The organism is Methylobacterium sp. J-076, from assembly GCF_022829405.1.
Lineage (GTDB): Bacteria > Pseudomonadota > Alphaproteobacteria > Rhizobiales > Beijerinckiaceae > Methylobacterium.
Genome location: NZ_JAKSXW010000146.1, coordinates 55,790 through 156,894, shown reverse-complemented (window position 1 = coordinate 156,894; position 101,105 = coordinate 55,790). Strand labels below are relative to the sequence as shown.

99 protein-coding genes, 1 tRNA gene and 2 pseudogenes (1 of these 102 cut by a window edge) are annotated in these 101,105 nt (G+C 72.6%); 47 read left to right on the top strand and 55 right to left on the bottom strand.

Annotation, left to right across the window (positions count from 1 at the left end; translation table 11 throughout):
• A partial coding sequence (locus MKK53_RS21780) for a flagellar motor protein MotB (protein ID WP_243930853.1) occupies window positions 1-861 on the top strand: 861 nt, incomplete at its 5' end.
• Between the two features lie 205 nt (window positions 862-1,066).
• On the opposite strand, the gene MKK53_RS21775 is transcribed toward MKK53_RS21780, so the two are convergent.
• The 5 genes from MKK53_RS21775 to MKK53_RS21755 all read right to left on the bottom strand — a co-directional run bounded on the left by MKK53_RS21775 (window position 1,067) and on the right by MKK53_RS21755 (window position 4,832).
• Window positions 1,067-1,606, bottom strand: a complete 540-nt coding sequence (locus tag MKK53_RS21775; protein WP_243930852.1) for a cytochrome b — start codon at window positions 1,604-1,606, stop codon at window positions 1,067-1,069.
• The gene (locus MKK53_RS21770; RefSeq protein WP_243930851.1) at window positions 1,603-2,199 is read right to left on the bottom strand and encodes a class I SAM-dependent DNA methyltransferase; all 597 of its coding nucleotides are present in this window, start codon (window positions 2,197-2,199) and stop codon (window positions 1,603-1,605) included. Before MKK53_RS21770 ends, MKK53_RS21775 begins: the two co-directional genes overlap by 4 nt.
• Entirely contained in the window at window positions 2,196-3,344 is a 1,149-nt protein-coding gene (locus MKK53_RS21765; protein WP_243930850.1) for an acyl-CoA dehydrogenase family protein, read from the bottom strand. The genes MKK53_RS21770 and MKK53_RS21765 overlap by 4 nt, the downstream gene beginning before the upstream one ends.
• Before the next feature lie 187 nt (window positions 3,345-3,531).
• Window positions 3,532-4,203: a hypothetical protein gene (locus MKK53_RS21760; protein WP_243930849.1), complete on the bottom strand. Its 672-nt coding sequence runs from the start codon at window positions 4,201-4,203 to the stop codon at window positions 3,532-3,534.
• Window positions 4,200-4,832 carry a hypothetical protein gene (locus MKK53_RS21755; RefSeq protein ID WP_243930848.1) on the bottom strand — a complete coding sequence of 211 codons (633 nt, stop codon included), beginning with the start codon at window positions 4,830-4,832 and terminating at the stop codon, window positions 4,200-4,202. The genes MKK53_RS21760 and MKK53_RS21755 overlap by 4 nt, the downstream gene beginning before the upstream one ends.
• Before the next feature lie 93 nt (window positions 4,833-4,925).
• Here MKK53_RS21755 and MKK53_RS21750 point away from each other — a divergent pair, with 93 nt between their 5' ends.
• On the top strand, window positions 4,926-5,909 hold the full coding sequence (locus MKK53_RS21750; RefSeq protein WP_243930847.1) for a hypothetical protein: 984 nt from the start codon (window positions 4,926-4,928) through the stop codon (window positions 5,907-5,909).
• On the opposite strand, the gene MKK53_RS21745 is transcribed toward MKK53_RS21750, so the two are convergent.
• Both MKK53_RS21745 and MKK53_RS21740 read right to left on the bottom strand, forming a co-directional pair.
• On the bottom strand, window positions 5,897-7,081 hold the full coding sequence (locus tag MKK53_RS21745) for a glycosyltransferase family 4 protein (RefSeq protein WP_243930846.1): 1,185 nt from the start codon (window positions 7,079-7,081) through the stop codon (window positions 5,897-5,899). The two genes, MKK53_RS21750 and MKK53_RS21745, sit on opposite strands and share 13 nt — an antisense overlap.
• Window positions 7,081-8,121: a glycosyltransferase family 4 protein gene (locus MKK53_RS21740; protein ID WP_243930845.1), complete on the bottom strand. Its 1,041-nt coding sequence runs from the start codon at window positions 8,119-8,121 to the stop codon at window positions 7,081-7,083. Before MKK53_RS21740 ends, MKK53_RS21745 begins: the two co-directional genes overlap by 1 nt.
• A 60-nt stretch (window positions 8,122-8,181) precedes the next feature.
• On the opposite strand from MKK53_RS21740, the gene MKK53_RS21735 reads away from it, so the two are divergent.
• From MKK53_RS21735 to MKK53_RS21705, 7 genes are all read left to right on the top strand, one after another.
• Window positions 8,182-10,233 (top strand): HAD-IIB family hydrolase, encoded by a 2,052-nt coding sequence (locus tag MKK53_RS21735; RefSeq protein WP_243930844.1) that lies wholly within the window; start codon window positions 8,182-8,184, stop codon window positions 10,231-10,233.
• A complete protein-coding gene (locus tag MKK53_RS21730) occupies window positions 10,223-11,098 on the top strand; it encodes a glycosyltransferase family 2 protein (protein WP_243930843.1) in 876 nt (291 codons plus the stop codon). Before MKK53_RS21735 ends, MKK53_RS21730 begins: the two co-directional genes overlap by 11 nt.
• A 20-nt stretch (window positions 11,099-11,118) precedes the next feature.
• Window positions 11,119-12,264 carry a glycosyltransferase gene (locus MKK53_RS21725; RefSeq protein ID WP_243930842.1) on the top strand — a complete coding sequence of 382 codons (1,146 nt, stop codon included), beginning with the start codon at window positions 11,119-11,121 and terminating at the stop codon, window positions 12,262-12,264.
• A gap of 132 nt (window positions 12,265-12,396) precedes the next feature.
• A complete protein-coding gene (locus MKK53_RS21720; RefSeq protein WP_243930841.1) occupies window positions 12,397-13,344 on the top strand; it encodes a glycosyltransferase family 2 protein in 948 nt (315 codons plus the stop codon).
• Window positions 13,341-14,399: a glycosyltransferase gene (locus MKK53_RS21715; RefSeq protein WP_243930840.1), complete on the top strand. Its 1,059-nt coding sequence runs from the start codon at window positions 13,341-13,343 to the stop codon at window positions 14,397-14,399. The genes MKK53_RS21720 and MKK53_RS21715 overlap by 4 nt, the downstream gene beginning before the upstream one ends.
• Before the next feature lie 38 nt (window positions 14,400-14,437).
• The gene (locus tag MKK53_RS21710) at window positions 14,438-15,112 is read left to right on the top strand and encodes a class I SAM-dependent methyltransferase (RefSeq protein ID WP_243930839.1); all 675 of its coding nucleotides are present in this window, start codon (window positions 14,438-14,440) and stop codon (window positions 15,110-15,112) included.
• Between the two features lie 138 nt (window positions 15,113-15,250).
• A complete protein-coding gene (locus MKK53_RS21705) occupies window positions 15,251-15,865 on the top strand; it encodes an SCO family protein (RefSeq protein WP_243930838.1) in 615 nt (204 codons plus the stop codon).
• 22 nt (window positions 15,866-15,887) lie between these two features.
• On the opposite strand, the gene MKK53_RS21700 is transcribed toward MKK53_RS21705, so the two are convergent.
• The 4 genes from MKK53_RS21700 to MKK53_RS21685 are packed head-to-tail and all read right to left on the bottom strand — an operon-like array spanning window position 15,888 to window position 18,301.
• Window positions 15,888-16,781 carry a general secretion pathway protein GspK gene (locus tag MKK53_RS21700; protein WP_243930837.1) on the bottom strand — a complete coding sequence of 298 codons (894 nt, stop codon included), beginning with the start codon at window positions 16,779-16,781 and terminating at the stop codon, window positions 15,888-15,890.
• The gene (locus MKK53_RS21695) at window positions 16,778-17,410 is read right to left on the bottom strand and encodes a general secretion pathway protein GspJ (RefSeq protein ID WP_243930836.1); all 633 of its coding nucleotides are present in this window, start codon (window positions 17,408-17,410) and stop codon (window positions 16,778-16,780) included. The genes MKK53_RS21700 and MKK53_RS21695 overlap by 4 nt, the downstream gene beginning before the upstream one ends.
• A gap of 1 nt (window position 17,411) precedes the next feature.
• Window positions 17,412-17,834 carry a Tfp pilus assembly protein FimT/FimU gene (locus MKK53_RS21690; protein WP_243930835.1) on the bottom strand — a complete coding sequence of 141 codons (423 nt, stop codon included), beginning with the start codon at window positions 17,832-17,834 and terminating at the stop codon, window positions 17,412-17,414.
• A complete protein-coding gene (locus MKK53_RS21685) occupies window positions 17,831-18,301 on the bottom strand; it encodes a Tfp pilus assembly protein FimT/FimU (protein WP_243930834.1) in 471 nt (156 codons plus the stop codon). Before MKK53_RS21685 ends, MKK53_RS21690 begins: the two co-directional genes overlap by 4 nt.
• 356 nt (window positions 18,302-18,657) lie before the next feature.
• On the opposite strand from MKK53_RS21685, the gene MKK53_RS21680 reads away from it, so the two are divergent.
• The 4 genes from MKK53_RS21680 (at window position 18,658) to MKK53_RS25485 (ending at window position 24,037) form a co-directional block, all read left to right on the top strand.
• The gene (locus MKK53_RS21680) at window positions 18,658-18,954 is read left to right on the top strand and encodes a hypothetical protein (protein WP_243930833.1); all 297 of its coding nucleotides are present in this window, start codon (window positions 18,658-18,660) and stop codon (window positions 18,952-18,954) included.
• A 141-nt stretch (window positions 18,955-19,095) separates the two neighbouring features.
• Entirely contained in the window at window positions 19,096-20,646 is a 1,551-nt protein-coding gene (locus MKK53_RS21675; protein ID WP_243930832.1) for an ABC transporter substrate-binding protein, read from the top strand.
• 174 nt (window positions 20,647-20,820) lie between these two features.
• Window positions 20,821-21,984 carry an acyl-CoA dehydrogenase family protein gene (locus tag MKK53_RS21670; protein WP_243930831.1) on the top strand — a complete coding sequence of 388 codons (1,164 nt, stop codon included), beginning with the start codon at window positions 20,821-20,823 and terminating at the stop codon, window positions 21,982-21,984.
• A gap of 349 nt (window positions 21,985-22,333) precedes the next feature.
• Window positions 22,334-24,037: a GMC family oxidoreductase gene (locus MKK53_RS25485; protein ID WP_279599181.1), complete on the top strand. Its 1,704-nt coding sequence runs from the start codon at window positions 22,334-22,336 to the stop codon at window positions 24,035-24,037.
• Window positions 24,038-24,082: 45 nt separating this feature from the next.
• On the opposite strand, the gene MKK53_RS21655 is transcribed toward MKK53_RS25485, so the two are convergent.
• From MKK53_RS21655 to MKK53_RS21630, 6 genes are read right to left on the bottom strand one after another with little or no spacing between them, the layout of a single operon-like run.
• Window positions 24,083-25,057, bottom strand: coding sequence for an NAD-dependent epimerase/dehydratase family protein (locus MKK53_RS21655; protein WP_243930830.1), 975 nt, complete (start codon window positions 25,055-25,057; stop codon window positions 24,083-24,085).
• The gene (locus MKK53_RS21650; RefSeq protein ID WP_243930829.1) at window positions 25,054-26,250 is read right to left on the bottom strand and encodes a GNAT family N-acetyltransferase; all 1,197 of its coding nucleotides are present in this window, start codon (window positions 26,248-26,250) and stop codon (window positions 25,054-25,056) included. The genes MKK53_RS21655 and MKK53_RS21650 overlap by 4 nt, the downstream gene beginning before the upstream one ends.
• A complete protein-coding gene (locus MKK53_RS21645) occupies window positions 26,247-27,188 on the bottom strand; it encodes a glycosyltransferase family 2 protein (RefSeq protein ID WP_243930828.1) in 942 nt (313 codons plus the stop codon). The genes MKK53_RS21650 and MKK53_RS21645 overlap by 4 nt, the downstream gene beginning before the upstream one ends.
• Complete coding sequence (locus MKK53_RS21640) at window positions 27,185-27,979, bottom strand: polysaccharide deacetylase family protein (protein ID WP_243930862.1); 795 nt, start codon at window positions 27,977-27,979, stop codon at window positions 27,185-27,187. The genes MKK53_RS21645 and MKK53_RS21640 overlap by 4 nt, the downstream gene beginning before the upstream one ends.
• Window positions 27,979-29,109 carry an endo-1,4-beta-xylanase gene (locus MKK53_RS21635; RefSeq protein ID WP_243930827.1) on the bottom strand — a complete coding sequence of 377 codons (1,131 nt, stop codon included), beginning with the start codon at window positions 29,107-29,109 and terminating at the stop codon, window positions 27,979-27,981. Before MKK53_RS21635 ends, MKK53_RS21640 begins: the two co-directional genes overlap by 1 nt.
• The gene (locus MKK53_RS21630; protein WP_243930826.1) at window positions 29,096-30,091 is read right to left on the bottom strand and encodes a glycosyltransferase; all 996 of its coding nucleotides are present in this window, start codon (window positions 30,089-30,091) and stop codon (window positions 29,096-29,098) included. Before MKK53_RS21630 ends, MKK53_RS21635 begins: the two co-directional genes overlap by 14 nt.
• Before the next feature lie 375 nt (window positions 30,092-30,466).
• Here MKK53_RS21630 and MKK53_RS21625 point away from each other — a divergent pair, with 375 nt between their 5' ends.
• The 3 genes from MKK53_RS21625 to nhaA all read left to right on the top strand — a co-directional run bounded on the left by MKK53_RS21625 (window position 30,467) and on the right by nhaA (window position 34,784).
• Window positions 30,467-31,792, top strand: a complete 1,326-nt coding sequence (locus MKK53_RS21625) for an O-antigen ligase family protein (protein WP_243930825.1) — start codon at window positions 30,467-30,469, stop codon at window positions 31,790-31,792.
• On the top strand, window positions 31,789-33,504 hold the full coding sequence (locus tag MKK53_RS21620) for an alpha/beta fold hydrolase (protein ID WP_409564391.1): 1,716 nt from the start codon (window positions 31,789-31,791) through the stop codon (window positions 33,502-33,504). Before MKK53_RS21625 ends, MKK53_RS21620 begins: the two co-directional genes overlap by 4 nt.
• 92 nt (window positions 33,505-33,596) lie before the next feature.
• Window positions 33,597-34,784, top strand: coding sequence for a Na+/H+ antiporter NhaA (nhaA, locus tag MKK53_RS21615; RefSeq protein ID WP_243930823.1), 1,188 nt, complete (start codon window positions 33,597-33,599; stop codon window positions 34,782-34,784).
• Window positions 34,785-34,797: 13 nt separating this feature from the next.
• Here nhaA and MKK53_RS21610 read toward each other — a convergent pair whose 3' ends face one another.
• Entirely contained in the window at window positions 34,798-36,216 is a 1,419-nt protein-coding gene (locus MKK53_RS21610; RefSeq protein ID WP_243930822.1) for a M20 family metallopeptidase, read from the bottom strand.
• 177 nt (window positions 36,217-36,393) lie between these two features.
• Here MKK53_RS21610 and MKK53_RS21605 point away from each other — a divergent pair, with 177 nt between their 5' ends.
• The 5 genes from MKK53_RS21605 (at window position 36,394) to MKK53_RS21585 (ending at window position 42,702) form a co-directional block, all read left to right on the top strand.
• Window positions 36,394-38,184 carry a peptide ABC transporter substrate-binding protein gene (locus MKK53_RS21605; protein WP_243930861.1) on the top strand — a complete coding sequence of 597 codons (1,791 nt, stop codon included), beginning with the start codon at window positions 36,394-36,396 and terminating at the stop codon, window positions 38,182-38,184.
• A gap of 16 nt (window positions 38,185-38,200) precedes the next feature.
• Window positions 38,201-39,160, top strand: coding sequence for an ABC transporter permease (locus tag MKK53_RS21600; RefSeq protein WP_243930821.1), 960 nt, complete (start codon window positions 38,201-38,203; stop codon window positions 39,158-39,160).
• Window positions 39,126-40,058 carry an ABC transporter permease gene (locus tag MKK53_RS21595; RefSeq protein ID WP_243930820.1) on the top strand — a complete coding sequence of 311 codons (933 nt, stop codon included), beginning with the start codon at window positions 39,126-39,128 and terminating at the stop codon, window positions 40,056-40,058. Before MKK53_RS21600 ends, MKK53_RS21595 begins: the two co-directional genes overlap by 35 nt.
• A 268-nt stretch (window positions 40,059-40,326) precedes the next feature.
• On the top strand, window positions 40,327-42,177 hold the full coding sequence (locus MKK53_RS21590) for an ABC transporter ATP-binding protein (protein WP_243930819.1): 1,851 nt from the start codon (window positions 40,327-40,329) through the stop codon (window positions 42,175-42,177).
• A 75-nt stretch (window positions 42,178-42,252) separates the two neighbouring features.
• On the top strand, window positions 42,253-42,702 hold the full coding sequence (locus tag MKK53_RS21585) for a CBS domain-containing protein (RefSeq protein ID WP_243930818.1): 450 nt from the start codon (window positions 42,253-42,255) through the stop codon (window positions 42,700-42,702).
• On the opposite strand, the gene MKK53_RS21580 is transcribed toward MKK53_RS21585, so the two are convergent.
• Entirely contained in the window at window positions 42,703-43,275 is a 573-nt protein-coding gene (locus tag MKK53_RS21580) for a hypothetical protein (protein ID WP_243930817.1), read from the bottom strand. It abuts the gene before it with no gap.
• A 140-nt stretch (window positions 43,276-43,415) separates the two neighbouring features.
• Between MKK53_RS21580 and MKK53_RS21575 the strand changes: the two genes are divergently transcribed.
• Entirely contained in the window at window positions 43,416-45,179 is a 1,764-nt protein-coding gene (locus MKK53_RS21575; protein WP_243930816.1) for an SLC13 family permease, read from the top strand.
• A 144-nt stretch (window positions 45,180-45,323) separates the two neighbouring features.
• On the opposite strand, the gene MKK53_RS21570 is transcribed toward MKK53_RS21575, so the two are convergent.
• Window positions 45,324-45,575: a hypothetical protein gene (locus MKK53_RS21570; protein WP_243930815.1), complete on the bottom strand. Its 252-nt coding sequence runs from the start codon at window positions 45,573-45,575 to the stop codon at window positions 45,324-45,326.
• 210 nt (window positions 45,576-45,785) lie between these two features.
• On the opposite strand from MKK53_RS21570, the pseudogene MKK53_RS21565 reads away from it, so the two are divergent.
• Window positions 45,786-46,388: pseudogene (locus tag MKK53_RS21565) on the top strand (spermidine synthase); the annotation flags it as partial.
• A gap of 265 nt (window positions 46,389-46,653) precedes the next feature.
• Here MKK53_RS21565 and argE read toward each other — a convergent pair.
• Window positions 46,654-47,826: an acetylornithine deacetylase gene (gene argE / locus MKK53_RS21560; RefSeq protein WP_243930814.1), complete on the bottom strand. Its 1,173-nt coding sequence runs from the start codon at window positions 47,824-47,826 to the stop codon at window positions 46,654-46,656.
• Window positions 47,827-48,047: 221 nt separating this feature from the next.
• Here argE and MKK53_RS21555 point away from each other — a divergent pair, with 221 nt between their 5' ends.
• Together MKK53_RS21555 and MKK53_RS21550 are read left to right on the top strand one after the other, a co-directional pair.
• On the top strand, window positions 48,048-48,428 hold the full coding sequence (locus MKK53_RS21555) for a hypothetical protein (protein ID WP_243930813.1): 381 nt from the start codon (window positions 48,048-48,050) through the stop codon (window positions 48,426-48,428).
• On the top strand, window positions 48,425-49,357 hold the full coding sequence (locus MKK53_RS21550; RefSeq protein WP_243930812.1) for a 2-hydroxyacid dehydrogenase: 933 nt from the start codon (window positions 48,425-48,427) through the stop codon (window positions 49,355-49,357). The genes MKK53_RS21555 and MKK53_RS21550 overlap by 4 nt, the downstream gene beginning before the upstream one ends.
• A 330-nt stretch (window positions 49,358-49,687) precedes the next feature.
• On the opposite strand, the gene MKK53_RS21545 is transcribed toward MKK53_RS21550, so the two are convergent.
• The 4 genes from MKK53_RS21545 to MKK53_RS21530 all read right to left on the bottom strand — a co-directional run bounded on the left by MKK53_RS21545 (window position 49,688) and on the right by MKK53_RS21530 (window position 53,129).
• Window positions 49,688-49,763 (bottom strand) — tRNA-Ile (locus MKK53_RS21545).
• 167 nt (window positions 49,764-49,930) lie between these two features.
• A complete protein-coding gene (locus MKK53_RS21540) occupies window positions 49,931-50,788 on the bottom strand; it encodes a BLUF domain-containing protein (protein ID WP_243930811.1) in 858 nt (285 codons plus the stop codon).
• A 71-nt stretch (window positions 50,789-50,859) separates the two neighbouring features.
• Window positions 50,860-52,548 carry a putative bifunctional diguanylate cyclase/phosphodiesterase gene (locus MKK53_RS21535; RefSeq protein ID WP_279599180.1) on the bottom strand — a complete coding sequence of 563 codons (1,689 nt, stop codon included), beginning with the start codon at window positions 52,546-52,548 and terminating at the stop codon, window positions 50,860-50,862.
• 290 nt (window positions 52,549-52,838) lie between these two features.
• The gene (locus MKK53_RS21530) at window positions 52,839-53,129 is read right to left on the bottom strand and encodes a GCG_CRPN prefix-to-repeats domain-containing protein (protein WP_409564390.1); all 291 of its coding nucleotides are present in this window, start codon (window positions 53,127-53,129) and stop codon (window positions 52,839-52,841) included.
• Window positions 53,130-53,638: 509 nt separating this feature from the next.
• On the opposite strand from MKK53_RS21530, the gene MKK53_RS21525 reads away from it, so the two are divergent.
• Window positions 53,639-54,805, top strand: coding sequence for a PepSY-associated TM helix domain-containing protein (locus MKK53_RS21525; protein ID WP_243930810.1), 1,167 nt, complete (start codon window positions 53,639-53,641; stop codon window positions 54,803-54,805).
• 10 nt (window positions 54,806-54,815) lie between these two features.
• Here the strand turns inward: MKK53_RS21525 and MKK53_RS21520 are convergent.
• Window positions 54,816-56,933, bottom strand: a pseudogene (locus MKK53_RS21520) (TonB-dependent siderophore receptor).
• Window positions 56,934-57,381: 448 nt separating this feature from the next.
• On the opposite strand from MKK53_RS21520, the gene MKK53_RS21515 reads away from it, so the two are divergent.
• Window positions 57,382-58,158, top strand: a complete 777-nt coding sequence (locus tag MKK53_RS21515) for a DUF502 domain-containing protein (RefSeq protein ID WP_243930809.1) — start codon at window positions 57,382-57,384, stop codon at window positions 58,156-58,158.
• A 120-nt stretch (window positions 58,159-58,278) separates the two neighbouring features.
• Here MKK53_RS21515 and MKK53_RS21510 read toward each other — a convergent pair whose 3' ends face one another.
• On the bottom strand, window positions 58,279-58,599 hold the full coding sequence (locus MKK53_RS21510; protein WP_243930808.1) for a hypothetical protein: 321 nt from the start codon (window positions 58,597-58,599) through the stop codon (window positions 58,279-58,281).
• Between the two features lie 251 nt (window positions 58,600-58,850).
• Complete coding sequence (recG, locus tag MKK53_RS21505; RefSeq protein ID WP_243930807.1) at window positions 58,851-60,983, bottom strand: ATP-dependent DNA helicase RecG; 2,133 nt, start codon at window positions 60,981-60,983, stop codon at window positions 58,851-58,853.
• A gap of 168 nt (window positions 60,984-61,151) precedes the next feature.
• Here recG and MKK53_RS21500 point away from each other — a divergent pair, with 168 nt between their 5' ends.
• Window positions 61,152-62,036 (top strand): alpha/beta fold hydrolase, encoded by an 885-nt coding sequence (locus MKK53_RS21500; protein WP_243930806.1) that lies wholly within the window; start codon window positions 61,152-61,154, stop codon window positions 62,034-62,036.
• 85 nt (window positions 62,037-62,121) lie between these two features.
• Window positions 62,122-63,363, top strand: coding sequence for an FAD-dependent monooxygenase (locus tag MKK53_RS21495; RefSeq protein ID WP_243930805.1), 1,242 nt, complete (start codon window positions 62,122-62,124; stop codon window positions 63,361-63,363).
• Between the two features lie 79 nt (window positions 63,364-63,442).
• Here MKK53_RS21495 and MKK53_RS21490 read toward each other — a convergent pair whose 3' ends face one another.
• Both MKK53_RS21490 and MKK53_RS21485 read right to left on the bottom strand, forming a co-directional pair.
• Window positions 63,443-63,784, bottom strand: coding sequence for a hypothetical protein (locus tag MKK53_RS21490; protein WP_243930804.1), 342 nt, complete (start codon window positions 63,782-63,784; stop codon window positions 63,443-63,445).
• A 161-nt stretch (window positions 63,785-63,945) separates the two neighbouring features.
• On the bottom strand, window positions 63,946-65,163 hold the full coding sequence (locus MKK53_RS21485; protein WP_243930803.1) for an AMP-binding protein: 1,218 nt from the start codon (window positions 65,161-65,163) through the stop codon (window positions 63,946-63,948).
• A gap of 349 nt (window positions 65,164-65,512) precedes the next feature.
• Between MKK53_RS21485 and MKK53_RS21480 the strand changes: the two genes are divergently transcribed.
• Window positions 65,513-66,262, top strand: a complete 750-nt coding sequence (locus MKK53_RS21480) for an invasion associated locus B family protein (protein ID WP_243930802.1) — start codon at window positions 65,513-65,515, stop codon at window positions 66,260-66,262.
• 105 nt (window positions 66,263-66,367) lie between these two features.
• On the opposite strand, the gene hspQ is transcribed toward MKK53_RS21480, so the two are convergent.
• The 3 genes from hspQ to MKK53_RS21465 form a co-directional block, all read right to left on the bottom strand.
• Window positions 66,368-66,706: a heat shock protein HspQ gene (gene hspQ, locus MKK53_RS21475; protein ID WP_243930801.1), complete on the bottom strand. Its 339-nt coding sequence runs from the start codon at window positions 66,704-66,706 to the stop codon at window positions 66,368-66,370.
• 140 nt (window positions 66,707-66,846) lie between these two features.
• The gene (locus tag MKK53_RS21470; RefSeq protein ID WP_243930800.1) at window positions 66,847-67,863 is read right to left on the bottom strand and encodes a WD40 repeat domain-containing protein; all 1,017 of its coding nucleotides are present in this window, start codon (window positions 67,861-67,863) and stop codon (window positions 66,847-66,849) included.
• A complete protein-coding gene (locus MKK53_RS21465) occupies window positions 67,860-68,528 on the bottom strand; it encodes a YoaK family protein (RefSeq protein ID WP_243930799.1) in 669 nt (222 codons plus the stop codon). The genes MKK53_RS21470 and MKK53_RS21465 overlap by 4 nt, the downstream gene beginning before the upstream one ends.
• Before the next feature lie 207 nt (window positions 68,529-68,735).
• Between MKK53_RS21465 and MKK53_RS21460 the strand changes: the two genes are divergently transcribed.
• Together MKK53_RS21460 and MKK53_RS21455 are read left to right on the top strand one after the other, a co-directional pair.
• Window positions 68,736-69,161 carry a response regulator gene (locus MKK53_RS21460; RefSeq protein WP_243930798.1) on the top strand — a complete coding sequence of 142 codons (426 nt, stop codon included), beginning with the start codon at window positions 68,736-68,738 and terminating at the stop codon, window positions 69,159-69,161.
• A 15-nt stretch (window positions 69,162-69,176) separates the two neighbouring features.
• A complete protein-coding gene (locus MKK53_RS21455; protein WP_243930797.1) occupies window positions 69,177-69,536 on the top strand; it encodes a photosystem reaction center subunit H in 360 nt (119 codons plus the stop codon).
• A 133-nt stretch (window positions 69,537-69,669) separates the two neighbouring features.
• On the opposite strand, the gene MKK53_RS21450 is transcribed toward MKK53_RS21455, so the two are convergent.
• From MKK53_RS21450 to MKK53_RS21440, 3 genes are all read right to left on the bottom strand, one after another.
• A complete protein-coding gene (locus tag MKK53_RS21450) occupies window positions 69,670-70,296 on the bottom strand; it encodes a DUF2939 domain-containing protein (protein WP_243930796.1) in 627 nt (208 codons plus the stop codon).
• Window positions 70,297-70,319: 23 nt separating this feature from the next.
• Complete coding sequence (locus tag MKK53_RS21445; protein WP_243930795.1) at window positions 70,320-70,859, bottom strand: RNA pyrophosphohydrolase; 540 nt, start codon at window positions 70,857-70,859, stop codon at window positions 70,320-70,322.
• A 73-nt stretch (window positions 70,860-70,932) separates the two neighbouring features.
• Window positions 70,933-72,159, bottom strand: a complete 1,227-nt coding sequence (locus MKK53_RS21440) for a divergent polysaccharide deacetylase family protein (RefSeq protein WP_243930794.1) — start codon at window positions 72,157-72,159, stop codon at window positions 70,933-70,935.
• 359 nt (window positions 72,160-72,518) lie between these two features.
• On the opposite strand from MKK53_RS21440, the gene MKK53_RS21435 reads away from it, so the two are divergent.
• Complete coding sequence (locus MKK53_RS21435; RefSeq protein WP_243930793.1) at window positions 72,519-73,028, top strand: ferritin-like domain-containing protein; 510 nt, start codon at window positions 72,519-72,521, stop codon at window positions 73,026-73,028.
• Window positions 73,029-73,078: 50 nt separating this feature from the next.
• On the opposite strand, the gene MKK53_RS21430 is transcribed toward MKK53_RS21435, so the two are convergent.
• The 15 genes from MKK53_RS21430 to MKK53_RS21360 form a co-directional block, all read right to left on the bottom strand.
• On the bottom strand, window positions 73,079-74,419 hold the full coding sequence (locus tag MKK53_RS21430; protein WP_243930792.1) for a S41 family peptidase: 1,341 nt from the start codon (window positions 74,417-74,419) through the stop codon (window positions 73,079-73,081).
• Entirely contained in the window at window positions 74,419-75,678 is a 1,260-nt protein-coding gene (locus tag MKK53_RS21425; protein WP_279599192.1) for a peptidoglycan DD-metalloendopeptidase family protein, read from the bottom strand. Before MKK53_RS21425 ends, MKK53_RS21430 begins: the two co-directional genes overlap by 1 nt.
• Window positions 75,679-75,824: 146 nt before the next feature.
• Entirely contained in the window at window positions 75,825-76,319 is a 495-nt protein-coding gene (rlmH, locus tag MKK53_RS21420; protein ID WP_243930791.1) for a 23S rRNA (pseudouridine(1915)-N(3))-methyltransferase RlmH, read from the bottom strand.
• Window positions 76,320-76,331: 12 nt separating this feature from the next.
• A complete protein-coding gene (rsfS, locus tag MKK53_RS21415) occupies window positions 76,332-76,730 on the bottom strand; it encodes a ribosome silencing factor (protein ID WP_243930790.1) in 399 nt (132 codons plus the stop codon).
• Between the two features lie 134 nt (window positions 76,731-76,864).
• On the bottom strand, window positions 76,865-77,443 hold the full coding sequence (locus MKK53_RS21410; protein ID WP_243930857.1) for a nicotinate-nucleotide adenylyltransferase: 579 nt from the start codon (window positions 77,441-77,443) through the stop codon (window positions 76,865-76,867).
• Between the two features lie 73 nt (window positions 77,444-77,516).
• Entirely contained in the window at window positions 77,517-78,815 is a 1,299-nt protein-coding gene (locus MKK53_RS21405; protein WP_243930789.1) for a glutamate-5-semialdehyde dehydrogenase, read from the bottom strand.
• Between the two features lie 79 nt (window positions 78,816-78,894).
• The gene (proB, locus tag MKK53_RS21400; protein WP_243930788.1) at window positions 78,895-80,010 is read right to left on the bottom strand and encodes a glutamate 5-kinase; all 1,116 of its coding nucleotides are present in this window, start codon (window positions 80,008-80,010) and stop codon (window positions 78,895-78,897) included.
• A 106-nt stretch (window positions 80,011-80,116) separates the two neighbouring features.
• Window positions 80,117-80,521, bottom strand: a complete 405-nt coding sequence (locus tag MKK53_RS21395) for a type II toxin-antitoxin system VapC family toxin (protein ID WP_243930787.1) — start codon at window positions 80,519-80,521, stop codon at window positions 80,117-80,119.
• Window positions 80,522-80,530: 9 nt separating this feature from the next.
• Window positions 80,531-80,839: a type II toxin-antitoxin system VapB family antitoxin gene (locus tag MKK53_RS21390; protein WP_243930786.1), complete on the bottom strand. Its 309-nt coding sequence runs from the start codon at window positions 80,837-80,839 to the stop codon at window positions 80,531-80,533.
• Window positions 80,840-80,899: 60 nt separating this feature from the next.
• A complete protein-coding gene (gene obgE / locus MKK53_RS21385; RefSeq protein ID WP_243930785.1) occupies window positions 80,900-81,928 on the bottom strand; it encodes a GTPase ObgE in 1,029 nt (342 codons plus the stop codon).
• Window positions 81,929-82,140: 212 nt separating this feature from the next.
• Complete coding sequence (locus MKK53_RS21380) at window positions 82,141-82,746, bottom strand: GNAT family N-acetyltransferase (RefSeq protein WP_243930784.1); 606 nt, start codon at window positions 82,744-82,746, stop codon at window positions 82,141-82,143.
• 183 nt (window positions 82,747-82,929) lie between these two features.
• The gene (gene rpmA / locus MKK53_RS21375) at window positions 82,930-83,196 is read right to left on the bottom strand and encodes a 50S ribosomal protein L27 (protein ID WP_243930783.1); all 267 of its coding nucleotides are present in this window, start codon (window positions 83,194-83,196) and stop codon (window positions 82,930-82,932) included.
• Between the two features lie 66 nt (window positions 83,197-83,262).
• The gene (rplU, locus tag MKK53_RS21370; RefSeq protein ID WP_243930782.1) at window positions 83,263-83,577 is read right to left on the bottom strand and encodes a 50S ribosomal protein L21; all 315 of its coding nucleotides are present in this window, start codon (window positions 83,575-83,577) and stop codon (window positions 83,263-83,265) included.
• Window positions 83,578-83,752: 175 nt separating this feature from the next.
• Window positions 83,753-84,169, bottom strand: coding sequence for a hypothetical protein (locus MKK53_RS21365; protein WP_243930781.1), 417 nt, complete (start codon window positions 84,167-84,169; stop codon window positions 83,753-83,755).
• A complete protein-coding gene (locus tag MKK53_RS21360) occupies window positions 84,166-84,783 on the bottom strand; it encodes a YceI family protein (RefSeq protein ID WP_409564392.1) in 618 nt (205 codons plus the stop codon). Before MKK53_RS21360 ends, MKK53_RS21365 begins: the two co-directional genes overlap by 4 nt.
• A gap of 154 nt (window positions 84,784-84,937) precedes the next feature.
• Here MKK53_RS21360 and ruvA point away from each other — a divergent pair, with 154 nt between their 5' ends.
• From ruvA to MKK53_RS21295, 13 genes are all read left to right on the top strand, one after another.
• Window positions 84,938-85,555 carry a Holliday junction branch migration protein RuvA gene (gene ruvA / locus MKK53_RS21355; RefSeq protein ID WP_243930779.1) on the top strand — a complete coding sequence of 206 codons (618 nt, stop codon included), beginning with the start codon at window positions 84,938-84,940 and terminating at the stop codon, window positions 85,553-85,555.
• 174 nt (window positions 85,556-85,729) lie between these two features.
• Window positions 85,730-86,005, top strand: coding sequence for a bacterioferritin-associated ferredoxin (locus MKK53_RS21350; RefSeq protein ID WP_243930778.1), 276 nt, complete (start codon window positions 85,730-85,732; stop codon window positions 86,003-86,005).
• 45 nt (window positions 86,006-86,050) lie between these two features.
• On the top strand, window positions 86,051-86,548 hold the full coding sequence (bfr, locus tag MKK53_RS21345) for a bacterioferritin (protein ID WP_243930777.1): 498 nt from the start codon (window positions 86,051-86,053) through the stop codon (window positions 86,546-86,548).
• 78 nt (window positions 86,549-86,626) lie between these two features.
• Window positions 86,627-87,424 (top strand): 4-hydroxy-tetrahydrodipicolinate reductase, encoded by a 798-nt coding sequence (dapB, locus tag MKK53_RS21340; RefSeq protein ID WP_243930776.1) that lies wholly within the window; start codon window positions 86,627-86,629, stop codon window positions 87,422-87,424.
• Window positions 87,425-87,546: 122 nt separating this feature from the next.
• Window positions 87,547-88,182: a 2,3-bisphosphoglycerate-dependent phosphoglycerate mutase gene (locus tag MKK53_RS21335; protein WP_243930775.1), complete on the top strand. Its 636-nt coding sequence runs from the start codon at window positions 87,547-87,549 to the stop codon at window positions 88,180-88,182.
• On the top strand, window positions 88,179-88,826 hold the full coding sequence (locus MKK53_RS21330) for an alpha-ketoglutarate-dependent dioxygenase AlkB family protein (RefSeq protein WP_243930774.1): 648 nt from the start codon (window positions 88,179-88,181) through the stop codon (window positions 88,824-88,826). The genes MKK53_RS21335 and MKK53_RS21330 overlap by 4 nt, the downstream gene beginning before the upstream one ends.
• 144 nt (window positions 88,827-88,970) lie before the next feature.
• Window positions 88,971-89,924 carry a hypothetical protein gene (locus tag MKK53_RS21325; protein ID WP_243930773.1) on the top strand — a complete coding sequence of 318 codons (954 nt, stop codon included), beginning with the start codon at window positions 88,971-88,973 and terminating at the stop codon, window positions 89,922-89,924.
• A 66-nt stretch (window positions 89,925-89,990) separates the two neighbouring features.
• On the top strand, window positions 89,991-90,884 hold the full coding sequence (locus MKK53_RS21320; RefSeq protein WP_243930772.1) for a LysR family transcriptional regulator: 894 nt from the start codon (window positions 89,991-89,993) through the stop codon (window positions 90,882-90,884).
• 142 nt (window positions 90,885-91,026) lie between these two features.
• Entirely contained in the window at window positions 91,027-91,842 is an 816-nt protein-coding gene (locus MKK53_RS21315) for a putative hydro-lyase (protein ID WP_313901573.1), read from the top strand.
• Between the two features lie 196 nt (window positions 91,843-92,038).
• A complete protein-coding gene (locus MKK53_RS21310; RefSeq protein ID WP_243930771.1) occupies window positions 92,039-93,310 on the top strand; it encodes an MFS transporter in 1,272 nt (423 codons plus the stop codon).
• 33 nt (window positions 93,311-93,343) lie between these two features.
• Window positions 93,344-94,105 carry a 5-oxoprolinase subunit PxpA gene (locus tag MKK53_RS21305; protein WP_243930770.1) on the top strand — a complete coding sequence of 254 codons (762 nt, stop codon included), beginning with the start codon at window positions 93,344-93,346 and terminating at the stop codon, window positions 94,103-94,105.
• Window positions 94,102-94,842, top strand: a complete 741-nt coding sequence (locus MKK53_RS21300; protein ID WP_243930769.1) for a 5-oxoprolinase subunit B family protein — start codon at window positions 94,102-94,104, stop codon at window positions 94,840-94,842. The genes MKK53_RS21305 and MKK53_RS21300 overlap by 4 nt, the downstream gene beginning before the upstream one ends.
• Window positions 94,839-95,909 carry a biotin-dependent carboxyltransferase family protein gene (locus MKK53_RS21295; protein ID WP_243930768.1) on the top strand — a complete coding sequence of 357 codons (1,071 nt, stop codon included), beginning with the start codon at window positions 94,839-94,841 and terminating at the stop codon, window positions 95,907-95,909. Before MKK53_RS21300 ends, MKK53_RS21295 begins: the two co-directional genes overlap by 4 nt.
• Before the next feature lie 112 nt (window positions 95,910-96,021).
• Here MKK53_RS21295 and MKK53_RS21290 read toward each other — a convergent pair whose 3' ends face one another.
• Complete coding sequence (locus tag MKK53_RS21290) at window positions 96,022-96,444, bottom strand: hypothetical protein (protein ID WP_243930767.1); 423 nt, start codon at window positions 96,442-96,444, stop codon at window positions 96,022-96,024.
• A gap of 137 nt (window positions 96,445-96,581) precedes the next feature.
• Window positions 96,582-97,367 (bottom strand): hypothetical protein, encoded by a 786-nt coding sequence (locus MKK53_RS21285; protein ID WP_243930766.1) that lies wholly within the window; start codon window positions 97,365-97,367, stop codon window positions 96,582-96,584.
• Window positions 97,368-97,696: 329 nt separating this feature from the next.
• Here MKK53_RS21285 and MKK53_RS21280 point away from each other — a divergent pair, with 329 nt between their 5' ends.
• The gene (locus tag MKK53_RS21280; protein WP_243930765.1) at window positions 97,697-98,734 is read left to right on the top strand and encodes an aspartate-semialdehyde dehydrogenase; all 1,038 of its coding nucleotides are present in this window, start codon (window positions 97,697-97,699) and stop codon (window positions 98,732-98,734) included.
• A gap of 324 nt (window positions 98,735-99,058) precedes the next feature.
• Here MKK53_RS21280 and MKK53_RS21275 read toward each other — a convergent pair whose 3' ends face one another.
• On the bottom strand, window positions 99,059-99,778 hold the full coding sequence (locus tag MKK53_RS21275; protein WP_243930764.1) for an ABC transporter ATP-binding protein: 720 nt from the start codon (window positions 99,776-99,778) through the stop codon (window positions 99,059-99,061).
• Window positions 99,771-101,105 carry the 3' portion of an ABC transporter permease subunit gene (locus tag MKK53_RS21270; RefSeq protein WP_243930763.1) on the bottom strand. It continues 720 nt past the right edge of the window, so the window shows 1,335 of its 2,055 coding nt (coding positions 721-2,055); the start codon falls outside the window, past its right edge; its stop codon occupies window positions 99,771-99,773. Before MKK53_RS21270 ends, MKK53_RS21275 begins: the two co-directional genes overlap by 8 nt.

Below are 101,105 nucleotides of genomic sequence, written 5' to 3'. Positions count from 1 at the left end.
ATGGCTACGATCATCGTCAAGAAGGTCAAGAAGGGCGGCCACGCCCATCATGGCGGGGCGTGGAAGATCGCCTATGCGGACTTCGTGACCGCGATGATGGCGTTCTTCCTGCTGATGTGGCTGATCAGCATGACGACGCAGGAGCAGAAGATCGGCTTGGCGGAATACTTCGCGCCGGCCGCCCTGAGCACCACGAACAGCGGCGCCGGCGGAATGCTCCAGGGCAGCGCCCTGGACAGTTCGGGCAACAAGCCGTCCGCGCCCCGCGACGCGGAGACCGGCTCCGATGGGCAGGAGGACAAGGCGCTTCCGGACAGTCCGGGCCGCGCCAAGGAGCGCGACGCCCGCCGCCGGACCGCCAGCGTGGAGGCCAACTACAGCGCCATGGCCAGCCTCCGGCAGGCGCTCCAGACGATGCCGGACATCGCCGACCTGTCGCACAACATCATGATCGTGCCGACCAAGGAGGGCGTGGACGTGTCCCTGGTGGACGAGAACGGCCGCTCCATGTTCCGCGACGGCTCGGTCGAGCCCTACGAGCGCACCCGCCGCGTGCTGGAGGCCATCGCGCCCGCCCTGCGCAAGCTGCCCAACCGGCTGTCCATAAGCGGCCACACGGCCACCGCGCGCCCGGGCTCGCCGCCCGCCGTCGGACCCTGGAACCTCACCGCCGGGCGTGCCCTCGCCGTGCGCGAGATCCTGGCCGGTGCCGGCGTTCCCGACGACCACTTCGCGTCCGTGACGGGACGCGCCGACACCGAGCCGGTCTTCCCCGACGATCCCTACATCGCGTCGAACCGGCGGGTGACGATCACCCTGCTCAACGCGAGCCCGCCGGTGCCCCCGAACCTGCTCCGCTGACGGCAGGGCACCCCGAAACCCTGCGGCTGACCGTCACCGCAGGGCGCACAGAGGCAGGCCGAGCCGACTTCGGTGGGGCGTCACAAGACTGCGCCGGAGCGGACGTGTCGCCCCCTCGACGGGGGGAGCGATGAGCGAGCCCGGCGAGCACTCCCAAGCTCGTCGGGCGGGGGAGGGCGATCCGGTCCCGCGCCGTCGCCGCCGCTCACGTCATGCGGGCGAGCACGTCCTCATCCCGCATCCTGCGGTGGAGGAAGGCCATCGTGGCGTGGCCGAGCACGACGGCCAACAGGGTGAAGGCCAGCCAGTGGTGGAACAGATCGCCGAGGGTCACCATCCAAGCCACCTTCTCGTCGTGGCCGGGCATCAGCGGGAGGCCGTAGGGCGTGAAGGGCTTGCCCGAGCCGTATTGGCGGATGAGGGCGAGGCCCGGCACGGCGACCATCAGGCCATAGATCAGGGCGTGGCCCGCCACCGCGGCGCGCCCCAGGCGGCCCGGGTGCGGCGGACGCCGGGAGAGGTTCGCGAGGCCCCAGATCCCCCGCAGCAGCACCAGCACGAACAGGGTGAAGCCCAGGGTGAAATGGCTCCCGCCCACGAAGCGCGTCAGCGCCGTGTCCCCGATGCCGACATAGAGCAGCGCGCCGGTGAACTGCCACGCGAAGAGCGCGGCCATCAGCCAGTGGAAGCCGCGGCTGATGCGGCCGTAGCGCTGCGGCGTGTCGATCCAAGCCCCGTCGGTCATGGCGCCCCCCGGCGACTGGCCAGCACGTCGAGGCGGTACTTGTCCGTCCTCGCGGCGGAGAGGACTCGCAGGAACGGACGCGTCCCGTCAATGAAGCGTTCGGCCGCCTCGTCGCCACTCAGCGGATAATGCGTCTCGCCCGTCCAATGGACGAGGACGACGTCGCCCCCCGGCCGCAGGGTGCTCCGCACGCGCTGCACCAGCCGGGTCACGTCGTCGGCGGAGAGGAAGTAGACGACCTCCGACAGGAGGATCAGGTCGAACGCCCCCTCCGGCCAATCGCCGGGCACCTGCCCTAGGGCGAAGTGCACATGGGGCAGGGCAATGCAGCGACCCTTCGCCTGGGCCAAGGCGCGTTCGGCGAGGTCGAGGCCCACCAGGGCGTCGCAGCGGGCGGCCAGGGCCTCCGTCAGCACGCCGATGGAACAGCCGATCTCCAGGGCGGAGGCGTACCGCGCCTGCGGCAGCGCCTCCAGGGTGGCGGCGTATTTCGCCCGCTCGTAATCGCTCGTGGCGAAACCCCAGGGGTCGGGGTCCTGCGCGTATTGCCCGTCGAAGTAGCTCGGCGGCAGGGTGGAGGCGAAGCGGCTCACGGCCCGTCCCCCGCGAAGAGGTCGCCCACGGCGCCGTCCGCGTGCAGGACCTCCTCGGCGGCGCAGGTCAGCGCCCAGTCCGGTGCGGGCTGGCGGAGGTAGGTGGCGAGGTCGCGCGAGAGCCGTTCCAGGGGATGCCCGCGCAGGAACCCCTGCAGGCCCACGGAACGCTGGGCGAGGTGCAGCACCTCCATCCCGGCCTTCTCCACCGCGAGCCGGGCGAGGTTGACGAAGGCGACGAGGCGCGTGGGCGTCAGCTCCTCCTCCGCGACGATCCGGGCGGCGCGCTCGATCCACAGGCGGGCGCCCTCCACCGCCATGGCGCCCTGGCCGAGGCGCGCGAGCTGGTGCGGATCGGAACCCCGCCCGTGGCGGGCGAGGTGGGCGCGCCACGCATCGAACACCGCCTCGATGCCGCCGAGCTGCACCGCCGCGAAGCGCCACGCGCCGGCGGAGAAGACCGGCTGGCGGTGGTAGTCGCCCCCGGCGCCGAGCACGGCGTCGGGCGGCAGGACGATGCCTTCGAAATCGAGGGTGCCGGTGGCCGAGGCGCGCATCCCGTGCGCCCGCCACCCCGAGAGGTCGGCCCGGGTGCCGGGTTCCAGGGGCACCACGAGCATGAAGGTCTCGGGGTCGCCCGTCCGGCAACCCGTGACCAGGGCGCGGGTGACGAAGCCCGCGCCGGAGGCGTAGGTCTTCACCCCGCTCAGGAGGAGTTCGCCCCCCTCGCCGCCGAGGCTGAGGCCCCCCTGGGGCGGGGCGGTGTTCCAGACCCCGAACAGGTGGCCGGCCTGGGCGTCGGCGAAGAGGCGCGCCCGCTGGCCGGCCCCGCCGTAGCGGGCGACGAGCTGGAGCGCGTTGACGTGACCTTCGTAGAGCCGGCCGAGGGCGAGGCTGCCGTAGCCGACGAGGCGCAGGACGTCGGCGAGGTCGCCCGCGCCCGGCTCGTCGCCGAGGCCGGCGCCGCCCTCCACGGCGGGGACCGGGGCGGCCAGCAGGCCGAGGCGGGCGAGGTCGGCGATGTCCTCGGCGGGGAAGCCGTCGTCGCGGTCCTGTGCGTCCGCCCGCCCGGCGGCCAGCACCGCGACCGCGCGGGCGGCGGCGACGGCGTCGTAGGCGAGCCCCACCGGCGTCCTCTGGTCCATGATGCCTCCCCTCAGGCCGCGGCGGCGGCGGTCTGTGCCCTGGCGCACCCGGTCACGGCCGGGCACGGCTCCCGGACGGTATACCGCGCGAACGGCTGCGCTTGCATGAACAGCGCGCGCCGCCCCGTCGGCTTTTCCCGACGTAAGAATGAGGCGGCTCAGAAATTTAACCCCGGTCGAGCCGAGACTATCCAGGGTTTCGCTGCGGCGAATGCGACCGGGCGGTCCAGGCGTCGGGGACCGGGCCGGTGGCGGTGTCCGGCTTGGACGGGCCGATGAAGATCACCACCGGGCCGTGCTCCGCCCGGCGCGGGTCGTAGAAGTCGAGCAGGCCGGGGTAGAGCCGCTGAAAGAAGGCGGGCTGCCGGCCGTCCCGGCGCAGCAGGTGGTCGATGACGACCTGATCGCCATGGACGGCGTTCGGCACCGGGCCGCAGGATCCGGGGGCCATCCAGCGGGCGGGGTCGGCGGCGAAGGTGTCGTAGAGCGGGGCGAGCTCGTCCCCGTGCCAGCGCAGGAGCGCGCTGGAGAGCCGGCCCGCGTGGAAGTAATCCTCCATGGCGGCGAACCCGGGCTCCGCCAGGGCGTCGGCGGGTCCGGTCAGGACGGTGTCGAGGTCGCACAGGAGGGCGGGCCCTTCGCACAGGCCGGGGCGGAACGCCTCCATCTTCGCCCACCATGCCGGCCAGTCGTGCCGGAGGGGCACCGCCTCGACGCCCGCGACGGCAAGGGGCAGGTCCGTCAGGCACAGGATGCGGTGGAAGCCCGGAGCATGGCGGGCGGCGCCGGCCGCGAGGCGTTCGACCCAGGCGGCGTCGTAGCGCCCGCCACCCTTCAGCACCGTGATCAGCGTGCTCACGCGTCTCTTCCTCTCGAATCGCCGGGCGGATGCAGGCGCAGGCGCCCCTCCGCCTCGGCCCCGGCGAACCACGCCCGCTCGGCCGCCCAGGGATGGCCCGGCCAGCCCGCGAAGCCGAAGCCGTAGGCGTCCACACCGCGGCAATCGGCGGGGCGGGCATGCAGCAGGGCGAGGGTCACGAGGAAACCGGTGCTGGGGTTCGGGCATCCGTCCGTGCCGGGCGCGAGCAGGCCGCGCGCCCGGGCGTGCAGCGCCTCGGGCAGGATGTGGACGGGGCGGCCGAGGGGGGCCAGCACGGCCAGGAGGTCGCGGGTCCAGCAGACGGGCTCGGGCACGTTGTGCGCCGCCGGCAGCATGGGGAAGGGGAGGATGAACGCCTGCGCCGCCCGGACCACGGGGCGTTCCGGGAAACGCGGATCCTCCAGCCATTCCCGCGCCTGCCCGCCGCGGTTGACCAGGGCGAGGTGCGTGACGCGGGCGCCCGACCCGCCGCCGAAGCCCGCCGCGTTGTTGAAGCGCACCACGGCCTGCGCCGCATCGATGGCGCCCGCCGCCTCGCCGAGGCCGGGCGCGTTGCCGACGATGGCCAGCGGCGCGCCGGCGAGAAGGGGGTCGACGGCGAGGGACACGTGCGGCACGGGGTGCGAGGAACAGCGAAGGTAAGGCGCCCGCCCGGCGCAACCAGACCTCCGGGGCACCGGAGGCGTCAGCGGGGACCGACCATGCGCCGATGCTTCGTCTGCGCCGCCGACATGCTCGGCCCGAGCGACCGGCACCTGACCTTCGGCGGAGGGCGCCGCCGCGCCTTTCCCCGCGCGTGCGGATCCTGCGGCGTCCTGCTCGCGGACGGGGCGGATGCGGGAATCTGCCGGGCGCATCTGGACCGGCTGCTGGCGGCCCCGGTCTTCCTCGCGGATCCGGAGGCGCCCTACGGCCTCGACCTCTACACCCTGCGCAGCGCCGCGACCGGGGCCGGCCTCGGCCTCCGCCCCCTCGATGCCGATGGCAGGGCGGAGCTCCTGAACCCCCACGGCACCCGCGCCGCGCGGGCGAGCCTCCACCCCCTCCAGGGGGCGCCGGGGCGGCCGGTCTCCCTCGGCGTGATCTGCCGCGCGGACGAGGGCGGCACGGTGCTGGCGGGGCTTTCCGCCCATGCCGCCTGGACGGACGACGTCGCGATCCTCCTCGACGGCGCGGCGAGCCCGCCCCGGGCGGTGCCGGTCCCGGGCTTCGCGGAGGGTGCGGTGCGGGTGGCCGGCCGGCCCCTCGGGGGCGATTTCGCCGGGCAGCGCAACGCCCTGCAGAACCTCGCGCGCCACGGCTGGATGCTGCAGCTCGATGCCGACGAGACGATCGCCCCCGAGACCGGCCGCCTTCTGCCGGCCCTCGCCTCCCTGGCGGAGGAGGGGGAGGTGGTCTGCGTCGGTCTCGCCCGGGAGAACCGCGTCGATGGCGTCCTCTCGGACGTCTACCCGGACGTGCAGTACCGCCTGAACCGTTCGGACGTGCGCTATGCGGGGCGCGTCCACGAGCGGCCCCACCTGCAGGGCGGCTGGCCCCGCAGCGTCATCGCCCTGCACGGGGCGATCACGCATCGCCTGAGCCGCGCCCATGTCCTGGCGCGCTCGCGCCGCTACGAGGCCCTCGATCCGGGGCGCGGGCGGCCCGAGGAGGAGGAGGCGCTGCTGCGCCCCTATCGCGACTGAGCGGCTTGGATCGCCCGGCCGTAGAGGGCGAGCGTCTCGCGCCCGAGGCTCGCCCGGCCGAAGCGCCCGGCCGCCGCCAGGGCGCGGCTGCGGTAGGCGAGGCGCAGGGCGGGGTCCCGGAGGAGCGGGCGCAGGGCGTCGGCGAGGTCCGGCCCGGTCGCGGCCTTGGCCAGGGGCCCGGCGCCGGTCTCGCCGACGAAGGCGCGGGCGCTGGCATCCTCGGCGCAGGCGACCACCGGGCGCCCGTAGGCCAGGGCCTCCTGGTAGACGAGTCCGAAGCTCTCGTAGCGCGAGGGCGCGAGAACCGCGTGGGCCTGCGCATAGGCCGCGGCGAGGGCGGCGGCGTCGATCCGGCCGCGGGCGCGCAGCCGCGTGGCTGCGGCCTCCGGCAGGTCCGCCGGGAGGTCCGCGGGCGGCACCCCGACGAGGTCGAGTCGGAAGGCCGGCAGCGCCCCCGCCTCCTGTTCCGCCCCGAGGATCGCCAGGGCGGCGAGCAATTCGGCGAAGCCCTTGCGGGCCTCGGCCCGGCCCACGAAGAGCAGGCGCACCGGCTCGTCCGCCGCCGGGTAGCCGGCCCCGGCCGCCCCCGCGGCGACCTCCGGCGGGAGGCTGAGGCCGATCACGGCGGCGGGCTGCCGGCCGGAGAGTCCGTAGGCCTGCGCGATCACCGCGCCGTGGGCGGCGGTGTTGGCGATAAGCCCCGCACTGCCCCGCGCCTGGCGCCGCTCGAGGGCGTCGGCCGTGCGCCCGTCGAGGAAATCGCGCAGCGTGCCGGGCGGATCGCGGGTGAAGGCGGCGGGTGTCGAGCTCCGGGTCACCAGGGGCAGGCCCCGGCGCCCGGCGAGGAGGGCGGCCGGGGCGTACCAGTTCGTCGCCTCCACCACGTCGAACGGCGCCCGCCGGTGGGCGGCGAGGACGGCCCGGCGGAAGGCCAGCGGCGCCGCCAGATGCCCCGCCGACCCCAGGAGGCGCAGCCGGGCCAGGGCGCTGCCCTGCGGGATGGCGGCGCCCACGACGGCGACGCCGCCGACCCGCTTTCCACCCGTCCGGTCGAGGGTGAACACGGTGACCTCCGCGCCCGCTTCGGCGAGGCTTTCGGCGATCTCGCGGGCCGCCGTGGAGAGCCCGCTCGGGGAGGGCGGGTAGTCCCAGGCCAGGAGGGCGGTGCGCATCAGGCGGCGAGGAGCCGGCGGTAGATCGCGAGGTAATCCCGCGCCATCCGCTCGGCGGTGAAGCGTTCCTCGAAGCGGCGGCGCACGGCGGCGCGGTCGAGGTCCCCGATCCGGCGCAGGGCCGCGACGGCCTCCGCTTCGTTCGAGACCACGAAACCGGTCACCCCGTCCTCCACCACCTCCGGCACGGAGCCCCGGTTCCAGGCGACGACCGGCGTGCCGCAGGCCATGGCCTCGATCATCACGAGGCCGAACGGCTCCGGCCAGTCGATGGGGAACAGCAGCGCCCGCGCGCCGGCGAGCAGCGCGCCCTTCCCGGCATCGTCCACGGGGCCGAGATAGGTCGCGTCGGAGCCGAGCAGGGGGCGGACCTCCCGGTCGAAATAGTCCGGGTTGCCGACATCCACCGTCCCGCCCAGCCGGATCGGCAGGCCGGCGGCCCGGGCGACGCGGATCGCGGTGTCGGGCCGCTTCTGGTCCGTCATCCGGCCGACGAAGGCGACATGCGCCCCGGCGTCCGCGCTGAGGGCATAGCGGTCCCGGGCGATGCCGTGATGCACCACCCCGGCCCGGTTCGAGGCGGGGATGCCCTTCTCCTGCGCCGCCGAGATCGCCGCCACCGGCAGGTTGGGGAAGCCCGCGAAGAACAGCGCCCGGTCCAATTCATCCACCCGCCAGTGGACCGTGGTGAGGCTGTGCCGCCGCCGCCCGCCGAGGAGGGCGGCATGGGCGAACTCCCCGTGGCAATGGACGATATCGAACGCGTCGAGCCGCTGGCGCAGGGCCTCCAGCTGCAGCGCGTCGAGGGCGGCCGGCACCCCCGGCGCGACCCGGCCGTGGCGCGCCTCCAGCCCCGCGAGGCTCAGATGATCGCCCACACGGGGCAAGTCTGTCGCACTATCCGCGGAGGCGAAAAGCGTTATCTCCAAACCCAAGCTTCGGAGCGCTGTGCTTAGATCGTGCACAATGCGTTCGGTGCCGCCGTGATGTTTCGGGGGAACGGGAAATATGTTCGGCGCGACTTGGGCAACGCGGATCACCGGACCCTCTTTACATATGTTAGTTCGGAAATATCTTGCCGCCGGCCTGGCCGGCGCCTGATGTTCGTCCTGCACATCGCCCTGCAGGGTTGCCTGCGCGGTGACGGCGTCGCCTACGGGATCACCGCCGACACCGGCGGCCATATCCGTTATCTCCTCGATCTGGTCGCCGCCTCGGCCCAGGACCGCGACATCACGCGGATCGTCGTGGCCACGCGCCTGTTCCACAGCCCCCTCGGCGACGCCTATGCCGTGCCCGAAGAGCGGGTCTCCGACAAGGTCACGCTCGTGCGGCTGGCGAGCGCGTCCCCCCACTACCGGACGAAGGAGCAGATGCACGCGGAGGTGGCGTCCACCGCGGACAACCTCGTCGCCTGGATCGGCACGCAGGCACGCGCGCCCGACCTGATCCACGCCCATTACGCCGATGCCGCCGCGGTGGCGGCCCTGGTGAAGGACCGGCTCGGCATCCCCTTCGTCTTCACCGCCCACTCCCTCGGGCGGGTGAAGGCGGCGATGGCGGGGGCGGACGCCGCCTGCCCGGACCTCGCCCGCCGGATCGACACGGAAGAAACGGCCCTGTCGCGCGCGCACCTCGTCATCGCCTCGTCCCGGGACGAGGCCGAAGTGCAGTATGCCGGCTACGCCGCCTACGACCCCGGCCATATCCGGGTGCTCCCGCCGGGCAGCGACCTCGCCCGGTTCGCCGCCGCCCGGCCGCATCCGCGGGTCGAGGCCGCCATCGACCGGTTCCTCGACGACCCCGCGAAGCCCCCCCTTCTGGCGCTGGCCCGGCCGGTGGCGCGCAAGAACCTCGCCGCCCTGGTGCGGGCCTACGGGGAGAGCCCCGAACTCCAGGCCAGGGCCAACCTCGTGCTGGTGGCCGGCACCCGCGAGGACATCGACACCCTGGACGGCGACATGGCCGCCACCATGCGCGACCTGCTGGTCCTGATCGACCGCTACGACCTCTACGGGCGGGTGGCCTACCCGAAGACGCACCGCCCGGAGGACGTGCCGGCGATCTACGCCCAGGCCCGCGACCGGGGCGGGCTGTTCGTCAACCCGGCCCTGAACGAGCCCTTCGGCCTCACCCTTCTGGAGGCCTCCGCCGCGGGCCTGCCGCTGGTCGCCACCGACAGCGGCGGCCCCAACGACATCGTGGAGACCTGCGGCAACGGCCTTCTGGTCGATCCCCGGGATCCCGGGGCCATCGCCGCCGCCTGCCTGCGGATCCTCAAGGATCCGGCCCTCTACGGGCGCTGCGTGGCGGGGGGCGCCAGGGCGGCCGCGGCCTACGACTGGGACCGGCACGCCGCGCGCTACCACACCCTGCTGCGCGCCCTGCTGGCGCCGGAGCCGCCGCTGGCCGCGCCGCGGCAGCTCCTCGTCTGCGACATCGACAACACCCTCGTCGGCTGCGAGGACGGGCTGGGCATCTTCCGGCGCTGGCGCAGCCGGCAGGCGGCGCTGGCCTTCGGCGTCGCCACCGGCCGCTCGTTCCACAGCGCCATGGCGGTGCTCGACCAGCAGGCGAGCCCGCGGCCCCAGGTGATGATCACCTCGGTGGGCTCGGAGATCTACCACCTCGACGCCAGCGGCGTGACCTACAGCGCCGATGCCGTCTGGCGCGAGACCATCGCCGCCGGCTGGGAGCGGGACCCGGTCCGGCGGGCGCTGTCCGGCATCCCCGGCCTCGCCCCGCAGGGGCCGCTGGAGCAGCGCGCCCTGAAGCTCAGCTATTTCGGCGATGCCGCCGCCGCGGTCCGGGTGCGGGAGCGCCTCGCCGATGCGGGGCTTCCGGCCCGGGTGATCCACAGCCACGGCCGCTACCTCGACGTGCTGCCCGAGGGCGCCTCGAAGGGCACGGCGGTGGACCATGTCCGCGCCCGCTACGGGTTGCCGGAGCGGGCGGTGTTCGTCGCAGGGGATTCCGGCAACGACGTCGAGATGCTGCGGGCGCGGGTGCAGGCGATCATCGTCGCCAACTATTCCGACGACCTCGCGAGCAACGCCGCCCTGCAGCACTCCTACGTCGCCCGGGCCTCCCACGCGCGGGGCATCATCGAGGGCGTCGGGCATTTCCGCCGGATGCTGGCCGATGCCCGCTGAGACGGCGGCGGGGACGAGCGTCCTCACGCTGGTGCGCGGACGGGCCGACCGCCTGCGCAACCTGATGGTCGGCCTCGCCCGCCAGACCGTGCGCCCGCGCGAGATGGTCATCGCCTGGATGCAGCCGGAGCCCGCCTCCGGCCTGCCCGACCCCGGCTGCCCCGTCCGCCACATCCACGTGCCGGGTGAGGCGCTGCCGCTGGCCGCCGCCCGCAACCGCGCGGCGGAGGCGGCGGGCGGGGATTGCCTCGTCTTCCTCGACGTCGATTGCATCCCCTCGCCGACCCTGGTCGCCGCCTATGCGCGGGCGGCCGCGACGGAGCGGGGCCTGTTCCTCGGCGAGGTGCTCTACCTGCCGCCGGGCGCCGGGGAAGACCCCGATCCCGCCACCCTCGACCGCCTCGGCATCGCCCATCCGGCGCGGCCCGCCGTGCCGGAGAGCGGGCTGCGGCGGGAGCCCGATCCCGGCCAGCTCTGGGGCCTGTCCTTCGCCCTCCCGGCCGCCGCGTGGCGGGGGGGCGGCGGCATGGACGAGGGGTTCACCGGCTACGGCGGCGAGGAGACGGACTTCGCCGCCCGCCTCGCCGCCACGGGGCTCCCGACCTTCTGGGTGGCGGGCGCGCGGGCCTACCACCAGCACCACCCCGTCCACGTCCCGCCCCTCCAGCATTTCCGGCCGATCCTGGCCAACGCGGCCCGCTTCCGCGCCCGGCACGGGCGCTGGTGCATGACCTACTGGCTCGGCCAGTTCCGCGAGGCCGGGCTCATCGCCTGGGACGAGCACGCCCCCGCGATCCGCCTCCTGCGCCCGCCGACCGCCCCCGAGATCGCCGCCGCCCTGCGGCCCGACGCCCCGTTCTCCTGATTGCGAGCGCTTCCGCCCCCATGACAAAGCCCATCGCGTTCTTCGTCCACCACCAGGGCCGCGGCCATGCGAACCGCACCATGGCGGTGGCGGCTGAGTTCGCCCGAGAGCGGCCGGTGTCGGTGCTCACCGCCGGCCCGCACCTGTTCGACGGGTTCGCGCGCGACGTGGAGATCGTGCCCCTGCCCAACATGATCGGCGCCGCCGTGCCGACGCCGCGCCTCTACGCCGAGCCCACGCCGCAGGTGATGCACTGCGTGCCCCTCGGCCTGCCCGAGATGCGCCGGACCATGCGGACCATCCTCGACCACCTGGACGAGCGCGACGTCGGCCTGTTCGTCGTCGACGTCTCGGCCGAGATCGCCCTGCTCTCGCGCATCGCCAGCGTGCCCGCGGTGCAGATCCGCATGCACGGCGACCGCTCCGACATCGGCCATGTCGGCGCCTACGAAGCCTGCGTCGGCATGCTCGCCCCCTTCGACGAGCGCATGGAGCAGGACGACTACCCGGCCCGCCTGCGCGCCAAGACCTTCTACAGCGGCGGCCTCTGCACCAGCATCGACCGGGTGCCCGAGCGCCAGGAGGCGCGGGCGCGGCTCGGCCTCGATCCGGCCCGGGAGATCGTGGTGGCGGTGACGGGGGGAGGGGGCAGCGGCACGCCCTACGCGCCCCTGACGGTGGCGGCCCGAGCCGCCCCCGACGCCCTGTGGCTGACCGTCGGCCCCACCCACCGGGAGGGCCACGAGACCGACTTCGCCAACCTGCGCGAACTCGGCTGGGTGCCCTCGGTGACGGATTACCTCGCCGCCGCCGACATCGTCATCGCCTCGGCCGGCGACAACACGGTCCACGAGGTCGCCCGGGTGGGCGGGCGCCTCATCGTCATGCCGGAATGGCGCTACTTCGCCGAGCAGTCCCGCAAGGCCGAGGCCCTGGTCCGCCTCGGGGCCGCCGTGCAGGCCCCCGTCTGGCCCGGCGACCTCCAGGGCTGGCGCGATCTCCTCGCCCGCGCCCGCACCCTCGACGGGTCGGCGCTCCGCGGCCTCTACGCCCCGGACGCGGCGGCCCGGGCCGCCGGCTGGCTCGAAGAGCTGACCGATTCCCTCTGGGCCGGGCAACCGGCCGTCGCCCCGCCGGAACCCGCCGCCCTCCGGGCGGTCGGCTGAGACCGTCTGCACACCCCGTCCGCCGCCCACTCCCTCCGCCGTCATCGCGGGCGGAGCGAAGCAATGACGGGGTCGGCAGGGGCGGACGGTCGCAGCCCCAAAATTCTCTTCCACACCGACGAAGGCCCGCCCATGCCCACCGTTTCCGTCGTGACCCTGGCCAAGGGCCGGCCGGCGCACCTGCGCAACGTGCTCCTCGGCCTGGAGCGCCAGACGCAGCCCCCCGCCGAGTTCATCGTCGCGGTGATGCAGGACGCGCCCTACGACCTGCCCGAGGTCGGCTTCCCCGTCCGCCAGATCCTCGTGCCGGGGCGTGAGCTGCCCCTCGCCGCGGCCCGCAACCGGGGTGTCGCGGCGGCGACGGGGGACGACGTGGTCTTCCTCGACGTGGACTGCATCCCCGCGCCCGGCCTCGTGGCCGACTACGCCCGCGCCCTCTCGGAACTCGACGGGCTGCTGATGGGCGAGGTGCTACACCTGCCCGAGCGCGCCACCCTCGGCCCGTGGGACTATCCCGGTCTCGACGCGGCGGCGGAGCGGCATTCGGACCGGCGCGGCCCGCCCGCCGCCGGCATCGAGATCTGCCACGACTACCGCTGCTTCTGGTCCCTGAATTTCGCCATCCGCCGGGCGACCTTCCTGGCCACCGGCGGCTTCGACGAGCGCTACACCGGCTACGGCGGCGAGGACACGGATTTCGGCAAGCTCCTCGACCGGCAGGGCATCCCGATCGCCTGGATGAAGGGCGCGCGGGCCTACCACCAGTATCACCCCCACCACATGCCCCCGGTGCATCACCTGGAGAGCGTGGTGCGCAACGCCGAACTGTTCGAGGCCAAGTGGGGCTACCGGACGATGGGCCACTGGCTCTACGCGTTCAAGGTGATGGGCCTGATCGACGACACCCCCGGCCGGCCGATCGCCATCCTGCGCCGGCCCGGCCCCGAGGACCTCTCCCTCACCGGACAGCAGAGCCACCAGCCCTACACCAACTCCGCCTCCGTCATCCGCCACATGGAGGCGCTGCAGGCCGTGCCGGCGACGGTGCCGGGGAGCGAGCCCGCGCCGGTCGTCGCGTGAGGATCGCCCTCCTCGCGCATCTCCGCCACCCCATCGCGCCGCCCTTCGCAGGGGGCCTCGAAGCCTATACCTGGCATCTCGCCGAGGGCCTGGGCGCGCGGGGCCACGAGGTGGTGCTGTTCGCCGCCGGCGACAGCGACCGCCGCTTCGCCCTCGATCCGGTGATCCCGGTCCACCACGAGGCGCGCTTCCCCGGCCTCGAGCATCGGGGCGATGGGGGGCTCACGGCCCATGTCGATGCCGGCTACGCCGCCGCCTGCGCGCGCATCGCCGGGGGCGGCTTCGACCTGCTGCACAACAACAGCCTGAGCCGGTTCCCCCTCGACGGCGCGCGCCGGGGCGCCGTGCCGACGCTGACCTCGCTGCACGTTCCCCCCTACGACGCCCTCCGCTGGTTCGTCCACGAGAGCCCGGCGCCCCGGCACAGGCTCACGACGCCCTCGCGGGCGCAGCGCGCGGCCTGGTGGCCGCAGGGCGCGCCGCCGGAAGTCTCGGTGCTTCCCAACGGCATCGACCCCGCGGCGTGGCCCTTCCAGGAGCGCGGCGACGGCGGCGCCGTCTGGTGCGGGCGCATCGCCGCCGTGAAGGGCGCCCACCACGCCATCGCCGCGGCCCGGCGGGCGGGGGTGGCCCTGACCCTGTACGGCCCCGTCGAGGAGCCGGATTACTGGGCGGCGCAGGTCGCCCCCCGGCTCGGCGGGGCGATCCGCTACGGCGGCCACCTGACCGGGGCGGCCCTGGCGGGCGAGATCGGCCGGGCCTCCGTCTTCCTGTTCACCCCGTGCTGGGACGAGCCGTTCGGGCTGGTGGCCATCGAGGCCATGGCCTGCGGCCTGCCCGTCGCCGGGTTCGCCACCGGGGCCGCGCCGGAGGTGGTCGGCGAGGCCGGTCGCCTCGTCCCGCAGGGGGACGAGGCCGCCCTGGCGCGGGCGGTCGGCGAGGCCATCGCCATCCCCCGGTCCGTCCCCCGCGGGCGCGTCCTCGCCCACTTCACCCGGGACCGCTGGCTCGACCGCTGCGAAGCGCTCTACGCCGACCTCCGCGCCGGCCTCTGAGCCGCCCTCCGCCCCATCTCTCCCCTGAAGCTTGCCCCATGACCCGACAGGACATCATCGCCGCCCTGTGGCACGGCCGGGATCCGTTCGCGGATCCCCCGGAAGCCCTCCGCCCCCTCGATCTGCAGGGCTGGCGCAGCATCCACCCCTATCTGGAGGAGGCGGTCACCGGGCTGCGTCCCTCCGTCGTGGTCGAGATCGGGACGTGGAAGGGGGCGAGCGCCCTCTACCTCGCCCGGACGATGGCCGAGCGCGGGGTGGCCGGCACCGTCGTGGCGGTGGATACGTGGCTCGGCGCCGTCGACCATTGGGCGGACGAGGGCCTGTTCGCCGAGCTGGCCACCGAGAACGGCTTCCCGAGCCTCTACCGCACCTTCCTCGCCAACGTCCTGCGCGAGGGCATGGCCGACCGGATCGTGCCGCTGCCCCTCGATTCGGTGAACGCCGCCGAGCTGATGCGCCTGCGCGGCGTCACCGCCGACGTCATCCACCTCGATGCCGGCCACGAGGAAGCCTCGGTCGCCGCCGACCTGCGGGCGTGGTGGCCGGTCCTGCGCCCCGGCGGCCTGTTGATCGCCGACGACTACGACAGCCTGGGCGGTCGCTTCCCCGGCGTCATGCGCGGGGTGAACGCCTTCTGCGCCGAGATCGGCCTGGAGGGTCCGTGGTCGTTGCGCGGCAAGTGCAGGTTCGTGAAGCCGGCGACGGGCTGAGACCGGCCCGGCGGCGCATCCGCGACCCGCTCAGAAGCTGCAGCGCGCGGCTTCGGCAGAAACCGGCAATCTTTTGAGGGTATTCGGAGCGGCATTCACCGCCACGGCAACAGTCGTCGCTAGAAGAATCCGCCGCCGATGACGACCACCCGCCTCCGCTGCGCGCTCGCCCTGGCCGCCACGGTGCTCGGAACCGGGCCCTCGGCGGCGGAGGACGGGGCGACGGACCTCGGGCGGCTGCTGTGGGGGCACGGCGGGGTGGAACGCCGGGTGGATGTCCATGGCAGGGCCGTCTCGGCCGGGGACCTGACGGATCGGCTCGCCGTCGTCTCCTTCCTGAGCGCGGGCTGCACGATCCTCTGCGTCACCCGCACCATGGACCTCGACAGGCTCGCCCGCGACCTGCCCGCGGGTTTGCGAAGCCGCGTCGTCTTCCTCGCCATCGACACGGATCCGGCCGCCGACGACGTGGCGCGGCTGCGGACCTTCGCCGACGACCTCCTCGGCCCGACGGCGCGCCTGCGCGTCCTCCCCTCCGACGCCGAGGGGACGAAGGTGGTCCTCGAGACGCTGCGTTACCCGAGCGCCTCCCTTCCCGAGCCTCCGCCGACGATCCTGCTGTTCGACCGCCGGGGCCGGATCGCCATGACCTACGGCGGCGACCCCCTCGACGCCCCGCGCCTGGAACGCGACATCGCCGCCCTCGACAGCTTCAGCGACGGGCTCGACCGCCCCGCGCCCCCGCGCCCCTGACCCGCACCGTCCCCGGCCCCGCCTACCCGCCGAGGAGCGCCGCGCGGATCGCACCGCAGGCCCGGTGGTCGATGGCGGGGGCGGGGGCGGGGGCCGCCACGCCCGGCTGCCAGACCAGGAAGTCGGTGCCGGTGCGGCTCCCGCCCAGGGCATAGATGCCGGTCCGGCCCGCCCGCGCCGTTCCCTGCACCAGGGTCACCGACATCCGGAAATACTGGCGCGGGGAGGGGACGCCCTTGCCCGACGCCGGGAGGGACGGCACCGCCGCGGGATTGAGCCGCCGCGTGAGGGCAGCGAGGTTGAACGTCCCGCCCTCGTTGTAGACGGTGAGCGCCGGCTGGAGCTTCGCCGCGAGCTGCGGGGTCATGGACGGCAGGCGCCCGATCTCATCGACGCTGAGGAACGGGCCGTTGCGCGGGCCGTAGGCGAGGCCGCGCGCCCGGTACTGCGCCAGCTCCGCCCCGCCGCCGGGCTCCGGCACGTCGTCGGCATCGCGGTAGTCGGCGATCTCGGCGGAGAGGGCGAGGGCGTCCCGGTCCTGGATGCCGAGCGTCCGGAACGCCTCCTCCATCGCCGGCCGCGGCGTCCGGTTGAGGTCGATCAACCGCCCCTGGTCCTCCAGCGAGACGACCGCCGTCCGCCCCGCGCCGAGGGGGCAGGCGACGCTCGTCCCGTCCTCGGGCAGGCCGAGGCCGACGAGGCGGTAGGTTCGGCCCACGGCGAGATCGTAGGCGAGGAGCCGGGCGACCCCGTCGGCCATCCCCTGCAGGTGGGCGAGGTCGGCCCGCGTCCGGGCGAGGGCGGCATGCGCCTGCGTCTGCAGGATCCCCGTGGCGAGGACGGCGCTGACGGCGGCCAGCACCATCACCACCGAGACGAGGACGAAGCCGTCCTCGTGGGGCGACTCCGCGCTCACGGCTGGCCGCCCGTGGCGATCAGCAGGGGAGGCCAGCGGCGCCGGTCCGCCGGGCCGAAGGCGATCCGCACCTCCACGAGGTCGGGCTGCCGGTCCGTGCGGCCCCACTGGGCGACCCATGCGGGCGGGAGCCCCTTGGCCGGCGCCCCGAAATACTGGAACGCCACGCCGGCGATCCGCCCCAGCAGCACCTCGGACCGCGCGGTCCGCGCCGTGCCCTGCAGGGTTTCGAGGGGGATCTGCCGCTCCACCAAGTCGAAGGCGCCGCCGCCGCGCGGGACGCCCGCGAGGGAGGCGACGAGCTCGGCCGGGCGTTCGAGCACCCGGTCGGGGGCGATGGCGGCCGAGAGGCCGTCCGGCCCGCCCTGCAGCACCGGGAGGGAGCCGTCCATGTGGCGGCTGGCGAGGGTGCCGAGGGTGCGGCGCAGGTGGTCGCGCACCGCCTGCACCTCGCCCGCCCCCTCCGCCACGGCGACGGCGGCGGCGGTGCGGCCGGCGACCCGCACGGTCTCGACCATCAGCACGCCGATCAGCGCCGCCAGCGCCAGGGAGACGAGGACCTCCACCAGGGCGAAGCCGGCTTGCGCCCCATCCCCGGCCGAGCCCGCCCGCCCGTGTTCCTGCCTCACTTCAGGCATCGGGCTTGCCGGGGAGAAGGGTGGTGTAGACCGCAGGCCCCTCCGGCCCGCCGCGGGTGAGGACCAGCCGCCAGACCGGCGGCCCCCGGTGCGCGGGCAGCACCGCGCGGACGTCGCTCACCGTCAGCGTCCAGGGGCGCCCGTCCGCGAAGCGGCCCTCGGCGAGCCCGGCGGACAGGGGGCCGGAGGCGACCCTGCGCAGGCAGATGCCCTCGGCCTCGTCCGCCTCGGTGTCGAGGCGCGCCGACCGGCGCAGGCTACCCATCGTCTCCCCCGCGATCTGCAGGGCGAGGAGCATGCCGATGGCGGCGATGGCGAAGGAGACGAGCACCTCCACGACCGTGAAGCCGTCCTCGCCGCCGGAATCGCGCCCGGGACCCGGGCCGCTCTCGGACCCGCTCTGGTGGACTTTCATGGCGCCGCCTCCCGCCGCGCCCGCCCGATCAGCGCGCCCACGGTGAGGACGGCGCCGTCCCGCGCCGAGCCGATGACGATGCGTCCGCCGCTCGATCCCCCGTCGGGCAGGAAGCGGATCTCCCCCGGCGTCGCGGAGGGCGTCTCCTCCACCTGGACGAGGATCGGCAGGGGCGCGGTGGCGATGGGGGCCGCCCCCGGGCGGGAGCTGAAGAAGCGGCCGGTCGCGGCCTCGAAGACGAGCTGCGTCGGCTGGCCGGAGCGGATCGCCTGGGCGCGCAGCAGGCCAATTTCGGCGCCGAGCGCCGTGGAGAGGCGGGCGGCGCGGCGCCCGCCCGCCGAGCCCGCCCCCGCGAACTGGAACGCCACCGAGGCGGCGATGCCCACGATCACCAGGGTCACGAGCATCTCCACGAGCGTGAAGCCCGCGTCCCCGCCCGCTCCCTGGCCGCTTCGCCCCGCCGACACGTCCGCGCCATTCCCCTCGGGCCACGGGGCCGTCCCGGCCCATCGCCGCGAGACAAGAGGATCGTGGTGAAGATTCGGTTTCGGGACGCCCGGCCCCGGCGGCGGGTCGAGGCTTCTGCTCCCGGGCCGGCCCCCCGCGAACGATCGCTGCTTCCCGGCCGCACCAATATGGCAGGACATTCTCGCGCCCGACGACCACATTCGGAGCATCGATTTCACGGTCTTCGCACCGCCAATACGGAGACGATTAATGATCATCGTACACAACACCGTTCTCAAGCCGATGTGTGGTCCGTCGTGTTGCCGCTCGCAGCTGACGAGCGATCCCCGACATCAGAGACTGAGAGCACACGACCATGCTGGCCTACGAGTTTGACCGTCATCCGCCTTCGTCCCCGGCCGCCCTGCGCGCGGCGCGTCCCGACATCGCCGAGATCGTCGGCGCCCTGTTGAGCACGAGCGTCCGCTCCCATCCCCCCCACGAATCGGCCGCCCTGGCGCATGCCCTGGATGGCGGGCTGGAGCCGGACGAGGTGGCCCTCATCCTCGCCGGCCGGGGCGTCGCGGAGGCCTTCCCGGTGCGATGGGGCGAGAGCCCCGAGAGCTACGCCACCCGTACCGTGTCCGAGATGTTCGTCGCCTACCTGCAGTAGTGCCGCCCGCGCCCCGGCGCCGGCTCGGGTGAAGGACGGGCCGGATTGTCGGGGCTGCGGCCGGTCAAGGTGGCCCGGCCCATGCTACGCTTGCCCGTCTTCCCCATCGGAGCGTGCATCGTGCTGAATAGACGACGTTTCATGGCCGTGTCAGGCGCGGCGCTGGCCTCGCCCGCCCTCGCGCAGGGTTCGAACGCCCGGGTCCTCAAGTTCATCCCGCAGGCCGACCTCACGGTGCTCGATCCCGTCTGGACGACGGCCTACGTCACCCGGAACCACGGGTTGGCGGTGTTCGACACGCTCTACGGCCTGGATGCGACGTTCGCCGCGCAGCCGCAGATGGTGGCGGGCCACACAGTGGAGAACGACGGCAAGCAGTGGAAGCTCACCCTGCGGCCCGGCCTCAAGTTCCACGACGGCACGCCCGTCCTGGCCAAGGATTGCGTCGCCAGCATCGCGCGCTGGGGCAAGCGCGACGCCATGGGCCAGACGCTCATGAGCTATACGGACGAGTTGTCCGCCCCCGACGACACCACCATCCAGTTCCGGTTGAAAAGGCGGTTCGGGCTGCTGCCGGATGCCCTGGGCAAGGTCGGCTCCTCGATCTGCGCGATCATGCCGGAGCGGCTGGCCAAGACCGACGCCTTCACCCAGGTGACGGAGATGGTCGGAAGCGGCCCGTTCCGCTTCAAGGCGGACGAGCGGATCGTCGGCGCCCGGGTCGTCTACGAGAAGTTCGCGGGCTACGTGCCCCGCGAGGGCGGCGAGCCGCAATGGACCTCCGGCCCCAAGCGCGCCTTCGTCGACCGGGTGGAGTGGACCGTGCTCCCCGATCAGGCCACCGCCGCCTCGGCCATGCAGACCGGCGAGATGGACTGGTGGGAGCAGCCCCCGGCCGATCTCGTGCCGACCCTGTCCGGCCTCTCGACGCAGATCAAGGATCCGACCGGGCTCATCGGCACCCTGCGGATGAACCAGCTTCTCCCGCCCTTCGACAACCCCGCGATCCGGCAGGTGCTGCTGAAGGTCGTGCAGCAGACGGATTTCATGCAGGCGGTGACCGGGGATGACCCCAAGCTGATGCACACGCCGGTCGGCTTCTTCTGCCCCCAGTTGCCGATGGCGAACGATGCGGGGCTCGGCGCCCTGACCGGCACGCGGGACTTCGCGGCCGCGAAGAAGGCCCTCGCCGCCGCGGGCTACAACGGTGAGAAGGTGGTGCTGATGGGCGCCTCCGACTTCCCGACCCTCAAGGCACTGGCCGACGTCGCCGCCGACATGCTGACGCGGGCGGGCTTCAACGTGGATTATCAGGTGATGGACTGGGGCACCGTCGTGCAGCGGCGGGCCAAGAAGGATCCGATCGCGCAGGGCGGCTGGAACGCGTTCTGCACCTTCTGGGCGGGGCTGGATCAGGCGAGCCCGGCCGTCAGCGGCTTCCTGCGGGGCAACGGCCAGAACGCGGCCATCGGCTGGCCGACGAGCGAGCGCATCGAGGCCCTGCGCACCCAGTGGCTCGATGCGCCGGGCGTCGCGGAGCAGAAGGCCATCGCCGCCGAGATCCAGAAGCAGGCCTTCGCGGACCTGCCCTACCTGCCGCTCGGCCAGTACTTCGTGCAGACCTCGTTCCAGCCGACCCTCACGGGCGTGCTCGAAGGCGTGCCGGTGTTCTGGAACGTCAAGAAGACCTGAGGGGGCGGCGGCGCCGGTTCGCCCGCCGTCGCGGGCGGGGCGACGCGATCCGGCGGCGGCGCGCTTCCCCGTGACGCGCCGTCCCGGATCGTTTCGCCGGCCCCCTTCGGCGATGGAGACTGCCCAAGGGGCGCAATCCTCCCTAAGTGAGCATCGACCCGGGAGGAGCGCGCGATGCAGACGATCGATCACGGCAGCCATGGCGAGATCCGCGAGGCGGTGCGGGCGCTCTGCGCCGACTTCCCCGCGGAGTACCACCGCCGGATCGACGAGAAGCGCGGCTATCCGGAAGAGTTCGTGGACGCCCTGACCAAGGCGGGCTGGATGGCGGCGCTCATCCCGGAGTCCTATGGTGGCTCCGGCCTCGGCCTGACGGAGGCCTCCGTCATCATGGAGGAGATCAACCGCTCGGGGGGCAATTCCGGCGCCTGCCACGGGCAGATGTACAACATGAACACCCTGGTGCGGCACGGCTCCGAGGCGCAGCGCAAGGCCTACCTGCCGCGGATCGCGGCCGGCGAGTTGCGCCTGCAATCCATGGGCGTCACCGAGCCGACCGCGGGCACGGACACCACGAAGATCAAGACCACGGCGGTGCGCAAGGGCGACCGCTACGTCATCAACGGCCAGAAGGTCTGGATCTCACGGGTCCAGCATTCCGACCTGATGATCCTCCTCGCCCGGACCACGCCCCTCGATCAGGTGAAGAAGAAATCCGAGGGCATGTCCATCTTCATCGTGGACCTGCACGAGGCGGTGAAGAAGGGCATGACCGTCCGCCCGATCCTCAACATGGTGAACCACGAGACCAACGAGCTGTTCTTCGACGACCTGGAGATCCCCGCCGAGAACCTGATCGGCGAGGAAGGGCAGGGGTTCAAGTACATCCTGACCGGGCTGAACGCCGAGCGCGCCCTGATCGCCGCCGAGTGCATCGGCGACGGCTACTGGTTCATCGACCGCGTGACCGCCTACACCAAGGAGCGCACGGTGTTCGGCCGCCCCATCGGCCAGAACCAAGGCGTGCAGTTCCCCATCGCCGAGAGCTTCATCGAGATCGAGGCGGCCAACCTCATGCGGTACGAGGCGTGCCGCCTCTACGATGCGGGGGAGCCCTGCGGCGCCCAGGCCAACATGGCGAAGTACCTGGCGGCCAAGGCATCCTGGGAGGCGGCCAACGCCTGCATCCAGTTCCACGGCGGCTTCGGCTTCGCCGCCGAATACGACGTCGAGCGCAAGTTCCGCGAGACGCGCCTGTATCAGGTGGCGCCGATCTCCACGAACCTGATCCTCTCCTACGTGGCCGAGCACATCCTCGGCCTGCCGCGCTCGTTCTGATCCGGCGCCACCGCCGTCACGGGTGAAGCCACGTCATCCAGGGCAGCCCGGCGCTGCCCTGGATCGATTCGCTATGCCCGCGGGGATGCGGGCGGGTGTTGAGGGTCCGAACGGGCTCCGTCTCAGAGCTGATCGCCCCTTCGGGCCGGTCGCCGGCTTCACCGGACTGCGGAGACAGGCTTCCGAGCCACGGCAGCCGCTCTCACCAACGGCCGAATCACAGTACTTCTTACTGATACCGTGCAAATCACAGGAAATTTGTATTCCCCGTTGAACGAGGTTTTCGAATAGTCTAGGAATCGGCATCAGATTACTGAATGAAGCAGTGATGCTTCGTGCGCCCGAGGGGATGGTTTTGATCAGGCACGCCGCCACGATCGATGAGGGGCATGAACTGGTCGCGGACCTGTGCATCGTCGGCGCGGGCGCAGCCGGCATCACCCTCGCCCTGCAATTCGCCGGCACGGGCCTGCGGGTCCTGCTCCTCGAAGGCGGGGAGGCGGAGAAGCTGCCGGCGGCGCAATCGCTCTATGCCGGCACGGTGGACACGCCCGACCTGCACAGTCCGCCCGACCGCTACCGGGAGCGCCGCTTCGGCGGCACGACCACCGTGTGGAGCGGACGCTGCCTGCCCTACGACCCGATCGACTTCGACCGGCGGCCCTGGATCGCCGACAGCGGCTGGCCGATCTCCTACGAGGACGTGGCGCGGCACTACCCCGCCGCCATGGAGCTGTGCGAGGCGGGCGAGTTCGTCTTCTCCGGCGCCGCCGTCAAGCCCGGTGGGATGCGTCCGCTGATCCGCTCCTTCACCTCGCGCCATTTCGACACCGACCCCGTGGAGCGGTTCTCCTGCCCCACGAACTTCGGGGCGCGCTACCGCCACCGCCTCGAAGCCAGCCGCAACGTGGACGTGATCCTCGGGGCGAACGTCACCGAACTGCTGACGGAGGGGGACGGGGCGCGGGTGAAGAGCCTCGTGGTGCGGGGCCTCGACGGCCGGCGGTTCACCGTCGCCGCGCAACAGGTCGTCCTGGCCACCGGCGGCCTGGAGATCCCGCGGCTCCTGCTCGCCTCGCGGGACAGGCACGCCGCCGGGCTGGGGAACCAGTCGGGCCTCGTCGGGCGGTTCTACATGTGCCACATCGCCGGGACGATCGGCGACCTGCGGCTCGATGTGGACGCGGGCGACGTGAATGCCGGCTACGAGCAGGCCGACGACGGGACCTATTGCCGGCGCCGCCTCGCCCTGACGCCGGAGGCGCAGGCCGAGCACGGGCTCGCCAACGCGCTGATGCGGCTGCACTTCCCGGCGATTCCGGACCCGAGCCACGGCAGCGGGCCGCTCTCGGCGCTCTACCTCGCCAAGCCCTTCGTCGGGCACGAGCACGGCAAGCGCCTCCAGAACCGCGGCGGGGAGGGGATGTGGCTGCGCCACGCCCTCAACGTGGCGCGCGACCCGCTGGCGACCTCGGCGTTCCTGTGGCGCTGGCTGCGCTACCGGACGCTCGCCGCCCGCAAGTTCCCGTCGGTGATCGTGCCGACCCGGGACAACCGCTTCAGCCTGGACTTCCACGGCGAGCAGGTCCCCAACCGCGACAGCCGCGTCACCCTCGGCGGCGAGACCGACGCGTTCGGCATGCCGCGCCTCGCCATCGCGTGGCGCCACTCGCCGACGGACATTCGCACGGCGGAAGTCGCCCTCGACCTGTTCGCGGGGGATCTCCGGCGCTGGGGCCGGGGCCGCCTCACCTACGATCGGGATGCGGTCGCCCACCACATGCTCCGTGACGGCGCCTATGGCGGCCACCACATCGGCACCACGCGGATGAGCGCGAACCCGACGGGCGGCGTCGTGGACCCGCAGGGCCGGGTGCATGGGGTGGCGAACCTCCACATCGCCGGGGCGTCGGTCTTCCCGACGTCGAGCCAGGCGAACCCGACCCTGACGGTGGTCGCCATGGCGCTCGGCCTCGCCGAGACCCTGAAGCGGACTTTCGCCGCGCGGCCACACCTCGACACCGCAGGCCTCGGCCAGCGGGACGCGGCCTGAGCCGCCCGGGCCTTCGCCGCCAGGGCCGCCCGCCTTCCGCCCGCCTTACGCCCGCGTGCGCAGCCACGCCGCGGCGGCGGCCAGGGCCGTCTCCGGAGGGGTGCGGCGGAACCCCAGCTCCGCGCTCGCCCGGCGGTGATCGAGGACGATCTCCTGGGCGAAGGTCCGCGCCAGGGAGGGCGGCACGCAGGCCGGCAGACGGATCGCCGGGCCGAGGCGCGAAGCGGCCCGCTGCGCCACGGTGACGGCCGGGGCGATGAGCTTGGTCTCGATCTTCAGCCACCGGGGCGAGATCCGCGTCACCGGCACGGCGCCGATCGCCCGGCCGAGGCCGAGGAGGTAGGCGTTCCAGCTCTGCGGCTCCGGGTCCGAGACGTTGTAGGCCTCGCCCGCCGCCCGCTCGCGCCGCAGGCCCGCGACGATCGCCGCGATCAGGTCGTCCACGTAGGTCAGGTTGCAGGTTCCGTCGCCGGCCGCCCCGAGATCCCCGAGCCGGTGCTGCCGGAGCAGGCGCCCCATCCGCTCGGTCCATTGCGGGCTGCCCGCCCCGTGCACGCATCCCGGCCGCAGGATCACCGCCTCGACAGTCCCCGCAGCCGCGGCCGCCGCCACGATGCGCTCGCCCTCGACCTTCGCCCGAGCGTAGGCGCCGAGCGAGGGGTCCATGGGCCGCGTCTCATCGACGGTGCCGGTGGCCGGGCCGTAGACCGCCATGCTGCTGAGATGGACGAGGCGCCTGACGCCCGCCGCCGGGGCGGCGTCGCAGAGATGGCGCGTGGCGCCGACCATCGCATCCTCGCCCCCGGCGATGCAGTTCACCGCCATGGCGACCCCTTGGAGGGCCTGCGCCAGGGCCGCCGGGTCGGTGGCGTCGGCTTGCCGGGTCTCGACGCCGGGCGCGGCCCCCGGCGAGGGCCGCCGGGCGAGGGCGATGGGCCGGAAATCCGGCTCGGCGGCGAGGGCGGCGACGAGGCGGCGGCCGACGAAGCCGGAGGCGCCGAGGACGAGAACGGGGGTCAACGCGGGGTCTCCGGGGCCGTGGGGCGCTCGCGCGGGGCGGCCGGTGGTGCGAGGGGCTGCCGGCCGTTGAGCCGGCGGATGGCGTTGCGCAGCCAAACGATCCGCTTGGCGCGGCGGCGCAGGCCGCGCCGGGCCGCCTCAGCCGAGAGGGTGGCCCAGCCCCGCGCGGAGGCGGCGGCCTCGTAGGCGAAGAGGGGCAGGTCGGTATCGACCCAATCCTGCTTGTAGGGCTCGTCGCCGACGGTGAAATCGAAGGTGGTCAGGCCCTGCTCGCAGGTCCAGCGCAGCATGGCGTCGAGCATCAGCCGGCCGGTGGCGAAGGCGCGCCACTCCCCGGCCTCCCAGCCGAGCATCAGGTAGTAGAACCGGCCGCGGTGCACGAGGCCGAGATGGGCCGCGATGGGCACGTCATCGATGCGCATCAGGTCGCCGTGGACGCGGCCCTCCGGCAGGGTCGCCAGGGCGATCCGGTCGTAGAAGGCGCGGAAGGCGGGGTCGGCGAAGGCGTCCGGGTTTCCGGTCTCCAGCCAGCGCCGCGACTTCATCGACCGCAGGGCGCTCAGGACCGGCTCCATCGCGTCCGGCGTCTCGGCCACGGTGAAGGCGACGGTGCCCCGGTCCCGCAGCTTGCGCCAGCTGCGCCGCTGGCGGGCGTTGAAGCTGGTCTTGAACGAGGCGCAGACCGTCTCGTAGCTCCCGGTGAGCGAGAGCCCCTGGGCCTGCCCCGCGGGCCGGGCTCCGGGCAGCCGGGCGAAGGGGTTCGGGACCGGGCCGGCGACGCCCGCCGGAGGATCGAGGGTCGCCGGCATGCGGGTGAGGTGCAGGACGTCGTGCGGCGGCAGCGCCGCGCGGATCGCGTGCCACAGCCCCTCCATGGCGGGGCCGGCCAACCGTGCCGCGAAGGCGGGGTCCGCCAGCGGCGCGTTGTAGTCGGTCACCCGCCCGCCCAGGAAGGCGACGGTGCGGACGAGGCCGCGTTTGGAGAGGGCGAGCGGCACGAGCATGCGCGCCACCCCGTCCTCGGCCACCACGAGGAGCAGGGGCTCCTCGCCCGCGGCCCGGCCGATCGTCTCCGCGTAACAGCCGAGCCAGGCCTGCGTCTGGAACGCGTAGCCGGCCATGGCCGTGGGGTTCAGCCCGGCGAAGGCCGCGGCGGCGTCGCGGTGCAGGGTGACGGTGAGGGCGCCGGTCATCGATGCCCCCGCGGCATGGTCCACCAGAACAGCTTGCCCGCGACCTGGGCGACCTTCAGCCGGCGTCGCGCCAGGATCGCGGGGTCGCGGGCGACGAGGCGCTGGAGCGTCACGAGCCCGAGCTGCGCCAGGGCCCGGAGGGTGACGGAGAGGGCGGTGACGGCGGGCCGCTTCGCCTGCCGGACGGCGATCACCGCCCATTGCTGGCCCCCGCGCCAGTTGCGCCGGAGCATGTAGGCGAAGCTCGCCCGATCCGCCGGCACGACCTCGTGGACGACGGCCTCGGCGCACCAGACCATCCGGCGCCCCCGGCGGGAGAGGCGCACGAACAGGTCGTAATCCTCGCCGCCCGACCGGCCGAGGGCCGGGTCGAACGGTGCGTCCTCGGCGAGGCAGGTCGCCCGGCGCAGGAGCGAATTGCCGGTGCCGATCCAGCGCCCGCTGGCCGCGGAATCGTGCCTGATCCCCATCGCCGTGCCGGTCGGCGCGGCGAGGAGGCGCTGGTGCGGACGCCCGATCGGATCCCAGGCCGGCGGCCCGTCCACGAAGTCGGGGACGACCGCGCCGAACACCACGTCGGCCCCCGTGGCGCGCGCCGTCTCGACCAGGGCGGCGAGCCAGCCCGGCTCGCACCATTCGTCGTCGTCGAGGAAGACGACGAGGTCGCCCGCCGTCCCCGCGACTCCGCGATTGCGCGCGTGGCTGATGTTGGGCACCGGATGGGCGAGGTAGCGCACCACCATGCCGGGCTCCCGCGCGATGGCCTCCACCGTCTCCCGGGCGCTGCCGCCGGGGGCGTTGTCCACGATGGCGATCTCGGCCTCGACGCCGGGGGGCAGGTCCTGCACCCGGGCCGTGCGGATGGCGCGGGCCAGCATCTCCGGCCGCTCGTAGGTGCAGATCACGACGCTGACGGTCGTCCGACCCGGCGCGCTCATGCGGATGCCCTCCCTCGGATCTCGCCGGACACCGCGGCCACCGTCGCCAGCCGCAGGCCCGCGGCGAGGGCGGCGGCGACGCTCGCCTCGAACAGGGACGGCGAGCAGCCCCAGGGCGAGGGCGAGGGGGCGACATCGTGGGTGTAGAAGATCAGCCAGCCGCCGCGCCGGGCGACGTCGGCGACCAGGGCCTCGACGCCCGCTCGGGTCATCGCGCGGTCGTAGAGGGCGGTGGCGGGCAGCATGGCGAGGTCGAAGGTGCCGCGAGCGATGCCCGCCTCGGTGCCCCGGCAGGCCGGGATGCGGGCGCTGGCGGCCCGCTTCGCGCCGAGGGTCACCTGCCCGTAGGGATAGGCGAAGGAGGCCGGGCGCAGGCCCGGCACGAGGCGGGCGAGGGAGTCCTGGTTGGCGGCGAGGTCGGAACCGTACCGCGCGGCCGAGACGGCCCGGGCGTCGAGATGGCCGAAGGTGTGGTCGCCGATCTCGTGCCCGGCCTCGTGCAGCGCCACGACCCGCTCGGGCCCGGCGATCACGCCGACCGGGCTCTGTGCGCCCAGGAGACCGCAGGAGACGTACCACGTCGCCGGGGCGTTCGCCCGCCGCAGGACCGGCAGGGCGTTGGCGAAGGCGGATTCGGGAAAGTCGTCGAAGGTGAAGGAGACGGTGGGCGGAAAGCCCTCCGGCAACCGGGCGGGCCGGCGCCCCAGCCGCCGGGCCAGCGCCCGCCCGGTCACACGCCCCACCCGCGCCCCGGCCCTGGCCAGGGCACCCTCCGGCCCGCGCACGTCCATCACCGCACCCTCCGGTCGGGCGCCGCGCGCAGGGCGTCGGCGATGGCCCCGCGCAGGGGCTTCGGGCAGTAGGCGTCGTCGTAGGGGTTCGGCCGGGCCGGCAGGCCGTCGCGCCGCCGGAACTGGTCGTTGCCGTCCACCCAGTTGTCGGCGTCGCTCACGCCCCAGGTGACGAGGGCCGTCACGGCGGGCTCCGCGAGCGCGACGGCGAGGTAGTCCCGGGCGGCCTGGGCGGCGGCGGCGTCGCGCTGCGGGACCGGGGCCGGCAGGTCGCGGTCCACCACGTCGAACTCGGTGATGAAGATGGTGAGCCCGAGGCTCGCCACGTCGCGCAGGAAGGCGGCGAAGATCTCCGGCTTCAGCACGCCGGGCCGGCCGGGGGCGAGGTGCCCCTGGATGCCGAGCGCCCGGACCGGGACATTCCGGCGGACGAGGCGGTTCAGGAGTTCGAGCATCGCGGCCCGGCGGCTCGCATGCCAGGGCGTGTCGAGTTCGAGGTCGTACTCGTTGAGGGTGAGGATCGCCGACGCGTCGGCCTCGGCGGCGAGGGCGAAGGCCCGGTCGATGTAGCCCTCGCCCAGGGCCTCGAAGAACGGGGTGCGGCGCAGGCCCTGCGGCCTGTCGGGGCCGGGCTCGATGGCCTCGTTCACCACGTCCCAGGAATGGAGCAGCCCCGCATAGCGGGCGCAGACGGTGCGGATATGCGTCCGGACGAGGGCCGCCATGGCGGCGGGCGAGCGGGTCTGTGCCACCTCGGCGGGCAGCGCCTCGTGCCAGAGCAGGGCGTGGCCCCGCGCCTTCAGGCCGGCCTGCCGCGCCTCGTCGAGGATCCGGTCGGCGGGGGCGAAGTCGAACCGGCCGGGCTGCGGCTCGACCTGGGCCCATTTCAGCTCGATGCCGGGGACGAGCATCCCGGATTCGGCGAGCGCCACCGCCCTCAGGCGCGGCAGCTGCTGCAACGCCGAGGCGGTCAGGCCCATGCCGAACAGGATGCCCCGCTGCGACGCCAGGGTCGCGAGGCTCGGGCGCACCGGGGCGGCGGGGCAGGCGCCCGCCGCCGGAGCGGGCCGGGGCGCCAGCGTCGCGGCGACGGCGCCCGCCAGAACGGCCCGCCGGTCAACGGGTGCCATGCACGGCCCCGCCGATGGACGGCCCGCCCCGCCGCCGGACGGCCCGAAGGCGCATGTGCTCCGCCGCGCGCCCCCGGCCCATCGCGAGGGCGAGGTGCTGATAGGAGCGCACGAAGGCGAGGTAGCCGGGCACGTCGTAGCGCTTCACGCCGCCGCGCCACGCCTGGAGATAGCCGAGCAGCATCGCCACGGCGCCGACGACGCGCGGGCGCTTGTTGAGCCGGTACACCGTCGCCGCCAGCATGAAGAGGGGCGGCGTCCCCATCACCCAGGCGCCCAGGCCATGGCGCTTGCGCCCGTGCCACAGGCTGATGTGGCTGGAGCCCATGGGCCGCAGGTGGATGAACTGCAGATCGGGGTCGGGGAAGCTCGTCGCCCGCAGGCCGTGCATCCGACAGAGATGGCAGTCGATCCCGTCCCAGCCGATGGAGATCGGGAAGCCGCCGATCGTCCGCCACGCCGAGACCCGGTAGAACTTCGTCATCCCCACCGCGAACTCGTCGGCGATGTGCTCGCTCACGAGCTGGCCCGTGCCGCCCTCGCGGAAATACGGCTTGCCGCTGCAGGTCGCCAGGACCGGGTCGGCATCCATGTGCCGGATCAGCCCCTCGAAGTAGCCGTCCGGCAGGTCGAGATCCATGTCGAGCTTGCAGAGGAACTCGAACTCCGAGAGGTCCACCGAGGCCAGCCCCTCGTTGAACGCCTCGATCACCCCCGGCCCGACCTTGCGGACCCCGCGGTCCACCCGCGTGATGACCTCGAGGTAGGGCATGCGCCCCCGGTAGCTCTCCAGGATCGCCTGCGTCTCGTCGGTGGAGCCGTCATCGACGAAGACCAGCTTGGCGGGGGGAATCGTCTGCCGCAGCAGGCTGTCGAGGGTGGTCCTCAGGGTTCCCGCCTCGTCGCGGCTCGGGGCGATGACGACGTAGCGTCGTTCGCCGCCGCGGGGACCGACCGGCCCCCCCGTGTCCATCTGCGCCATGATGCCGGACCTCTCCCATCCGTGACGGAGACGGATGGACAAAGCCGAGCCCGGCACCCTTTGTCCACCGCCGTCTGTAGAAAGCAGCGGTATTTTAACACAAAAATCGCGCCGGTCTCTCAGTAATGACCGCAAGCCACAACAACGATTGCGTATACCATCGCCATTCGGACCCGGACCCTTGACGCGGCGGAGGCTGATCCTCTCTATTCGGAGCCAGCTTCCTGATGGTCTGGTGGCCGATTTGCCACGAAAGCTTTATGGTTAAAGATCATCGAATGGAAATGCGGGATCATGGGGATTGATGAGACCCGCCCGAACGTCCCTCTCGCGGAACCGCCGATCTTGTCCGAAGCCGTCCGGATGCAGTCCGTCATGCCATCAGCCGCCATCGCGAGACCGGCGAGCCGGACGCCGTTCCGTCCGATCGGCCTGTGGCAGCTGACGATCGTCGGGGTCGCGATCCTGGTGCTGCTCGGGGCGAATTTCGGCACCAACAGCGACATGGAGGACATCGCCACCAAGTCGAGCATGCTCAACACGCCGATCCAGGCGGCCGTCCTCGGGACGCTGGTCTGGCTCGCGGTGCATTACCGGGGGCTGCAGACCCGGGCGCTGCCCGCCCTGGTGCCGTTCCTCGTCCTGCTGGCGCTGGCGGCGGGCTCCAGCCTGTGGTCGCAGGCGCCCGATGCCAGCCTGCGCCGCTCCCTCTCGCTGATGAGCCTGCTGGCCCTGGCGGTCTACGCCCAGACCGTGCTCGGGACGGTGGCCTTCTGCCGGGTGCACGTCCTCGTCACCTGGATCGCCGCCGGAGCCAGCCTCGCGGCGGCCGTGGTCGTCCCGCACTCGGCCTTCGACCTCGGCGAGTATGCCACCGCGATCCGGGGGATCTTCACCCAGAAGAACACGCTCGGCGACGCCATGGTCGTGGGCACCCTGGCGCTGATGTACGTCGTCCTGAAGCGCCGCCGGGTCGTCGGCTCCGACATCGCGACCCTGGTCATGGCCGCCGCCGTCATCCGTCTGGCGCAGTCGACCACGGCGCTGCTGCTGTTCCTGATGATCGTCACCAGCACGGTCTACGCCCTGCTGTGGATGCGCGGCACGGCCGCCTCGATCTACGGGATCATCCTCCTCACGGTGCTGATCCTCTCCCTGGCCCTCGTGATGACCATGGACCCGAAGGCGGTCTACGGGGCGCTCGGCAAGAACGAGACCCTGACCGGGCGCGTCCAGATCTGGCGCGCCGTGGTGCAGGCGGGCCAGGGCTGGCCGCTCCTCGGCTACGGCTATTCGGCCTTCTGGCTGCCGGACACGCACATGGTCGGCGACATCTGGTACGAGATCGGCTGGAAATCGCCGAGCGCCCATAGCGGGTACCTCGACACCATCATGCAGATCGGCGTCCTCGGCCTCGGGATCCTCGGCTGGATCGCGGCCCTCACGGTGGTCCGCGCGGTCAAGGCCATCGGCCGGGACCGGCTGGCGGAGGGCTGGTGGGCCCTCACGATCCTGGCGACCATCCTCTTCTACAATTACGACGAATCGTCCCTGCCGCAGCCGGACATCCACCTGTTCCAGTGGGCGCTGGCCTTCCTCGCCTGCGCGTGCCCGCCGATGCTGCACACGGTGCCGATCCGCCTCGGCTTCCGGGCGGGGGACAGGCCGGGCGGCCAATTCGGACGGGGGCCGGCCCGATGAGCGTCGTGGAGACAGGCACCGCCGAACCCGTCGCGTTCGACGGGCTGTTCGGCTGGTACAGCCCCGGCCGCTCGGGCCGGGCGGTGGTCCTCTGCGCCGCCCTGGGCTTCGAGAACGTCGCCACCTATCGCGGCTGGCGGGACCTCGCGCTGAAGCTGAACGCCGCCGGGCTCTCGACCCTGCGCTTCGACTATCCCGGCGAGGGCGATTCGGCCGACGCGGCCGCGGGCCGGCTCAACGGGCTCGTCGAGGCGATCCGGCGCGCGGTGCGGTTCCTGCGCGAGCGGGACGGTGCGGCGGAGGTCTACCTCGTCGGCCTCAGGTTCGGCGGGACGCTCGCGGCGCTCGCCGGGGAGGGCGAGGCCGAGGGGCTGGTGCTGCTCGCGCCGTTTTCCTCCGGCCGCTCCTACCTGCGGGCCATGACCCTGTGGTCGCAGACGGGGGATACCCTGCCCGACGGCACGCCCATCCCCCAGGATCCGGCGGCCCCGGTGATCGGCGGCCACCGCCTGCCGCCGGACCTCGTCGCGGATCTCGGCCGCATGAACCTCGCGAAGACCGCGGCGGCGGGCCCGCCGCCGGGCCGGCTCCTGCTCCTCGGAGCCGACGCCGCCGGCCTCGCCGACCGGTACGAGGCGCGGGGCAGCGCCGTGGCGAGGGGGGAGTTTCCGGGGCTCAGCCAGTTCCTCGCCAACCCCTACGGCGCCGAGATCCCGGTCCGCGCCTTCGCCACGATCGTCGCGTTCTGCGCGGAGGACGCCCCGGCCCGCCGGGCGGCGCCGCGCCCGCGCGACCGGAATGCGGCCATCGTCGGCGGGACGTGGCGGGAGACGACGGTGCGCCTCCCCCATGCCACCGGGATCGCCTGCACCCCGCTGCGCCCCGATCCCGGAGCGCCGACGGTGGTCTTCATCAATTCCGGCGTGAACATCCGCTCGGGCTACGGGCGGCAGACGACCGACATGGCCCGCGCGCTCAGCGCCTCCGGCATCGCCTCGTTCCGCTGGGACCTGCGGGGCGTCGGCGAGAGCGAGGACCGGCCGGACGGGCGCTATCCGCTCTACGTCCACGACACGGTCGAAGAGGTCCGCGCCGTCCTCGACGCCGTCGATGCGCGAAACGGGGTGATCGCCCTCGGCACGTGCAGCGGCGCCTACCTCGCCTTCCACGCGGCCTGCGCCGACGCGCGGATCCGGGGGGCGATCCTCGTCAACCTCTACAAGTTCGACTGGGACGAGGCGGATGACCTGGATGCGATCATGCGGCGGCAGTTCCGCAGCCCGGCGAGCTACGCCTCGCTCTTGAAACGGAAGGCGGCCTGGGGCCGGCTGCTCCGGGGCGAGATCCGCATCGCGGCCATCGCCCGCCACCTCCTCGGCGCGGGCCTCGCCCGGGCGGCTTCGGCCCTGAAGCCCCTGGTGCAATCGCCCTCCGCCCGCGCCCGCACCGTGGCCGGGCGCATCGCGGCCCTGCGCCGGGGCGGGCGGAGCCTCGTGATGGTCTACAGCGCCGGAGACGTCGGCATCCCGGACGCCTACGCCCGTCTCGGCCGCTCCCCGGCCAAGATCGTCCGCCGGCTCGGCCGCCCCCTGACGATCCTCGACGGCACCGACCACAACCTCAGCACCGACGGGGCCCAGGACCGGCTCAGGGGCATCGTCCTCGATCTGGTGCGCGAGACGAAGGCCGCGGCGGGGGGCGCCCAGGGCTGACCCGCCGGCCCGGACGGCGGCAGGGGGCCGAAGCACCCGCGCCGGACCGGAAACGGGTGGAACCCGCGCCGTTTCCCTGGCAGGGCGTTTCCATGCATGCACCGAACACCATCCGGCGCCCGCTCTCGGCCCTGCGGCGCCAACTGACCAGCGAGGCCGGGGGCGGCCTCGTCCTGATGGCGAGCGCCGCCCTCGCCCTGGCCGTGGCGAATTCGCGATTGGCGGACCTCTACTTCGCCGCCCTCCAGGCCCATCTCGGCCCGCTCAGCGTGCTCCACTGGATCAACGACGCCCTGATGGCGGTGTTCTTCCTGCTCGTCGGGCTGGAGATCAAGCGCGAGATGCTGGACGGGCGCCTGCGGACATGGCCCGACCGGATCCTGCCCGGCGTGGCGGCGCTGGGGGGCATGACGGTGCCCGCGCTGGTCTACACCGCGGTGAACTGGTCCTCGCCCGGGACCCTGCGGGGATGGGCGATCCCGGCGGCCACCGACATCGCCTTCGCCCTCGGGGTGCTGGCGCTCCTCGGCTCCCGGGTGCCCGTCTCCCTGAAGGTGTTCCTGACGGCGCTGGCGATCCTCGACGACCTCGGCGCCGTGGTCATCATCGCCGCCTTCTACACCGCCGACCTCTCCCTGCCGATGCTGGTCGGGGCGGCGGCGACCCTCGCGGTGCTCTGCGGGCTGAACAGGGCCGGGGTGGTCCGCCTCTGGCCCTACCTGCTGCTCGGCGTGGTGCTGTGGCTGTTCGTGCTGAAATCGGGTGTGCACGCCACCATCGCGGGGGTGCTTCTCGCCCTCACCATCCCCCTGCGCCCCAGCGCCGGCCGGCCGGACGACCCCACCTCGCCCCTGCACAGGCTGGAACACGCCATCCACCCGTATACCGCCCTGGCTGTGCTGCCGATCTTCGGGTTCGCCAATGCCGGCGTCTCGCTCGCCGGGTTCGAGCCGCGGATGCTGCTCGCTCCCGTCCCCCTCGGCGTGGCGCTCGGCCTGTTCCTCGGCAAGCAGATCGGCGTGTTCGGCTCCGTCCTGGCCTGCGTGACATGCGGGCTCGCCCCGCGCCCGGCCCATGCCGGCTGGGGGCAGATCTACGGGGTGTCGCTCCTGTGCGGCGTCGGCTTCACCATGAGCCTGTTCATCGGCCTCCTCGCCTTCGCGGCGACGCCCACCCTGGAAGCCGAGACGAAGATCGGCGTCCTCGCGGGCTCCGTCGCCTGCATCCTGGCGGGGGCGATCGTGCTGCTGGTCGCCCCGGCGCGGGACAGGACGCGCTGACGCGTCCGTCCGGTCAGGCCAGCGACATCCGCAGCGGCGGCTCGACCTCCGGGGGGAGGGGGGAGACGTAGCCGGCGGCGCCCCGGCGGCGGAGGAGATCCGCCCTGGCGGCCTCGCGCAGCCCCGCATCGGTGAGGGCCAGGGTGCCGGTGGCGGCCATCGCCTTGGCGACCTGGACCATCGCCTTGTGCGCGGCCGGCGTCCGCCCCTGCGCCACCACCTGCCACGTGTGGAACGGCGTGCCCACCGCCACGGTGGGGGCGTGGGCCTGCACCGTCGGCACCACCCAGCTCACGTCGCCCACGTCGGTGGAGCCCACCGCCGGGTGGCGCGGGGCGTCGAGGGGCACGAGGAAATCGGCGAGCGGCGCGTCCGTGCGCGGCATGCCGATGGCGTGGAAGACGGCGTCGATGTCCCCGTCGCTGAGCGTCGCCCGGATCGCCCGGGCGAAGTCCCGATCCGCCTCGTCGAAATGCGGCGGACCGAGTTCCTCCATCACGTCGTGGAGCGCCTCCTCCAGCGGCCCGTTGCCCACGAGGTTCGAGACCGCGCTGACGATCCTCACCGCGACGCTCGTCTCGGTCATCAGCGCGGCGCCCTGCGCGACCTTCCTCACCCGCTCCACCAGGGCCAGCATGCCCGGCAGGTCGCGGGCGCGGATGGAGTAGCGCACCGTCGCGCTGGCCTGGACGACGTTGGGGGCGATGCCGCCCGCATCGAGGTAGGCGTAGTGGACCCGCGCATCCGAGGGCATGTGCTCGCGCATGTAGTTCACGCCGACGCTCATCAGCTCCACCGCGTCGAGGGCCGAGCGCCCGAGATGCGGACCGGCCGCCGCGTGGGCGGTGCGCCCGGTGAAGGTGAAGTCGGCCCGGGTGTTGGCGAGGGCCACCGGGGGCGCCACCTCCCAGAAGCTCGCCGGGTGCCAGGAGATGGCGATGTCGGCATCGGAGAAGGCGCCCGCCCGCACCATGAACGCCTTGGCGGCGCCCCCCTCCTCGGCGGGGCAGCCGTAGTAGCGCACCCGGCCGGGCGTGCCGGTCTCGGCGAGCCAGTCCTTCACGGCGGTGGCGGCGAGCAGGGCCGCCGACCCCAGCAGGTTGTGGCCGCAGCCATGCCCCGGGCCGCCGGCCTCGACGGGCCGATGTTCGGCGATGCCGGCCTCCTGCGACAGGCCGGGCAGGGCATCGTATTCGCCGAGGAAGGCGATGACCGGGCCGCCTTCGCCCGCCTCGCCCATCACCGCCGTGGGGATGCCGGCCACCCCCTCGCTCACCCGGAAGCCCTGGTGGCGCAGCTCGGCGACGTGCTCGGCGCAGGAGCGCGCCTCGGTGTAGCAGACCTCGGGCATGCCCCAGACACGCTCCGAAAGGGCGATCATCCGCGCCTTCTGCCCATCGACATGGCGCCACACGGCGTTGCGGTTGTCCATCGCGTCCTCTCCGGGATTGCCGCCGCCTCGATGCAGGGCCGGGGCCAAGCAGATGCGTCACCCGGTCGGGCAAAATACACGCTCAGATCGAAGCGTCACTGGCGCAGCCCTTGCCAAGGGCTTCGTCGGGATGCTGCTGTGCGCATGGCGCCGACATTTAGGGACAGGGCGATCTTCATGGACGAGCGGGATCTGCGCGGCCTCATCGGACAGGTGAAGTCCGGCCACCTCTCCCGGCGCGGCTTCGTGCAGCGGATGGTGGCTCTGGGCCTCACCGCTCCCCTGGCCGGGCTGATGCTCGCCGGGAACGGGGTGGCGATGGCCTCCGATCTGCGGGCCGGCTACAGGCCGACCAAGGCCGGCGGCGGCGGCGCCCTGAAGCTGCTGTGGTGGCAGGCGCCGACGCTCCTCAACCCGCACTTCGCCATCGGCACCAAGGACCAGGAGGCGTGCCGGATCTTCTACGAGCCCCTGGCCGCCTGGGACGCGGACGGCAACCTCGCGCCGGTGCTCGCGGCCGAGATCCCCTCCAAGGAGAACGGCGGCCTCGCGGCGGACGGGCGCTCGGTGGTGTGGCGGATCAAGCCCGGCGTGACGTGGCACGACGGCAAGCCGCTGACCGCCGACGACCTCGTCTTCACCTGGGAATACGCCCGCGACCCCGCCACCGCGGCAGTGACGACCGGCAGCTACAAGGATTGCAAGGTCGAGAAGGTCGATGACCTGACCGTGCGGGTCCTGTTCGACAAGCCGACGCCGTACTGGAGCGATGCCTTCGTCGGCAACGTCGGCACGGTGATCCCGAAGCACATCTTCGCCCCCTATGCCGGCGCCAAATCCCGCGAGGCGCCGCAGAACCTCGCCCCGGTGGGGACCGGGCCGTACAGGTTCCTGGAGTTCCGCCCCGGCGACATCGTCCGCGCCGAGCGTAACCCGGCCTATCACCTGCCGAACCGGCCCGCCTTCGACACCCTGGAGATGAAGGGCGGCGGCGATGCGGTCTCGGCGGCCCGGGCCGTGCTCCAGACCGGCGAATACGACTACGCCTGGAACCTGCTGGTCGAGGACGAGGTGCTGAAACGCCTGGAGACCGGCGGCAAGGGCCGGGTGGACGTGGTCTACGGCGGCAAGCTCGAATTCCTGCTGCTCAACACCACCGATCCGAACGTCGAGGTCGATGGGGAGAAGTCCTCCCTCAAGACGAAGCACCCCGCCTTCTCCGATCCGAAGATCTGCCAGGCGCTGAACCTGCTGATCGACCGCAAGTCGATCGAGGACTACATCTACGGCCGCACCGGCCGGGCCACCGCCAACTCGGTGAACGGGCCGGAGCGCTTCGTCTCGAAGAACACCCGCTTCGCCTTCGACCCCGCCAAGGCCAACGCCCTGCTGGACGAGGCGGGCTGGAAGAAGGGCGCGGACGGCATCCGCGCCAAGGACGGCAAGCGCCTGAAGCTGCTGTTCCAGACCTCGATCAACGCCCCGCGCCAGAAGACCCAGGCGATCATCAAGCAGGCCGCCGCCAAGGCCGGTATCGAGGTGGAGCTGAAATCGATCACCGGCTCGGTGTTCTTCTCCTCGGACCCGGCCAACCCGGACACCTTCCCGCACTTCTACGCGGACATGGAGATGTACGCCTTCAGCATGTCCCAGGCCGACCCGGCGACCTGGATGCTGCAATACGTCTCCCGGGAGGCCGCCACGAAGGACAACAAGTGGCAGGGCCGCAACGTCGCCCGTTGGCGCAACCCGGATTACGACGCGCTCTACACTGCGGCCCAAACGGAGCTCGACCCGGTGAAGCGCGCCGCCCTGATGATCAAGGCCAACGACCTCGTGGTGTCGGAGAACATCCTGCCGCTGATCCACCGGGCCGAGGTCTCGGGGGTCTCCGCCGGGCTCGTGGCGCCCCGCAGCGGCTGGGACAACGACCTCTCCTTCCTGCCCGAATGGAGCCGGGACGCCTGAGCGGGAGCCCCGCGCCGTGGGCGCCTACATCCTGCGCAGGCTGCTGATCGCGGTCCCGAGCCTCCTCGGCATCAGCCTCATCCTGTTCGTCGTCCTGGCGATGGCGCCGGGCGACCCGTTCGGCGAGCTGGCCTCGAACCCGAACGTCCCCCCCTCGGTGCGGGCGGCTTTGCGCGTCAAGTTCGGTCTCGACGACCCGATCTTCACCCGCTACCTGCGCTGGCTCTGGGCCATGCTGCACGGCGACTGGGGCTTCTCCTTCGCCAGCCGGGTGAACGTCGATGCGCTGATCCTCCAGCGGCTGCCGACCACCCTGTTCGTGGTCGGCTCGTCGCAGGTGCTGGCGCTGCTGGTGGCGGTGCCGGTGGGGCTCTACGCGGCCCGGCGGCCCTATTCCCTGGCCGATCAGGTCGCCAACACCCTGGCCTTCGTCGGCTTCTCCCTGCCGACGTTCTTCACCGGCCTGCTGTTCATCCTGCTGTTCTCGATCAAGCTCGGCTGGCTGCCCTTCGTCTACCAGGCGGACCTGCCCGGCAGCGGGCTCGCCTGGGTCTGGGCGAACGTGCGGCAGGCGATCATGCCGGTGGCGGTGCTCGGCTTCTTCCAGGCCGCCTCCTACACCCGCTACGTCCGCGCCTCGGCGCTGGACGTCGCCCGGCTGGACTACGTGACCACAGCCCGGGCCAAGGGCCTCACCGAGGGCACGGTGACCCGCCGGCACATCGCCCGCAACGCGCTGATCCCGGTGGTGACCCTCGTCGCCCTGCAGATCCCGGCGGTGTTCGGCGGCGCCATCGTCACCGAGCAGATCTTCCGCATCCCCGGCATCGGCTCCCTGCTGATCGACGCGATGCTCGCCAACGACACGCCGGTGGTGATGGCCGTGACCTTCGTGTTCGCCGGCCTCGTCATCCTGTTCAACCTCGTCGCGGACCTGCTCTATGGCTGGCTCGACCCTCGCATCGCCCTCCGTTGAGGCGGTGCCCCCCGCCCGCGCCCCGGCCTCGCCGGGCCGGGAGACGTGGCGGCGCTTCCGCCGGCACCGGCTGGCCCTGGTCAGCGTCGCCGTGCTCGCGGTGCTGGTGGCAGGGGTGCTGGTCGGCGGCCTCGTCTGGCCGGTGGCGATCGACGACATCGACTTCGCGGCCCAGCTTCAGGGCCCGTCCTGGGACCACCCGTTCGGCACCGACGACCTCGGCCAGGATCTCCTCGCCCGGATGATCTACGGCGGGCGGATCTCGCTGGCGGTGGGCTTCGCCGCCATGGCGGTGGCGTGCGTGATCGGCGTGGTCGTCGGCGCCCTGGCGGGCATGTCGCGCCGGCTGCTCGACCCGGTGCTGATGTGGCTGACCGACCTGTTCCTGTCCCTGCCGCAGCTGCCCCTGCTGCTGCTGATCATCTACCTGTTCCGGGACAGCCTGAAGGCGGTGTTCGGCACGCAGGGCGGCGTGTTCCTGATGATCGTGGCGGTGATCGGCGGCCTGCGCTGGATGCCCGTCGCCCGACTGGTGCGGGCGCAGTTCCTGACCCTGCGCGAGAAGGTGTTCGTGGAGGCCGCCCGCTCGCAGGGGGCTAGCCCCTTCCACCTCGTGCGCCGCCACATCCTGCCGAACGCGCTGGGGCCGGTGATCGTGGCGGCCTCCATCGAGGTCTCGGCGGCAATCATCGCCGAATCGACCCTCTCGTTCCTGGGCCTCGGCTTCCCGCCCGACATCCCCACCTGGGGCCGGCTGCTGTTCGACGCCAAGGACCACCTCGACGTCGCCCCCCACTGGGCGCTGTTCCCCGGCGGGGCGATCTTCCTCACCGTGCTCTCGATCAACTTCATCGGCGACGGCCTGCGCGACGCCCTCGACCCGCGGCGGGTGCTGTAGCGGATGCGCAGCGTCTCTCTCTCCCCGGCCGTCATTGCGAACGACGACGACGGCACCACGGCGTCCCTTCCCCCTCTGCGGGGGAGGGTACCCTGCGCAGCAGGGGGGGAGGGGGGAGAGGGGAGAGACGGTTCAGAATGGAACACGCCCGGTGCCAGTTCCTGGACCGTCGCTCCCCTCTCCCGACCCCCATCGGGGGCCACCGTCCCCCGCAGAGGGGGGAGGGGGCGGCTCGCCTTAACACGATGTTGAGTCAGGAGTGATGCCCGTGGCGGACCCGATCCTCTCGGTGCGCGACCTCACCGCCGCCTTCCGCTCGGACGGGCGGTGGCAGGAGGTGGTGCACGGCGTCTCCTTCGACATCGGGCCGAAGGAGACCGTGGCGCTGGTGGGTGAATCCGGCTCGGGCAAGAGCGTCAGCGCCCTGTCGGTCCTGCGCCTGCTGCCCCGGGACGCGAGCCGCATCGGCGGCAGCGTGCGCTTCGAGGGGCGGGAATTGCTCACCGCCTCCGAGGCCGAGATGCGCCGGGTGCGGGGCGATTCCATCGCCATGATCTTCCAGGAGCCGATGACCTCCCTGAACCCGGTCCTCACGGTCGGTTTCCAGATCGCGGAGGCGCTGATCCGCCACCGGGGCCTGTCGCGGGCGGCGGCCGAGGCGGAGGTGGTGCGCCTGCTCGACAAGGTGCGGATCCCGGCGGCGCGCTCGCGGCTGCACGAGTACCCGCACCGCTTCTCCGGAGGGATGCGCCAGCGGGTGATGATCGCCATGGCGCTGGCCTGCCGGCCCAAGCTCCTCATCGCCGACGAGCCGACCACGGCGCTGGACGTGACGATCCAGGCGCAGATCCTCGACCTCATCAAGAGCCTTCAGGACGAGGAAGGCATGTCGGTCCTGTTCATCACCCACGACATGGGGGTGGTGGCCGAGATCGCCGACCGCACGGTGGTGATGTACCGGGGCCGGGCCGTGGAGGCCGGGCCCACCGCGCGGATCTTCGCCGCGCCGGCGCAGCCCTACACCCGCGCGCTGCTGGCCTTCGTCCCGCGCCTCGGCGCCATGGCGGGCCGGGCCCGGCCGATGCGCTTCCCGGTCATCGACCGCACCACCGGAGCGGCTGAGGCGACGCCCGAGACCCCGGACACGGTGAAGGCCGCCGAGCGCCCGGTGCTCGAGGTGCGCGACCTGACCACCCGGTTCGAGATCCGCGCCGGCCTGTTCGGCCGGGTCGTCGGCCGGTGCCACGCGGTGGAGCGGGTCTCGTTCAGCCTCGCCGCGGGGGAGACCCTGGCGCTGGTGGGGGAATCCGGCTGCGGCAAGTCCACCACCGGCCGCTCGATCCTGCGCCTCGTCGAGCCGCTTTCCGGCTCCGTCCTCCTCGACGGGGAGGACATCACGGGGCTCGACGCCAAGACCCTGCGCAGCCGCCGCCAGCGGATGCAGATGATCTTCCAGGATCCGTTCGCCAGCCTCGATCCGCGCATGAGCGTCGGCGCCGCGGTGGCCGAGCCGCTGCTCATCAACCGCCTCGCCTCCCGCCGGGAGGCCCGGCAGCGGGCGGAGGACCTGCTCACCCGCGTGGGTCTCTCGCCCGAGACGGCCGGGCGCTTCCCGCACGAGTTCTCCGGCGGCCAGCGCCAGCGCATCTGCATCGCCCGCGCCCTGGCGCTACGCCCCCGGCTGATCGTCGCCGACGAGGCGGTCTCGGCGCTCGACGTCTCGGTGAAGGCGCAGGTGGTGAACCTGATGCTCGACCTCCAGGCCGAGATGGGCCTCGCCTACCTGTTCATCTCGCACGACATGGCGGTGGTGGAGCGGGTGAGCCACCGCGTCGCCGTGATGTATCTCGGCGAGATCGTGGAGATCGGCCCCCGCGCCGCCGTCTTCGGGAACCCGCAGCACCCCTACACGAAGAAGCTGCTGGCCGCCGTCCCGGTGCCCGACCCGGCCCGGCGCCGGGCGCGGCACGCCCTGGCGGATACCGAGATCCGCAGCCCGATCCGCGCCCCGGACTACGTGCCGCCGGAACGGCTCCACCGGGAGGTCTCGCCCGGCCACATCGTGCAGGAATGGGGCGCCGACTGGGGCGAGGCCGCGCCGGAGGTGGCGGCGGCCTGAATCCGGGGCGGCACGCTATCGCCCGGCGACCGGCGGAGGTAACCCGGTGCCGGTCGCACGACCGGGAGGGACCGAATGGCGAATGCGGGCAAGACGGCATCCCGGGTGTCCGACGTCATGGCGACGGACGTCGAATTCATCGCGGCCGACGCCACGGCGCAGGAGGCCGCCACGCTGATGGGCGACATCGAGGTCGGCGCGCTCCCCGTCGGCACGCCCGAGCGGCTCGAAGGCGTCGTCACCGACCGCGACATCCTCTACCGCCTCGTGGCCCGGGGGCGCGACCCGGCCGGGGTGAGCGTGCGCGAGCTGATGTCCCGCCCGGTCGTCGCCTGCCGCCCGACCGATACGCTGCGCACGGCCATGGACCTGATGGCCGCCAACTACGTGCGGCGCCTCGCCGTCACCGGCGAAGACGGCACCGTGGTCGGCTGGCTCACCCTCGCGGACCTGTCGCGCCGCCTGCTGGTGGACGAGCCGCCGGTCCAGGCCGCCCTGCGCGCCCTCACCGAAGAACCGGCCTGATCAGCGGCCGTAGCGGCGCTCCGCGCTCCGCCGGGCGGCGGTGGGGAGCCCCACCCGCTCGGCCACGTACCGCGCGAAGGCGTAGCCCGCCCCGTCCCCCCCGTCCTCCTGCGCGGCGACGAGCGCGAGCACGTAGGCGAGGCCGGCACAATCGGGCGATCCGACCCCGGCGAGGGTCGGGCCGAGGGCGGGGGGCCGGAGGAGGGCCGCCTCGTAGGCCGCGAGGGTGTCGGCATCGCCCCCCGTCGCCGCGATCCAGGAACGAAGGCGCGCCGCGGCCCCGTCGCCCGGCCCCGCCGTGGCGGTGAGGGCGGCGAAGCGGGCGATCCGGCCCCGCGCCTCGGGCGTGAGCAGGGCGAGGTTCACGCTGAGCGGCATCAGGGTCTGGTGCCGGTTCTGCAGCCAGCCGTGCAGCATCTTCTGGGCGATCGCCTCGGCGATCTGGCGCTCGGCCGGCGTCGCCTCCCGGTCCCGGCGCGTGCCGGGTTCGTGGGACGGCGCGCCTCCGGCGGCCTCGGGCGCGGGCGCCGGCTCGGCGATCAGGCCCCGAAGGCGGTCGAGGACACCGGACATTCTGACAGCTCCGCCACAGGGACGGCGGCGTGCGCTCCCGCCGCGGTCTCCCGCCCCGGGCCGGTCTATCGCGGCGGGGAGGCTTCCGATAGCTGCGGCGGGGCGGCACGATACGGCCGCCGCACCGCGTGGATCACCGGATGACTTTCGACCAGGGGCTCGCCTTCGGCCTGCTCGGCGCCACGATCACGGCGTTCGTCTGGGGGCGCCTGCCCTACGACCTCGTCGCCCTGACCGCCCTCGCGGCCGGGATCGGGCTCGGTCTCGTGCCGGCCGACAAGGCGTTCTCCGGCTTCTCGGACGACGTCGTCGTCATCGTCGGCTGCGCCCTCGTCCTGTCCGCGGCCATCGCCCGCTCGGGCGCCGTCGAGACCCTGATGCGCCCGGTGATGCCGCACCTGCGGACGGCGCGGACGCAGGTCCCCGCTCTCGTCGGCGGGGTGCTGATGCTGTCGATGGTGACGAAGAACGTCGGCGCGCTGGCCATCTTCATGCCGATCGCCCTGCAGCTCGCGCGCAGGACGGGCACCGCCCCGTCCTCCCTGCTGATGCCGATGGCCTTCGCCTCGCTCATCGGCGGCCTCGTCACGCTGGTGGGCACCTCACCCAACGTGATCGTCTCCAAGATCAGGGTCGATCTCGTGGGCAAGCCGTTCGGCATGTTCGACTACACCCCGGTGGGGCTGTCGATCGCAATGGCGGGGTTCGTGTTCCTGTCGCTGGGCTGGCGCCTGCTGCCGCGCGACCGCCGGGCCGCGGCCGCCCTGGACGCCGCCTTCACCCTGGAGAGCTACACCACGGAGGCGCGGCTGCCCGCGGGCAGCCCCGTGGCCGGCCGGACCATCGGGGAGGCGGAGGCCCTGGACGAGGGCGGCGTGCGGATCGCCACCGTCGTCCGCGAGCGCTTCCGGCGCTACCCGGCGACGGCGGATTTCCGCCTCGCCGGGGACGACATCCTCCTGTTGCGCGGCGAGCCGGGGGACCTCGAACGCTTCGTCGTCCGCGCGGGCCTGGAGCTCGCCGGCCGAGAGACCGGCGGGGACGCCGCCGTGGTGGAGGGGGTCGTCACCGCGGAATCGGACCTCGTCGGCCATACGCCGTCCCAGCTCGACCTGCAGGGGCGCCATGCCCTCGACGTCCTGGCGGTGAGCCGCCGGGGCCGGCGCATCGAGGGGCGGCTCGCCGCCACCCGGTTCCGGGCCGGCGACGTCGTGGTGATGCGCGGCCCGGCCGCGGCCCTCCCCGAGACCCTGGGGACCCTGCGGGTGCTCCCGCTCGCCTCCCGGGCCATCGCGCTCGGCCGCAACGACCGGAGCTGGTGGCCCGTCCTCGTGCTGATCGGCGCGATGGGGCTGGTGGCGGCCCATGTCATCCCGGTGGCGGTGGCCTTCTTCGGGGCGGTGGTGGCGATCCTGCTCCTGCGCAGCATGACGCCCCACGAGGCCTACGGCGCCGTGGAATGGCCGGTCCTCATCCTGCTCGGCGCCCTGATCCCGATCTCGGAGGCGATCAACACCACGGGCGGGGCCGACCTGATCGCGGGGTGGCTGACCCGGGCCGTCCAGAACCTGTCGCCCACCTCGGCGCTCGCCTCGACCCTGGTCCTGGCCATGGCGGTGACGCCGTTCCTGAACAATGCCGCGACGGTGCTGGTGATGGGGCCGATCGCGGCCCGGCTCGCCGAGCGGCTCGGCCTGAACGCCGATCCGTTCCTCATGGCGGTCGCCCTGGGTGCGGCCTGCGATTTCCTCACGCCGATCGGCCACCAGTGCAACACGCTGGTGATGGGGCCGGGGGGATACCGCTTCGGCGATTACGCCCGGCTCGGCCTGCCGATGTCGATCCTCGTGCTGACCCTGGGCGTGCCGCTCATCGCCCTGTTCTGGCCGCTTCACCCGGCGTGAGGCCGCACGAGGCGCTCGGGCCGGGACCGTCAGCGGCGGCGTGCTCCCCCCGCGAACGGTCCGGTTCCGGCGTGAGGGGCCGGGGAAGAGGATGGCGCGAATCCGCCGGGACGCCCGCAGGAGGCGATCCGGACGGAGTGCGGATCAGGCGTCGACCTTGGGGGCCACGGCCGGCGAGCGGCTCACGCTCGCGATCTGCCGTGCGGGGCGTCCGCTCTTGGCGGCGATCTCCTCGTCCTGGGAGGCGATGAGGGCCCGGGCGGGCTCGTCGCCATCCAGCCCGCCGAGGATCTCGACGGGCACGCGGCGGTTCGAGGCGCGGCTGCCATCCTCGTAGACGACGTCGAACAGGACGGAGCCCTGCAGCTTGGGTGGGGATTTGATGCGCTTGGCCATGCGCGCTGATATCGACTTCGCGGCCCGCGCGACACCCTCTGCGGCGCTTAGCCTGTCCCGTTTGCGCCGGGGCAGGTCTACTCACGGGGCGCATCCCCCGCCCGCGCACCGGCCGGAGCCGGCGGGCCGGACCATCGAAGGAGGCCCGCCATCTCCTGGATCCACCTCGACACCGCCGCGATCCCAGGCGGCGGTGCGGCCCTGCGCCTGATGCAGCGCGGGCGGGAATTCGCCATCGTCGTCGGCACGATCGAGCTGATGAACAACACCCGCGGCGCCTCGGAGGAGACGCTGGCGGCCCTCGCCTGCGCGCGCCTCGCGCCCCGGCCTGCCCCCCGCATCCTGATCGGCGGCCTGGGCATGGGGTTCACCCTGCGCGCCGCGCTCGCCCGCCTCGGCCCGGACGCGGAGGTGGTGGTGGCCGAACTGATCCCCTCCGTGGTGCGCTGGGCCAGGGGGCCGTTGGCCGACGTGTTCGCCGGGTGCCTGGACGATCCCCGTGTGGCGCTGCGAGAGACCGATGTCGGCGCCCTCATCGGGTCCGAACCGGACACGTGGGACGCGATCCTCCTCGACGTCGACAACGGGCCGGAAGGGTTCGTGCGGCGGGAGAACGACGCGCTCTACACCGGCCAGGGCCTCGCCCACGCCCACCGGGCCCTGACGCCGGGCGGCGTGCTCGGCGTCTGGTCGGACAGTCCGGACCGGCGGTTCAAGGCCCGGCTCAAGCGATTCGGCTTCGCCGTCGAGGAGGTGCGGACCCCCGCCAGCGGCCACAGCGGGCCGCGGCACGTGGTCTGGATCGCGACCCGAATCGGCGCCCCGGGCCCCTTCCTCGGCGACGTGACCCGGCGGGAGGACCGCGCGGGTGCTCAAGGCCGGGCCACCGGGCGCACGCCCCGCATGAACCGGTCCGTCGCGCTCCCGCCCGGGGCGGGCGGGTCGGCCGTCCCAGGGCGCTCGCAAACCGTCATGTCCGGCCGGAAAAGGTCGGGCAGGGTGGTTCGCCCGTCGTGATCCGACCCCGTCTCCGCGAGCGCCGCGGCGGATGTCGGCGCGGACTCCCCGGTCGGACGTCTCAGCGCGACTCGGCGATCAGCCGCCGGACGAAGCCCGCACAGTCCACCAGTTCGTCCGGCCGGATATACTCGTCCGGCTTGTGGGCCCGCTCGATCGAGCCGGGCCCGATCACCACGGAGGGCACCCCGCCCAGGGCCTGGAACAGGCCCGCCTCGGTCCCGAAGGAGACCTTGCCGTGGCCCTCGCGCCCGGCGAGCCGCGTGGCGAGGGTCGCGAGGTCCGAGCGCGGGTCGAGGTCGAGGCCTGGATAGTCCACCAGCGGCGCCACGGTGACGCCGCAGGCGGGATCGCGCGCCGCCATCTCCGCCCCCAGCACCCCGGTGGCGTAGGCGGACGCCGCCGCGGCGAGCCCGCCCGCATCGTCGGCCGCGATGGCGCGGTATTCGAACTCGACGGTGCAGGTATCCGGCACGATGTTCAGGGCGGTGCCGCCCCGGACGACGCTGCTGAGCCCGGTGGTGTGGGGCACGTCGTAGAGGGGGTCGCGGGCGCCGTCGCGGGCCAGGGCCTCGGCGCTCAACCGAACATGGTCGATGAAGCGCGCGGCATACTCCACGGCGTTGACCCCGCGCGGAGCCAGGGCCGAGTGGCAGGAGCGGCCCCGGAACGTGACCCGGGCCGCGCACTTGCCCTTGTGGCCGACGATCACCCCCATCTCCGTCGGCTCGCCCACGAAGCAGCCGAGGGGGCGGATGCCGCGCTCGCGCATCCGCGCGATCAGCGGGCGCACGCCGAGGCAACCCACCTCCTCGTCGTAGGAGAGGGCGATGTGGAGGGGGCGGGCCAGACCGGCCGCCGCCATCTCGGGCAGCATCGCGAGGCAGACGCCCACGAACCCCTTCATGTCCGAGGTGCCGCGCCCGTAGAGGCGCCCGTCGCACTCGGTCAGCCGGAACGGGTCGCTCGTCCAGGGCTGACCGTCCACCGGCACCACGTCGCTGTGGCCGGACAGCACGTAGCCCGGCCCGTCTCCGGGGCCGACGGTGATCCAGAGCGCGGCCTTGTCGCCCTCCGCCGCCGGGACCCGGTCGGTCTCCGCCCCGCTCGCGCGGGCGAAGGTCTCGACGGCGTCGATGAGCGACAGGTTGCTGCGCGCGCTGACGGTGTCGAAGGCGATGAGCCTGTCCACCATGCCGATGAGCGCTTGGGGTGTCGTCTCGGCGCTGTTCATCGCGGGACCTTCCACGCCACGCCGACCGGGGGCGTCCCGCGCGGGCCTCGCCGACCTCGATAGGGTCCGCCGCCTCCCGCGACAACGTCCCCGCCGGCCCGCCCCGGGGCCTCGGATCGCCGGAGCCCCACCCCAACACGTGCTTCTTGTCCCGGAGGGCAGGATCGATATCCTCGGTCCCGTGAGCCCCGGCGACGATGCGGCGGGGCAGAGAGGGCGCGATGCCGAGGAACGAGCCGACGATCGTCCACCCGCGGATCCGCCCCTTCGAGACCCGGAGCGCCCATCCCGAGCCGCTTGGCAGGAACCTCCGCCGAGCCGAGGTGGTGCGGGGGGTCTGCGTGCGCGGGCAGATCGGTCGGGACATCGCCATGTCGGGAAGCGGGGCGCCGGGCGATGCGGCCCTGGCGGCCACCTCGGCCGGATCCGCCTCCCGCCCGGCCGCGATCCGCATCGCGCTGCCCGCCTCTCCCGGCGCCCTCGTCGAAGTGCGCATGGGCGACGGCCGGACGCGCGGGCCCTTCCCCGTCTCCTGGACGGGCGGGGTCGCGAGGCTCGCCATCGCCGCGCCCGCGACCCCGGCGCGGGAGGCGCGGGCATGACCGAGACCCTGGTCTTCGCCAGCGCGGTCGATCCGATCGCGCCTTGGCGCACAGCGCTCGAGGCGCTGCTGCCGGATGTCCGCGTCCGGGCGCCGGAGGAGATCGGGCCGGAGGACGATGTCCGCTACGCCCTGGTGTGGAAGCCGCCGGCCGGTTTCTTCGCCCGCCATCCGGGCCTGCGGCTCATCACCATCCTCGGCGCCGGGGCCGACGCCCTCGTCGGGCGTGACGACCTGCCCGACGTCCCGGTGGCGCGCCTGTCCGACCCCGAGATGGCGCGGATGATGACGCATTACGTGCTGTTCGCGGTGCTGCGCTACGCCCGGGACATCCCCGCCTTCGAGGCGGCGCAGCGGGCCGGCCGCTGGCACTACCTCCACCCCCGCGAGGCCCGGGAGATCCGGGTCGGCGTGCTGGGCCTCGGGGACCTCGGCGGTGCGGCCGCCCGGGAATTGGCGCGCCAGGGTTTCGCCGTGTCCGGCTGGTCGCGCACGCCCAAGGACCTGCCCGGACTCACCTCCCACGCCGGCGCGGCCGCGCTGCTCCCGTTCCTCGGGCAGGCCGACATCCTGGTGGTGATGCTGCCCCTGACGCCGGAGACCCGGCGGCTGATCGGCCCGCGCGAGATCGCCGCCCTGCCGCCGGGCGCCAAGATCGTCAACGTCTCGCGCGGCCCGGTGATCGACGAGGCGGCCCTGGTGGAGGCCCTGCGATCCGGCCATGTCGGGGGAGCAACCCTCGACGTATTCGAGGTGGAGCCGCTGGCGGAGGGGCACCCTCTCTGGGGGATGGAGAACGTCCTCGTGACGCCCCACCTCGCCTCGGTGGCGATCCCCGCCTCCGCCGCCCGGCAGATCGCCCACAACATCCGCCGGGTGTGGGAAGGCCTCGCGCCGGAGCACCGGGTGGACCTCGCGCGGGGCTACTGAGCCCGGCGTGAAGGACAGTCCCGGCGGCCGGGTATCGCGACGGCGCGGGCGCGGGCGGCGCTGGGCGTCGCGACCGGCGGGATGCTTCGGATAAGGCGAAGCGCCGGCCGGCCGGTCCTGTCGCGCCGCGGCCGGGAGCGATTCTGGCCCCCCGTCGACCGAATCGGGCTCAGGCTGTCCGGGGTCGGAGCCCGACGATCCGTCCGGCGCTTGGCCGTCGGCAGATCGCTGGACTGGCGTTGGACCACGACATCCCTCGGCCGTCGCCGAGCGATGTTCGCCTGCCGGTCGAATCGGCGTCGTTCGGTGGTGTGATCGATAGACTGGAAATGGTGGGCCCGGCAGGACTCGAACCTGCAACCAGACCGTTATGAGCGGTCGGCTCTAACCATTGAGCTACAGGCCCAAGCTTCTTCCATGCACACGGCGATCCGATGTCCGGAACGACGATGCGCCCGAACCGGCGGAAACCGCTCTTTCAGTAGCGGGGAGGGGAGGGGGAGGCAAGGTGTCGCTCGGCCCCCACGATCGGCCAAGCCCGGCCTCACGCCGCCGACGCAGCGGCGGCGGCGGTCACGCCACGGCGCGGGGGGCGGGCGGGGCGGACAGGGTGGGGAGGTCGGCCGGGTCCTCGCAGAGGGCCATCGACAGGATGCGCGCCCGGCACCGCCACAGCTCCCGCTGCTGCTGGACGTGGGCGCACTGCCTCTCCGCCTGCGCCAGGAGGATCCGCACGGCGTCGAGCTCCTCCCGCAACGCCGTCGTCCGGCTCCGCTCCTCGGCGAGGGCGGCCTTGAGGATGGCGATGGCTGCGGCGTCTCCCGCGCTCCGGGGGAGGGCGGGCTCCGCCTCCCGGGCGGGGTCGGCGGCGCGGGAGCGTTCCAGCGCGACGATCTCGTCACGCACCCGGGCCGCGTCGAGGGCGCGGCCGTGCAGGCCGTCCCCCGCGCCCAGGTCGGCCGGCTGAGTGGGGGCGGGGGCCACGGGTGCGGCGGCGGCGGCGCCCTCCTCCTCCAGCACCAGCCCGTGCAGCATGGCGAACACCGCATCGCCGTCGAGGCGGCGCAGGTCGAACCCGCTCTCGGCGGCGAGCTGGTCCCACACGGCCCGCCCGTTGGCCGAGCGGCCGACGAAGGCCATCGACCATCCCGGGAACGCCCGGTCGTCCACCGGCCGGCATTCCAGCACGGTGACGTCGCCGTGGCGGATGTCCCGCTGGATGCGCTCGAACGTCTCCTCGACGCCCTTCTGCGGCCCCTCCAGCACCTGCGCGAAGGCGCCGTCGTTGAACATGAGCGCGCCCGTCACCCCGACCCGGGCGTTGTTGGTGCGCGAGGCCGCCAGGATCTTCTCCACGGCGGCCCGGGCCTCGGCCCCGGCCCCGTCGAGGAGGTTCTTGCTGGCATAGACGAGGCGGTAGAGGTCGCTCATGGGCCGGCTCTCGGGGTCGTTCGGTGGTCGGCGCCGGGGAGGTCGTCCCCGGCGGTGACGGCAGGACGGGGTCAGGGGGACAGAAGCTTCATCACCAGATCGAGGGGCACGGGCCGGCTCACGAGGTAGCCCTGCACGTCGGTGCAGCCGTCGGCGCGGATCCGGCGCATCTGCTCCTCGGTCTCCACCCCCTCCGCGACCGTCGTCATGCCGAGGCTCCGGCCGAGGCCCGCGATGGCGCGGATGATCGCGTCCCCGTCGGGCTTGGTGGAGAGATCCTTCACGAAGGACCGGTCGATCTTGATCTTGTCGAAGGGGAAGCTGCGCAGGTAGCTCAGGGACGAATAGCCGGTGCCGAAATCGTCCATGGAGACCCGCACGCCGAGGGCGCGCAGGCGGTGCAGGGTCTCGAGGGTCCGCTCGTTGTTCTGGAGCAGGACCCCCTCGGTGATCTCGATCTCCAGGCAACTCGCCTCCAGGCCCGACATGGCGAGCGCGGAGACGATGGTCTCCACCAGCCGCTCGCTCTTGAATTGGGCGGGGGAGACGTTCACCGCGACGCTGATCCCCGCGGGCCAGGTGGCGGCGTCGCGGCAGGCTTGGCGGATCACCCATTCGCCGATGGGGACGATCAGCCCGACCTCCTCGGCCAGCGGGATGAACTCCGCCGGCGGCACCGTCCCGCGCTCGGGGTGCATCCAGCGCAGCAGCGCCTCGCAGCCGGTCAGGCGCCGGTTCTCCAGGTTCATCTGCGGCTGGTAGTGGAGCACGAACTCGCGCCGGGCCAGGGCCTGCCGGATGTCGAGTTCCAGCCGGCGGCGCGCCTGCATGCGCACGTCCATCTCCGGCTCGAAGAAGCGGAACGTGCCCCGCCCGTCGAGCTTGGCGCGGTAGAGGGCGAGGTCGGCGTGCTTGAGCAGCCGGTCCGCGTCCGTGCCGTCCTGCGGCGCGAGGGCCGCGCCGACGCTGGCGCCGATGGTCAACAACTGCCCATCGACGATGTAGGTGCGGCCGACCAGATCCACGAGGCGCCGGGCCAGGACGGCGACGTCCTCCTGGCAGGCGGCGCCCGCCTGGATCACCACGAATTCGTCGCCGCCGATCCGCGCCACGGTGTCCGCCGCCCGCACGGCCGAGCGCAGCCGGTCGGCGACCTTCACCAGCAGCGCGTCGCCGACCGCGTGGCCCAGCGTGTCGTTGACCGGCTTGAACCGGTCGAGGTCGATCAGCAGCACCGCGCAGGGCTCGCCGTACCGGTCCAGGCGGTCGAGGGATTCGCCCAGCCGCTCGCGCAGCATCCGGCGGTTCGCGAGGCCCGTCAGGGAATCGAGCCGGGCGAGCTCGGCGGTGCCGGCCTCCACCGCGCGGCGGGCGCTGACATCCTCCAGCGAGACGGTCCACCCGTCCGGCATCGCCCGGACCCGCACCGAGACCGTGCGCCCGCAGGCCGTGATCTCGTACTCCGCCGGCCGGTCCTCGTCGCGGGCGCCGCGGATCCGGTGGACGGTCTCCCGCAGGCCGGAGCCGGTCGTGGCGGCCAGGAGGCGCAGGAGGCTCCGGGCGGGCCTCCCCAAGGCCGGGTCATGGCCGAGCCCGGCGAGGACGGCGCGGGCCGGGCCGGTCTCGATGATCACCCGCCCGGTCCCGTCGATGACGAGCACGCCCTGGTCGAGGGCATCGAGGTAGCCGGAGAGCCGCGCGGCGGAATCGCGGCGGGGGCCGGACTCGGGGTCGGCCGGGGCGATGGCTCGAAGCGGCAACGGCGCGGACCTCGCAGGGCAAACCGGACTGACCGGCGGGCCGCAGCGGCGCCGTCGTGCAGGCAGCATCAGCACCGGCAAGCGTCACCAATCCGTGACCGACACGGTCTTGGAGCGTGAAATATTCCGGATGGCACTCGAAGACTTGCCCGGGATCGACGCCGGTCATGTAAGTCCGGGCCGGCTGAGCGGCGTCGCCCACACGCAGCCGGCACCGACGTGACGCGCAGGAGCCTGCGCCGGGGGACGCTCTCCCCCGGCGGTCCTCAGGCGGGCCTCAGCCCGTCCAATCACCAGCGGCGCCAGCCCCCATGCCAGCCCGCATGGCGATGCCAGCCCCCGTGCCAACCCACATGGCGGTGCCAGCCCCAATGGCGGTGCCACCCGTAATGGCGGCGCCAGCCGTAGCCGTAAGAGAACGGCCGCACCGCGTAGGGACGGTAGAAGCCGTTCGGCCGACAAAAGCCGTAGACGTTGCGGTGAAAGCCGAGGCCGCATCCGTCGCGGGCTTCCGCTGTCCCCACCGTGGCGGTCATGGTGCCGAGCGCCAGAACGGCAGCGCCGATCAGTTTCATTCGCATCGGTATCTTCCTCCTAAACCGAGTGCCGTGGAACACCGGAGGCTAGATGCCGGTTGCAACATCCCATCGCCAATCATGTATCATTTTGTTGCAAGGGGCTTCGGGTTCCGTTCTGATCGCCGAAATAGCCTTGGCACGATGCAGCCGGTGGCCCCTATCCGACGGAACGTCCATCGATGACTGTGCGGAGGGCGCCTCCGCAGGCATGCAAAAGGCTCGCAAGACGCCCGCCCACAGGGAATTCCCGTTCCGCCGGCGGGGCGTTTCGTGGGAGGCCTGGAGTTCGGACGGGAAGACCGCCCCCTTCACGATCGCGCACAACCCCGATAACGCGGGCGTCGCGCGGTACTCGATGCTAAAACGCCGCCCTCCCTTTCATTAGATCAGTTATAATCAAGTCCTTCGGCCTGCGTATCCGGGTGCGATGCTTGATCGGGATTGCCGCATCTCCTAATCCCGGCCCACTGGACCGGCGCCGAGCGCCGCCAGTCCGCACCGGAGCGTCCCGAATGCCGAGCCCCCGCGCGATCCTGTTCCGCCTGCACTGGGCCCTCGGCCTGACCGCGGGGCTCGTCCTGGCGGTGATGGGGCTGACCGGGGCGCTGCTCAGCTACGAGGAGGCCGTGACCGGTTGGGTCAACGGCGACCGCACGGCGGTGGCGGTGCGGGAAGCGCCTGCGCTCTCGCCCTCCTCCCTCGCCCGGCGCGTCGAGGAGCAGATGATCGGCCGGCGCGTCGCCCGGCTGACCCTCCAGGCCGACCCCGCCGCGAGCGTGACCGTCCGGTTCGCCCGCGATCCGGCGAGCGGGGGCCGCCCCCCCTCGGTCTTCGCCGACCCCTACGACGGGGCGGTGCTCGGACCGGTGCGGGGGGAGGCGGCCTTCGCCACGATCCTCGCCCTGCACCGCTTCCTGCTGCTGCCGGGGGAGGGGGGCGGCTGGGGCCGGCAGATCACGGGCGCCTGCGCCGTCTCCCTCCTGATCTTCCTCGTGACGGGGATCGTCCTGCGCTGGCCGAAGGTGCACCGTGCGCGGATCTGGCTGCGGCCGAGCCTGTCGCGGCCGGGGCGGGCGCGGTGGTGGTCCCTGCACGCGGTGGCCGGGACGTGGCTGCTGCCGGTCTACGGCATCATCGCCCTGTCCGGGCTCACATGGTCCTACGGCTGGTTCAAGGACGGGGCGAACCGCCTTCTGGTGGGCACCGAGGCCGCCGCCAAGCCTTCGCGGCAAGGGTTGCGGGCCAACGGGCTGCGGGCCGACGGTCCGCCGGCCGTCGATGCCGCCTGGGGCGCCTTCCGGGCGGGGGAGGGGCGCGACGCCGTCCGCGCCCAGATCCTCCTGCCGGAGGAGGGCCGGCAGCCGATCCGCATCCGCTGGTTCGCCCGCGACGACGACCGCCCCGCCGCCCGCAACGAGGCCCGCTACGACCCGTCCACCGCGGCCCCGATCTCCGCCGAGCGCGCGTCCGACCAACCGCTCGGCAAGCGGATGGCCGGCAACATGCTGGAGGTCCACCGGGGCCGGTTCTTCGGTGCGCCCTTCGCCCTGCTGTTCTGCCTCGCGGCCCTGGCGATGCCCGGCTTCGCGGCGACGGGGCTCGCGCTCTACGTCCTGCGCCGCCGGGCGGCCGGGCGGCGGCAGGCCCGGCGCCCGCTGGTCCCCGCCGCCGCGGAGTGATGCCCGGGCCTCACAGCCTCGCGCGGATCGCCGCGACGACCGAGAACGGGGCGCCCGGCGCGTTGTTGAACTGGTTGAACGGCTGCTCGATGTAGCGCGCGTCCGTCAGGTTGCGCAGGTTGACCGAGAGGCGCCAGCGCGCGTCGAAATCGTACCACGCGGCGGCATCGACCCGCGCGTAGGAACCCACCGTGTAGCTGTTGGTGAGGTCGCCGAAGCGCTGCCCGACATAGGTGACGCCCGCCCCGATGCCGAGGCCGCGCCACCAGCCGTCCCGGAATTCGTAGGTGGTCCAGAGGCTGCCGCTGATGCTCGGCACCCCGATGAGCCGGTTGCCCACCGCGAAGGTGGTGTCCCGGGTGATCCGCGCGTCGAGGAATCCGACGCCGCCGATCACCATCCAGCCGGGCAGGATCTCGCCCGCCAGATCCGCCTCGAACCCCTGCGAGCGCTGCTGGCCGGTGATCACCGAGAAGTTGGTGTTGACCGGATCGGTGGCGGCGACGTTGGCGCGGGTGATGCGGAAGGCCGACCCCGAGAGGGTGAGGGTGGGCAGGATGTCGAGGCGGGTGCCGATTTCGACCTGCTCGCCGGTCTCCGGTGCCGGGTTCGCGACGTTCAGCACGTTGGCGGTCTGCGGGACGAAGGAGGTGGCGTAGCTCGCGTAGACCGTCAGGGGCTCCACCGGCCGGTAGATCAGGCCGACCCGCGGCGAGGCGCCGAACAGCTCCTGCTCCGGCGGGGCCGCCCGCGAGGCCGGCGTGCGGCTGAAGTAGTATTGCGTGCCGAGGTCGAACCGGGCGCCGAGCACCAGCTGAAGCTGCGGGGTGAGGGCGATCTAGTCCTGAAGGTAGAAGCCGAACAGTTCGAGCTTCTGCTTCAGGTCGGCCTGGAGACTCACCGGCACCGGGACCGCGCCGAAGGTGGGGTTGAGGAAGCTCGTGGAGGGGAGCACGCCCTGCTGCGAATAGGGGTGCCGGAACCCGTTGGTGTACTCGAACCCGAAGAGCGCCGTGTGCGCGAAGCCGAGGGTCTCGACCTTCAACACCGCCTCGCTCTGGGTGTCCACCGCCGCGAAGGTCGAATCGACCGTCGCCTCGCGCCGGGTCACCTGCGTGCCGGCCGCGTTCACACCGTTGGCCCGCGAGGCGAACACGTTGAACACGCCCCACTGCCCGTTCACGATCTGGCGCAGGGTCAGGTTCTCGTTGACGTCGTGCTCGATGCGCAGGGTCGTCGCGTTGTTCTCGCCGTAATAGCGCGACCAGGGCGTGCCGTAATACCGGCCGATGGCGTCGAGGGGCACGCGCCCGCGGGAGGCGATCAGACCCTCGTCGTACTGGCTGTACTGGCTCGTAAATTCGGAATTCAGGCAGACCCGGGTGTCGGGGCTCGGCGTCCAGCTGAAGGCCGGGGCGACGAAGTAGCGGGAATTGGTGTTGCCGCCGAAGTTGCGGAAGGTCGGGTCCTCCTGCGCGGCGAAGCTGATCCGGCCCGCCAGGGTGTCGGAGCCCAGGAGGGCGCTGGAGACCGAGCCCTGCACCCGCCGCAGGCCGAAGCCGCCGCCCAGCACCGTCATCTCCCCGGAGGGCTCCAGCGTCGGCCGCCGGGTGACGATGTTCACCACGCCGCCGGGATCGCCCCGGCCGTAGAGCACGGAGGCCGGCCCCTTGATGACCTCCACCCGCTCGGCGTTCGCGAGGTCGCGCTCGACGGGGTAGAAGGCGATCGCCGGGTTGATGAGCACGCCATCGACGGCGAAGATCTGCGTGCTGAAGCCGCGGATGATGTAGTTCTGCGAGCGGCCCTGCACGGTGCTGCCAGGCTGCACGTTGCTGACATTCGTCACCGCATCGGTGAGCCGCAGATCCTGCTGGTCGCCGATGACCTGCCGCGGCACGACGTTGATCGTCTGCGGCGAGTCGCGCAGGGCCGTGTCGGTCTTGGTGCCCGTGGCCGAGCGCGTGGCGCGGTAGCCGCTCACCGGCCCGGTGGCGCGTTCCGCCGCCGGAGCGCCCTGGCCCACGACGCTCAGCTCCTCCAACACGACCTCGCCCGGCGCATCCTGCGCCTGGGCCTGCCCGATGCACGACACGGCCACGGCGAAGCCGAGCCGGGAAAGGCCCATCCGCCCGGTGGGGATCCGGCCCCGGGGCGACGGGCGGGGCAGGCTGTGGGTGATCATGACTCTCCGGAAGATGGTCCGACGCGACACTCGCGTCCCGGAGCGTCTTCCGCGGTCGATCCCGGCCGATCAACACAGCAACCATCATTAGTTCTGCGTTTCGGCTTATTGCTCCGGCCTGTTCCTCAAACACAACACAGTATCATTAGATCAATTCCAGAGAGCAAGACCTTGTTCTGGAAACTGTTCATTAGAACCGGTCGAATTCATACCGATCTAATCTGACGCATGACAATTGCGCGCGATCAAGTTTCGAGGCATGATCGCGACGGCGCACGGGGGCGAATGGCGGGCCTTGAGCGCGGCTGTCGCAAGGGCTACCTCTCCCTCCGGTGCGCACCCGCCACCGCCCGGCCGGATTCTCCGGCCGCCGCCGTCCGAGAGGGCAGTCGTGGCGTCGAGCCTTCCTCCGATCACGCCGCCAGAGCCGGAGCCGGGCGCACCGAAGCGGCGCGTCAGCGCCCGCGGGCGTCTGCGCACCTATTTCCTCACGGGCGTCATCGTCGCCGGCCCCCTGGCCATCACCGCCTACATCACGTGGTGGATCATCGCGCTGATCGATTCCTTCGTGAAGCCGCTGATCCCGGCGAGCTACCTGCCGGACCACTACCTCCCGTTCTCGATCCCGGGGATCGGCCTCGTCATCGCCTTCCTGGCGGTGACGCTGCTCGGCTTCCTGACGGCCAACCTCGTCGGCCGGTCGATCATCGAGTTCGGGGAGGTGCTGCTCGCCCGCACCCCGGTCATCTCGGGGCTGTACAAGGGGCTGCGTCAGATCTTCGAGACGCTGTTCTCCGCCAACGGCACGTCGTTCCGCACGGTCGGGCTGGTGGAGTTTCCCGTGAAGGGCACGTGGTCGGTCGTGTTCCTGTCCGCGCCCGCCGCGCCGGAGGTGGAGGGCGCGCTGCAGGGCAGGGGCGTCGGCGAGGGTGAGCTGGTGGGCGTGTTCCTGCCCTGCGCCCCGAACCCGACCACGGGCTTCTTCTTCTATCTCCCGCGCTCGGAGGTGGTGGAGGTGCCGATCAGCGTCGATGACGCGGCCAAGCTCGTGATGTCGGCGGGCGTCATCCAGCCGGAGGATCCGCAGCAGCGCCTGCACGCCATGGCCGCCGGCCTGCGCGCCGCCCATGTCCCCGAGCGCCGGGAGACCACACCGGAGGATGCCTGACGCGCCGGGAGGGCGCGTGATGCCGGTGCCACTCTCCCCGGCACCCTAGAGACCACAAAAAACCGCCCCGGCGGCTGGCACCGGGGCGGTTTTTGGTCGGTTTGGAGCTTTCGATCGACCTTAGCGCTGCAGGGATGCCTGCTGCGGGGCGATGGTCGGCGGGGTGGCCTGGGCCACCGAGACGGTGGGGTGCTGGGCGGGGCCCATCCAGCCCATGCCCGCCTGAAGCGTCAGCGCGAGGCCGAGGGCCACGCAGAGGCCGTTGGCGGCGATCCAGAAGGGGCGCGAGGCCCGCTTCACGGCAGCCTGAAGCTCCTCCGCAGTCCGGTTCGTTCCGGCCTCTCGATCCGAGATCGGCATCAGCCACGGCTCGTTGGGGAGCGCATAGTGGCCGGCCATCTCGTTGGAGCCCGGCAGGTGCTGGAACAGTCCGTTCGACATGTCCGTCCTCCAGATTCGTCCGTGACGACCCGGCGTACCGGGCCTTTCGTTCATCTACAGTTAAGGGGCGATTGTGTCGGATGCAAGGTCTCAGCATCCCAGAGGTCCGTCCGCCCGCGGGTTCCTGGCCCCGTGAAATAAATCATCCCCCTGAAATCGCAGGATTTTTCGAGCTGGCCGGGGGACCGTCACCGGCCGGCGAAAAATCCGCGCCGGTCCCGCCCCCCTGTCGCTTTCCTGAACGGCGGCGTTCAGCCGGCGCCGATCAGCCGGATCGCGGCCTCCCGCTCGAACAGGTAGAGCAGCACCCGGAGCGCCTGACCGCGGGGGCTTTCCAACCGGGGGTCGCGCTCCACGATCAGCCGCGCATCGTCCCGGGCGGTCTGCAGGAGGTCGCCGTCGCTCTCGATCCGGGCGAGGCGGAAGGCGGCCAGGCCCGATTGCCGGGTGCCGAGCACCTCGCCCTCGCCGCGCAGCTTCAGGTCCGCCTCGGCGATGCGGAAGCCGTCCTCGGTTTCGCGCATCATCTCCAGCCGCGCCCGGGAGACCTGTCCCAGGGGACCGCGGTAGAGCAGCAGGCACGAGGACGCCTTCGCCCCGCGCCCGACCCGGCCGCGCAACTGGTGGAGCTGGGCGAGGCCGAAGCGTTCGGCGTGCTCCACCACCATGATCGTGGCCTCCGGCACGTCGACGCCGACCTCCACCACCGTGGTCGAGACCAGCAACTTGGTCTCACCCGCGGCGAAGCGGGCCATGGCGGCGTCCTTCTCCGGCCCCGGCATCTTGCCGTGGATCAGCCCGACCACGGCGCCGAAATGCTGCGTCAGGTCCTCGAACCGCTCGGTCGCCGCCGCGAGGTCGATGAATTCCGATTCCTCGACGAGGGGGCAGATCCAGTAGACGCGATCCCCCTGCGCCATGGCCCGACCGAGGCCGGCGACCACCTCGTCCAGGCGCTCGGTGGAGAGGGTGAGGGTGCGGATCGGCTGCCGCCCGGCGGGTTTCTCGTCGAGGACGGAGACGTCCATGTCGCCGAAGAAGGTCAGCGCCAGGGTGCGCGGGATCGGCGTCGCGGTCATCACCAGGAAGTCCACCGCCTCGCCCTTGGCGCCGAGGGCGAGGCGCTGGTGGACGCCGAAGCGGTGCTGCTCGTCCACCACGGCCAGGGCGAGGTCGCGGAAGGTCACGGCCTCCTGGAACAGGGCATGGGTGCCCACGAGGATGTCGATCTCCCCCGCCGCGAGGTCGGCCAGCGTCGCCCGGCGCTCGGCGGCCCGGTCGCGCCCGGTCATCAGGCGCAGCCGCAGGGCCCCGGCCAGCGGTGCGAGACGCTCGAAATGCTGGCGGGCCAGGATCTCGGTGGGCGCCATCAGGGCGGCCTGCCGCCCGGCCTCCACGGCGGAGGCCATGGCGAGCAGGGCCACCGCCGTCTTGCCCGAGCCCACGTCGCCCTGGAGCAGGCGCAGCATCCGCCGGGGGGCGGCGAGGTCGGCGCGGATCTCCTCGACGGCCCTGGCCTGGGCGCCGGTGAGGGCGAAGGGCAGCCCCCCCGCGATCCGCGCCCCCAGGGCACCGTCCCCGGCGTTCACCCGGCCCGCCTTCCGCCGCTGGCGGGCCCGGGTGAGGGCGAGGGCCAGCTGCGAGGCCAGCAGCTCGTCGTAGGCGAGGCGGCGGCGGGCGGGCGTCACGGGGGCGGGCTGGAGCGGGTCGGCCGGGCGGGGCGGGGCCTCCTCCGGCCGGTGCTCGGTGCGCAGGGCGTCGGCGAAGGCCGGGAAGCGGCTCCGGGCGAGCCAGGCCGGGTCCTGCCATTCGGGCAGGGGCGCCAGCCGGTCGAGGGCGGCCACGGCGAGCTTGTTGATCGCCCGGGAGGTCAGGCCCTCGGTGGCGCCGTAGACCGGCTCCACGGCGGGCAGGTCGGCCAGCCCCGCCTCGTCCAGGACGCGGGAGGGATGCACCATCTGGCGCATGCCCTCCCAGACGTCGATCTTGCCCGAGACGTAGCGGTGCGCGCCCAGCGGCAGCATCTTCTCGATCCGCGCCCGGGGCATGCCGAAGAAGACGAGGGTGATGTCCCCCGTCGCGTCCTCCACCACCACCCGGTGCGGCCGGCGTCCCGCGCCGGGCGTCGGCGCGCGGTGGGCCACCACGGTCACGCCCAGCGTCACCGGCTCCCCGGCCGGCGCCTCGGCCACCGAGCCGACGAGCTTCCGCGCCACCCCGCCCTGCGGCAGGTGGAACAGCAGGTCCACGATCCGCGCCTCGCGCTCGGGCGTACCGAGGAGCTTCTCGATGAGGGGCGCGACCTTCGGCCCGACGCCCGGCAGGGTGCGGGCCGGGGCGAAGAGCGGATCGAGGAGGCTCGGACGCAGGGGGCTGTCGGTCATCGCATTCGCGCGGGGGAAGGCCGCATCTTACACGCGGGCGGCTTACCGGAGCCTTCCCTCCGCTGTCACGCCGTCCCGCATCCCCCGTGCCGATGCCCCACGCCCGCGCGGTGACGGCGGGGGCGGAAGGGGTGTATGACCCCAGCACCGTCCGCACGGGGTGCCGGCATGGCCACAGACTTCCTCCCGGGCTTCTCGCACCACCGGATCGAGACCGCCCCCGGCATCGCCATCAATGCCCGCGCCGGGGGCTCCGGCCCGCCGGTCCTGCTGCTCCACGGCCATCCGCAGACGCTCTCGACGTGGCTGCACGTCGCGCCCCGCCTCGCCGAAACGCATCGCGTCGTCGCGATGGATCTGCGCGGCTACGGCGATTCCGGCAAGCCCGAGGGCGGGGAGCACCACGAGGCCTACGCCAAGCGCGCCATGGCCGCCGACGCCGTGGCGGTGATGCGCAGCCTCGGCCATGAGCGCTTCGCCGTGGTCGGCCACGACCGGGGCGGACGCGTGGCCCACCGGCTCGCCCTGGACCACCCCCGGGCGGTGGAGCGCGTCGCCGTGTTCGACATCGCCCCGACGGCGACGGTCTACGCGCGCACCGACAAGAACCTCGCCACAAGCTACTTCTGGTGGTTCTTCTTCATCCAGCCGGCGCCGCTGCCGGAGCGGCTGATCGCCGCCGATCCCGAATACTTCCTCCGGCACCACATCGAGACCCAGTCGAAGACGCCGGGCTCGACCCCGCCGGAGCTCTTCGCGGAATACCTGCGCTGCTACTCCGACCCCGCCTGCCGGCACGCGATCTGCGAGGATTACCGGGCGGCGGCGGGCATCGACCTGGAGCACGACGCCGCCGATGCCGACGCGCGCATCGGCGTGCCGCTCCTGGCACTCTGGGGGGCGAAGGGCGTCGTCGGCCGGACCTACGACGTGCTGGAGGTCTGGCGCGAGAAGGCGGTGGACGTCTCCGGGCGGGCGCTGGCGTGCGGCCACAACCTTCAGGAGGAGCGTCCGGGGGACGTCCTGGCGGAGCTGACGCGCTTCCTCGCCTGAGCGGGGGCACATCGCCCATGGTCGCATCGGCCTTGGCAGACGGCCGGGAGGGGGACAGATAGGACCTGAACGGAGGCCATGGGCCGTGCAGGGCAGATCATCGGGCACCACGGTGCCGCGCTTCGAGGTGGCGGTGGTGGGGGCGGGGGCCGCGGGCCTCGCCGCGGCGCTGGCGAGCGCGCAGGCGGGCGTGAGGACGGCCCTCGTGGGCCGCCACGCCCCCGTGGCGGACGGGCGGACGGTGGCGCTGCTCGACGGCTCCGTGCGGTTCCTCCGGGCGCTCGGCGCCTGGGACGAGGTGGGGGAGTGGGCGAGCCCCCTCTGCACCCTGCAGATCATCGACGACACGCGCAGCCTGTTCCGGCCGCCCCCGGCCCGGTTCAACGCCGCGGAGATCGGCCTCGACGCCTTCGGCTGGAACGTGGAGAGCGCGCACCTCGTGGCGGCCCTGCGCCGCCGCGCCAGGGCCCAGGACGGCCTCACCCTGATCGAGAGCGATGCGGCCGGGGCGGAACCCGGCGAGGCCGCTTCCCGAATCGCCCTCGCGGATGGGGCTGCGGTGGAGGCGAGGCTGGTCGTCGCCGCCGACGGCAGCCGCTCACCCCTGCGCGGGGCCAGCGGGGTCGCGGTCCGTGAATGGAACTACCCGCAATCGGCGATCACCACGATCCTCGCCCACACCCGGCCGCACGGCGATGTCTCGACCGAGTTCCACACCCGGTCGGGGCCCTTCACCCTGGTGCCGATGCCGGGGGGCTTCCGGTCGAGCCTCGTCTGGGTGGCTGGCAAGGGGCACGCCGAAGGGCTCGCCGCGATGGACGACGCCGCTCTGGCCGATGCCGTGGAGCGGCAGGCCAAGGGCATGCTCGGCCGGATGCGGATCGACGGCCCCCGCGGCCTCGTGCCGATGCGCGGTCTGCTGGTCTCGACGCCCGTGGCGGCGCGGCTCGCCCTCGTGGGCGAGGCGGCCCACGTCTTCCCGCCGATCGGCGCCCAGGGCCTCAACCTCGGCCTGCGGGACGCGGCCTCGGTCCGGGACATGGTGGTGCGGGCCCAGCGGGACGGGCGCGATCCGGGCAGCCGGGCAGTGCTCGCGACCTATGCCGCCGGCCGCCGCCTCGACGCCGCGGCGCGCACGGCGGCGGTGGACGTGCTGAACCGCTCGTTGTTGACGGATCTGCTGCCGCTGGACCTCGCCCGGGGGCTCGGCCTGCTCGCCATGACCCATCTCGGGCCGCTGCGGCGGATCGTGATGCGGGAGGGCGTCCTGCCGCGGTTCGGCGCGCCGGAGCTGATGCGGGCGGATTCCCGCCGCGCTCCGGCCTGATGCGACCGGCGCCCGCCGTCACCGGGGGCGACGCACGGTCGTGACGGGTGGCGACCCCGTCGCCGGATCGATTGGGTTTTTAAAAATCCGGCTTGGCGGCGACGCAGGCGCCGAGGCGGGTCGCGAGGTCGACAGGCGCCCCCGCGCGACCGTCGTTCTCGCCGATCAGGATGACGGGGATGCCCTTCTCCCGCATCCGCGCCCTGAGACGGGCCGCCCGCCGGGCATAGGCTGGATCGCGCCGGGTGGGCGCCTGAACCAGCACTGCGGCGGGAGGAGCGATGACGGCCAGCACATCGTCGGCCGCCTCCAAAGAGGCGGTGACGCTGGCATAACCCAGCCCGGCCAACTCGCCGGAGAGAGAGTGATCGACAGCCCGTACGCCGTCGTCCACCACGAGGACTTGCTGCAGCGCAACCATAAGTTTGAGCGATACCTCATCGGTTGCGGCCTGAAAAGATAGCCGCGCCCAGAATCCTATCCGAAACCCGCGAAAAGCGCGTTTGGATCCACCGTCCGCACTCTGCGGAGAAGGTGCAGGATACAATCTGAGCGAGGGCTGAACCGGCCGTGAGGTCTCGTTTATCCGGCGGGGAAGACGGTCAGGGCACCCCGCGAAAGCCCCGCGCGATAGGCGGTTTCCGTCCACGCGCCGTCCTCCGCCGCCCCGGGCGTACCGCACTGCGAAGTCGCGCTGCGGGACGGGGCGTCCCGCCACAGGATCCGCCCGTCCCGCCGCCGGGCGACGGGTGAATCGCCCGCGTCCGCCTCGGCCGGGATGTCCCACCGGCCCCGGGGCCGGGTGAGCAGGACGTCCTCGTCCAGCACCAGCACGTCGAGGCGGGGCGGGCCGGCCACGTCCCGGGCGGCGGGGTCCGGCAACCGGGCGGGGGCCCGGTGGACGACATCGATGGCGCGCACGGTCCAGGGCAGGGTGGTCTCCGCCAAAGCCGGCTCGAAGGCCGCCGGCACCACGAGGCGGGTGGGCACGGGGCGGACGAGGCTGACGCGGAACGTGGCCGAATCGAACGGGACCACGCTCTCCAGCGTGGCGGAGCAGGCGAGCGCCACGCCCAGGCCGGTGGCGAGGCCGCGCAGGTCATGCGGGGGGAGCAGGGTCAGGATGCGCTCCGGCGTGGGCAGCCTCTCCCGGTGGGCGGCGACGAGGGCGCCAAACGAGGCGGCCCCGCGCCGGACCGGCCGGCGCGGATCGCCCGCGGCGAAGGTGACGAGGCCGCGGCCCGGTTGCGGCGCGACGACCCCGCGCTCCAGCGCCATCGCATCGAGGCTGATCACCCCGTCCGGAAGGCCGGGCCCGAAGGCCGCGATGAAGCGAAGGCCGAAATGGCGGAGGGCGGCGAGGACGACGTCCTCCGCCGGGCGGCGCGACCCCCGCCGGCCCTCGGTGAGGATGGCGGCGAGGCCCGCGCCCTCGATGGCGGCGGAGAGGGCGTCCATGTCCCAGAGCGGCGAGAGGGGGCAGGGCACGTGCCCCGCGGCCTCCACGGCGAGGTAGGCCAGCGACGCCTCGGCGCCTCCGGCGAAGTCCAGACCGATTCGGCTTCCGGGCGGCAGGCGCCATGCGCCGATGCCGCGGGTCAGCCGCCCGACGATCTCGGCCGCCGCCTCGTAGGTCCAGGTGATCGCGGGGCGGCCGCACCACGCCCGGCGGTCGCCCGCATCGCGCAGGAGCACGCGCTGCGGATGGAGGCGGGCCGCCGCGGACAGGGCCCGGGCCAGCCCTTCCCCCAGGGATTCCCCTGCGGGCGATGCCGGAAATTGCGCCGCGTGCGCGCTCACTCGAACCCCTGACGGACCGCGTTCCGCGGGCACGATTCTCCAGCTACGGTTAACCCGCGGTTGACGACCGGCGGGCCTTCCCCTTACGGCGAAGCAGCCGTCAGCCTGCGCAGGCCCGCGGCCCGTGCGGAGCCGCAGGGCACAGGCGTCATGCCTTCGCCTCATTCGGAAGGGAAGCAGCCGGCCGGCCGCCCGGGTGGATCCCTCCGATCCGCAGCGGCCGACGGCCGGACCGATCCGACCGGGTTTCGAGCGGCGATCGTCATCGCGGCACGCTCCCCGGATCCTTCGGCGGGCCGCCGCTCAGGTTCCACGTCCAGGTAACGAACGCCCTAAGGAATAAGAGCCGATGTCCTTCACCCGCTCCGCGCCGTTCGCGCGTGCCGCACTCTTCGGGCTCGCGGGCCTTGCGCTGGCGACGGTTCCGGCCTCGGCTCAGCCGAAGAAGCCCGCCGCCGCCCCCGCGGCTCCGGCCCCGGTCGCCCCGACCCAGACCCCGGCCGCCCAGACGCCCGCCGCCCAGAACGGCCCGCAGATCGTCACGCTGAAGTCCGAGCCCAGCCAGGCCGACTGGACCAAGGTGTGCGGCAAGGACCAGAACTCGGGCACCGACATCTGCTACACGACCCGCGACTTCGTGTCGGACCAGGGCCAGCCGGTGCTCGCCGCCGCGGTCTACGACATGAAGAACCCGGCCCAGAAGCAGGAAGTGCGGGTGGTCCGCTTCCTCCTGCCGCTCGGCCTGCTGCTGCAGCCCGGCATCCGCTTCAGCGTCGATGGCCAGGGGGCGACCGCCGGCCGCTTCGCCGTCTGCTTCCCGAACGGCTGCTTCGCCGAGGTCGGCGGCGTCGATGCGAGCGTGATCGCCGCCCTGAAGAAGGGCACGACGCTCAACGTCTCCGTGCAGAACCAGACCCAGCGCGAGGTCACCTTCGCCGTGCCGCTCACCGGCTTCGGCAAGGCCTTCGACGGCCCGGCCATGGACCCGAAGGTGCTCGAGGAGCAGCAGAAGAAGCTTCAGTCCGAGCTGGAGAAGCGCAGCGAAGAGATGCGCAAGAAGCTCGAGACGCAGCAGGGCGCGGCGCCCGCCGCCAAGTAGCCCCCCTCCGCGGGCAAGTGCCCGACGATTACGAAAAAAGGAGCCGGGCAGCGATGCCCGGCTCCTTTCGTTTGCCCCCTCGCCGCGGCGTCCCGGACGCGGGCGTCAGTTCGTCGGCCGGTCGCGCATGCGGTAGGAGCCGGAGGCGTCGCGCTCGAAGATCTCTTGGATGCCCGTATGGCGCAGGGCCTCGCCGGACTCGTCGGGCAGGAGGTTCTGCTCGGAGACGTAGGCGACGTACTCCGTCTCGGAATTCTCGGCGAGGAGATGGTAGAACGGCTGGTCCTTGCGCGGCCGGACCTCCTCGGGGATCGCCAGCCACCACTCCTCGGTGTTGTCGAACACCGGGTCGACGTCGAAGACGATGCCGCGAAACGGATAGATCTTGTGGCGCACGATCGCGCCGATCCCGAATTTCGCGGTCCTGAGAGTCACGTCCGTCATCAATCGTTCCGTCCTCCGGGACAGATAAGCGCGGTGGACGGTTCTGTCACCGTGGCCGGCGGCAGGTTCCCGCGACATCGGCGGCGCGGACGATGGCGCGGGCGCGGGCCTCCCCCCCCGCGCGCGAGGGAACGCGACGGTCAGGCCGGCAGGGTGAGCAGCCCCGCCTGCCCGTCGCCGCAGCCGAACAGCAGGCGGGCGCCCCGCCCGTCCCAGGCGAGGGCCGTCACGCCACTTCCGGCCACCGCGGGGCGGACCAGCAGTTCGGCGGCATCGGTGAAGCGCACCAGCAGGATGCACCCGTCCTCGTAGCCGACGGCGAGGACCGGGGCCTTCGGATGGAAGGCCACCCGCGACACCCGGGCCGGGCGGACGCCGCATTCCCGGGGGGGCTTGCCGGTGGGGCCCTCCTTCGAGTCGAACGGCCAGACGATCGCCGCCTCGGCGCCGCCGGTGGCGAGCCAGTTCCCGTCCGACGACCACGCCACGGAGCGGACCTTGCCCGGGTAGCCCGACATCCGCATGTGGCCCCGGTCCGGCTGGAGGCGCCAGCCGTGCAGGGCGTTCTCCTGCATGGTGGTGACGACGAAGCGCCCGTCCGGGGACCACGTCACGTCGATATGCGAGCCCTTCCACGTCAGGTCGTCGGGGGCGGTCTCCAGGTTCGGATACCAGAGGCTCACGCCGTTGTAGTGCGAGACGGCGAGGCGGTAGCCCTTCGGCGCGAAGGCGAGGCCCCGGGCGGTGGAGGGGGCCTGGAAGGTCTTCTCGCGGCCCTTCGCGTCCCGGGCCACCACGTTGCGCCCGGCCGAGAAGGCCACGGCGCCGTCCCCGTGCAGGGCGATGGCATCGATCCAGGCGGCGTTCGGGGCCGTGGCGACCTCGTGGCAGGTGCCGTCGGCGCGGGTCTCGACCACGCGGCCGTCGTCGCCCCCCGTCACCAGCCGGGACGGCCCGGCCGCCGCCACCAGCACGCCGCCCTCAGGATGGGCCGCCACCCGCGACGCCTCCCCGTCGCGGAGCAGGGCGACGTGCCCGTCCGCCAGGGCGAGGCAGGGCAGGTCCCCGAGCCAGTGGGCGGCGACCGCGTGGGCGCCGGGCGCGTAGGGGACGACGTGGCTCGTGAGGGAGGCTTGGGAGATGGGAGAGGAGCTCATCGGGAGACCTTTGCAGCCGGACCGGCGCGGATGATCAGCAGGGTGGTGATCCCGGCGAAGACGGCCGTGACGGCCGCCGGAGGGATCAGGGCGTAGAGGTTGAGCGCCCGATAGGCCAGGGCGCCCAGGAACGCGCCGACGAGGAGCGACAGCCAGACGAACCCGTCGCCCACCCAGCCGAGCCGCGACCCCCTGCCGGTCAACGCCTCGGCGATCCGCTGGCCGAAGCTGAACAGGGCGCCGGTGACGAAGGTCGTGCCCGCCCGGAATCCCTTCACGCCGGAGAGCACGGCGTTCTGCGCCCCCATCGCCATGGCGATGGCGAGGCTCGCCAGCCCCGGTTCGGGGGCGGTGAGGCCGATGCCGAGGGCCGCCCCCATCAGGCCGGTCTCCAGGGCCAGCACCGCGGGCGTCGTCCACCGGGCGGGGACGAGGAGCGCCACGGTGCTGCCGAGGATCGCCCCCGCCAGGAAGACGGCGACCAGGGCCAACGGCATCAGCACCCGGCCCGCGTCCCATTCGCCGAGATAGACCGCGAACTGCGTGGTGTTGCCGCTCATGAACGACGTGTAGAGGCCGCCGAGGCGGACGAAGCCGAGGGCGTCCACGTAGCCGGCCAGCGCCGTGAGCACCAGGCCCGTGCCGAGCTGCCACCGGCGGTTCACGGACGCGCCCCGGGCGCGGGCCGCGTGAACCCTTCGTTAACCAAACCGAGGCCTCCGTTCACCGGCCGACCGGCGCGGTTAACACATCGCTCACCAGACCTTGGCAATTCGATGCAAGTCCGGCGAACGCCGAGCCATGGGGCTCCGTTTTCCCTGCGATCCGGCAACGGGGCCGTATGCCCCCGCCAGGTGAGTTGGAGTTGCGTCATGATCCCGTTCGCATTCGCCGTCCCGGCCGTCCCGCACCTCGCCCCGGCCGCCACCACGGTCCTGGTCGTGGAGGATGAGCCCACCGTCTGCGAACTGGCCGCGGAGGCGCTGCTGGACGAGGGGTATCGGGTGCTCACCGCCGCGGATGCCTGGGAGGCCGAAGCCATCCTCGCCCGCGAGAGCGTCGATCTGCTCTTCACCGATATCGACCTCGCCCGCAACACGAACGGCATCGTGCTGGCCCGCCACGCGCGGGAGCAATGCCCGCGGCTGGCGGTGGTCTACACCTCCGGCGGCCGGGCCTGCCTGTCCGGCGGCGAGGCCGTGCCGGAATCCGTCTTCGTTCCCAAGCCCTACCGGCCGAGCCAGCTCGTGGCCCTGACCAACGAGATCTTGCGCCCGGCCGAGTCCCACCACGCCTGAAAGGACACCCGACCCATGCGGCCCTGTCTGCCCGCCCTGTTGTGCCTGAGCCTCGGCTCGCTGATGCCGCACGCGGCCTGGGCGGCCTGCGATGTCCAGGGTGCGAAGATCGAGGAACAGATCGCCGCCAAGCCGGAATTGCAGAAGGACGCCAACGCCCAGACGGTGCGCGACCTGCGCACCCTGCGCGACGCGGCCATCGTGCTGGAAACCTACAAGTATCCGGGCGAGTGCGAGGTGCTGCTCGGCATCGCCCGCTCCCTGTTGTCCGACCCGGTCAAGACGATCGAGCAGGGCGGCGACACCGACGAGGACAAGGCCGAGACGCTGATCGAGGCGCGCAAGCCCAAGGCGCCCGCCGGCAAGGCCGACTAGCCCCCCCCCGCCGCGGGGATCACCGCGACACCGACCGCGCCCGGGCAGATCCCGCCCGCCCCCCATCCGGAGGGACTGGGCGGACCCGTCCGGGAGACGGCGGGGGCGTCCAGCGCCCGGCCGGCCGGGGCGGTTACTTCCCCCCGCCGGCCCCGATCCTCGCCTTGGCGAGGGCGCGGGCGAGCTTGGCCGCGATCTCGCCGCGCAGGGCCTCGGCCATCTCGATGTCGACGAGCCGCCAGGTCAGGCCGCGCAGGCGCAGGCGGATGCGGGTCCGCTGGGCCCGGGGCCCTTCCGGCGGGATCGGGACGACCACCGCCCGGAACCCCCGCATCTCCGCCGCGGCGTAGTAGGCCATCAGCTTGCCGAAGCCGTGGATGGCCAGCCCCGTGGTCCGGGCACCGTCGGGCTTGCGCAGGTCCAGCTTGTCGGGCCAGCCGTCATCCAGGAGATCGATCACCGTGTCGGGCGTCACGAGGCTTTCGGCCAGCGCGAGGGCGAGGCCGTAGGCCACCTCGTTGAGGCGCTGCCGGTCGCGGGGGTCGAGGTCCTCGTCGGAATCCGTCGCCACCCGCACGGCGCCGACGATCTGGCGGACGAGGGACAGGCGCAGCGTGCGGAAGTTGACGTGCGTCTCGACATAGGCGGTATCGTGCCGCCGCACCGCGTCGGCGAAGTTGTAGAGCGTCCACAGGGGGCTCAGCGTGAACAGGAGCCACGCGAGCGCGATTCCGAGGGGGATCGCCAGCCAGCGCTTCATGGCTCAGGCCGGCCCGTACCGGATCATGCCCGCTCCGCCCAAGCCGAGAGGCCGGCGAAGGCGGCGACGACGGCCTCGTAGACCGGCCGCTTGAACGGGACGACCAAGTCCGGCAGCTCCTCGAACCGCGCCCAGCGCCACGCCTCGAACTCCGGCTTATGGGCCCCGCCGCCGGGCCGCAGCACGTCGATCTGGTCCTCGGAGCCGACGAAGCCGTAGGCGAACCACTTCTGCGACTGGCCCCGGTAACGTCCCGTCCAGGCCTGTTTCATCACCGCGGGGGGCAGGTCGTAGGCGAGCCAGTCCGGCACCTCGCCGAGGGGGCGCAGGGCCTCGGCCGGCACGTTGGTCTCCTCGTAGAGTTCGCGCAGGGCCGCGGCGGCGGGATCCTCGCCGGGGTCGATGCCCCCTTGGGGCATCTGCCACTGGTGCGGCCCATCGACATGCTCGGGGCCGGCATCCCGCCGGCGGCGGCCCACGAAGACGCCCCCCGAGGGCGCGATGAGGGTGATGCCGACGCAGGGCCTGTACGGCAGGCCGTTCGATTCGCTGGATTGTGCCATCGCGGCGGACCATAGGCTGCGGCGCGGAGGGCGGGCAACGGCGACGCCGTGTATTCTCGCCCCCGGGGCGGGATCAATCCGCCTTGGACACGCGCTTGGGCGCCCCCCGCAGGGCCGCGCTGGCCGGCACGAGGCGGATGCCGCGGGCGTCGAGATCCCGCGCCCAGCGGGCGATGCGGTCCACCGTCATCAGGGAGCCGCCGGCCGAGACGAGGACGAAGCCGTTGGTGCGGGCCTGCGCCTCGGCCCTGGCGAGTTCGGCATCGATGGCATCGGGCCGCGGGACCGCATCGAGGACGATCTCGGCCCGGGCGTAGGGCGTGCGCGCCTTGTTGGCGAGGGCGGCGCCCTTGGGCACCGTGCCGTCGTCCAGGAAGCCGAGCCCCCTGGCGCCGATCTCGCGCAGCACCGGATCGAAGGCGGAATCCGCCATCAGCTTGCCGCCCATGAAATTGACGAGCCCGACATAGCCCGGGAAGCGCGACAGCACCCAGGCGAGCCGGTCGGCGTTCTCCGGCCCCTTGAGGGCCGTCAGGAGGGCCTGGGGTCCGGGGTCGCTGTCGGGATAGTCGAAGGGCTCCATGGGCAGTTGCAGGAACACCTCGTGCCCGGCATCGCGGGCGCGGGCGGCGGCGCGCTCCACCTCGGTGCTGTAGGGGGCGAAGGCGAGACTCACCGCCTGCGGAAGGCGCGCCGTGGCGGCGGCGGTCGCCGACTGGCCGATCCCGAGGCCGGTCACGAGGATCGCGATGCGCGGGCCGGTGCCCGGCTCGTCCGGGCGGGCATAGACGTCGAGGGCGCGCACGCGCCCTTCGCCGAGGCGGGGCATGATGCCGTGGCGGCCTTGCTCGGCGAGGCGCGGATCGGGGGCGGGGGCCAAGCGCGGGGCGTTGGCGGGGGGCACGCGGATCACCACGGCCTCGCTCGGCGCGGTGCCGGGGGGGCGCACCACCGTGACGCCGGAGGCCGTCTCGACCTCCTCCGCGCTGCGCTGCTGGGGCGGCGAGACCTCGACGACCGCCGCGGGCGCCGCGGCGGCGGCGGCGACGGGTCTGGGCGCCGCGGCGGGCTCACGCAGGGCGATGGCCGCGCGCACCCGGGGCTCCCCGCCCTCCGGGTCGCCGAAGGCCACGAGGAGGCCGAAGGCGGCCAGCACGCCCGCCCCGGCGAGGCCGGCCGCGACGCCGGGCCTGCGCGCGCGGGCCAGCAGTCCGGCGACACGGCCGGCCGGCGGCGGCACGGGGCCGGCGGCATCGACCCCGAGGGGTCGCGTCAGGATATCGTCGGCGGGCTCGGTCACTCGACACTCGTCGCAGGAGCCAGACCGCAACCGAAAGCAGCGGACTCTCTACGTCCATATCTGCCGGTTGGTGTGGTTAACGTTCCCCTAACGGCCCCACACTCCCGCGCGGGATGCGGATCGGGGGGCGCCATCCGTTTCCGAATGGCCACGGTCGAAGCGACGCCTGGATCAGTCGAGCGTCACAATTTACCCGGCGGAGAATTGAATAAATTCGGACCGACCCCTCGCGCGATCAGACGAAAGTCAGAACTCGCCAATCGAGTGCCAATAGACCGCAGGCGGGAACTTTCGATGGACCGGCGCATCGACGGAGTGTTGCGGAATCAGACGACCCGAACCGCCAGCGGAGAGACACGATGAGCATGAACGCGCGCGAGATCTACATCACCGCCCTGCGGAATACCCACGCCCTCGAGATGCAGGCCCTGCAGATCATGGAGCGGCAGGTGGAGCGCCTGGAGCACTACCCCGAGATGTCGCAGGCCCTGCGTCGCCACATCGACGAGACCCACGGGCAGCGCCAGCGACTCGATGAGGCGCTGCACAGCCTCGACGAGACGCCCTCGGCCCTCAAGGAGGGATTCCTGGGCATCGTCGGGAACATGATGGCGCTGGGGCACGCCCCCGCTCAGGACGAGATCCTGAAGAACACCTACGCCAACCACGCCTTCGAGAACTTCGAGGTCGCGGCCTACACGTCGCTCCTGGAGATCGGCGACGCGGCGGGCATGCAGGCCCACAGGGCGGCCTTCGACCAGTCCCTGAACGAAGAAAAGGCCATGGCTCAGCGGATCCATGACCTCATCGTGCCGACCACCCGGCGTTATGTCGAACTCACCGTGGCGGGCGAGAAGGCCGGCCGCTGATGCGGCGACCGGTGCACGCATGGTAGCGGGCACCGGTCTCGCGAGAGGTTTTAGTTCGGCAGGCTGGGCTTGGGCTGCTGCGGGGCGGGCGTCCCGTTGGCGGCGCCCTTCTGGATGCCGTGCAGGAAGTCCACCGCCGAGATCAGCTGCTTGTCCTTGGCCGGATCCGGCGGGACGTAGGCGGAGGACCCGCCGCGCTCGTCGGTATCCTTCTGCTTCAGGTGGCCCTTCAGCCCGGCCTCGCCCTTGGTCTCGTCCTTGCCCTTCAGCTCGTCCGGCACGTCCTGCGTGACCTCGATGTCCGGCTCGATGCCCTTGGCCTGGATCGAGCGGCCCGACGGCGTGTAGTAGCGCGCCGTGGTGAGGCGCAGGGCGCCCGAGCCGCCCAGCGGGATGATCGACTGCACGGAGCCCTTGCCGAAGGACCGGGTGCCGAGGATCGTCGCGCGCTTGTGATCCTGCAGGGCGCCGGCCACGATCTCGGAGGCCGAGGCGGAGCCGCCGTTGACCAGCACCACGATCGGCTTGCCCTTGGTCAGGTCGCCGGACTTGGCCGAGAAGCGCTGCGTCTCGTCCGGGTTGCGCCCGCGGGTGGAGACGATCTCGCCCCGGTCGAGGAAGGCATCGGAGATCATCACCGCCTGGTCGAGCAGGCCGCCGGGGTTGTTGCGCAGGTCGAGGACGAAGCCCTTCAGCTTGTCCTGGCCGATGTCGCTCGTCAGCTTGTCGATGGCGGCGCGCATGCCGTCGAAGGACTGCTCGTTGAACTGCGTCAGGCGGATGTAGCCGACGTCGTTGCCCTCGACCTTCGAGCGCACCGGCTTGATCTTGATGGTGTCGCGGGTGAGCGTGACCTCGATCGGGTCCTTCGACTCCTTGCGGCTGATCTTCAGCTTGACCTGGGAATTCACCGGGCCGCGCATCTTGTCGACCGCCTGGTTCAGGCTGAGGCCCTGAACCTGATCGTCGTCGATCTGGGTGATGACGTCGTTGGCGAGCAGCCCGGCCTTGGAGGCGGGGGTGTCGTCGATGGGGGTGACGACCTTGATCAGGCCGTCCTCCATCGTGACCTCGATGCCCAGCCCGCCGAACTCGCCGCGGGTGGTGGTCTGCATGTCGCGGAACGCCTTGGCGTCCATGTAGCTCGAATGCGGATCGAGCGACGTCAGCATGCCGTTGACGGCCGCCTCGATCATCTTCGACTCGTCGGGCTTCTCGACGTAGTCCGTCCGCACCTTCTCGAACACGTCACCGAACAGGCTGAGCTGACGGTAGGTCTCGGCGGAGGCGGCGACGGCGCGGGGCCCGGACAGGAACTCCGTCTGGGTCGCGACCATCGAAACTCCGGCGCCCAGGAAGGCGCCGAGCATAATCAGGGATGTCTTGCGCATCAGCCGCGAACCTTCTCGCCAAGAACCTTGTCACCGGGGCTTTTCGCCCACCACGGCTCCGGATCGACGGAGCCGCCATCCTTCTTGAACTCGACGTACAGCGTCGGATCGCCATCGGGTCCGGACGTCCCTTCGCCCATGGAGCCCAATGGTTCACCGGCCAGAACGAACTGGCCGACCTCGACGCTGATCTGGTCCATTCCCGCCAGCAAAAGATAGTAGCCGTCGCCCGCGTTGATGATCAAGAGTCGGCCATAGGAGCGGAACGGCCCGGCAAACTGGACCCAGCCGTCGGCCGGGGAGGCCACCACGGCCTTCGACCGCGTAGCGAAGGACACGCCCCGCGTCGAGCCGCCATTGCCGTCGGGCTGGTTGAACGCCCTGACGAGGCGCCCCACCACGGGCCGCGGCACTTCGCCCCGCGCGTCGGCGAAGTGGACCTTCGGGGCCAGCCGGGCGGGATCGCGGAAGCCGGCTGCGGCGAAGCGCTCCTGCGTCACCCGCGCCTCCCGCTCGGCGGCGGCCTTGGCCTCCTCGGCGGATCGCTTGGCCGCGGTCATCTCCCCCTCGACCCGCTCCAGCAGGTCCTTCAGGCTCCTGGCCTGGACGCCGAGCTCCGCCGCCCGCTTCCGCTCGGCGGCGAGGCCGCTCTCGACCTCGGCCTGCCGCGCCCGGCGGGCGGTGGCGAGCGCCTGGAGCCGTTGCTGCTCCCGCGCCCAGCCGGCGAGGTCGGCGGCGAGCCCTTCCTTGTCCTGCGCGATCAGGCCGCGCAGGCGAACCATCTCGGTGAGGTCGGCGGCCAGGGTGTCCAGTTCGCCCCGCAGCTCGGGCACCACGGCGCCGAGGAGCATGGACGTGCGGATGGCGGTGAGGACGTCCTCCGGGCTCGTCAGCACGGCGGGGGGCGGGCGGCGGCCCATCCGCTGGAGGGCGGCCAGGATCTCGGCCACGGTGCCCCGGCGGGCCTGGAGGGACCGGCGGATCGCCGCCTCGCTGTCGGTCATGGCCTTGAGGCGGTCTTCGAGGCGGTTCATCCGCTCCTCGGTCGCCTGCGCCTGCCGCCCGGCATCGAGCAGGGCGGTATCGAGCTTCGCCCGGTCGTTGCCGATCGCGGCGATCTCCTTCTCGAACTGGGTCCGCTGCCCCTCGCTCGCCGACAGGGCGTCCTGCACGCGCTTCAGGTTTTCGGCGCGCCGGTCGCGCTCGTCGGTGGCCTGCCGGATCTTGTCCTGATCCGGGGGGGGCGCGTCCTGCGGCAGGGCGTGGGCCGGGGCGAGGAGGATGAGGGCCGCGAGGACGAGCCGCGCCGGCGCGCGCCGATCCCGCCGGGGGCCGGGGCCACCCCTCCCCAGGGAGGGGAGCGGGTGAGACACGGCGCGATCCGTTCCAGTGCGACGCACCCGCCTCACCCCGGCTCGCCGCGGTGGTAGGGGTGGCCGGCCAGGATGGTGAGGCTGCGGTAGATCTGTTCGAGGACGAGCACGCGCACGAGTCCGTGGGGCAAGGTGGCGGCCCCGAAGGAGAGGATCAGGTCCGCCCGCGTCCGAATTGAGGCGTCGAGCCCGTCCGGTCCGCCGACGATCATCGCCAGGGCCGGCTTGGCGGCATCGCGCCAGCTGGCGACCCGCCCGGCCAGGGCTTCGCTCGGGACGTCGGCACGGCCGCGTTCGTCGTAGGTGAGGATGGCGCTCCCCGGCGGAAGGAGCGGCAGCAGCGCCGCCGCCTCCTCGGCCGCCCGGTCCGCCCCGCGCCGGGCGCGGGATTCCGGGATCTCCACCAGATCGCAGGAAGGGAAGCCGAGCCCCCGGCCGAGCTGGGCGGCGCGCTCGCGATATCGTGACGCCAGATCCCGCTCCGGACCGGCCTTCAGGCGGCCGACCGTGGCGACGACGAGGCGCAATGGGGGAGTCGATCAGCCGGCGGCGACGCCGACGGGACGGTCCGCGCCCCACATCTTCTCGAGGTTGTAGAAGCCGCGGACCTCGGGGCGGAAGATGTGCACCAGCACATCCCCGGCATCGATCAGCACCCAGTCGCAGGCCGGCAGGCCCTCGACCCGGGCGGTGCCGAAGCCCTTGTTCTTCATCTCCTGCAGGATCTTGTCGGCGATGGAGCCGACATGGCGCTGCGAACGGCCCGAGGTGATGATCATCGTGTCGGCCAGCGATGTCTTGCCGGCAAGATCGATCGCGATCGTCTCCTCGGCCTTCATCTCGTCGAGGCATCCAAGCGCCAGGTCCCTCAGGGCCTCCACGTAGGCGAGGCCATGATCCTCGACGGGCGCGGGGCGGGGAGGGGTCTCGGGGCGCACGGTTTCAGTGCGAAGGGTCTCGGGCAGCGTCCTGATTCCTAGTGAGGCCGTCCGACGGCCTTGTCCCATGAAAGTGGCGGCTTCGCACCGCGATTGCAACAGGTCTGTGCGGGCGATGCACCGGATCGGCCCGCTCAGACCGCCTGTCTGCCTCGCTTACGGGCGCGGATGGCGGTGGACGACAGCTTCGAGCGCGGGCCGTGGAGGAACACCCAGGCCGGGGGCCGGCAGCCGGCGAGCGTCGCCGCCGCCGCCTCGGGGATCCGGGCGGCGGCGAACCGCCTGGCGGTCTTGGCGGACAGGGGGGCGAGCGTCGAGCCCGGCCGGTCGATCACCGCGATCGGCATCAGCCGGGCGATCTCCGCGGCGCCGCGCCAGCGGTGGAAGTTCGCCAGGGAATCCGCCCCCATGATCCAGACGAAGCGCACGCCCGGCCGGCGTCGGGTGAGGTAGCGCAGGGTCTGGACGGTGAAGCGCACGCCGAGGCCCGCCTCGAATCCGGTCACGGCGATCCGCGGGTGCGCCGCCACCCGGGCGGCCTGGGCGCAGCGGTCCGCCAGGGGGGCGAGGCGGCTGCGGTCCTTCAGCGGGTTGCCGGGGCTGACGAGCCACCACACCCGGTCGAGGCGCAGGCGCCGCAGGGCCGTGGCGGTGACATGAAGGTGCCCGAGATGGGCGGGATCGAACGAACCGCCGTAGAGGCCGATCCGCATGCCGGGCGCGCTCGGCGGCAGGGTCAGCCGCACGCGGCGCCACGCGGGCTCGGCCGCATCGTCGGCCCGCGGATCACGGCCGTGTCTGGCCGTGGCCGTGGACCCGGTACTTGAAGGTCGTGAGCTGTTCGACGCCGACCGGGCCGCGGGCGTGCATCCGCCCGGTGGCGATGCCGATCTCCGCCCCGAAGCCGAACTCGCCCCCATCGGCGAACTGCGTCGAGGCGTTGTGGACCACGATGGCGGAATCCACCTCGGCCAGGAAGCGCCGGGCGGCCTCCTCGTCCGCGGTGACGATCGCGTCCGTATGGTGCGAACCGTAGGTCTCGATATGGGCGATGGCCGCGTCGAGCCCGTCCACCACCTTCGCCGCGATCACCGCATCCAGATACTCGGTGCCCCAGTCGGCCTCGCTCGCCGGGGTGACGCGGGGGTCGGCGGCGCGGGTCTCCGCATCGCCGCGCACGGCGCAGCCGGCCTCGAGGAGGGCGACGACGAGGGGCTGGAGGTGCGTACCGGCGCAGGCCCGGTCGACCAGCAGGGTCTCGGCGGCACCGCAGACGCCGACGCGCCGCATCTTGCTGTTGAGCAGCACCGTCCGGGCCATGGCGAGGTCGGCGGCGCGGTCCACGTAGACGTGGTTGATCCCGTCGAGATGGGCGAAGACCGGCACCCGCGCCTCGGCCTGGACCCGCTCCACGAGGCTGCGTCCCCCGCGGGGGACGATCACGTCCACGCAGCTGTCGAGGCCGGCGAGCATCAGCCCCACCGCCGCCCGGTCGCGGGTGGGCACGATCTGCACGGCGTCGGCGGGCAACCCGGCTTCCGCGAGCCCCTGGGCCATGGCCCGGGCGATGGCCTGCGAGGTGCGGAAGCTGTCGGACCCCGCCCGCAGGATCGCGGCGTTGCCGGCCTTCAGGCACAGGGCGCCCGCATCGGCGGTGACGTTGGGGCGGCTTTCGAAGATCACGCCCACCACGCCCAGCGGCACGGCGACGCGCTCGATCAGGAGGCCGTTGGGCCGCTCGATGGCGGCGAGCTGGCGCCCGACGGGATCGGCCAGGGCGCCGACCTTCTCCACCGCCCCGGCGATCCCGGACAGGCGCGCCGCGTCGAGCCGCAGGCGGTCGATCAGCGCCTCGGGCTGCCCGGCCTCCCGGGCGGCGGCGACGTCGCGGGCGTTCTCGCGGAGGATGGCGTCGGCGTCGGCGCGCAGCCGGTCGGCGATGCGCCTCAGGGCCTCGTCCTTGGTTTGCGCGGAAGCCAGCGCCATGCCGCGGGCCGCCTGACGGGCCCGGCGGCCGATGGCGGCCATCTGCTCCGGCAGCGTCTCCGCGCCCGCGAAGTCGGATTTGAGGTTCAGGACGGGCACGGCGGACCTCGGGCAGGCATGGCGGAGGGGTCCGCCGTCTTCGCACATCGCGCCGAGACCCGACAAGGCCGGCCCGGCGCTAGAACAGGGCGAGGTCGTCCCGGTGGACCATCCAGGCCCGGCCCGGATAGTTCAGCAGCTCCGCGATCCGCGCGCTCGGGTGGCCGATGATCAGCGCGGCCTCGGCGCTGTCGTAGCCCACGAGGCCGCGGCCGATGGCCCGGCCCTCGGCGTCGCGGATCAGGACCGCGTCGCCGCGGGAGAAGTTGCCCTCCACGCTGCGCACCCCCACCGGCAGCAGGCTCGCCCCCCCGGCCAGCGCGGTGGCGGCGCCGGCATCGATGGTCAGGCCGCCCCGGGGCTCCAGAGAGCCGGCGATCCAGGTCTTGCGCGCCGCGGTGGGCGTCGAGCCCGACAGGAACCACGTGCAGCGCGCCCCGTCCTGCACCGCCTTCAGGGGGTTCTTGGCCCGGCCGTCGGCGATGACGAGGTGCGTCCCGCCCGCCACCGCGATCTTGGCGGCCTCCACCTTGGTCCGCATGCCGCCCCGGGACAGCTCCGAGGCGGGCCCGCCGGCCATCGCCTCGATCTCGGGGGTGATCCGCTCCACCACCGGCAGGTGGCGGGCGTCGGGGTCGGTGTTCGGCGGCGCGGTGTAGAGCCCGTCGATGTCGGAGAACAGCACCAGCACGTCGGCGTCGATCATCGTCGCGACCCGGGCGGCCAGCCGGTCGTTGTCGCCGTAGCGGATCTCGGCGGTGGCCACCGTGTCGTTCTCGTTGACGACCGGCACCGCCCGCAGTTCGAGCAGCTTCTGCACCGTCGAGCGGGCGTTGAGGTAGCGGCGGCGCTCCTCCGTGTCCTGCGGGGTCACGAGGATCTGGCCCGCCACGATGCCGTGGTGGCCCAGCGCCTCGGCCCAGTGGCGCGCCAGGGCGATCTGCCCCACCGAGGCCGCCCCCTGGCTCTCCTCCAGCCGCAGCGCCCCCGGCGGCAGGCCGAGCACCGTGCGCCCCAGGGCGATGCTCCCCGAGGAGACGACCAGCACGTCGACGCCGCGGGCATGGAGGTCGGCGATGTCCTCAGCGAGCGCCGCCAGCCACGCATGGCGCAGGCGGCCGCGGACGCGGTCCACCAGCAGGGCGGAGCCGACCTTGATGACGACGCGGCGGAAGGTGTCGAGGGCGGGGATCATGGGTCTCGCCTGGCAGGATCGCAAGCGAGCTTTGGCGGAAGACGCCACGTTTGAACAGCCGAGCCGCCACATGGACCGGCCGACGTGCGGGGCACGCGGCCCCCGCTCACGCCGTCGGCGCGTAGGCCGGCACGAGATCGGTCCGGCCGAAGTCGTTGCCCTTGAACAGCAGCGGCAGGCCGCGGCTCTTGGCGACGGCGTAGGACAGGCAATCGCCGAAGTTCAGCTGAGCCGGGTGCCCGCGGCCTTTGCCGTAGCGGTTGAAGGCGTCGATGCCGATGGCGGACATGGTTTCGTCGAAGGAGACGACCTCGATGTGACCGTCAGCCACGATTCGCTCCAGAGCCTGCGCAGCGCGATTCCGCAGTCGGCGATTTAGGGCCATCCTGGCTTCGCAGAGCGTCGGCGCGCCGATGAGACAGCGCCCCTGTGCGACGATCCCCCGGAACGCCGAGGCCTCGGGCTCTCCGAGCAGGATCGCGACAATCGCCGAGGAATCGAGAGCGATCATCGCGGATCGCTAAATCGGCAAACCGTAATCGTCGTACATATCGCGATGATCCGACGTCGCGCCCGGCACCCGGTAGGGGGCGTATTCCTCGACGAGCGCCTTCAATCGGTCGTAGCTGGCCTGCTGCTCCGGGTTCAACTCCTCGTAGGACAGCAAGCGTACCGGTTGCGGCGCCGCCCGTGCGGGCGGCTCGGTCCGGGCGAGGGTGCCGCGCAGAGCCTCGACCACCGCGTCATCCACGGAGGTTCCACGGCGATCCGCCAACTCGCGGGCCAGGGCGAGGGCGTCGTCGCGCTCCACGATCAAAGATTCGATCATCGCCCCCTCATCCCCCGACTCATTGCGGCGAAAGTTATCCTATTCTGTCTCCGTTGTCACTCACGGCTGCCATTCCGCCACCGCAGGCGCATCCTCCGCGCGGCCGGTCTCGATGGCCTCCTGAAGGGCGCGCAGCGCCTCCGCCACGCCCTTGCGGCTCGCCGAGGACAGCACCAGCGGCGCCTTGCCCGCCGCGCGCTTCAGCTTCGCGGTCTGGCTCTTGAGGGTCTCCGGATCGAGGGCGTCGGCCTTCGACAGGGCGACGATCTCGGGCTTGTCGGCGAGGCCTTGCCCGTAGGCCTCGATCTCGCCGCGCACCAGCTTGTAGGCCTTGCCTGCGTGCTCGCTGGTGCCGTCCACGAGGTGCAGGAGCACCCGACAGCGCTCCACATGGGCGAGGAAACGGTCGCCGAGGCCGACGCCCTCGTGGGCGCCCTCGATCAGGCCGGGGATGTCGGCGAGGACGAACTCGCGCTGGTCGTTGCGGACCACGCCGAGGCCGGGATGCAGCGTCGTGAACGGGTAGTCGGCGATCTTGGGCTTGGCCGCGGTGACGCTCGCCAGGAAGGTCGACTTGCCGGCGTTCGGCAGGCCCACGAGGCCGGCGTCGGCGATGAGCTTGAGGCGCAGCCAGATCCACATCTCCTGGCCTTCCAGGCCGGGATTGGCGTGTTTCGGCGCGCGGTTGGTGGAGGTGGTGAAGTAAGCGTTGCCGAAGCCGCCGTTCCCGCCCTTGGCGAGGCGCACCCGCTGGCCGACCTCGGTCATGTCGGCGATCAGGGTGTCGCCGTCCTCGGCGAAGACCTGCGTGCCCGCCGGCACCTTCAGCACGGCGTCGGCCCCGGTCGCCCCGTGGCAGTTCGAGCCCATGCCGTGCTCGCCCTTCTTGGCCTTGAAGTGCTGCTGGTAGCGGTAGTCGATCAGGGTGTTCAGGCCCTCGACGCACTCGATCCAGACGTCGCCGCCCCGGCCGCCGTCGCCGCCGTTCGGGCCGCCGAACTCGATGAACTTCTCGCGCCGGAACGACACGCAGCCCGGGCCGCCGTCGCCGGAGCGGATGTAGACCTTGGCTTCGTCGAGGAACTTCACGGCACCGTCTCGTTGTCGATGGCCGGGCATGGCCGCCCGGCCGGAATGATCGTGCGGTCGCACGGGCCACTGGACGCACCGCCGCCGCGGGCGGAGCGGGGCGATCCCATGGTGTCACGCCCCGCCGACGTCCCGCTCCCGCGGTCGCTTCGCGGCGCGCGCGATGACCGGGTCGGCGCACCGGCCGGGGCGCATCCCCGGCCGGTTATACCTCATTCCGCTGCGGCGAGCGCGCATTGCCCGGCATCCGCCCGGGCGAGCCAGCGTCCCCGCTCCAGCCGGAACCGGTCGGCCTCGCCCGCGCCGCCCCGGGCCGGAACACCCGCGGGCCCCCGACCGGTCCGGACGAAGCCCGCCTTCTCCAGCACCCGCCGGGAGGCGGGGTTGGCGACCCGCGCCGAGGCGTCGAGCCGCGTCGCCGGGGTCCAGGCGAACCACGCATGGACCAGGGCATCCGCCGCCTCGGTCATCAGCCCGGCGCCCCAGTACGGGCGGCCGAGCCAGTAGCCGAGTTGCGCCACGGCGGAATCGGCCCCGCGGGCGATCTCGATCATCCCGATGGCCCGGCCGGGCCGGGACCGCTCGCAGAGGGCGAGGGTCAAGCCCGTGCCGGCGAGGTTGGCCGCCCGGCTCGCCACGACGAACGCGTCCACCGCAGCCCGGTCGAGGGGATGGGGGATGCGCGCCGTCGTCTCGGCCACGGCCTCGTCGCCGGCGAGGCTCTGGAGGGAGTCGGCGTCGCACGCGGTCGGCCAGCGCAGCCACAGGCGGCGCGTCTCGATCCGGAAGACGTCGTCACGGAACAGGTCTGGGAACATGGCGCCCTCACCGGCGGCGCTCCCCTCGGGGATGCGGCGCCCAGAGACGACGAAGGGGAGGATGGTGTCCCATCCTCCCCGGCGTTCCGTCAGACCAGACCCGATCAGGGGCGGCTCACGTTCTCCGGTCCGGTGTGGGACACCGTCGCGGGACGCTCGCTTCGCCTTTCGGGCGCCCGCCTGTTACTCCGCGGCCTCGGCCAGCGGCACCACGGCTACGAAGGCGCGCCCGCGGCGCGTCTCGAACTGCACGGTGCCGGGTTTCAGCGCGAACAGGGTGTGATCCTTGCCCATGCCGACGTTGGCGCCGGGATGCCACTGGGTGCCGCGCTGACGCACGATGATGTTGCCCGGAATCACGGCTTCCGAGCCGAACTTCTTGACGCCGAGGCGCCGGCCGGCCGAATCGCGGCCGTTGCGGGAGGAGCCGCCTGCCTTCTTGTGTGCCATCTCTCGAACTCCGAATCTGGTGGGTTAAATCGCGCGGATCGCAGGCTCAGGCGAGCCCGCGCTCGATCACGCGGAGATGCCGGTGATGCGCACCACCGTGTGGTGCTGACGGTGGCCGCGCTTGCGGCGCGAGTTCTGGCGGCGGCGCTTCTTGAAGGCGATGACCTTCTTGTCCCGGCCGTGGGCGACGATCTCGCCCGTGACGCTGATGCCCGACAGGGTCGGCGCGCCGACCTGGGTGGCGCCCTCGCCGTCGGCGAACAGGAGGACCTCACCGAAGGTCACGGCCTCGCCGGCCTCACCCGGGAGGGTGGCGATCGTGATAGTGTCGTTGGCGGCGACGCGGTACTGCTTACCGCCCGTCTTGATGACTGCGAACATCGTTCTCTCGTGCTCTTGAACGGCCTCCGGGAGCCTCGCGGCGACCCTGGACCGGCTTCTTGTTTGAGTCATTGGCCAGTCGTGCCGGCCAACGCGAAAACGCGCGAATCCTGCGATCAGGCCGCGCGTCGTCCGGGTGTCTAGGGCGCGGACGGGGGGCCTGTCAACGCCGGGCTCAGCGGGTGAGCACATCCCTGGCGATGGTGCCCTGCGGGCCGAAGGCGTCGAAGGCCGCATCGCACCAGGTCGCCTGGCCGTCCGCCGAGAGGCGCTGGCGCAGTTCGGCGGCGCGGCTGCGCAGCTTCGCCTCCAGGGCGCCCTCCTGGGCCGAACCGACTTTGGCGGCGAGCCGCAGGGTGGTGAGCCGTCCCGCCCGGAGATGCGTGCCGGGACAGTTCTGCTCGGCGAGGATCGTCGTCGCCGCCGCCTCGGCATAGGCGTCGAGGGCGGCGGGGTTGGCCGGGGCGGGCACGGGCGCGGGCGGCGCGGGCTTCCCCGCCGCGAGGGCGGAGCCGCCGCCCATCCCGACGAGGACGAGAATCGTCGGGAGGAGCGCCCGCCTTGCCGTCGCCATGCCGGGCCGGGACGTCATGGGGATTCCTTGAACTCGCCCTCGATGCGCAGGGACACCTCGTCACCGAGCAGGGGGAGGTAGGCGCTGACCCCGAAATCGGAGCGCTTGACCACCGCCCGCCCGTCGAAGCCCACCGTATAGCGCCGGTCGATCGGGTTCGTGCCCGCCTGATTGAACGTCGCATCCACCGAGACCGGCTTGGTCACGCCGCGCAGGGTCAGGTCCCCGGTGATCCGGGCGGTGGTCGGGCTGGTCTGCTCGACGCCGGTGGCGGTGAAGGTGGCGGTGGGGAATTTCCCGGCATCGAAGAAGTCCGGCCCGGCGAGCTGCTGCTCCAGGCGGGCGTTCCCGGCCACGGCCCCGGACAGGGGCACGCTCACGGAGAGGTGGCTCTTGGTGGGCGCCTTCGGGTCGAGGTCCAGCGTGGCGGTCACGCCCGTGAACTGACCGTAATAGGTCGAGTAGCCGAGGTGGCCGACCGACCACGTGATCTTCCCATGGTCGGAGTCGAGCATGTAGCGCCCGGCCTTGACCTGGGTCGGGTCCTGCGTCGGGTCGGCGGGCTTCTCCTGCGCGAAACCGGCGGTCGCGTTGAGGAGCAGGGCCGCGAGGGCGAGGGCGGTGGTGCGCATCATGGATCGTCGGTCGGGCGGGTCGGTTCCGGCTCATTCCACGAAGCCGGCCCAACCTCAAGGTTCGCGGGGATCCGGGGCCCGATCCCGGCCGGCACGTTCCCCTTTGGCCCGGCGTGCTCTAAGCCCCCCGGATCGGACGGGCGGGCAGGGCATGATCGGCAAGCTGAAGGGCGTGGTCGATTCCTACGGCGAGGATTTCGTGATCCTCGACGTGCAGGGGGTGGGCTACGTGGTGCATTGCTCGGCGCGCACGCTCCAGCGCCTTCCCGCGGTCGGGGAGGCGACCTCCCTGGCCATCGAAACCTTCGTCCGCGAGGACATGATCCGCCTCTACGGCTTCCGGTCGGATGCGGAGCGGGAATGGTTCCGCCTGCTCCAGACCGTGCAGGGCGTGGGCGCCAAGGTCGCCCTCGGCGTGCTCTCGGTGCTGGAGCCGCCCGCGCTGGCCACGGCCATCGCCACCGGCGACAAGGGCGCCATCGCCCGGGCCCCCGGCGTCGGCCCGCGCCTCGCGGCCCGGGTCACCGCCGAGCTGAAGGACAAGGCGCCGGCCTTCGCGCCCATCGACCCCGCCCTGATCGCCCTCTCGGGGGCCGTCGAGGACGGCTCGGCGCCCCAGCCGGTGAGCGACGCGATCTCGGCCCTCGTCAACCTCGGCTACCAGCAGGCGCAGGCCTCGGCCGCCGTCGCCGTCGCCCTCAAGGGCGCGGGGGAGGGGGCGGAGGCCAAGACCCTGATCCGCCTCGGCCTGCGCGAACTCGCCCGCTAGCGGCCCCGTCCGACACCGGGCCTGCGACCACCCGCGCAATGGGTCGTGATCGATCCGCGCTTGACCGAACCGCCTCGCGCTGTCATCTCCCCCTCGCGCTAAGGGATTGAAACTGCTGCAGTTTTAAATAATTCCAAACTGAAGCGCCCCCGGAACGAGGATGCTGTCGATCGCATGATCGTCTGTTCCTGCAATGTCTTGTCGGACGGCGCCGTACGCTCCTGCCTCGGCCCCGGACCCGCCTGCCCGCGCACCCCGGCGCAGGTCTACGCATGCCTCGGCTGCAGCCCGAAATGCGGGCGGTGCGCCCGCACCATCCGCGAGATCATGCGGACCGCCCTCGGGGAAGACATTCCCAACGTCGAACCTGTCCATTCCTGCACGAGTGCTTGCAAGAGCGCCTGTACTCTGGTGAAGCTCCAGACAGCGGAGGAGAGGGTCGGCGCCTGATCGGGCGGAGCCTCCCTCCGGTTCTCGTTTCAGGAGAGTGTGAGGATGAAGGGCGACACCAAGGTCATCGAGTACCTCAATCGCGGCCTGCGCAGCGAGTTGACCGCGGTGAGCCAGTACTGGCTGCATTTCCGCATGCTCAACGATTGGGGCTACGTCGAGCTGGCCAAGTTCTGGCGCAAGGAATCGATCGAGGAGATGAACCACGCCGACCGGTTCATCGACCGGATCCTGTTCCTGGAGGGCTTCCCGAACCTGCAGGAGCTCGACCCGCTGCGGATCGGCCAGAGCGTGCCGGAGATCCTGGAATCCGACCTCGCCGCCGAGAACGGGGCGCGCTCCCTCTACCTCGAAGCCGCCAAGTACTGCGATTCGATCAACGACCGGGTGTCGAAGCGCCTGTTCGAGGATCTGGCCGAGGACGAGGAAGGCCATATCGACTTCCTTGAGACGCAGCTCGAACTCATCAAGCAGGTCGGCTTCCAGCTCTACGCGCAGAAGCACATCGGCGGCCTGGAGCAGATCGCCCCCGAGAAGGAGTGAGGCGCTAGCGCCTCCACGCGCGGGTCCCGCCATCGGGGCGGGCCCCGTTTCAGGGACAGGATAGCGGATAGGTTCGAGATGCGGCTCGTGGTGGTCGGCGCCGAGGGGCGCATGGGGCGGACGCTGATGCGTGCCGTGGCGGAGGCCGAAGGCTGCACCCTGTCCGCGGCCATCGAGCGCGAGGGCTCGCCCGCCCTCGGGCAGGATGCGGGCACCCTGGCGGGGCTTCCCGCCCTGGGCGTGCCGGTGACGGACGACCCGCTCGCCGCCTTCGCCGATGCCGACGGCGTCCTCGACTTCACCGCCCCGGCCGCCACGGTGCATTTCGCCGAACTCGCGGCCCAGGCCAGGATCGTCCACGTGGTCGGCACGACCGGCCTGTCGGAGGACGACCTCGCCAAGCTGAAGGCGGCCTCCTACCACGCCCGGATCGTCCGCTCCGGCAACATGTCGCTCGGCGTGAACCTGATGGCGGCGCTGGTGCGCAAGGTGGCAGCCTCCCTCGGGGCCGATTTCGACATCGAGGTCCTGGAGATGCACCACCGCATGAAGGTGGATGCGCCCTCCGGCACGGCCCTGCTCCTCGGCGAGGCGGCGGCGGAGGGGCGCGGTGTCGCCCTGCCGGCCGTGCGCGTCTCCACCCGCGACGGACATACCGGCGCCCGCAAGCCGGGGGATATCGGCTTCGCCACCCTGCGCGGCGGCTCGGTGGTGGGGGACCACAGCGTGCTGTTCGCCGGCCCCGGCGAGACCCTGACCATCAGCCACCACGCCGCCGACCGGGGGCTGTTCGCCCACGGCGCGGTGAAGGCGGCCCTCTGGGCGCAGCCGAAGCCGCCGGGCCTGTATTCCATGGCCGACGTGCTCGACCTGTAAACGGCCACGCTCTTTTATAACTCGCAGCGGATCACCACTCTTTGGGCTTGCGCCCGCGGCTGGTAGGAGCCCGGGCATCCGCGGCAGCCCGCCGCGCCTGCACGAGACCGAAGAGACTTCCGATGGAGCGCCTGCTGGTCCTCGCTCGCCACGGCCAGAGCGAGTGGAACCTCAAGAACCTGTTCACGGGATGGCGCGACCCGGGGCTGACCGACCGGGGCGTCGAGGAGGCCGTGAAGGCCGGGCGCTGGCTGAAGAGCGAGGGCTACGGGTTCGACGTGGCCTTCACCTCGGATCTCGGCCGCGCCCAGCGCACCTGCACCCTGATCCTCGAGGAGATGGGTCAGCCGAACATCGAGACCCTGCGCTCGCAGGCCCTCAACGAGCGCGATTACGGCGACCTGTCGGGCCTGAACAAGGACGACGCCCGGGACCGGTGGGGTGCGGAGCAGGTCCATACCTGGCGCCGTTCCTATGACGTGGCACCCCCCGGCGGCGAGAGCCTGAAGGACACCGCCGCCCGGGTGCTGCCCTACTACATCGAGTCGATCCTGCCCCGCGTCATGGCCGGGCAGCGGGTGCTGGTCGCGGCCCACGGCAACTCCCTGCGGGCGCTGGCGATGGTGCTCGACCACCTGACCCCGTCCACCATCTCCGGCCTGGAGATCGGCACCGGCGTGCCCCTGGTCTACCGGCTGAAGGAGGACACGACGGTGGCCTCCAAGTCGGTCCTGGAGCGCGACATCGACAACGCGTGAGCGTCGCCCTCCGCCCAGGCCTGATCCATTATCCGGGCTTCCTCGACGGGGAGGCCCGGTCGCGGCTGGCCGGGGAGGTCGCGGACATCCTGGCCGAGGCCCCGCCCTTCACGCCGCGGATGCCCCGCACCGGCAAGCCGTTCTCGGTGCGGATGGGCAATGCCGGCCCGCTGGGCTGGGTGTCGGACGAGCGCGGCTACCGCTACCAGCCGCACCACCCCGAGACCGGGCAACCCTGGCCGCCGCTGCCGGCCACGGCGCTCGCGGTCTGGGAGGCGATCGCGGCCTATCCGGCCCCGCCGGAGGCTTGCCTCGTCAACCTCTACGGCCCCGGCACGCGGATGGGCCTGCACCAGGACAGGGACGAGGACGAGTTCGACGCCCCAGTCCTGTCGCTCTCCCTCGGCGCCCCGGCCCTGTTCCGCTACGGCGGCCTCGCCCGGTCGGACCCGACCCGCTCGGTGCGCCTGATGCCCGGCGACGCCCTGGTGATCGGCGGCCCCTCCCGCCTGGTGTTCCACGGGATCGACCGGATCTACGCCGAGCCCGACCTGCTGGCCGAAGACCTGCTGCCCGGCCTGCTGCCGCCGGGCGGGCGGATCAACCTGACCCTGCGCCGCGTGAGCCGGCCGCAGGGCGTGTGAACGGGATCGGTGCGGCCCGTTGTCCGGAGCCGGTCACGTGAACGGCCGGAAGCGGGGGCACTCGCTTGACACCGGTGCCGGGGCATCGGACGCATCGGGGCCGCCCGTCCACGGTGGGGCGGCGGAAAGAGAGCGTCGAGTTCCATGAGGGTGCATGATCTCAGGCTGCCTCTTGCGGCGCTCCTCGTCGCCGCCGGGCTCATCCCCGCGGCGGCGGCCGACAGGATCTTCCCGCCGGGCTCCCGCTTCGGCTTCCAGCCCCCCTCGGACATGGTCCTGTCGAAGCGCTTCTCGGGCTTCGAGCGGGAGGAGGGCGGCGCCACCGTCTCGGTGGTGGAACTGCCGCCGAACGCCTTCCCCGAACTGGTGAGCGGCTTCACGGACGCCAACCTGCGCAACCAGGGCTTCGCCCTCGCCAAGAAGGAGCCGATCAAGGTCGGCGACAACGAGGCGATGCTCTATACCGGCGAGCAGCCGGGCGACCCGGCCACTCCCGCCCAGGCGATCCACAAATGGATCGTCGTGGTCGGCACGCCGACCGTCACCGGCCTGATCATCGCGCAGGCGACGCCGGAGGCCGAGACCGACGAGACGATGCGCGCGCTCGTCACCGACATCGCGATCCGCGCCCCCCTGTCGCTGACACAGCAGGTCGACGCGCTGCCCTTCCGCATCACCGACGACGCCGGCTTCCGGCCGGTGCGGGTGCTGGCCGGCAACTCGGTCCTGCTGACCAAGGGGGCCAAGGACCAGATGCAGAACCTGGAACAGCCGATCCTCGTGATCGCCCAGGCGATCCAGACCCCGCCCACCGCCGAACAGCGGGACGCCTTCGCCCGCGCCGCCCTCTACGCCAACCAGACGATGAAGGACTTCGTCGTCGAACGCTCGCAGAGCTACCGCTCGAACGGCATCGACTGGCACGAGATCGTGGCCCGGGCCACCGACATGCCCACCAACAAGCAAGTCGTGGTGGCCCAGACCATCCGCTTCAACCCGGACGGGTACCTCCGTGCCGTGGGCGTGGTCCGCGAGGACCAGCGCGGGGGCGTGCTGGCGGAGTTCCGGCAGGTGGTGGACAGCATCCAGATCAAGTGAGGCCCGCCGGGCGCGGGGGCACGTGATATGCTTCCGCCCCGGGTGACGGCACCGAACGGGCGCGGGATGGCGGATTTCCGCAGCTTGGAAGTGTTTTACTGGGTCGCCACGCTCTCCAGCTTCCGCCGGGCGAGCGAGCAGGTGAACACGACCCAGCCCGCCGTGTCCCAGCGCATCGCCGCCCTGGAGCATGAATACGGCACCCTGTTCGAGCGCCGCAGCCGCGACGTGGCGCTCACCGAGCGGGGCCGCGTCCTCCTCGGCTTCGCCGAACGCTTCCTCGCCCTCCAGGCCGAGATGGAAGCGGCCCTCGACGGCACCGGCCGGACCACCGGCACCCTGCGCCTCGGCGTGTCCGAGACCATAGTCCACCTCTGGCTGTCGCGCTTCATCGAGCGCATGCGGGCGGTGCATCCCGGCATCGGCGTCGACATCACCGTCGATATCTCGCCGCACATGCAGGCGGCCCTCGTCGCCAACGAGCTCGACCTCGCCTTCCTCGTCGGGCCGATCACCCTGCCGAGCCTCGCCAACCGCCCGCTCTTCGCGATTCCCGTCGCCTGGATCGCCGCCCCCGGCCTCGTGCCGGACGAGGAGCCCCTGAGCCTCGGGGCGCTGATGCACCACCCCCTCGTCACCTATCCGCGGAACACCAGCCCCTACGTGGAGCTGCGCGACCTCGTCCTGCGGGCGAACCTCCTGCCGGGCCAGATCCACACCAGCGCCTCCCTTGCCACCATCGTGAAGATGGGCATCGAGCGCCTCGGCATCTGCGTGATCCCGCCCGCCGTGGTCCAGCGCGAGCTCGATGCCGGGACCCTGCGCGTCCTGCCGGCGGAGCAGAAGCTTTCCGAACTGACCTTCACGGCCACCCACGCCAAGCGCCCGGAGGGTCACTACGTGGCCGACGCCGCCCGCATCGCGGAGGAGGTCGCCCGGGAATGGGCCGCCGCCCGATAAGGCCGGATTATCGCCCGCCATTCGCAATCATGATTGGCGCATAAAACGGCAGGGTGGGATCGTGTCTCTTAAGGCGGCAAATCGCCTGCGGGATCGCGGCGCGAATGCGGCGCGGCCCCGGCCGAGACCAGGGAGACATCCGGTGAGCCCCGACCCCCACGCGCCCCGTCCCGCGGAGAGCTTCGCGGATGCCCGCACGGCCCGGCGGGCGATCCGCTCCGGCGCATGGCGCGGGCACACGTCGGGCCTCGCCCCGACCCATGTCCAGGGCAACCTGATGATCCTGCCGGCCGCGCTCGCGCCGGACTTCCAGCGCTTCTGCCAGCAGAACCCGAAGCCCTGCCCGGTGCTCGGCATCTCCCAGCCCGGCGCCCGCGGCCTGTCCGTCCTCGGCGACGACCTCGACATCGCCACCGACGTGCCGAGCTACCGGGTCTACGAACACGGGGAGCTGGTGGCGGAGGTGTCGGACCTGACGGATCGCTGGCGCGACGACCTCGTGACCTTCGTCCTCGGCTGCTCCTTCTCCTTCGAGGCGGCGCTGATCGAGGCGGGCATCCCCCTCCGCCACGTCGCCCAGGGGCGCAACGTGGCGATGTACAAGACCACGATCCCCACCGTCCCCGCCGGGCCGTTCCACGGGCCCCTCGTCGTCTCGATGCGGCCGATGAAGGCCGCCGACGCCATCAAGGCGGTGCAGGTGACGGCCCGGGTGCCGGCGGTCCACGGCGCCCCGGTCCATCTCGGCGATCCGGCGCTCATCGGCATCGCGGACATCGCGACGCCCGATTTCGGCGACCCCGTCGCCATCGCGCTGGACGAGATCCCGGTCTTCTGGGCCTGCGGGGTGACGCCCCAGGCGGTGGCGATGGCCGCCCGCCTGCCCCTGTGCATCACCCATTCCCCCGGCTTCATGCTGGTCACCGACCTGATGAACCGGGACCTGCCGTACCGGTGAGGATCCCCCCATCCCACCCACGCACCTCGCCCTGAGGTGCCGCGACGCGGCCGCGAAGGAGGGCTCCAGACGGCTCCGAGCTTCCTGGAGGCCTCTTTCGAGACCTGTGCTCCGCTCCGGCACCTCGGGATGAGGGGGAGACCGGGACATTCGTCGGATCGAGACTGACATCCAAATCGACTGAGGAAGCCCCACCATGTGGTTGAAAGACACGAGCCCGCCGGAACGCCGGGTCCTGGGTGCCGCCTTCGCCGGATACGGCGTCGATGCCTTCGACTACATGGTCTACACCTTCCTCATCCCGACCCTCGCGGTGGTCTGGGGTCTGACCAAGGTGGAAGCGGGCAACATCGCCACCGCCGCCCTCGTCACCTCGGCGATCGGCGGATGGGCCGCGGGCATCCTGGCCGACCGCTACGGGCGGGTGGTGGTCCTGCAGGCGACGGTGGCATGGTTCACCGTCTTCACCGTGCTCTCGGGCTTCACCCAATCCTACGAGCAGTTGCTGTTCACCCGAGCCATGCAGGGCTTCGGCTTCGGCGGCGAGTGGTCGGTCGGCTCGGTGCTGATCGCGGAGACGATCCAGGCCCGCTACCGGGGCAAGGCGGTGGGGCTGGTGCAGTCGAGCTGGGCGGTGGGCTGGGCCTGCGCCGCCGTCGCCTTCTGGGCGGTCTTCGCCCTGGCCGAGCCGGCGCAGGCATGGCGGATCCTGTTCTGGCTCGGCGCCGTGCCCGCGGTGCTGATCTTCTGGATCCGCCGCAACATCGAGGACCCGGAGGTCTATCGGCGCACCCGCTCGGCGATGCGCGAGGCGGGCGAGCGCGGCAACTTCCTCGCGATCTTCTCCCGGGACCTGATCGGCCGCACGGCCCTGGCGAGCCTTCTGGCGACGGGGATGCAGGGCGGCTACTACGCCGTGACCACGTGGCTGCCGACCTACCTCAAGACCGAGCGCAACCTGTCGGTGCTCAACACCAGCGGCTACCTGCTGATGCTGATCTTCGGCTCGTTCCTCGGCTACCTGACGAGCGCCTACCTCTCCGACCGGATCGGCCGCCGCAAGGGCTTCATCCTGTTCGGCTTCTGCGCCGGCCTGCTCGTGCTCGGCTACACGCTGATCCCGATCACCGACACGATCATGCTGTTCCTGGGCTTCCCCCTCGGCTTCTTCCTCTCGGGCGTGTTCTCGGGGATGGGCGCCTTCCTGAGCGAGCTGTTCCCGAGCCGGGTGCGCGGCTCGGCCCAGGGCTTCTGCTACAATTTCGGCCGGGCCACGGGGGCGGTGTGTCCCGCGCTGGTGGGCTACCTCAGCGGATCGCTGACGCTGGGCGTGGCCATCGGCGTCGTGGCGGCCAGCGCCTATTGCCTCGTGATCCTGGCGGCGCTTCTCTTGCCGGAGACGGCGGGCCGGGAGCTCGACATGCAGGGCGAGTCGGCGGGCGAGCCCGCTCCGGCGGCGGTGGCCTGAGGGCGGACAGGACAGGGCAGGGGAGTGACAGCGATGGCGAGCGTCGACCTCAACGCGGATCTCGGCGAGGGCTACGGGGCCTATGCCTGCGGCGACGACGCGGCGATGCTCGCCGTCGTCACCTCCGCCAACGTCGCCTGCGGCCTCCATGCGGGCGACCCGGAGATCATGGCGGAGACGTTCCGGCTGGCGAAGGAGCGGGGCGTCTCGGTGGGCGCCCATCCCGGATTCCCGGACCTGTGGGGCTTCGGCCGGCGGCGGATGCCCTTCACCCCCGCCGAGATCGAGCGGCTGGTGGCCTACCAGGTCGGCGCGGCGGCGGCGCTCGCCGCCTATGCCGGGCACCGGATCACCTATGTGAAGGCCCACGGGGCGCTGGCCAACCTCGCCGCCGAGGACCGTGCGGTCGCCGACGCCATCGCGGGCGCCGTCCGCGCGGTGGACCGCGACCTCGCGCTGCTCGCCATCGCCCTCACCGCCCAGGTCCCGGCGGGGGAGGCGGCGGGGCTCGACGTCCACCAGGAGATCTTCGCGGATCGCGGCTACACCGAGGAGGGCCAGCTCATCGCCCGGAGCCGGCCCGGCGCGCTGATCACCGACCAGGAGGAGGCCGCCGCGCGGGTGCTGGCCATGGTGCAGGAGAGCGCGATCCTCACCCGTTCCGGGCGGCCCCTGCCGACGCCGATCCGCTCGATCTGCGTCCACGGCGATTCCGCGCACGCGGTCGGCACGGCCCGGGCGGTCCGGGCGCGGCTCGAAGGGGCGGGCGTCACCCTGGCGCCGTTCCGCCCATGACGCGCGCCCCGTCGAACGCCCCCCGCATCCTCGACGCGGGCGAGGCGGCCCTGGTGGTCGAGTTCGGCACGGCCGTCGATCCGGCGATCAGCGACCGGGTGCTCGCCCTGGACGACGCCCTCACGGCCGACAGGCCCGACGGCATCGCCGAGACGGTGCCCACCTACCGCTCCCTGATGATCCACTACGATCCCCTGGTCCTCGACCGGGACGCCCTGGCCGGGCACGTCCTGGCCCTGGCCGGCGGGGCGCCGGCCAGGGCGACGGCGCCGGCCTGCTGGCTGCTGCCCTGCTGCTACGAGGCGCCCCATGGGGAGGACCTCGCCGCGGTGGCCGCGCTGATCGGGCAGTCGCCGGAGCGCACCGCCGCGATCCATGCGGGGGCGACCTACCGGGTCTACATGTACGGTTTCGCGCCGGGCTTCGCCTATTGCGGCGGCCTGCCCGAAATCCTGGCCGTCCCCCGGCGTCCGAGCCCGCGTCCGCCGCACCCGACGAACGCGGTCATGGTGGGGGGAGGCCTCGCGGCGGTGGCCACCGTGCCGATGCCGACCGGCTGGTACGTGCTGGGGGCGACGCCCTGCCGGCTCTACGCGCCGGAGCGGAAGGACAGCTTCTTCGTGCGTCCCGGCGACGCGATCCGGTTCGAGGCCGTGGACGCCGCGACCTTCGCCGGACTCGCGGAGCGCGAGGCGGCGGGCGAGCGGGTCGCCCGGCGGCAGGAGGGGGCCCGATGAGCGTGCTGGCGATCGAGGCCGCCGGGCCCGGCGTGACCCTTCAGGACGGAGGCCGCCGGGGCTACCTGCGCTTCGGCATCACCGCCGCCGGGCCGATGGACCCGCTGATGTTCGCCACCGCCAACCGGGCGGTGGGCAATCCCGTGGGCGCCACCGCCGTCGAGGTCTCGACCGGCGGCCTCACCGTGAGCGCGCCGGAGGGACCGTTGGGCCTCGCCCTGGTCTCGGCGGGGTTCCGCGCCACCCTCGGCGACGAGGCGCTGCCGACCGCCTGCGCCTTCACCCTGGAGCCCGGCCGGACGCTGACCGTCCGGGCGGGGAGCAGCGGCGCCTGGGGCTACCTCGCCGTGGCGGGGCGGATCGCCGTGGCGCCGGTCCTCGGCTCGACGGCGACCCATACCCGCTCGGCGCTCGGCGGCCTCGGCGGACGGGGCCTAAAGGCGGGCGACCGCCTGCCCGTCGCCGACCTCCGCCAGGGGGAGGGGGCGGCGCAGCGCCTCCTCGCGCCCTGGCTCGACCGGGACCCGACGCGGATCCGTGTCCTCCTCGGCCCGCAGGACGACTATTTCGCCCCCGACCAGATCGCCGCCTTCCTGGCCGGGCCGTGGACGGTCTCCCCCCGGGGCGACCGGATGGCCTGCTTCCTCGACGGCACGCCGCTGTCCCATCGGAAGGGCCACGACATCGTCTCGGACGGGGTGGCGATGGGGGCGATCCAGGTGCCGGGCAACGGCCTGCCCATCGTGCTCATGGCCGACCGGCAGTCGACCGGCGGCTATCCGAAGATCGCCACGGTGATCGGGCCCGATCTCGGGCGCCTCGCCCAGGTCCAGGGGGGCGGTCGGATCGCGTTCTCGAAGGTCTCCGTCGCGGAGGCCGTCGCCGCCCGCCGGGCCGAGGCGGAGGCCCTTCGCGGCGAGGTGCCGCGAGAGCCGCTGCTGCGCACGGACTTCCCGGCGGAATTCCTGCTCGGGCTGAACCTCGTCGGCGGCGTCACCGACGGGGGGGATGCTCCTCACCGTCATGGCGAGCGAAGCGAAGCCATCCAGGGCGCCGCCGCATCCTGAAGCGTTTCGCTGCCTTGGGTCGCTCCGCTGCGCCCGCGCTGACGAGGGTCGGCCACGAAAAAGGGCGCGGACCCCTTCGGATCCGCGCCCCTGATCGATGAGCCTTCAAGGCTTAGTACGGGCGGCCGTAGAGCGGCGAGGTCGGGTCGATCCGGTCCACGAAGGACAGGTCGACGTTGCGGACCGCGCTCGACCGGGCGCCGATGAACGGGCCGTTGGTGATCGGATCGGGCAGGATGCCGTTGCCGTAGCGGTCGCTCGGGCCGTAGGGCGGGGTCAGCGCGTTGGACGCCGCGATCAGGTAGGGGTTCAGGGCGGGATTGCGCGAGCCGCCGGCGCCGGGGACGTTGGAGGTCAGCGGCACGTTACCGGCATCGAGCCAGGAGCGCGGGCGGACGCGGATCGGGAGCGGGCGGCTGACCCGGTAGACCGGGCCGGACGCGAAGCCATCCTGCGCCTGGGCGGGGGCCGTGGTCACGGCGCCGAGGCCGGCCACGGTGAGGGCGCCGAGGAGGGCGGTGGTGAGGGAGCGCATGGCCGACCTTCGCATGAGAGTGCCATCATTGTGGCGGCCGAAGCTTAACAGTTCGCCGCCTCTGTGGAGAAGACGCCCGAGCTCTCAGGGAGTTCCGGCCGAATAGCTGCGCTTGTGCGCTTTGCCACATTAGTGCCTCAATTTTTCGTGCTCGGCCGCCTCCGCTCGATGGACCCCGTCCGCCCGGCGGGGTCGGCGCTCGCGGCCCCGGCGGCATCGCAGGCGCTGCGGCTCCGGGATTGCCGGAACTGGGCCGTGGTGGTGAGGTCGCCCTGATCGTCGAGGTCGAGGGCATCGAGGGTGCAGGCGAGCGCCCTCGGCTCGGCCGGGCCGCCCAGGGGCGCGCAGAGGAAGCCGTCGATCCGCAGGCCGGCCTGCGCCACGACGAAGCCCGTGCAGGTGCGGGTGAGGGGGCCGGCGAGGGTCATCTCGGCGGTCTCGACGGGGCCGAAACGGGACGCGACGACGCCCCGCGGCCCGGTGCGCAGGACCGAGAGGGGCAGATCACCCCGTGCCGCCAGGGCCGCCCGCCGGGCCACGAGGACGAACAGCCCCGGGGCGCGCTCCGCCCCGATGCCCCGGGTGAGGGCGAGGCGCAGGACCGGCGCCTCGATGGCCGAGAAGCTTCCCCGGCCGAGCACGTCCTCCCGCAGGCCGGTCTTCGGGTCGATCCGCCCGGGCTCCACGCGGACGGGGTCGATGCCGGGCTCGGCAAGGCGCAGGGGCGCGGGGCCGACCACGGCCGGCGCCCCGGCCGCACGCTGGAGCGTCGGCGCCAGTTCCGGGGATGGGGGGACCCGCGCCAGCAGGGCGAGGCCCGCGACGGTCGCCGCGGCGGCGGCGAAGCGGACCGGCAGGCCGATGGCGGCGAACCCGCGCCCGGTCCCGCCTTCCCCGTCGTCGTCGATGGCTTGGCTGTGCATGGATCCCCGACCCGCCCCGGCACCCCGGTCGGGGGCAGCCTGCACGGGCGCGCCCCACCAAGGCGTTTCCCGGCGCCGGCTTTCGCGGGACAGGGTGAATCCTTGCTTGCCCATGCTGCGGCGCGGCAGTGCGGCCTTGACACCGCCCCGCGTTCCGGCGTCTTGCTGGGGCCATGGCCGTCGGCGCCGGTTCCGTCAGGGACCGGGTCCGCGGCCGCGCCCGTTTGCTGGCGAGACGGACCGGCGCGAACGATCCCGCCGCCGGCATCCTCCGAGGAGAAGCGCAACACCCGGATCGTTCGGGGTTCATCACGCGCGGAGATCAAGAGATGGGTTACAAGGTCGCCGTCGTCGGCGCCACGGGCAACGTGGGCCGCGAGATGCTCGATATCCTGGCCGAGCGGGCTTTCCCCGCCGACGAGGTCGTGGCGCTGGCCTCGCGCCGCAGCCAGGGCCAGGAGGTCTCCTTCGGCGACAAGACCCTGAAGGTCAAAGTCCTCGACACCTATGATTTCTCCGACACGGACATCTGCCTGATGTCGGCCGGCGGCGAGACCTCGAAGGAGTGGTCCCCCCGCATCGGCCAGCAGGGCTGCGTCGTGATCGATAACTCGTCGGCCTTCCGCTACGATTCCGACGTGCCGCTGATCGTGCCCGAGGTGAACGCCGACGCCATCGTGGGCTTCACCAAGCGCAACATCATCGCCAACCCGAACTGCTCCACGGCGCAGCTCGTCGTCGCCCTCAAGCCCCTGCACGAGGCGGCCACGATCAAGCGCGTCGTGGTCTCGACCTACCAGTCCGTCTCCGGCGCCGGCAAGGAGGCGATGGACGAGCTGTTCAACCAGACCCGCGCCGTGTTCACCGCCGGCGAGATCAAGCAGGGCGGCAAGTTCACCAAGCGCATCGCCTTCAACGTGATCCCGCACATCGATGTCTTCATGGAGGACGGGTACACGAAGGAAGAGTGGAAGATGGTCGCCGAGACCAAGAAGATGCTCGACCCCAAGATCAAGCTCACGGCCACCGCCGTGCGCGTGCCGGTCTTCATCGGCCATGCCGAGGCGGTGAACGTGGAGTTCGAGCGTCCGCTCTCGGCGGAGAAGGCCACGGAGATCCTCCGGTCGGCGCCGGGCATCCTCGTGATCGATAAGCGCGAGAACGGCGGCTACATCACCCCGCACGAGGCGGCGGGCGAGGACGCCACCTACATCTCCCGCATCCGCGAGGACGCGACGGTGGAGAACGGCCTGAACTTCTGGTGCGTCTCCGACAACCTGCGCAAGGGCGCGGCCCTGAACACCGTTCAGATCGCCGAGGTGCTGGTGAACCGCAAGCTGATCAACAAGGGCAAGCAGGCCGCGTAAGCCATGGACGCGGTGGGGGTGTACGCACCCTCACCGTCATGGGGAAGCCACCGCCCCGTCCCTGCGAGGCCGGCGACTTCATTCAGGGCCGCCGGCCCTTCTCGACCAAGACGCGTCCCGAGATTGCGTCGCTCCGCCAGCCATGACGGCGTCGGTCGTGGGCGCCGGGGACGCAGCTGCGCGTCGCCCGAACGCGTCGCCCTCCCTCAAGCCCCTCACCGTCATCGCGAGCGTCAGCGGAGCAACCCAGGGCTGCGGGGCCTTCCCGGCCGGGGCGCGTCCCCGAATTGCTCCGCTCCGCACGCCATCTGGGCGCAGGGCGCCTTAGTGCCCGCCGAGATAGGCCGCCTTCACCGCCGGGTCTTTCTTGAGCTGCGCCGCCGGGCCCTGGAAGCGGATGCGGCCGTTCTCCAGCACGTAGCCGTGATCCGCCACACCCAGGGCCGCCATGGCGAACTGCTCGACCAGGAGCATCGTCACCTTCTCGTCCTTCAGCTGGCGGATGATCCGGAAGACCTCCTCCACCAGCTTCGGTGCCAGCCCCATGGAGGGCTCGTCGAGGAGGAGGATCTCCGGGCGCAGCATCAGCGCCCGGCCCATGGCCAGCATCTGCTGCTCGCCCCCCGAGAGGGTGCCCGCCAGCTGGTTGCGGCGCTCCTTCAGGCGCGGGAACAGGGCGAAGGACCGGTCCCGGTCGGCGGCGATGTCGCCCTTGGGCCGGGAGCCGGTGAGCCGCGGGAAGGCTCCCAGGGTCAGGTTGTCCTCCACCGTCAGGGTCGGGAAGACCCGGCGCCCCTCCGGCGAGTGGGCCAGCCCCTCGCGGGCGACATCGTGGCTCTCCAGCCCGGCGATGTCCTTCCCGTTGAGGCGGATCGTGCCCGAGCGCGGGCGGATCATGCCGGAGAGGGCGCGCATGGTCGTCGTCTTGCCGGCGCCGTTGGAGCCGATCAGCGTGACCACCTGCCCCCTGGGCACCTGGAAGGTCAGGCCGTGCAGCACCTCGACCTGGCCGTAGCCGGCGTGGAGACCCTGGACCTCAAGCATGGACGGTCTCCGCATCGGTGCCGCCCATCTCGCCGGGGGCGCCGAGATAGGCCTCGATCACCTTCGGGTCCGCCTGCACCTCGCGGGCGCCGCCCTCGGCGATCTTGTGGCCGAAATCGAGGACGCTGACCCGGTCGCACAGGCCCATGACCACGTCCATGTGGTGCTCGATCAGGATGACGGTGATGCCCGCGTCCCGGATCTTGCGGATGATCGCCACGAGGTCGGCGATGTCCGGGGCGGTGAGGCCCGCGGCGGGCTCGTCCAGCAGCAGCAGCACGGGATCGAGGGCGAGCGCCCGGCCGATCTCCAGGAGGCGCTGCTTGCCGTAGGGGAGGTTGCGCGCCTCCGTCTGCGCCAGGGCGCCGAGCCCCATGAAGTCGAGGATCGCCATCGCGCGGGCGCGGGCCTCCTTCTCCTCGCGGCGCCGCCGCGGGGTGCCGAGGATCGCGTCGAACAGGGTGCCCTTGAAGGTGTGGTGGAGGCCCACCAGCACGTTCTCCAGGGCGGTCATCTCCCGGAAGAGCTGGACGTTCTGGAACGTCCGCGCCACGCCCGCCAGGGCGATCTCCGAGGGCGTGCGCCCGTCGAGGCGCTGCCCGCCGCCGACGGCCAGGGTCACGGAGCCGGCGGTGGGTTTGTAGATGCCCGTCAGCACGTTCATCATCGTGCTCTTGCCCGAGCCGTTCGGGCCGATGAGCCCGTGGATCGTGCCGGGCTTCACCGTCAGGTCGACGCCGGCCAGGGCCTTGAGGCCGCCGAACTGCATCAGCGCCTGATCGACCTTGAGCAGGGCCTGCGCCCCGGCATCGCCCCGCTGGGCGATGAGGGCCGAGCCCTCGGCCGAGACGCTGTGCCCCTCCGCCGTGTGGGCCGGGCGGAGCGCCGGCACCGCCTGCCGCAGGAAGCCGACGATGCCGTCCGGCAGGTAGTAGACCACGAACAGGATCAGCAGGCCGAACACCGTCAGCCGGTAGTCGGTGACCGATTCCATCGCCATCGTGGCCGGGAAGAACAGGATGCAGAGCGCCACGGGGATCAGCACGGCGAACCAGTTGTCGCGCTTGCGCAGGAAGGCCTGCACGCCGACGACGAAGGCCACGGCGGCGATGATCCCCGCCATGATCCGCACCAGCCCGATATCGGCGAGGATGTTGGGCATCATCACGATGATCACCGAGCCGATCAGCGGCCCGGAGCGGGACTTGCGCCCGCCCATGGTGACGGCGAGCAGGAACAGCACCGTCAGCTCGAAGCTGTAGGTGTTGGGCGAGACGTAGCGCTCCGACCACGCGAACAGCGCACCCGAGAGGCCGGCGAGCCCGGC

Excerpts from the sequence above, each read along its gene's own strand:
- MKK53_RS21775 (WP_243930852.1), bottom strand. The coding sequence starts at position 1,606 with ATGACCGACGGGGCTTGGATCGACACGCCGCAGCGCTACGGCCGCATC.
- MKK53_RS21765 (WP_243930850.1), bottom strand. The coding sequence starts at position 3,344 with ATGGACCAGAGGACGCCGGTGGGGCTCGCCTACGACGCCGTCGCCGCC.
- MKK53_RS21750 (WP_243930847.1), top strand. The coding sequence starts at position 4,926 with ATGCGCCGATGCTTCGTCTGCGCCGCCGACATGCTCGGCCCGAGCGAC.
- MKK53_RS21745 (WP_243930846.1), bottom strand. The coding sequence starts at position 7,081 with ATGCGCACCGCCCTCCTGGCCTGGGACTACCCGCCCTCCCCGAGCGGG.
- MKK53_RS21735 (WP_243930844.1), top strand. The coding sequence starts at position 8,182 with ATGTTCGTCCTGCACATCGCCCTGCAGGGTTGCCTGCGCGGTGACGGC.
- MKK53_RS21730 (WP_243930843.1), top strand. The coding sequence starts at position 10,223 with ATGCCCGCTGAGACGGCGGCGGGGACGAGCGTCCTCACGCTGGTGCGC.
- MKK53_RS21725 (WP_243930842.1), top strand. The coding sequence starts at position 11,119 with ATGACAAAGCCCATCGCGTTCTTCGTCCACCACCAGGGCCGCGGCCAT.
- MKK53_RS21720 (WP_243930841.1), top strand. The coding sequence starts at position 12,397 with ATGCCCACCGTTTCCGTCGTGACCCTGGCCAAGGGCCGGCCGGCGCAC.
- MKK53_RS21710 (WP_243930839.1), top strand. The coding sequence starts at position 14,438 with ATGACCCGACAGGACATCATCGCCGCCCTGTGGCACGGCCGGGATCCG.
- MKK53_RS21705 (WP_243930838.1), top strand. The coding sequence starts at position 15,251 with ATGACGACCACCCGCCTCCGCTGCGCGCTCGCCCTGGCCGCCACGGTG.
- MKK53_RS21690 (WP_243930835.1), bottom strand. The coding sequence starts at position 17,834 with ATGAAAGTCCACCAGAGCGGGTCCGAGAGCGGCCCGGGTCCCGGGCGC.
- MKK53_RS21680 (WP_243930833.1), top strand. The coding sequence starts at position 18,658 with ATGCTGGCCTACGAGTTTGACCGTCATCCGCCTTCGTCCCCGGCCGCC.
- MKK53_RS21675 (WP_243930832.1), top strand. The coding sequence starts at position 19,096 with ATGGCCGTGTCAGGCGCGGCGCTGGCCTCGCCCGCCCTCGCGCAGGGT.
- MKK53_RS21670 (WP_243930831.1), top strand. The coding sequence starts at position 20,821 with ATGCAGACGATCGATCACGGCAGCCATGGCGAGATCCGCGAGGCGGTG.
- MKK53_RS25485 (WP_279599181.1), top strand. The coding sequence starts at position 22,334 with ATGGTTTTGATCAGGCACGCCGCCACGATCGATGAGGGGCATGAACTG.
- MKK53_RS21650 (WP_243930829.1), bottom strand. The coding sequence starts at position 26,250 with ATGACCGGCGCCCTCACCGTCACCCTGCACCGCGACGCCGCCGCGGCC.
- MKK53_RS21645 (WP_243930828.1), bottom strand. The coding sequence starts at position 27,188 with ATGAGCGCGCCGGGTCGGACGACCGTCAGCGTCGTGATCTGCACCTAC.
- MKK53_RS21640 (WP_243930862.1), bottom strand. The coding sequence starts at position 27,979 with ATGGACGTGCGCGGGCCGGAGGGTGCCCTGGCCAGGGCCGGGGCGCGG.
- MKK53_RS21635 (WP_243930827.1), bottom strand. The coding sequence starts at position 29,109 with ATGGCACCCGTTGACCGGCGGGCCGTTCTGGCGGGCGCCGTCGCCGCG.
- MKK53_RS21630 (WP_243930826.1), bottom strand. The coding sequence starts at position 30,091 with ATGGCGCAGATGGACACGGGGGGGCCGGTCGGTCCCCGCGGCGGCGAA.
- MKK53_RS21625 (WP_243930825.1), top strand. The coding sequence starts at position 30,467 with ATGCCATCAGCCGCCATCGCGAGACCGGCGAGCCGGACGCCGTTCCGT.
- MKK53_RS21620 (WP_409564391.1), top strand. The coding sequence starts at position 31,789 with ATGAGCGTCGTGGAGACAGGCACCGCCGAACCCGTCGCGTTCGACGGG.
- nhaA (WP_243930823.1), top strand. The coding sequence starts at position 33,597 with ATGCATGCACCGAACACCATCCGGCGCCCGCTCTCGGCCCTGCGGCGC.
- MKK53_RS21610 (WP_243930822.1), bottom strand. The coding sequence starts at position 36,216 with ATGGACAACCGCAACGCCGTGTGGCGCCATGTCGATGGGCAGAAGGCG.
- MKK53_RS21605 (WP_243930861.1), top strand. The coding sequence starts at position 36,394 with ATGGACGAGCGGGATCTGCGCGGCCTCATCGGACAGGTGAAGTCCGGC.
- MKK53_RS21595 (WP_243930820.1), top strand. The coding sequence starts at position 39,126 with ATGGCTGGCTCGACCCTCGCATCGCCCTCCGTTGAGGCGGTGCCCCCC.
- MKK53_RS21585 (WP_243930818.1), top strand. The coding sequence starts at position 42,253 with ATGGCGAATGCGGGCAAGACGGCATCCCGGGTGTCCGACGTCATGGCG.
- MKK53_RS21580 (WP_243930817.1), bottom strand. The coding sequence starts at position 43,275 with ATGTCCGGTGTCCTCGACCGCCTTCGGGGCCTGATCGCCGAGCCGGCG.
- MKK53_RS21575 (WP_243930816.1), top strand. The coding sequence starts at position 43,416 with ATGACTTTCGACCAGGGGCTCGCCTTCGGCCTGCTCGGCGCCACGATC.
- MKK53_RS21570 (WP_243930815.1), bottom strand. The coding sequence starts at position 45,575 with ATGGCCAAGCGCATCAAATCCCCACCCAAGCTGCAGGGCTCCGTCCTG.
- argE (WP_243930814.1), bottom strand. The coding sequence starts at position 47,826 with ATGAACAGCGCCGAGACGACACCCCAAGCGCTCATCGGCATGGTGGAC.
- MKK53_RS21555 (WP_243930813.1), top strand. The coding sequence starts at position 48,048 with ATGCCGAGGAACGAGCCGACGATCGTCCACCCGCGGATCCGCCCCTTC.
- MKK53_RS21550 (WP_243930812.1), top strand. The coding sequence starts at position 48,425 with ATGACCGAGACCCTGGTCTTCGCCAGCGCGGTCGATCCGATCGCGCCT.
- MKK53_RS21540 (WP_243930811.1), bottom strand. The coding sequence starts at position 50,788 with ATGAGCGACCTCTACCGCCTCGTCTATGCCAGCAAGAACCTCCTCGAC.
- MKK53_RS21530 (WP_409564390.1), bottom strand. The coding sequence starts at position 53,129 with ATGCGAATGAAACTGATCGGCGCTGCCGTTCTGGCGCTCGGCACCATG.
- MKK53_RS21525 (WP_243930810.1), top strand. The coding sequence starts at position 53,639 with ATGCCGAGCCCCCGCGCGATCCTGTTCCGCCTGCACTGGGCCCTCGGC.
- MKK53_RS21510 (WP_243930808.1), bottom strand. The coding sequence starts at position 58,599 with ATGTCGAACGGACTGTTCCAGCACCTGCCGGGCTCCAACGAGATGGCC.
- recG (WP_243930807.1), bottom strand. The coding sequence starts at position 60,983 with ATGACCGACAGCCCCCTGCGTCCGAGCCTCCTCGATCCGCTCTTCGCC.
- MKK53_RS21500 (WP_243930806.1), top strand. The coding sequence starts at position 61,152 with ATGGCCACAGACTTCCTCCCGGGCTTCTCGCACCACCGGATCGAGACC.
- MKK53_RS21490 (WP_243930804.1), bottom strand. The coding sequence starts at position 63,784 with ATGGTTGCGCTGCAGCAAGTCCTCGTGGTGGACGACGGCGTACGGGCT.
- MKK53_RS21480 (WP_243930802.1), top strand. The coding sequence starts at position 65,513 with ATGTCCTTCACCCGCTCCGCGCCGTTCGCGCGTGCCGCACTCTTCGGG.
- hspQ (WP_243930801.1), bottom strand. The coding sequence starts at position 66,706 with ATGACGGACGTGACTCTCAGGACCGCGAAATTCGGGATCGGCGCGATC.
- MKK53_RS21470 (WP_243930800.1), bottom strand. The coding sequence starts at position 67,863 with ATGAGCTCCTCTCCCATCTCCCAAGCCTCCCTCACGAGCCACGTCGTC.
- MKK53_RS21460 (WP_243930798.1), top strand. The coding sequence starts at position 68,736 with ATGATCCCGTTCGCATTCGCCGTCCCGGCCGTCCCGCACCTCGCCCCG.
- MKK53_RS21455 (WP_243930797.1), top strand. The coding sequence starts at position 69,177 with ATGCGGCCCTGTCTGCCCGCCCTGTTGTGCCTGAGCCTCGGCTCGCTG.
- MKK53_RS21450 (WP_243930796.1), bottom strand. The coding sequence starts at position 70,296 with ATGAAGCGCTGGCTGGCGATCCCCCTCGGAATCGCGCTCGCGTGGCTC.
- MKK53_RS21445 (WP_243930795.1), bottom strand. The coding sequence starts at position 70,859 with ATGGCACAATCCAGCGAATCGAACGGCCTGCCGTACAGGCCCTGCGTC.
- MKK53_RS21435 (WP_243930793.1), top strand. The coding sequence starts at position 72,519 with ATGAGCATGAACGCGCGCGAGATCTACATCACCGCCCTGCGGAATACC.
- MKK53_RS21430 (WP_243930792.1), bottom strand. The coding sequence starts at position 74,419 with ATGCGCAAGACATCCCTGATTATGCTCGGCGCCTTCCTGGGCGCCGGA.
- MKK53_RS21410 (WP_243930857.1), bottom strand. The coding sequence starts at position 77,443 with ATGCGGATCGGCCTCTACGGCGGTTCGTTCGATCCCGCCCATCTCGGG.
- proB (WP_243930788.1), bottom strand. The coding sequence starts at position 80,010 with ATGATCCCCGCCCTCGACACCTTCCGCCGCGTCGTCATCAAGGTCGGC.
- MKK53_RS21395 (WP_243930787.1), bottom strand. The coding sequence starts at position 80,521 with ATGATCGCTCTCGATTCCTCGGCGATTGTCGCGATCCTGCTCGGAGAG.
- MKK53_RS21390 (WP_243930786.1), bottom strand. The coding sequence starts at position 80,839 with ATGATCGAATCTTTGATCGTGGAGCGCGACGACGCCCTCGCCCTGGCC.
- MKK53_RS21380 (WP_243930784.1), bottom strand. The coding sequence starts at position 82,746 with ATGTTCCCAGACCTGTTCCGTGACGACGTCTTCCGGATCGAGACGCGC.
- rpmA (WP_243930783.1), bottom strand. The coding sequence starts at position 83,196 with ATGGCACACAAGAAGGCAGGCGGCTCCTCCCGCAACGGCCGCGATTCG.
- rplU (WP_243930782.1), bottom strand. The coding sequence starts at position 83,577 with ATGTTCGCAGTCATCAAGACGGGCGGTAAGCAGTACCGCGTCGCCGCC.
- MKK53_RS21365 (WP_243930781.1), bottom strand. The coding sequence starts at position 84,169 with ATGACGTCCCGGCCCGGCATGGCGACGGCAAGGCGGGCGCTCCTCCCG.
- MKK53_RS21360 (WP_409564392.1), bottom strand. The coding sequence starts at position 84,783 with ATGCGCACCACCGCCCTCGCCCTCGCGGCCCTGCTCCTCAACGCGACC.
- ruvA (WP_243930779.1), top strand. The coding sequence starts at position 84,938 with ATGATCGGCAAGCTGAAGGGCGTGGTCGATTCCTACGGCGAGGATTTC.
- MKK53_RS21350 (WP_243930778.1), top strand. The coding sequence starts at position 85,730 with ATGATCGTCTGTTCCTGCAATGTCTTGTCGGACGGCGCCGTACGCTCC.
- bfr (WP_243930777.1), top strand. The coding sequence starts at position 86,051 with ATGAAGGGCGACACCAAGGTCATCGAGTACCTCAATCGCGGCCTGCGC.
- dapB (WP_243930776.1), top strand. The coding sequence starts at position 86,627 with ATGCGGCTCGTGGTGGTCGGCGCCGAGGGGCGCATGGGGCGGACGCTG.
- MKK53_RS21335 (WP_243930775.1), top strand. The coding sequence starts at position 87,547 with ATGGAGCGCCTGCTGGTCCTCGCTCGCCACGGCCAGAGCGAGTGGAAC.
- MKK53_RS21325 (WP_243930773.1), top strand. The coding sequence starts at position 88,971 with ATGAGGGTGCATGATCTCAGGCTGCCTCTTGCGGCGCTCCTCGTCGCC.
- MKK53_RS21320 (WP_243930772.1), top strand. The coding sequence starts at position 89,991 with ATGGCGGATTTCCGCAGCTTGGAAGTGTTTTACTGGGTCGCCACGCTC.
- MKK53_RS21310 (WP_243930771.1), top strand. The coding sequence starts at position 92,039 with ATGTGGTTGAAAGACACGAGCCCGCCGGAACGCCGGGTCCTGGGTGCC.
- MKK53_RS21305 (WP_243930770.1), top strand. The coding sequence starts at position 93,344 with ATGGCGAGCGTCGACCTCAACGCGGATCTCGGCGAGGGCTACGGGGCC.
- MKK53_RS21300 (WP_243930769.1), top strand. The coding sequence starts at position 94,102 with ATGACGCGCGCCCCGTCGAACGCCCCCCGCATCCTCGACGCGGGCGAG.
- MKK53_RS21295 (WP_243930768.1), top strand. The coding sequence starts at position 94,839 with ATGAGCGTGCTGGCGATCGAGGCCGCCGGGCCCGGCGTGACCCTTCAG.
- MKK53_RS21290 (WP_243930767.1), bottom strand. The coding sequence starts at position 96,444 with ATGCGCTCCCTCACCACCGCCCTCCTCGGCGCCCTCACCGTGGCCGGC.
- MKK53_RS21285 (WP_243930766.1), bottom strand. The coding sequence starts at position 97,367 with ATGCACAGCCAAGCCATCGACGACGACGGGGAAGGCGGGACCGGGCGC.
- MKK53_RS21280 (WP_243930765.1), top strand. The coding sequence starts at position 97,697 with ATGGGTTACAAGGTCGCCGTCGTCGGCGCCACGGGCAACGTGGGCCGC.
- MKK53_RS21275 (WP_243930764.1), bottom strand. The coding sequence starts at position 99,778 with ATGCTTGAGGTCCAGGGTCTCCACGCCGGCTACGGCCAGGTCGAGGTG.